The sequence below is a fragment of the Curtobacterium sp. AB7 genome, assembly GCF_044909335.1.
Classification (GTDB): domain Bacteria; phylum Actinomycetota; class Actinomycetes; order Actinomycetales; family Microbacteriaceae; genus Curtobacterium.
Window position 1 is genome coordinate 1 of sequence record NZ_JBIYED010000002.1, and the last position, 113,272, is coordinate 113,272.

A 113,272-nucleotide genomic window follows, 5' to 3' on the forward strand; every position below is an offset into this window, starting at 1 on the left:
CCGCCGCGCGCGCGCGCCGGGCGCCGTCGCGCGCGCGGCCGCGGGGGGGGGGGGGGGGGCGCCCCGGGGGGGGGGGGGGGGCGCGCCCCGCGGCCCCCCCACCTCCCGTCCGTCTGGTGGCCCCGTTACGAGACGGTGACCGTCTTCGTGCCGAAGTCCTTGTAGACGCCGCCCGGGAGCTCCTGGTACCAGACCCGCACGGCGTGCTTGCCCGGCTTCACACCGGTGAGCGTGACAGCGAGTCCGACGTCCGAGCCCCAACCCGGGTGGACCTTCTCGACGTCGGCGCGGACCGCGTCCGCCCTGCCCGCTGCCGCGCCGACACCGTCGACGTGGATCTTGTACCGGACCGGGTCGAACGTGTCGGGGTCGATGGCCCAACCCCTCACCGCGACCGTGCCCTTGCCGCCGGTCGCCGCGTCGTAGGCGCCGTACACGGCCCCGGTCTTCCCCGTCGGTGCGGGCACGGCGTCCTGGACCGTGACCCGCTGCGTGCCGAAGCTGACGTAGTTGCCGCTGGGCAGGTCCTGGTACCAGACCGTGACCGTGTGGCTGCCCGCGCTGACGCCCGTCAGCGTGACCGCGAGACCGACGTCGTTCCCCCAGCCGGGCTTCGCTGCGCCGATGTCCGTGCGGACCGCGTTCGCGCTGCCCGCCACGGCGCCGACACCGTCGAGGTGGATCTTGTACTTGACCGGGTCGTACCGGTCCGGGTCGATCGCCCAGCCCGTGAGCGCGACGGTGTTCGGGCCGGCGGTCGCCTTCTCGAACGCGCCGGTGACGGCACCGGTCTTGCCGGTCGCGCCGGACGACGGCGGGGCGGCCACCGTCACGGTCTTCGAGCCGGCGCTGACGTAGGTGCCGCTCGGCAGGTCCTGCCACCACACGGTGACCGTGTGCCGACCGGGCTCGACGTCGTCGAGGGTGGCCGTCAGACCGTGCGCGGAGCCCCACTTCGGGTACGACTTCGCGACGTCGCTCCGGGCTGCGCTCGCGCTGCCGGCCGCCGCGCCGACACCGTCGACGTGGATCTTGTACTTGACCGGCGCGAACGTGTCCGGGTCGATCGCCCACCCCTTCAGCGCGACCGAGCGGACGCCACCGGTGGCCGACTCGAAGGCGCCCTTCACCGCACCGGAGGCCCCGGTCGCCGCAGTGACGGTCACCGTCTTCGAGGCGACCTTGACCCAGGTCGCGCCCGGCTTGTCCTGGGTCCAGAGCGACACCGTGCGGGAACCGGCGGCGACGTCCTGGATCGACTTCGAGAACCCGACGGTGGAGCTGGCGCCCGGGTACTTCGCGGCGACGTCGGTGCGCACGACGTCGGCGGTCGCGGCGATCGCGCCGACGCCGTCCACCTGCACCTTGTACGCGGTGGCTGCGGACGAGTCACGGTCGAGCGCCCACCCGCTGACGGCGATGGAGCCGGTGCCGCCGGTGACGGTCTCGAGGCTGCCGACCGGGGCAGAGGCGGGCACGGTCACGTCCCCGCAGTTGAGCAGCGTGTTCGCACCCGCGCCGACGTTGATGCCGAACACGCAGACGTTGTGCTTGCCGGGTGCGATGCCCGAGAGCGTCGTCTGGAAGCCGTGCGCCGTGTTGTTCGCGCCGAGCGACGCGGCCAGGTCGGCTCGGACGACGTCGGCGCGGATCGACGCCTTGCCGACGCCGTCGACGTAGAACTGCGCCTTGATCGACTCGGTCGAGTCCGGGTCGGCCGTCCAGCCGCGCACCGTGATGGTGCCGCCGGCGGCGCCGCTCTGGGAGTCCACGCTCCCGATCGGCGACGACCCGCCCGTGGGCGATCCGAACCAGTCGGTGTACATGCGCCAGAAGTTGCGGTTGCCGTAGGCCGAGCAGGAGTCACCGGAACCGTAGAGGTTCGACATCGCGGCGCTGTTCGGGGTGTACGGCGTGTAGATGTACAGCGCTGCGGTCGCCTGGTTCTTGATGTTGACCGTCTTGCGGCCGCACGCGGCGTTCGGGTTGTACAGGATCGCGTTGTTGCGACCGGCCTGGTACGCCCACGACGTCGGCGAGGCCTGGTAGCGCTTGAACTGCAACGCCGCTGCGTACACCTGCTGGCCGAAGCCGTAGTACGCGGGGTCGCACGGAGCGGTGTCCGGGCACGCGAAGCCCGTGGCGTGCAGGTACATGTAGCTCGTCGGCGAGCTCGTCACGACGATGCCCTGCTCCTTCTGCAACAGCACGAGCAGCACCTTCTGGCTGATCCCGCACGCGGCACCGACCTGCGCGATGATCGTCGCGGCCGACTTGCTGCCGCCCGGGATCGCCGAGCACCGGTTCGCGACGGCGCCGATGGCGCTCATGTTCTGCGTGAAGTTCTTCAGGCAGGCGGGGCCACCGGACCGCGGCGTGCAGTTCGGGGCGACGCTGTTCAGGAACGACTGCACAGCCGACCCGCTCATCGCGCCGCCGTTGTAGAAGTTGGCGTCGCTGATGATGTTGCCGGGGTCGAAGTTCGCCGCGACGGCGGCCGCCGCCGACTCCGTCGTGGTCCGCTCCGACACGATCGTGCCGATGGTCAGGCCGCTCACCGCGATCGCGAGTGCGGCGACCATGCCGAGCACCGAGCGCAGGGGACGGCGCCGATCGCCGTCGGTCAGGATGGAACGCATCACGGCACCTCCGCCGTCATCGGTTCGGACGTGGTCGACTTCGACCCGACCGAGTACTCGAGGGTGATGGACCAGGTCCCGGTGGACACCTGGCTCGCGGGGAACGACACCTGCGCGCAGTTCACCGAGGACGCACTCGCCTCGGCCTTGCTCGTCAGTGTGCGGGTGGTGCCGCCCTTGGCGGCGACGAACGTGCACGTGCCGGAGGTGTCCGTCGTGCCGGAGACCAGGCCGCCCGCCTGCAGGGTCTTGGTACCGGTGTCCCACCCGGAGAACGTCACGAGTGCCGTGGCCGGGAAGTCCGAGGGGTCGGTGTCGGGTTCGGGGGTCTGCCCGCTGCCGGGGAACGCCGTGGGCACGTCGTCGTCGGACGGCTCCGCACTCGAGGACGAGGACGCGGACGACGAGGGGACGGACGACGGACCCGTCGCGCTGGGCGAGGGGCTGACCGTGCGCGAGGGGCTCGACGAGGGGCCGGGATCGTCGCCGGCGGAGCACCCCGCCGTGAAGAGACTGAGAGCACCGACCACCGCGAGCGCAGCGATCGACCGTGGAGCAAGCTGCATGCTTTCGGGCCGTCCTGTGGTTGTTGACAAGGGTCCGGGTTGCGTCAACGGTAACCCGAAAGTGAAGGTTGAGGGTTGTTGTCGCGCACTTTCACCCCCGCACGGGGGCGGACGACGGGTGTCGTCCGGGAGACGGTGCGCGCCCCGACCTCAGCGGTCCAGTGAGTATGCTGTTCCGGTCCTGCCCCCACCGAACGAAGAGACGTATGGTCGATCAAGCCCGCATGGCGGCGCTCGCCAAGGAGCCCCTCGTCGTGATCGGCGCTCCGACGAGCGCTTTCCGAGGCACCTGGCGAGAACTCCGCGACGTCTTCGGACAGCGCGAGATGCTCGGGATGCTCATCCGCCGCGACCTGAAGGCGCGGTACAAGGACTCGGCACTCGGGTTCGTGTGGACGCTCGTGCGCCCACTGACCCAGCTGATGATCTACTACTTCGTGATGGGCAAGATCCTCGGCTCGTCACGAGCGATCGACAACTTCGCCATCTACGTCTTCACCGGCCTGACGGCCTACACGCTCTTCAGTGAGATCGTCGCCGGGTCGACCGGGTCGATCGTCGGCAACAGCGGGTTGATCAAGAAGGTCTACGTGCCACGCGAGGTCTTCCCCCTCGCCAGCGTCGGCGCGGCCCTGGTCAACTTCCTCATCCAGTTCGCGATCCTCATCGTCGCGACCATCGTGCTCGGGGTCTTCCCCTGGCACGAGGGGTTGATCTACCTCATCCCGTCGCTGCTGGTGATCCTGGTGTACGGCGCAGCGATCGGTCTCGTGCTGTCGGCGCTCAACGTGTACCTGCGCGACGTGCAGTTCGTCATCGACGTCGGGCTCATGGTGCTCCTCTGGGCGTCGCCGATCGTCTACTCGTACTCGATGGTCGTCGCCGAGCTGAAGGTGCAGTGGCTGCTGGCGATCTACACGAACAACCCGCTCACCCTGTCGGTGCTCGGACTCCAGAACGCGATCTGGATCCACCCGACCCCCGTCGACTACCCGCCGCACCTGATGATGCGGCTCGGGATCGCCCTCGTGATCGGGCTGTTCTGCCTCATCGGCGCGCAGCGGGTCTTCTCCCGCCTGCAGGGCAACTTCGCGCAGGAGCTCTAGACCATGGCCATCAGCACCCCCGTCGCCCCCTCGACGTCCGGCGCCACCGCCGAGCGCCCCGACGTCATCGTCATCGACCACGTCCGCAAGCGCTTCGTCGTCCGCAAGGACAACACCATCCGCGAACGGATCGTCACGCTCGGTCGCGCCGGCCGCAAGCACCGGCAGGACTTCTGGGCGCTCGACGACGTCACCGTGTCGATCCAGGCCGGCACCACCGTCGGGCTGATCGGCCAGAACGGATCCGGCAAGTCGACCCTGCTCAAGGCGATCGGCGGCATCATCCAGCCGACCTCCGGCACGGTGTCGCGCCGCGGGCGCCTGGCGGCCCTGCTCGAGCTCGGCGCCGGCTTCCACCCGGACCTGTCCGGCCGCGAGAACGTCTTCCTGAACGCGAGCCTGCTCGGCCTGACGCGCAAGGAGACCGAGGAGCGCTTCGACGACATCCTGGCGTTCTCGGGCATCGGCGACTTCATCGACACCCAGGTGAAGTTCTACTCGTCCGGCATGTACGTGCGACTCGCCTTCGCGGTCGCCGTGCACACCGACCCCGACGTCCTGCTGGTCGACGAGGTGCTCGCCGTCGGTGACGAGGCGTTCCAGCGCAAGTGCCTCGACCGCATCCGCTCGTTCCAGGAACAGGGCAAGACGATCATCATCGTCACGCACTCCCTCAGCCAGGTGCAGGACATGTGCGACCGCGTCGTGCTCCTGAACAAGGGCAAGGTCCTGCACGACGGCGACCCGATCGGTGCCGTCAGCCTGTTCCGCGACGTGCTCGAGGAACGTCGTGCCGGCGAGCTCAGCGCCGACGTCGCGGTCGGTCGCGGCACCGTGCTGCAGGCGTCGGTGCACGCCGACGGCAAGGGACCGCGCGACGGGGTCACCCCCGGCGACGACCTGCTGGTCGACATGGAGTTCGAGCACCTCGACGGTGTCGAGGACTGGGAAGCAGCCGTCCAGGTCAACAACACGTCCGGCCAGGTCGTCTACGGCACCACGACCGGCATCATGGGCATCCACCTCGAGCCCCTGCACGGCCGCAGGAAGCTCCGCCTGCGGATCGCGGACACGAACTTCGGCACCGGCAAGTACTTCATCAACGTCTCGATGATGGACTCGGCCGGCCGGCACCTGCACGACCTGCCCGAGTGCGACTCGTTCGAGGTCCCCTCGTTCGGCGACGCGGTCGGCAGCGTCTACGCGAAGCCCTCCATCGAGGAGCTCGACTGACGCCCGTCGACGATGCGTCCCGCACCGCGGTCGTCGTCGTCAACTGGGAACGCGCGGACCTGACGACCGCGGCCGTCCGCGCCGTGCTCGCCGAGGGCGCGGCCGACCAGGTGGTCGTCGTCGACAACGGGTCGTCGGACGACTCCCTCGCCGTGCTCCGTCGCGACCTGCTGGGTGTCACCGTGATCGCGCGGCAGCACAACGGCGGGTTCGCGGCCGGCGCGAACACCGGCATCCGGCACGCGGACGCCGACGTTGTCGTCCTGCTCAACAACGACGCCGTCCCGGCGCCGGGCTTCGTCCGGGCGCTCCGCGACCACCTGGCGCAGGCGGGGCCCGACGTCGCGGCCGTGACGGGCCGCATCGTGCTCGCCGGACGCTGGACGGGCCTCCCGGTCGGCGCGACACCGGCTCACGACCAGCGCGTGCTGCGTGACCACGACGGCCGCCCCTGGACGCCGTCGGCGGACGGCGAGGTCCGCCTGAACTCGACCGGCGTGCGCGTCGACCGCGACGGCAACGGCATGGACCGCGACTGGTTCGCGCCCGTCGACCGGGTCGCCGACGTCGACGTCTTCGGGTTCTCCGGCGGGGCCTCCGCCCTGCGCCGGAGCGCCCTCGACGACGTCGGTCTGCTCGACGAGTCGCTCTTCATGTACTACGAGGACACCGAACTCGCCTGGCGACTCCGCCGACGCGGCTGGCGCGTGGAACACGCGGCCGACGCCGTCGTCGAGCACGACCACTCGGCGTCCTCCGGGGTGCAGAGCGACCTGTTCCTGTTCCGCAACGCGCGGAACCGGATGGTCGTCGCGCTCTGGCACGCGCCGTGGGCCACCGTCCTGCGGGCGAGCGCCCGCACCCTCTTCCGCGGCCTGCGCGGACTGCTCGCCGCTCCCACCCGACGGGAGGCCCGGCTCGTCCTGGCAGCGTTCGCGGACGTCGTCGTGGCGCTCCCGTCGCACCTCGCGCGGCGGCTCCGCGAGTCGCGGCGCGCGTCCGTCCCGCGCCGCAGCGTGGACCCGGGCGCATGAGCGCGGAGGGCTATCCTGGTCTCTCCCGAGCCCACTCCCACTCCCCCGCCGACGGTCCCGACCACGGCGGCCCCGTCCGGAAGGACCCACGCGTGCCGCAGCTCACCGTCCTCGTCGACGGGACCGCGGTACCGCGTGAACTCGGTGGTGTGGGCCGCTACGTCGAGGGGGTCGTGTCGCACCTGACCGACCCGGCGCTCGACGTCCACCTGGTGGTCCGACCGGTGCACGCTTCGCACTTCGCCGCCGTCGCGCCGCACGCGACCGTGCACACCGCGCCGGGCTGGACCGACTCGGTGCCGCTCCGGTTCCTGTGGGAGCAGACCGGGCTGCCGGCGCTCGGCCGCCGCCTCGGCGCGAACGTGCTGCACTCCCCGCACTACACGTTCCCGTTCGCGTGGCGCGGCGGATCGGTCGTCACGCTGCACGACGCCACGTTCTTCTCGAACCCCGAGTGGCACTCCCGCCTGAAGCGCACGTTCTTCACCTGGTGGAGCCGTCGGTCGCTGCGCTCGCGCCCGGTCGTCATCGTGCCGAGCGCGGCCACCGCGACCGAGGCCGCACGCGTCGTGAGCGGCATCCGCGCCGACGTCCGGGTCGCACCGCTCGGGGTCGACCGCGCCGTGTTCCACGAGCCGTCCACGGCCGAGGTCGAGGACGCCCGGATCGCCGCGACGCTGCCGGAGGGCGCGCCCTGGATCGCGTTCCTCGGCACGATCGAACCGCGGAAGAACGTCACCGCACTGCTCGACGCCTACGCCGCGGTGCGCTCCGCGCGGACGACGGCGGGCGCCGACACGCCGTGGCTGGTGCTCTCCGGGGCTCGGGGGTGGGACGAGTCCGCGATCACCCGGCTCGACGCCCTGCAGCCCGACGACCGCGTGATCGAGGCCGGGTACCTGCCCCTCGAGGACCTGGCGGGCTACCTCGGCGGCGCGGAGTTCGTCGTCTACCCGTCCCTCGGCGAGGGCTTCGGCCTGCCGGTGGTCGAGGCGATGGCCTCCGGTGCGTGCGTCCTGACCACCCGGCGGTTGTCGCTGCCCGAGGTCGGCGGTGACGCAGCCGTGTACACCGAGCCGTCGGCGCCCGCACTGGCCGACGCGATGGCCGCGCTGCTCGACGATCCCGCACTCGTGGCGTCGCACCGGACGGCGGCGCTGGCGCGTGCGGCCGCGTTCACGTGGGAGGCCACGGCGGCCGTGCACGTCGCGGCGTACTCGGACGTGGCCCGGGTCGCTCCGGTCGGGGGTCTCCGGTGATCCGCGTCGCGGTGCTGACGGTCACCTACAACACCGGCGAGACCATCCGACCGTTCCTGGCGAGCGTCGCAGCGGCGTCGTCGGAGCCCGTCGCCGTGGTGATCGCGGACAACGGCTCGACCGACATCGACGCGCTGCGGGCGATCGGCGAGTCCTACGGTGCCGTCGTGGTGTCCTCCGGGGGCAACCGCGGCTACGGCGGGGGCATCGACGCCGCGCTGAGCGCCCTCGACGACGTCCTGCCCGACGTCCGCCCCGAGTTCCTGCTCGTCACGAACCCCGACGTCGTGCTCGCACCGGGCTCCGTCGACGAGCTCGTGCGCGCCGCCGACCGGCTCCCGTCCGGCGGGTCGTTCGGACCGCGGATCCTCGACGAGCAGGGCGAGACGTACCCGTCCGCCCGCCAGCTGCCGTCGCTCCGGACCGGGCTCGGCCACGCGGCCTTCTCGCGGTTCTGGCCCGCCAACCCGTGGAGCCAGCGGTACTGGTCCACGACGCAGGTGGTCGAGCGCGAGGCCGGCTGGCTGTCCGGCGCGTGCTTCCTCATCCGCACCGACCTGTTCCGGCAGCTCGAGGGGTTCGACGAGTCGTACTTCATGTACTTCGAGGACGTCGACCTCGGCCAGCGCGTCGGTCGCTCCGGTCGTGCGAACGTGTACGTGCCGAGCGCCGTGGTCACGCACACCGGCGCGCACTCGACGTCGTCGAACCGGCGCCGGATGGAGATCGAGCACCACCGCAGCGCGTACCGGTTCCTGTCGCGGAAGTACCGGGCGTGGTGGCTCTGGCCGCTCCGCGCCGTCCTGCACGCGGGCCTGTCCGTCCGCGCCCGCTGGGTGACTCGGAAGTGATCACCCCCGGTGTCGCCGAGGTGACCGCCGGACGCCCGTAAGATGAACGGGCCGTGAACGGAAGGACACCATGGCCCCGCACCGCGTGCGCTCCAGCAGCGCACTGACCTACCGCTTCTACGGCATCCTCGACGTCGTCCTCCACTCGGAACACGCCGGCTGGCGTCGGTACTTCGACAACGAGTACGCGCGCATCTCGGACGACGGCACCACGACGACGGCGTCGCTCCGCGTCGACGTGCACGTCACCAAGCGGCCACCGAAGCCGGAGCCCGGCGACATCGTGCGCACCGATCGCTTCAAGGGCCTGTTCCGCTACTCGTACATCGTCCGGGGCATCGACACCGACCACGTCTCGATCTGGTTCCGCCACCACCCGGTCGACCGCGTCTACATGAACGCCATCGGTGTGTACCTGCAGGCGCAGGTGCTCGAGCCGATCGTCTACGCGAAGCTCCTCGAAGAAGACGTCCTGCTCCTGCACGCGGGTGGGGTCGCGTCGACCGAGAAGGGCTTCCTGCTGCCCGCGTACGGCGGCACCGGCAAGACGACGCTCTCGATGTCCCTGATGGCGGCCGGCTACAAGCTGCTCGGCGACGACCTGCTGTTCGTCGAGCTCGCCACCGGCCGCGTGCACCCGTACGCGCGGCCCCTGCACGTCTTCACGTACAACATCCGCAACCTCGTGAACGCGCGGATCCCCACGAAGTACCAGGTCGCCGTCTACACCAAGAACGTCCTGCGGTGGGTGCTCGAGCGCGTGCTGCGGCGCGAGTTCCTCATCTCGACACGGATCCACGCGGACGAGCTCTACTCGGGCGACGTGTTCGCACACGCCGTCCCGTACACGGCCATCGGGTTCCTCCGGAAGACCGGACCCGCGGTCGAGCAGGTCCGGATCACGGCGGAGAACGTCGACGAGCTCGCCGACGCGATCGCCGCGTCCGAGGACCTGAACGACAGCATGCTCGCGATCCTCGGTGACGACGCCGACCGGGCTGCGGCGTTCGTGGCGCTCGAGCACGACGTCATCGTCCGCCTGCTCTCGCAGTTCGACCGTCTGCTCTACGTCAACACCCGTGCGATGGACCTCGCACACCCCGACCAGCTCGTCGCCGAGCTCGAGCGCGGGTCCTTGGCGAGCGCGTGAGCGTCGACCGACCCGCAGTGCTCCCGGACGATCAGTCCGCGCCGCGGAGCCGCCGGAGACCGGCCGACGCGGCGTCGAGCAGCACGCGCGCCCGGGCGTCGAACGAGTGGTCGGCGGCGACCAGGGCGGCCACGCGGACCCGCTCGGCGGCGGACGGCCACGCACGGTCCGGCGCGAGGAGCGCCGCCAGGTCGCCACGGTCCCGCGCGACCGCGAGCGTCGGGACGTCGAGGACGTCGGTGATCCCCTCCACCGGGTCGGTGACGACGACCCCGCCGGCGGCGAGGACGTCGAACACCCGGTTGGACACGAACCCGCCGGCCGCCATGTCGTCCCAGTGGTCGTTGAGCACCACCCTCGCCGAGGCGTAGGCGGTCGCCACCTCGGTGCGCGCCAGTGACGGTTCGCCGAGCGAACCGGCCGGCACCAGACCGTCCCATCCCGGGCCGTGCACGCGGAGGTCCGCGCCGAGCGCCACGGCGTCCGCCACGAGGGGCCGGACCACACCGCGGGTCGACCCGACGAACACGACGCGACCGGCGTCCGGACCGTGCGCCGGTACCGGTCGGAACACGGCTGGGTCGGTCGCCTGCAGCAGCGGGGCGACCGGCACACCGGAGCGTGCGGACGCCGCCGCCGCCCACGCTGGGCCGGCCGCGAACACCCGGTCGAACGACCGCAACTCGGTGTCCGCCACGTCGTCGGGGTGGCTGATCACCCAGAGCAGGTTGACCGACGCGGGGTTCGGCGGCACGCGGTCGAGCCCACGGATCACCAGCGTCACGTCGTCCGCGGCGTCGTCGTCCCGCACGTGCGCGTCGCGCCGGTCGATCCGGACGCGCTGTCCGAGCCGTTCGAGCGCGCCCGCCAGCTCGGCCGCGAAGTGGACGTCGCCCCAGCCGTCGCCCCCGGGTCCGGCCGGCGCGGCGATCTTCAGCGACCAGACGAGGGCCCCGGTGCCGCTGGCCGATCGGGTCGTCGGCGACACGGGGCGTGCCCCCCACGGCGGCAGCGGCGGCCCGGCCACGACGTGCCCTGCCTCCGGCGCGCGGTCGCGCCACACGCTGAACGCGTCGACGGTCGCGGCGTCGACCGTGCGACCGGGCTCCACCGAGCGGCCCGTCGCAGCGACCACGCGCACCGGCCCGCCGTGCACGTCCGCGACCGCGCGGGTCCAGGCCGTCAGCGTCATGCGTTCGTCCGGGAGGCACGGTGCCGGTACCACGGACGAGCCCGGCACCGCGAGCACCGGCTGGTCCGCCGCGAACACGGTGTCGACGTCGGCGCTGCTCGCCGACCACGGCAGGGCACCCGGGCGGAGGAGACGAGCGCCGGACCGGACCGAGCCGTCCGGCAGCAGCACCCGGGCCTGGGCGACCGAGTCGGCCGTCGCGAGCGTCCGGAGCCCCTCGGCGTCGATCGTCACCGAGGTGTCGAGCAGCACCAGCGTCCGCCCCACACCGGCGGCGACCCCGGTGTTGATCGCCGAGCCGATGCCGTCCACGGGTTCCTGCCGCACCCACGGCAGTCCGGGGTCGAACGGGTCACGCGGCGAGGCGTCGGCGACGTAGCTCACCGCGCGGACGTCGGCAGCGGGGCCGAAGGCCTCGAGGGCAACGGCGACCAGGCGGTCGACCTCGCCGTGCCGGTCGGACCGGGTCGCGACGAGGACCGTCACGTCGCGGTCCAGGTGCGGCAGCGGGCCGTCGAAGCCGGCCACGCGGACGACGGCGGACGACGGCGCGGGCGCTGGACGGGAACCCCGGTCGGGCTGGACGGCCGGCGTCGTGCCGCGACGACGACGACCGAACCAACCGGGGCCGGGGGTCACGGGCGGGTCAGGAGCCGAGCAGACGCTGGAGGTAGACGCCGTAGCCGCCCTTGACGAGCGGCGCGGCCAGCTCGGCGAGCTGCGCGTCGTCGATCCAGCCGTTGCGCCAGGCGATCTCCTCGATGCACCCGATCTTGAAGCCCTGACGGTCCTCGATGACCTTCACGTACTCGGACGCCTGCATCATCGACTCGAACGTGCCGGTGTCGAGCCACGCAGTGCCGCGGTCGAGGACCTGGACGCCGAGCTCGCCGGCTTCGAGGTACCGCTCGTTGACGGTCGAGATCTCGAGTTCGCCTCGGGCGCTCGGCTCGATCGTCTTCGCGATCTCGATGACCTTGTTGTCGTAGAAGTACAGACCGGGGACGGCGTAGTTCGACTTCGGCTCGGCTGGCTTCTCCTCGATGGAGACGGCCGAGAAGTCGTCGTCGAACTCGACGACGCCGTACGCCTTCGGGTCGGCCACGTGGTACGCGAAGATCGTCGCACCCGCGACCTCGGTGTTCTTCTTCAGGCTCGTGCCGAGGCCGGTGCCGTGGAAGATGTTGTCGCCGAGGACGAGGGCCACGCTGTCGTCACCGATGAAGTCCTCGCCGATGACGAACGCCTGCGCGAGCCCGTCCGGGGACGGCTGCACGGCGTACTGGATCTCCATGCCGAGGGCGGAGCCGTCGCCGAGCAGGGCCTTGAACTGCTCGTTGTACTCCGGCGTCGTGATGACGAGCACTTCGCGGATGCCGGCCATCATGAGCGTCGACAGCGGGTAGTAGACCATCGGCTTGTCGTAGATCGGCATGAGCTGCTTGCTGATGCCCTTGGTGATCGGCCAGAGGCGCGTGCCGGATCCACCGGCGAGGATGATGCCCTTCATCGGGATCGCTTCCTTACTTCGTTACTTCGTCGTGCGGAGGGACTCGGTGTAGGCGACGCACTCGTCGTACGTCGGCAGCAGACCGGCGGCCGCGGCTGCCTCGAGCGTCGGGGCGCTGGTGTCCTTCTCGGACAGCACCGGGTCGCCGATGCCGTCCGGCAGCGTGAGGCCCACGGTCGGGTCGAGGATCGTGATCCCCTTCTCGCGCTCGGGGTCGTAGTGCGCGCTGACCAGGTAGTTCACGGTCGACTGGTCCTCGAGCGCGACGATCGCGTGGCCGAGGCCCTCGGACAGGTACACGGCCTTGCGGTCGACGTCGTCGATGCGGACCGAGTCCCACTGCCCGAACGTCGGCGAGCCGACGCGGATGTCGACGATGTAGTCGATGAAGGCGCCGCGGACGGCGGTCACGTACTTCGCCTGGCTCGGGGCGACGAGGGCGTAGTGGATCCCGCGGGCGACGCCGGCCGACGAGATGGACATGTTCACTTGGCGGAGGTCCAGCGGGTGGCCGACCGTCTCTTCGAGGACGTCGGCGCGGTACGCCTCGAGGAAGGCTCCTCGTGCGTCGCCGTGCTGGACGGGCGTGAACTCCCACGCGTCGGGGATCTTGAGTTCGCGGATCTGCACTGCTGCACCCTACCAAGCCGCCCGGACCACCACCGGCGGCGGGCCGGACCTGCACCGATCCCTGTGGTCGCATAGGCTGTCCTGGCCTCGCGCACCTGCCGGAACCCAGAAACGAGACACTGCGTACCCGTGAAGCTCTTCATCCAGATCCCCTGCCTCAACGAGGAGAACACCCTCGCGAGCGTCCTCGACTCCATCCCTCGGCAGATCGACGGCATCGACGAGATCGAGGTCCTCGTCATCAACGACGGCAGCACGGACCGCACCGTCGAGGTGGCGAAGGAGCACGGTGTGCGGCACTTCGTGCACCACACCACGAACATGGGTCTCGCCCGGTCGTTCCGCGACGGGGTGGACTACGCCCTGCTCCACGGCGCCGACATCGTCGTGAACACCGACGGCGACAACCAGTACCCACAGGCCCAGATCGCCGAGCTCGTGCAGCCGATCCTCCGTCAGGAAGCCGAGATCGTCATCGGCGACCGCCAGACGCGCACGATCGAGCACTTCTCCGGGTTCAAGAAGCTCATGCAGCGCTTCGGCTCCTGGGTGGCGTCGCGCGCAGCCGGACTCGACCTGCCCGACGCGGCGAGCGGCTTCCGCGCCTACTCGAAGTACTCGCTCATCCGTCTGAACATCGTGACGCGCTTCAGCTACTGCATGGAGACCATCGTGCAGGCCGGGTACAAGCGTCTGGCGATCGCCTCGATCCCGATCACGACGAACCCGAAGACCCGCGAGTCGCGACTGTTCAGCAACATCTGGCAGCACATGTTCCAGTCCGGGTCCGCCATCGCCCGCGTGTACCTGATGTACCGCCCGATGGCGCTGTTCGCCTGGGTCGCCGCGATCCTCGGTGCGCTCGGCGCCTGGCCGCTCGTCCGCTACCTGGTGCTCCTCGCCATGCACACGGGCGGGAACCACCTGCAGTCGATCATCCTCGGCGTGGTCCTGCTCATCACCGCCCTGTTGGCGGTCGTGATCGGGGTCGTCGCCGACCTGACGCGGCTCAACCGCACCCTGGCCGAGGAACAGCTCGACCTGCAGAAGCTGCAGCGGTATGGCGACTGAGCGCGTGGTGGACCGCCTCGACCGACGGACCCGCTTCGCGCTCTGGCTCCGCCGTCCACAGGGATGCGTGGAGATCGTCGCATGGGCAGCACTGGCGGCGTTCGTGGTGTTCACGATCGGCCCCGCGCTCATCGGCCACGGCACGTTCCTGAACACCGGCCTGCTCAACCGGTACACGCCGTGGGGTGAGTCCTTCGAGACCACCACGGGGTCGACCAACATCCTGACGAGCGACACGCTGGACAGCGTGTTCCCGCAGACCACGCTGCTGGTGCGGAGCGCACACGAGGGCGTGTTCGCCGCGTGGAACCCGTTCGTCGCCGGTGGCGTCGAACTCGGCGGGGTGCCGAACTCCGGCGCGTGGTCGCCGCTGTCGCTGCCGTGGTGGATCCTGCCGTTCAGCTACGCGCCGGGTGCCGTGAAGCTGCTCGAGATCGTGGCCGTCACCGTCGGCATGTCGCTCCTGCTGCGCCGGTGGAGCGTCCCGCGCGCAGCCTGGCCGATCGCCTCGCTGGTCTTCGCCTCGTCGGGCTTCATGGTGGCGTGGTCGAACTGGCCGCAGACCCGCGTCGCCGCGTTCATCCCCCTGCTCTTCTGGGCCATCGACCGTGCCGCGGTCGAGCTCCGGGCGCGTGACGTCATCGGCGTCGGGGTCGTCGTGTGCTCGATGCTGCTCGGTGGGTTCCCCGCCGTGGTCGGCTACGGCCTGTTCGTCGGCGGGATCTTCTTCCTGGCCCGTACGATCGTCGCCCACCGTGCGCTGCGCGGTGTGGTCCTCAGCGGGCTGATCGCCGTGGGCGGCATCGTCTTCGGCCTGCTGCTCTCGGCGTGGCAACTCCTGCCCTTCGCGATCAGCGCCTCGAACGTCGTCGACTTCGGCGGTCGCGGACAGCACGGCGGCAGCGGACTCGGGTCGCGGCCGATGGTCACCTCGTGGATCCCCGACGTCTCGTTCCTCGGCAGCTCCGGTGCCGCGTGGAGCAACCGCAACCCGGTCGAGGAGTACTCCTACATCGGCATCGCCGCGGTCGTGCTCATCGCCGCCGCGGTGCTCATCCGTCCGGCCACGAGCCAGCTGTCGGCCGACCGGGGCGTCCTCGTCCGCCGTCGCACCCGTGGTGTCCTGACGATCGTCGCCGCGATGCTGGCCTTCAGCGTCGTCCTCGTGTTCCTCGGCGGCCCGATCCTCGCCGCGGCCCGGGAGCTCCCCGTCTTCGACAGCAACCCGATCGGTCGCGCCCGCGTGGTCGTCGGGTTCTTCGCAGCGGCACTCGCCGGCATCGGCTTCGGTCGCGTCGTCGAGCCGGAGACCCTGCGTGACGAACTCGCCCGCTTCCGTGCCGCGAGCCCGCTCCGCCGGACCGGCCGGATCGTCGCGATCGTCCTCGTCGTGCTGTTCACGCTGTCCATCGGGCTGCAGACGATGCTCGCGCTCGAGGCGGTCCCGACCGAGTACGTCCACCAGACCAAGGTCGAGGCCCTGACGGTCGGCATCATCGGCGCCGCCGTGGGTGTCGCAGTGCTGCTCGCCTGGTTCTTCCGGTCGCGTGTGGTCCACGTCCTGGTGGCCGTGGCGATCGCCGCGATGGTCGTCGTCCCCGCGATCTCGGCCACGCAGAAGTGGTGGCCGATCGCGTCGCTCTCGACCTTCTACCCGACGACGCCGGCGCTCGCGTACCTGCAGCAGAACGTCTCCGACCAGGAGCGCTACGCCACCACCGGGAGTGCCACGCTGCCCGGCTCGGCCACGTACTACGGGATCCGCTCGGTCACGGGGCACGCGTTCCAGACCAAGGAGTGGAAGCAGCTCATGCGGTCGCTCGACCCGGACACGTACCCGACCGCCACCTACCTGAGCTTCTCGCCCAACCTGATCCCGTCGCTCGTCGAGTCGCCGATCCTCGACCGCGTCGCGACGAAGTACCTCGTCGCCGATCCCTCGGCACCGCTCGCCGGCACCACCGAGGACGGCGACTCCCAGACGAAGTGGTCCGACCTCACCGCGGACAACCCGTCGGTCGACTCGGCCACGAACTCCGGGCCGCTCAACGGCATCACGATCACCGGCCCCCCGGCGCTGACGACGTCGAAGGGCGGCATGACCATGACGGTCGCGGTGATCGCCGACGGCACCGGCAAGACGCTGGCGAAGACCGAGAGCTGGGTGCCGGCGCTCGGCGGCGGACGGAACATCGCGCTGCCCGGCTCGGACATCCCCGCGGACACGAAGTGGCACGTCCGCATCACGATCACGGGGCAGTCGAAGCTCGTGCCGATCGGCACCGACGACGACGGCCACGCGGTGATGAGCATCACCCGACCGGTCTCCGGCGACGGCGTGTCCGTCGTGCACACGGGCGACGCCACCGTCTACGAGCGCGACTCGGCGCTCGACCGGGTGCGGTGGGCGTCGGACCAGCAGGTCGTGACCACGGCCGCCGACCGGATCCGCACGCTCGCGGACCCGTCACTGCCCGACGACACGGTCGTCCTGAACCGCACGCCCGACCACACGGCCGGGGGCGGCGACGCCACCGTCGACCTGCAGGACGGCGACACGAACGAGACCGTGGCGGACGTCGACGCGTCCACGGGCGGCTGGCTCGTCGTGGCCGACTCGGTGCTGCGCCCCGGCTGGAGCGCCACGGTGGACGGCGAACCCAGCGACCTCGTCACGGCGGACAACGCCGGTGGCGCGGTCTGGGTGCCGAAGGGCCAGCACACCGTCCGCCTGCACTACGCGGTCCCCCGCGCAGCGATCGGCGGCCTGGTCACCGGCGGCGCGATCCTGGTGGCCGTCGCGGCCTCGGTGCTCGTGTCCGTGTCCGTCCGGCGCCGCCGACGACGCCGACCGGCAGACGCCGTCGACGGCCCGGCCACCGGTCCCGACAGCGGCGCGACGGACGGTCCCGACGACCGTTCGGCCGACACCCTAGAATCAGCAGTCGATCCAACGCCAACGGCAACGCAAAGGAACCAGACCACGTGAAGATCCTCGTCACCGGCGGAGCCGGATTCATCGGCTCGAACTTCGTCCGTCGCACCCTGCAGGACGCCTACCCCGGCCTGGAGGGCGCCGAGGTCGTCGTCTACGACGCCCTCACCTACTCCGGCAACGAGGCGAACCTCGCCCCGGTCGCGGACTCCCCCCGCTACACCTTCGTGCACGGCGACATCCGCGACGCCGCGAAGCTCGACGAGGTCGTCCCCACGGTCGACGCGATCGTGCACTTCGCCGCCGAGTCCCACGTCGACCGATCGGTCCGCGACTCCGGCATCTTCGTCGAGACGAACGTCGTCGGCACCCAGCGACTGCTCGACGCTGCGCTCCGCCACGGCACCGAGCGCTTCGTGCACGTCTCCACCGACGAGGTCTACGGCTCCATCAGCGAGGGCTCGTGGGACGAGGAGCGCCCGCTCGAGCCGAACTCCCCGTACTCGGCGTCGAAGGCCGGCAGCGACCTGCTCGCCCGGAGCTACCACCGCACCCACGGGCTGAACCTGTCGATCACGCGCTGCTCGAACAACTACGGGCCGTACCACTTCCCCGAGAAGGTCATCCCGCTCTTCGTCACGAACCTCATCGACGACGTGCACGTCCCGCTGTACGGCGAGGGCAACAACATCCGCGACTGGCTGCACGTCGACGACCACACCCGCGGCATCGCGATGGTCCTGACCCGCGGCCGCGCCGGCGAGATCTACAACATCGGTGGCGGCACCGAGCTCACCAACAAGGAGCTCACGCAGCTGCTCCTCGACGCCACCGGCAAGGACTGGTCGTACGTCGACCGCGTCGCCGACCGGCTCGGGCACGACCTGCGCTACTCGGTCGACATCTCGAAGATCCAGGCCGAGCTCGGCTACGAGCCGCAGGTCCCCTTCGAGCAGGGCCTGGCCGACGTCGTGCAGTGGTACCGCGACAACCGTTCGTGGTGGGAGCCGCTCAAGGAGCGAGCAGCGATCGCATGACCCGGTACCTCATCACCGGCGCAGCCGGAATGCTCGGCCGTGACCTCCAGGCCGCGCTCGCCGGCCGCGACGTCACGGCGCGCTCACGCGCGGAGCTCGACATCACCGACCCGGCCGCGGTGGACGCCGCCGTCGCCGGACACGACGTCGTGATCAACTCGGCCGCGTACACGAAGGTCGACGACGCCGAAGACCACGAGGACGAGGCCTTCGCCGTCAACGCGACCGGCCCGGAGCTCCTGGCCGAGGCCGCGGTCCGCCACGGCGCGAAGCTCGTCACGGTGTCGACGGACTACGTCTTCGACGGCAACGGCACCGCCCCGTACGCCGAGGACGCGCCGACCGACCCGATCAACGCCTACGGCCGCACCAAGGCGGCGGGCGAGGCGTTCGTTCGCGAGATCGCTCCGGACACGTCGTACGTCGTCCGCACGGCCTGGATCTACGGTGCGCACGGACCGAACTTCGCCGCGACGATGCTCCGGTTGGCCGGCTCGCACGACACCGTGAGCGTGGTCACCGACCAGGTCGGTCAGCCGACGTGGACCGGCGACCTCGCCGCTCGGATCGTCGAGCTCGTCGACGGGGATGCCCCCGCAGGCGTCTACCACGGCACGAACGCCGGGCAGGGGTCGTGGTTCGACTTCACCCGCGCCATCTACACCGCGCTCGGGCTCGACCCCGAGCGCGTCCTGCCGACGGACAGCGCGGCGTTCGTCCGTCCGGCGCCGCGCCCGGCGTACAGCGTGCTCGGACACGACGGCTGGTCGCGCGCCGGCCTCGCGCCGATGCGCGACTGGCGCGAGGCGCTGCGCGCCGCGGTGGCCGCAGGGGCGTTGACGACGTAGGCACGGCAGTCGACCGGGAGGCCCGGATCACGTCCGCCGGGTCGCGGACGTGGTCCGGGCCTCCCGTCTCGGTCCCCTGCCGCACCCCGCCGGCGGCGCTCAGGGGCCAGCACGCCCGCCCTGGTAGGGTCGGGCAGCCGGGCGCCGGGCCGGTCCTCGGCCCCATCACCACGACGAGGAGACCAGCACCATGACCACCCTCCACGTCCTCGTCGACCAGGTCGTCGCCCCCGTTCCGGGCGGCATCGGTCGGTACGCCGAAGAGCTCGCCCGGCACCTCGTCGCCAACGCGCCGACCGGCTGCGACGTGGCCGGGGTCGTGTCGGCGGTGGGCTCCGACGAGATGGCCCACCTGCGCACCCTGCTGCCCGGTCTGTCCGACCTGCAGCGTCTGCCGCTGGCCCGCCGTGAACTCTCGCTCGCGTGGCAGGGCGGCTTCGTCGGTGGCATCGCGAAGGGCATGGTGCACGCGCCGAGCGTCCTCGCTCCCCTGGTCAAGCACGACCGCTTCCAGGACCCGGGCCGGCAGACCGTCGTGACCGTGCACGACACGGTGCCGTGGACGAACCCCGAGACCCTGACGCCCCGTGGCGTCCACTTCCACAAGGCGATGGTGAAGCGCGCGTGGAAGCACGCCGACGCCGTCGTCGTGCCCACCCACGCGGTCGCGAGCGCTCTGAACGAGATCCACCGGTTCGACGACCGACTCCGGGTCATCGGCGGCGCCCCGAGCGGTCGACTGCGGCTGCCCGTCGACGCCGACCTGCGCGCCGAGCGTCTCGGCCTGCCGGACCGCTACGTGCTGGCCGTCGGCACGCTCGAACCACGCAAGGCGCTCGGGTCCCTGATCGAGGCGCTCGCGCACCCCGACGCCCCTGCCGACATCCCGCTCGTGATCTCCGGCCCGGACGGCTGGGGCGACGTCGACGTGTACGGCACCGCCGAGCGCGCCGGGCTCGCCCGCGACCGGGTGAAGGTGCTCGGGCGGATCGACGACGCCGACCTCGCCGTGGTCTACGACCGGGCCACGGTGTTCGTGTTCCCGAGCCTCGCCGAGGGGTTCGGGCTGCCCGTGATCGAGGCCATGAGCTTCGGGACCCCGGTCATCCACTCCGACGACCCCGCCGTGGCCGAGGTTGCGTCGGACGCGGGCGTGACCGTCGCACGGGGCCCACTGGACTCCTACCCGGAACGGATCGCGCAGGCGGTCTACCAGGTGGTCAACGATCCCGTGCTGGCCGGGCAGCTCGCCGTCGCCGGACCCGACCGGGCCCGGATGTACGACTGGAGCGACTCCGCCGCCGAGACCTGGCAGCTGCACGCAGACCTCTGACGCCGCCGGCGTCAGCCCTTGTAGGCGTAGGTGGCGACCCAGTCGATGCACAGGTGCCCGGAGGCGCCCCAGTTGCCCACCTGGAACATGTAGCGGTGCGCCGTCTTCGGGACGTGCTTCGTGATCGTCTTGATCACCTTGCCGTCGAGGCGGTAGCTGACGGACTTCCCCGGTACCCAGTCGATCGAGTAGGTGTGCCAGGAGCGCCACGTGACGCCGGTGCTCATGCTCGTCGTGGTGGCTTCCTGCCCGGGCGTCATCGAGTGGTGGTGCAGCATCGGCTTCTGGTCGAAGTCCGCCTCGGGGTAGTCGATCTCGCCGTCCGACCACTTGTCCGACGATGGCCACAGCATGAAGGCCGCGCCGTTCCCGTTGCCGCCGAGGGCCTTGGCACGGACGATGAACTTCCCGCCCTTGTGTCCCCACGCCCCGGTCGGGGTGCCGAAGGTGCCGGCGGAGCCGTGCTTGCCGTCCAGCTTCACGTCCATGTACCCGTCGTGCGCGCTGATCTGCGTGCTCGAGGAGTACATCCCCCCGGTGCCGTCCGGGTAGGGTTGCCACGACTTCGCGTAGGTCTTCGCGAACACACCGTTGGCGGCCGCGGGGGTGTTGAAGTTCTCGCGGAAGGTCTGCTTGAACGGCCCGACGTCCGCGGTCGGTGCCGAGCTGGCGAACGCCGCGCTCCCCGACCCGAACGGTCCTGCGACGAGCACGGCGCCGAGGAGCACGACGGTGAGCGCGGCCCGCTTGGTTGCGTGTTGCTGCATGAGCTGTCACTCCCTGATGTGACGGTTCGCACCCGTTCCCGTGGGTGCCGGGCGGCCGGATCTCGACCACCCGCCGTTCACCGTAGTTGCGAAGTGCAGCCCGCGCGCGGGGTTGACAGGACCGACGTATCCCCAGTACGCGGGGGTTGCAGAACGTTCCGTCCACGCCGAGAAAGTGCTGATCAGCACCGTGTAGCGTCCCCCGTTCTGGGGAGGCCGGCGGCGTCGTGCGGGTCCCTAGAGGGAGTCGCGCAGACGCGCAGCCTTCTCCTCGACGAGTCGCTCGAGGCCGTCGGCGTAGTCGGTCAGGCGAGCTGCGACCGCGGGCTCCGAGGTGCCGATGATCCGCGCGGCGAGCAGTCCGGCGTTCGCGGCACCGTTGATGGCCATCGTCGCCACCGGGATGCCGGCCGGCATCTGCACGATCGACAGCAGCGAGTCGAGGCCGTCGAGCCGCGCGAGCTGGACGGGCACGCCGATCACGGGCAGCGTGGTCATCGACGCCACCATGCCCGGCAGGTGCGCGGCGCCACCGGCACCCGCGATCACGACGCGGATGCCACGCTCGGCGGCGCCGCGGGCGAACCGGGTCATCTTGTCGGGCGTGCGGTGCGCCGACACGACGTCCGCCTCGAACGGGATGCCGAGTTCGGCGAGGATGTCGGCCGCGGCACGCATCGTCGGCCAGTCGGAGTCCGACCCCATGATGATCGAGACGAGCGGCTGGACGGGTGCGTCGGTGTCGGTCACGCGACGAGCCTAGCCGAGCAGCACGCGGCGCCAGGCGTCGTCGTCGCGGCCGATCGTGCGCACCTGGGTGACCCACCGGACGGCCCGGTCATCGGCCGTCCCGCGCTCGACGGCGGCGCGCACCGCATCACGCCATGCCCCGGCGTCGTCCGGCACCGCGACGGCCCCGTGGGCTCGTGCCACGGCGTACGAAGGCCGGTCGGAGACCACCGCGGGCAGGCCGAGCGCGGTGTACTCCAGGAACTTCAGGTCGCTCTTGGCGCGGTTGAACTCCTCGTCGCGGAGGGGCGCGACGCCGGCGCTCCAACGCTCGCGGTGTGCCACGAGCCAGCGGGAGAACGCCGGGTAGTGGCCGTCCGGCACCTCCACGCGGCGGAACCAGTCGGCGCCGCCCTCGTCGGTGACCCCGATGACCTCGAGCCGGATCGGTGTGCCGTCGGCGGTGGCCAGGTCGGTGAAGACGTCGCGCAGGAGTTCGAGGTCGGCGGCGTGGGTGAGCGTGCCCATGTAGAGCACCCGGTGCTCGCCGTGCGGGCGCTCGTCGTCGTCCTCGGTCGCTCCGGGTGTCCAGAGTCCGGGGTCGAGGGCGTTCGGCACCACCGTGACGTCGCGCGCGACCGGACGCACGACGTCGGCGAGTTCCGGCGTGCTCACCACGACGGTGTCGGCGCCCCGGACCAGTGCGTCGATCGAAGCGAGGCGGTCCGGGTCGTACTCGGCCCGGGACAGTCGCTCGCGCCCGGCGTCGGTGAAGAAGTCGTCGTCGACCTCTCCGACGACGCGGATCCCCCGTGCTGCGGCCACGTCGAGGAACGTCTGCACGGCGTCGCGCGGCAGGTTGTCCCGCTGGACGAGGACCGCGGTGTAGGGGGTCGTGTCGGTGCCGTCGACGAACGCACCGGGGTCGACCTGCCGGACCCGCGCGGTACCGCTCGCGGCCAGGTGTTCGGTCCGCCGGACGACCCGCACGTGGGCGGACGCGGGGTGCGCGCCGCCGCCGCCCGCGACGACGTAGCCCAGGATCGGCAGCGGTGTGGGCCCGGACCCGGCGGCCCGCGGCCCGGGCGCGGGCGCGGGTGCGGGCGCGGGTGCGGTGGGTGCGGCAGGTGCACCGATGACGGCTCGGCGGAGTCGGCGAGCGGCCCGGCGGACGAGATCACGCGGCATGCGCCCATCATCCCGCACGGAGCGACCTCGCCACGCCGCACCGTCGGCGCCGCACCGTCAGCGCCGACCGACCGTCACCGTCAGCGCCGCACCGTCAGCGCCGACCGACCGTCACCGTCCGGCAGGCGCCCACGAGCCGGTCCGCCCCGAGCCCCACGTTCCGGGCGACCGCGCACACCTTGTGCTTGCCCGCCCTGACGGACACCGTGCCGGCGAACCCGTGTGCCACGCCGGCGCCCCAGGTCCGGTCGACGTCGGCGCGCGTCCGGCCCGCTGACAACGACTGCACGCGCCGGCCGTCGACGCTGACCACCACCGAGGTCGCGGTCGCCACGGCGTCGCCGTCGAACGCCCAGCCGCGCAGGCTCACACCGCCGGACACCGCCTGCACCGACTCGAGGGCGCCGTACGGATCGTGCCGGAAGGCTCGGACGGTGGCGCACCCGAGCGTGGTGTCCGAGCCGGCGCCGATGTTGACCGCGGTCACGCAGACCCGGCGAGCGCCGGCTGCAGCGGGGACGACGGCCTCGAAGCCGTGGGTCGCCCCGACGCCGGCGGCCGCGTCGACGTCGGTGCGGCGGAGGCCGGCGGTCACGGCTCCCGCGGCGACGCCGTCGACCGTGGCACGGACCCGGACGGGCTGGGTGGGGTCGTCCTCGTCGAACGCCCAACCCCGGACCCGGACGCCACCGCCGGTGCCGGCGACGACCTCGAGCGATCCCTGCGGAGCGAGGTCGGCCGCGGGGACTCCGAGCCGGGCGTTCGCGACCAGGGCCTGGGCGTAGGAGGACCACCACTTGCCCGCAGCCGGGGCGCCGTTGCAGGTGCCGTCACTCGCGCCGGGGGTCTTCACCCACAGCAGGGCGTCGAGTGCGGTGCCGTCGGTGGCGAGCCGGGGCGAGGTGCCGAGTCCGGCGCCGGGACCGTTGCACCAGGTCCCGCGCCAGCCCTGTCCGTTCCGCGAGGTGTCGATCACGTAGTGCGAGCCACCGGTCGCAGCGGACACCTTCTGCGCGTAGGCCTGCTCCTGGGCGGTCGGGTAGTAGTTGGCGACGTTCGTGAAGAACCCGCGGGCCTGCTGCACGCCCGCGCTGTTCAGCCGGGCCGCCATGGTCGCCGGTGGCACCCAGTTCGAGTTGCCGGCGTCGAGGTACGCGGGCACGCCTGCGGCGGTGAGCCCGGCGACGGTGCGGGACAGGATACGGTAGCGCTGGTCGTCGAGCGTGGTGCTGCACTTCGCGTTGCTGAGCATCGCGAGGGAGTCCGGCTCGACGATCACGGCGGCGCGGTGTCCAGCGAGCGCCGCGGTCACCTGGTCGACCCAGGCGTCGTAGGAGGCTTCCGAGAACCCGCCGGCGGAGTACCCGCCGCAGTCCCGGTCCGGGATCGCATACAACACGAACACCGGGGTGGTGCCGGAGTCGTCGGCGCCGGTGACCGCAGCGCTGATCGTCTTGGTCAACTGGGCGCCCTGGGTCCACTCGCCGAGCCAGGTCGCGACGGGGTACCGCGCGATCGTCGAGGCCGCGGTGGCACCGGCGGGGTCCGAGGCGGCGAGCGCGGTGGCCGCCTTGGCTGCTTCGCTCGTGGGTGACCGGTACGGACCGGCACCGTACAGGGACGCAGCCGGTGCGGACCGGATCGTCGTGGCGGACGTGGCAGCGGACGCGCCGCTCACCGGCAGCAGCGCGCCGGCGAGGGCGGCGAGTGCGACGGCGGTGCCGCAGAAGACAGCACGGCGCGGACGGCGGCGCATGGACACACTCCTCGGACGGTCGACCCCTGACCGGTCCATGGGAACACGGGCCGTGCGCGGGTCACCACCCGCCAGTGCGGGTGCCACCCGAGCGGGTGTCGGCAGTCCTGGGGACGCGCCGGCCGCCCTGGACGCGACAGGCGGACGGACGGGAGGCCCGTGGCGGCGTCGCCACGGGCCTCCCGTCACCGGCACGGCCGGACCGCCGCTGGCGCGTCGTTCCGGGACCGGCGGCGTGGGCCCAGTCCGTCATCCGCCCGGTCGACGGACCCGGTGTCAGTCGTCGAAGTGCGCCGCCGCTGCGCGCGCCCGGTAGACGACGTCGTCGACGTCGTCGCCGATCACCGTGACGTGGCCGATCTTCCGACCCGGGCGCGGTGCCTTGCCGTAGAAGTGGTACTTCGCCTCGGGGAACGCCTCGAGCGCAGCCGGGTAGCGGGCGGCGAGGTCGCCGTCGGCCGGTCCGCCGAGCACGTTGATCATCACGGCAACCCGGGCGAACGACCCGGTGGCACCGAGCGGCAGGTCGAGGACGGCGCGCAGGTGCTGCTCGAACTGGCTCGTCGTCGCACCGTCGATCGTCCAGTGCCCGGTGTTGTGCGGGCGCATCGCGAGCTCGTTGATCAGGATGCGCTCGTCGGCGGTCTGGAACAGCTCGACGGCCAGGACCCCGGTGACCCCGAGCTCCTCGGCGATCCGGACCGCGATCGACTCCGCCACGTCGGCGATGCGTCCGGCGCTGTCGGGCGCGGGGGCGATGACCTCGGCGCAGACACCGTCGCGCTGCACGGTCTCGACCAGCGGCCACGCGACCACCTGGCCGGAGGGGCGACGGGCGACGGACTGCGCGAGCTCGCGGGTGAACGGCACGAGTTCCTCGGCGAGCAGGGCCTGGTCGCCGCCGGCCTCGGCGACGGCGATGAACCAGTCGTCGACGTCGGAGGGGTCCGACACGACCCGGACGCCCTTGCCGTCGTAGCCGCCGCGCGGCGTCTTCACGACCGCACGGCCGCCGTGCTCGTCGAGGAACGCGCGGAGCTCGTCGGGGTCGCGCACCGCCGCCCAGTCCGGCACCGGGAGGCCGAGCTCGCTGAGCTTCGTGCGCATCGTGATCTTGTCCTGGGCGACCGCGAGCGGGCCCGGGCCGGGCCGCACGGCGACGCCGGCGTCGACCAGGGCGCGCAGGACGTCCTGCGGCACGTGCTCGTGGTCGAACGTGACGACGTCGACGTCGCGGGCGAACGCCAGGACGGTCTCGACGTCGTGGTAGTCGCCCTCGGCCGTGGCGGCGATCGATGCCGACATGCCCGGTCCCTCGGCGAGGACCCGGATGTCGATCCCCAGCTCGACGGCGGCCGGCACCATCATCCGTGCCAGCTGTCCTCCGCCGATGACCCCGACGCGCAACGCCATGCTGTGTGATCCTTCCGGCGTTCGCACCATCCGGGGTGAACGCGTTGTCTACAATCGCTGTTCGGGTCGCACTGTGCACGGCCCGCGACAACTCTACGGATCCTGGAGGGCACGTGCGGCGCCTCATTGCCCAGCTGGCACGCTTCGGCGTGGTCGGCGCCGTCGGCTTCGTCGTCGACACCACGGTGTTCAACGTCCTGCGCATCACCGTCCTGAACCCCGACGACGTGCACTCCGGGCCGTTCTGGGCGAAGGTCATCTCGACCGTGGTCGCCATCTTCGTGAACTGGATGGGCAACCGGTACTGGACGTTCCGTGAGCAGCGCCGTGCAGTCGCGACGCGGGAGGGCGTCGAGTTCGTCGTCGTGTCGCTCGGTGGCATGGTCATCGCGCTCGCGTGCCTCGGGGTGTCCCACTACGCGATGGGACTCACCTCGGTCTTCGCCGACAACGTCGCGAACATCGTCGGCCTCGTGCTCGGCACGGTGTTCCGCTTCTGGCTCTACAAGGTGTGGGTGTACCACCCCGAACGCACCGCCACGGTGCCCGCGGCGGCCGACGTCGCACGCCAGGACTCCCTCTAGGATCGATCGGGTGACGGCCCACGAGACCACCACCCGCACCCCCACCGGCACCTGCACCACCGCGCCACCCCGCACGGCTCGGTGGGAGCGTGTGGCGATCGCCGTTATCACCGCCACCTTCGGCCTGTGGCTCGTCGCCTGGGCACTGGTCGTCCCCGTCTTCCAGGCGCCGGACGAGACCGCCCACATCGACGCCGCCGTGCACGTCGCACTCGGCGACGACTGGGCCGCGCCCGGTGAGTTGCACGTCACGAACGCCGTCGAGGCCGCGAAGGCCGAGCTGGCCACGAAGCCGTCCAGCCAGTGGTCGACCGTCAGCGAGCTGCTGCAGAACGCACCCGGGCCGTCCGCGACCGTCAACCAGATGACCCAGCACCCGCCGACCGCCTACCTCGCCGGTGCCGCCGTGCTCCGGGCCGTGGACTTCGGCGACCTGCGGTGGGACCGGGCGTTCATCGCGCTCCGACTCGCCGACGTCCTCGCCGTCACCGCACTCCCCCTGCTCGCATGGGCGTCCGTCCGCCGGGTGACCCGTTCCCCGCGCGCCGCTCTCGTCGGCGGGCTCGCGGTGTTCGCGACGCCCGAGCTCGCGTCCATCGGGTCCTCGTTCTCGAACGACGCCCCCGTGCTGCTCGTCGCCGGCGTCGTCGTGTGGCTCGCCACCCGGCTGCTGACCGGCGACACCCGGTGGCGCACCACGATCGCCCTGGCGGTGGTCCTCGGCGCCCTGGTCTGGATCAAGGGGACCGGTCTGCCCGCGGTGCCGTTCGTCGCCGTCGCCGTGCTCGTCGCCGGTGCCGGGGTGCTGTCCCTGCGGCAACGGGTGGTACGCACCGTGGTCGCGATGGCCGTGTCGGGGGGCATCGGCGCGTGGTGGTGGATCCACAACTGGTTCGCCTACGGCCGGATCCAGCCGAACGGCTACGCGTCCATGCGGCCGCCGAAGGACTTCCCACCGGGCGAGCACCCGACCCTGGGACACTTCCTCGACGTCAGCTGGGGAACCCTGGCCCGCACGTTCTGGGGCAGCTTCGGTGCCCGGGCACAGGTGAGCATGGGCGACCTGCTCACCGCCGTCCTGACGATCATCGTCCTGGTCGTCCTGGTCGGCTGGGCGTTCCGGCGTGGCCCGGACCTGCGGGTGGCCCTGTGCCTGGCGGTGTTCCCGGCCCTGCTCATCGGCATCCAGAACGAGACGAGCGCGGGCGCGTACCTCCGGACGACCGAGGTCGCCGCCACCCAGGGCCGCTACTACTTCCCCGCGATCCTGTGCCTGATCGTGCTGAGCGCCCTGGCCTGGCGCCGCCTGGTGCCCGCCGGACGCGCACGCTCGTGGGTCGCGGTGGGCCTGGCCGTCCTGCTGCCCGCCGTGGGCGTGTACGGGTTCGCGGTGGCGTCGGCGTGGTTCTGGAACGCCGCCCTGTTCCCGGTGACGGGCCGCGGTCTGCTCCGCTACACCGAGATCGGGCCGGTGCCGCCGTCGGTGCTCGTCGTCGTCGTGGCCCTGGTCGCGGTCGGGCTCGTCGTGTCGGTCGTGCAGGTCGCCCGTGCCGACCGTCGAGTGGCCGGGCTCGCGTCGTGACCACGCGTCGCACGTGCGGCTGACGGAGTGGACGCCCCACGAGACGGACGGGAGGCCCGGTTCCAGCTGGCACCGGGCCTCCCGTCCGTCGTCACGCGCGTCGGGTGCACCCCGATCGTGAGCAGGAACGGTCGGGTCGCGCACCGCGGACCCGACCATTCCTGCTCACGGAGTGCGCGTCAGGCAGCGGGGACGCCACCCTCGACCGCGGAGGGGTCGTCGGTCGGGCGGTTGCGCCGGAACCACGTGGGTGCTGCGGCGCAGAGCAGGAACAGCCCGTCGACCGCCAGGCTCCAGACACGGGTGACGACCACCACGACGAGGGCGATGGGCACCGGCATCACGATGGCGAGGAGCAGCGCCTGCACACCCTCGCGGACGCCGAGCCCACCGGGGGCGAACACGGCGAGCATGCTGATCGCCGAGGCCATGCTCGCGGCACCGATCACGAACGCTGCGTCACTGAGCTCGAGCGACGGGTACACCGCCAGCGTGATGAAGTAGTACGCGGTGCCCGACAGGATCGCACCGGCGACGTAGAGCCCGGCGCCGCCGAGCACCGTGCCGAGGTTCGGGCGGACGTCGGCCTCGAGCGGCTTGCGGCGCAGGATCTTCAGCGCGATGCCGATCAGGAAGACGAAGACCCGCGGGATCAGGCAGACGACGCAGCCGACGAACGCCGCGACCATGAGCGCGATGAGCCACGGGTCGAGCGCGTGCGTTCGGGGGTCGATGAGCAGCAGCACGAGCGCCAGGGCCAGGGTGGCGGCGATCTGCAGCGCCCCCTCGAGCAGGCCGCTGACGCCGAGCCGGGCCTTCGAGACACCGTGCTTCGAGGCGAAGTAGACCTTGCCGATGATCCAGGTCGCGGCCCCGGGGATGTAGCGGCCCATCCAGGACTTCGCGTACACGTAGGTGAGCGTCACGCCGGAGCCCTTGAGGCCGGTCGCGCCGAGCCGTCGCAGCAGGTAGAACCAGATGCCGACGCCCCAGTAGCGGAAACCGAGGCTGATCAGCGTCGCCACGACGACCCAGGACCACTGCCAGTCGAGCCCGGCGAGCTGCCCCCAGTCGACGCTGCGGACGTACAGCACGAGGAAGACCGCGAGGAGCACGTAGAAGACGATCGGGACCGCCTTGACGAGGAACCGTCGCCAGGTCGGCGGACGCTTCCCCTCGGGGGCCGGGGCGTCGCTGGTGGTTCCTGACAAACGGGTCTCCTGCCGGTGCTGCTGAGCTCAGGACATGCTAGCCGCTCCGGTGTGTGCGAAACTTGCCGCCGACACGACCGACCGAACACCGACACGAGGATGCCGTTGCCCAGCCAGCCACGGGAGAGCGCCCGACTCGAGTTCACGTACCTCGACGGGCTTCGAGGACTCGCAGCCTTCGCCGTCGTGTTCCACCACACCTACCTGTTCACCGGCCTCACCGACGCCGCGAAGACGGACATGCCGTGGATGCGTCCGATCATCGGGTGGGGCTACCTCGGTGTCCCGCTGTTCATCGTGCTGTCCGGCTACGTGCTCATGCTGCCGGTCATGACCCGCTCCGACGGCTACCGCGTACCCGGCGGCTTCTGGAAGTTCATCTGGCGACGTGCGCGACGGATCCTCCCGCCCTACTGGGCGGCGCTGGTGTTCTTCGCCCTGGTCGTCTTGTTCGTGCCGGTGATGCACAACCCGAACGGCACGCAGTGGGACACGAAGCTCCCGATGGGGTGGGGCGCGTTCCTGACGCACCTGTTCCTGGTGCACGACTTCTTCCCCACGTACATCGGCAAGATCAACGGGCCGATGTGGAGCGTCGCGATCGAGTGGCAGATCTACTTCCTCATGGCCCTGCTCATCCTGCCGATGTGGCGCCTGCTCGGCGGGTGGGTGACGACCTCGGTGCTCGTCGCGGCCGGGCTCTGGATGGGCGTCGAGAACCGGGACGCCTCGATGCACCCGTGGTTCGTGGGGCTCTTCGCCATCGGCATGCTCGCGGCGGCGATCACCGTGCGGGCCCGCGACGCGCACCTCGAGGGACGGCTCCGGTTCCTCGCGCCGCGGTGGACCGGCTGGGTGACCGGCGCCCTCGTCGTCGCGGCGACCGCGGCGATGGTCCTGATGTTCGCCTCGCGTCGTCTCTACTTCCAGCAGCAGACCTGGCCGTCGGAGATCGCCATCGGCGTGCTCTCCGGGATCGTCCTCACCTGGCTCGGCGTGGCCGCCGTCACGGGACACCACACCTGGTTCTCGCGGTTCCTCGCATGGCGGCCGTTCGTCCTCGCAGGACTCGTCTCGTACTCGGTCTACCTCTTCCACAGCCCCTTGCTGGCGTTCGGCAACCTGCTCCTGCTGCCCCTGGGGCTCTCGACGAAGTGGCAGTTCCTCGTCATGGTCGTCGTCGTGGTGCCCGTGACGATCGCACTCTGCGTCGGCTTCTGGTGGCTGGTCGAGCGCAACTTCCTCAACCAGCGGCAGCGTCACGCCGCCGCCGAGGTCACCTCGCGGGAGCCGATCCCCACCGTCGAGACCGTCCAGCCGGTACGCGAGTCCAGCGTGCGCTGAGCGGCCACGCCCCGTGCCACGGCGGCTACCATGGCCCGGACGCGACGTGGGCGACAGGGCTCCACGCATCTCGACAGGGAAGACGAGACCGCATGCGCAGATCCAGCAGAAGACTCCTCGGCCTGGGCACGGCGACGGTGGTGGCCGGGGCGATGACACTCGTGGCCGGTCCAGCGTGGTCCGAGACAGCAGGCACCGCGACGGCGTCGGCCGGCTCGAGCGCCGGTACCAGCGCGAGCACCACCGCGACCGCGACCGGGACCACCACTGGGCCGTCCGTCGCCGAGATGGACGCGAGCGGCAACCACGTCATGGGGGCCGGCATCGCAGCACACGCCGGGCAGACCCGGGTGGCCGCCGACCTGCCGGTCGGGCCGACACCCCTCGGCACGAACACGAAGGTCGCCGCCGCCGCGGCGAAGCGCCCGACGGGCAAGATCAACGGCATGGACGTCAGTGCCTGGCAGCCGAACGTCGACTTCACGGCGGCGTACGGACTCGGCGCTCGCTTCGCCTACATCAAGGCGACCGAGGGCGTCTCGTACGTCAGCTCGACGTACGCGTCGCAGTACCGGAACGCCAAGAACGCCGGCTTCATCCGCGGCGGCTACGTGTACGCCCAGCCGAGCAAGGCCAGCGGCGCGGCGACCGCGAACTACTTCTTCGCCCACGGCGGGCAGTGGACGGCCGACGGCGTCACGCTCCCCCCGCTGCTCGACATCGAGTACGGCACCGCGGCCCAGGGCGTCTGCTACGGCAAGAGCTGGCCGCAGATGCGGTCGTGGATCGCGGACTTCTCGGCGACCGTCTACAAGAAGACGCACCGCTACCCGGCGATCTACACGACGACCGACTGGTGGAAGCGCTGCACGAACAACAGCATCCGGTTCGCGAAGAACCCGTTGTTCGTCGCGATCTACCCGGTCAAGGACTTCTCCGGCCCCGGGACCCTCGGGGCCAGCTGGAAGTCCACGGGGTGGCGCTTCTGGCAGTGGGCGGCCAGCGGGACGCTCCCGGGCGACCAGGACGTCTACCGCAGCGCGGACGGCGCGAACCTCCGCGCGTTCGCGAAGAAGACGGAGTAGCCCCGCCGGACGTCAGCGGGTCTGGCGGGTGGCCTCGGCGAAGTCGGCGTCGAGGGCGGTCGCCATCCGGGCGACGCCGTCGGCGAGCTGCTCGCGGACGGCGTCGCGGTTCGCGTCGAGCGCCTCGAGCTGGGCCGTGACGTCGTCGACGAACGTGGGTTCGAGCGCGGCCTCGATCGGTTTCGAGAACTCCTGCTGACCCATCTGCTCGAAGAACAGTCGGCCCTTGTCGACGTAGTAGAGCACGGCGGCCGGGACGCCCGCGATGGTCGCGACGATGGCGGAGTGCAGGCGGCTCGCCAGGAACAGGCGGCTGCGGGACATCAGACCCGCGTACTCGGCGGGCGAGAACTCGTCGGCCTCGACCACGTGGGTGCGGTCGCCGTGCTGCATGAGCGCGATGACCTCGCGCGCGAAGGCGGCATCGCCCTCCGAGGCCTCCATGTGCATCGGGTAGAACACGACGTCGGCGTCCCACCGGTCGATGACACGGTCGGCCAGGTCCGCGACGGCCTGGCGGTAGGTGACGAGTCGGTCGCTGTCGACGCCGGTCTGGCGGAAGCGCTTCGGCAGGAAGCGGAACGGGATCCAGCCGCTGCGCTTGTAGTGGAACCAGCGGCGGACGCCGAACCCGATCGAACCGTCGAGACGCTCGGCGGTGAGGCCGGTGGTGCGCTCCAGGCGCTCGAGCACACCGGCGTCCGGCACCGTGACGGTGCCGACGACGGCCGGGTCGAAGGACGAGACGATCGGCGTCGTCACGCCCCACGCCAGGAGCTTCTCGCGGGACTCGTCGTCGCGGACGGCGAACGAGCGGCACAGGTCGACGGTGGCGCGGATCAGGCGCTTGCTGACGCCGGCGGTGGTCGGACCGATGCCCTGGAAGGCCCCGACCAGGTTCTCGTTGACCGCACGGACGAGCAGCATCTTGCCGAACCAGTACACGAGGCCGAGCTTGTTCGTGTAGTCCTTGAGGATCTCGCCGCCACCCCACAGGACGACGTCGGCGCCGCGCGCGGCACGCAGCAGGGCGAAGAGGTCGCCGATGCCGGTGCTGTACGGCGACACCGGCAGGAACCGGATCCCGAACCACGCGGCGTCCCGCTCGGGGTACTGCGACAGCGAGACGATCTCGGCGTCGGGCCACCGTCGACGGACGAGCTCGACGTTGCCGGCGAGGATCGCCCGGTCCCCGCGGTTGTGGGGCGAATCGCTATTGTGGATCAGAACGCGCACGGGTGGAGAGCCTACCGGACCGTCCCCCGCGACCCCCGGAAAGGCACGATGTCCCGCCCCACCCCCTCTGCCCGCCCCCGCCTGCTCGTCCTCGGATCGACGTTCCCGGCCCGCCCGGACGACGGTGTGCCGGCGTTCGTGCTCGACCTCGCCCACCAGGAGGCCCTCGAGTTCGACACGATGGTGCTCACCCCGCGGGTCCCGGGCGGCGCGACCACCGAACGCATCGGCGACGTCGGCGTCCGGCGGTTCCCGTACTTCCCGAAGGCGTTCGAGGACCTGGCCGACGGCGCGATCCTCGACAACCTCAAGGAACGCCGCTCGCGCATCGTGCAGGTGCCGGCCCTGGTGCTCGCGCAGTGGTTCGCGATCCGCCGCGTGGTCCGCTCCGCGAAGCCCGACGTCATCCACGCGCACTGGGCCATCCCGCAGGCACTCGTCGCGACGTTGGCGGCCCCGGGCGTCCCCCTCGTCGTCACCACCCACGGCGGGGACGTCTACGCGCTCCGTGCCGCTCCCCTGGTCCGCCTGAAGCGCTGGGTCTTCGGCCGTTCGGCCCACGTCACCACCGTGAACTCCGAGATGCGCGAGCGCCTGACGGAGTGGGGCGTGCCCGAGGCGCGCTCCACCGTCATCCCGATGGGCGTCGACCTCGGTCCGGCCCGCGCCACCCGCGCCCGCGTCCCCGCGCAGGAGCACCACGTGGTGGCGGTCGGCCGGCTCGTCGAGAAGAAGGGCTTCGGCAACCTGATCGAGGCGCTCCGGGGACTCGGCGACGAGGTGCCGTGGCGACTCACCGTGGTCGGCGACGGCCCCTACCGGGCGCAGCTCGAGCAGCAGGCTGCCGGACTGCCGGTGACGTTCCTGGGCCAGCGCGGACGCACCGAGGTGCTCGAGACCCTGGCCGCGGCGACCGTCGTGGCGGTGCCGTCGATCCCCGCGGCGAACGGCGACCAGGAGGGGCTGCCGGTCACCCTGCTCGAGGCCGCTGCCGTCGGCGCCGCGATCGTCGCGAGCGACCTGCCCGGCATCCGGGACGTCGTGCACGACGACGTGTCCGGCGTCCTCGTCGCCCCCGGGGACGTCGACGCGCTCCGCGACGCCCTGCGCCGCGTGCTCACCGACGACGCCGCGCGGGCGAGGTACCAGGAGCAGGCCGTCGTGTCGGCTGCGGACTTCTCCACCGAGCGCATCGGCGAGCGCTACCGGGCGGTGCTGCGCGCAGCCATCGGCTGACGACGCGGCAGACGCACAGGAGGCCCGGTGCCGGCCCCACGGACCGGCACCGGGCCTCCTGTCGGTCGCGGCTAGCGCCCCATGCCGCGGTACGTGAAACCGGCGGCGGTCCAGGCGTCGCGGTCGAGGCAGTTGCGGCCGTCGATGACGACCGGGCTCGACACCAGGGACGCCACCGTGGTCGCGTCGAGCTCGCGGAACTCGGCCCACTCGGTGAGCACGAGGACCAGGTCCGCGCCGGACAGCGCGTCCGCCGCGGTCTCGACGAAGTCGAGCTCCGGGTGCACACGACGCGCCGTGACGACGGCCTCGGGGTCGTAGGCCGACACCGTGGCGCCGAGCTCGTGCAGGCGTGCGGCGATGTCGAGGGCGGGCGAGTCACGGACGTCGTCCGAGTTCGGCTTGAAGGCCAGGCCGAGCACCGCGACGCGCTTGCCGGTCACGACACCGCCGAGCAGCTCCTGCGCCAACTCGACGACGTGCGCACGACGACGCAGGTTCGTGGCGTCGACGTCGGCCAGGAACGCCAGGGACTCCCCGACGCCGAGCTCGTTCGCCCGGGCCTGGAACGCCCGGATGTCCTTGGGCAGGCAGCCGCCGCCGAAGCCGAGGCCGGCGTTCAGGAACTTGCGGCCGATGCGGGCGTCGTGCCCGATCGCGTCGGCGAGCGCGGTGACGTCGGCGCCGGCGACCTCGGCGATCTCGGCCATCGAGTTGATGAACGAGATCTTCGTGGCGAGGAACGCGTTCGCGCTGATCTTCACGAGCTCGGCGGTGGGCAGGTTCACGACGAGCCGGGGGGTGCCGGACGCGAGCGCCTCGGCGTAGACCTCGTCGAGGGTGTCGACGGCGGCCTGCCCGGCGTCACCGTCCGGCACACCGTAGACGAAGCGGTCCGGGCTGATGGTGTCCTGCACGGCGAAGCCCTCGCGCAGGAACTCGGGGTTCCAGACGAGCGTCGCCCCGGGCACGGCCTCGGACACCTCGGCGGCGAGGCGCGCGGCGGTGCCCACCGGGACGGTCGACTTGCCGACGACGAACTCGCCGGCGGACAGGTACGGGGTGAGCGCGGCGACCGCGGCGTCCACGTAGGTCATGTCCGCGGCGCCGGTCGGGCTCTGCGGGGTGCCGACGGCGAGGAAGTGCACGCGGGCGCCGGCGACCTCGGCCATGTCGGTGGTGAAGCGGATCCGGCCGGAGGCGAGCGCCTCGGTCAGGATCTCGGGGAGACCCGGCTCGAAGAAGGGGGCCTCACCCGCGGCGAGCCGCTCGATCTTGGTCGGGTCGACGTCGACGGCGACGACCTCGTGCCCGAGCTTGGCCATGGAGGCGGCGTGCACGGCACCGAGGTACCCGCAGCCGATGACAGAGATACGCACGACGAAGAAGGTACCGGTTTCTCGTGGGAGTTCCAGCACCGTGGTGCCCCGGGTGTCGTGGCGACGTCAGGCGCGGACGTCGCCCCAGGGCGGTCGGTCCGGGCCGCCGACGATCTCGTCCCAGTCCGGCTCGCGGTGGCGCCGCCGGGCTTCGTACGCCTCGACCAGATCGTGCAGGACGGCCACCACGAGGTCGGCGTGCGGCACGTCCGCGAGCACCACGGCGGGGTCGTCGCCGGGGAACACCAGGACGTCACCGGAGCGGAACACGCCCTGGAGTCCGCGCCGGCGCACCGTCACGTCGTACCCGCGGGAGTGCAGGAGCTCCTGCCGGGTGCGTGTGCCGAGCCCGTGCACGACGACGAGCCGCCGGGTCGTGACGACGTACCGCTCGGACATCCAGCGGAACAGCGGCACGGCACCGCCGAACACCACGAGCACCACGACGAGTCCGGCGACGACGGCGTTCAGCCACGCCAGCTGCGCCTGGAACACGCCGAACCCGAACCCGCCGGCGACCACGACCAGCACGACGAACACCGCCGGGCGCACGAGCCGACGAGCGTGCGGTCGCAGGCGAGCGACGACGCGTTCGGGCGGCGGCTCGGCGGTCATGCCGTCATGCATACCGCAGGTGGGTGACGTCGCCCACGGCGACGCCCCTGGAGGCGCCCGCTCGATCCCGGATCGTGATGCGGCCCTCGTCGTCGATGCCGGTGGCGTCGGCCTCCTCCACGGTGCCGTCGGGCAGCTCGAGGCGGATGCGGCGACCGATCGTGCCGCACGCGGCACGGACGTGCGACCGGACCGACTCGGCGGCGGGACCACCCGTGACCAACGCGGCCACGGCCTCCAGGACGGCTGCCCGGAAGGCGGACAGGACCGCGTCGGCCAACGCGGGGGCGTCGTCGACCGCGCCCGCCACGAGCAGCGACGTCGACGTCGGGGTCGGCAGGCGGTCGGCGGGGATCGTGAGGTTCACGCCGGCGCCGACCACGATGCTGCCGTCGGAGGCGACCTGGCAGAGGATGCCGCACACCTTGTCGCCCGCGACCTGGACGTCGTTCGGCCACTTGACGGCGACGTCGGCGCCGGCGGGCAGCACCCGGGCGATCGCGTCACGCATGGCGGCACCGGCGACGAGGGGCAGCCAGCTGCGGTCGTGGTCGGCGAGGTCGGCGCGCACGAGCAGGCTCGCGGCCAGCGCCTCGCCCGCCGGTGCGCTCCACGTACGGTCGAGGCGCCCTCGGCCCGCGGTCTGGTGGAGCGTCGCGACCACGCTGCCGTGCTGCTGCTCGGCTGCCACGGCGAGCAGGTCGGCGTTGGTCGAGCCGGTCTCGTCGGGGACGGTGAGGGTCGCGCCCGTCGACCGGACCGCTTCGCTGGTGGCGGGGAACGACGACGACGGGGATGTGGACATGCACGCAAATGTACGGGCAGGAACCGTGGGGGTCCTCCAACCGGCCCCGACCTCGCCGCCGGTAGGGTGAGCGGGTGACTTCAGGAGACACCCCCGATCTCTCGACGACGGCAGGCCGGCTGGCCGACCTCCGCGAGCGGTACCACGAGGCCGTGACCGCCGCGGGCGAGTCCGCGATCGCCAAGCAGCACGCCAAGGGCAAGGGCACCGCGCGCGAACGCATCGAGCAGCTGCTCGACGAGAACTCCTTCGTGGAGTTCGACGAGTTCGTCCGGCACCGCACCACCTCGTTCGGCATGGACGCCAAGCGCCCCTACGGCGACGCGGTCGTCACCGGCGTCGGCACGATCCACGGCCGCAACGTCGCCGTGTACGCGCAGGACTTCACCGTCTTCGGCGGCTCGCTCGGCGAGGTCGCCGGCGAGAAGATCATCAAGGTGATGCAGCACGCGCTGAAGACGGGCGTGCCGATCATCGGCATCCTCGACTCCGGCGGGGCCCGGATCCAGGAGGGCGTGGTCGCGCTCGGCAAGTACGGCGAGATCTTCCGCCTCAACACCCAGGCGTCCGGCGTCATCCCGCAGCTGTCGATCATCATGGGCCCGGCGGCCGGCGGCGCGGTGTACTCCCCCGCGCTGACCGACTTCGTGATCATGGTCGACAAGACCAGCCACATGTTCGTCACCGGCCCCGACGTCATCAAGACCGTCACCGGCGAGGACGTCGGCTTCGAGGAGCTCGGCGGCGCGCAGACCCACAACGCGGTCTCCGGCGTGGCCCACTACCTGGCCGAGGACGAGTCCGACGCGCTCGACTACGCGCGCTCGCTCATCGGGTTCCTGCCGGACAACAACCTGTCCGACGCACCCGCCTACGACGTCGCCCCCGAGCTCGAGACCACCGACGCCGACCACGAGCTCGACCTGGTGATCCCGGACTCGACGAACCAGCCGTACGACGTCACCACGATCATCGAGCACGTCGTCGACGACGGCGAGTTCCTCGAGATCCAGCCGCTGTTCGCGCCGAACATCCTGATCGGCTTCGGCCGGGTCGAGGGCCGCACCGTCGGCATCATCGCGAACCAGCCGCAGGCCATGGCCGGCACGCTGAACATCGACGCCGGCGAGAAGGCAGCCCGCTTCGTGCGGTTCTGCGACGCGTTCGGCATCCCGATCCTGACCCTGGTCGACGTGCCCGGCTACCTGCCCGGTACCGACCAGGAGTGGACCGGGGTCATCCGGCGCGGCGCGAAGCTGCTGTACGCCTACGCCGAGGCCACCGTCCCGCTCGTCACCGTCATCACGCGCAAGGCCTACGGCGGCGCGTACATCGTGATGGGCTCGAAGCAGCTCGGCGCCGACATCAACCTGGCCTGGCCGACCGCCGAGATCGCCGTCATGGGCGGTCAGGGCGCCGTCAACATCCTGTACCGCGCCGAGATCAAGCGCGCCGAGGAGTCCGGCGAGGACGTCGCAGCGGTCCGCACGAAGCTCGCGAACGAGTACACCTACAACGTCGCGTCGCCGTACCTGGCGGCCGAGCGCGGTGAGCTCGACGGCATCATCCAGCCGCACGCCACCCGCGTCTCGGTCATCAAGGCCCTGCGTGCCCTGCGTGGCAAGCGTGCGACGCTGCCGCCCAAGAAGCACGGGAACATCCCCCTCTGATGGGTGCGTACTGATGGGTCGGCACGCAGCTCCGGTGCCCTCGGACGAGCCCGCCTCGGTGGCCGACGTCCGGGTGGTCTCCGGCGAGCCCACCCCCGAGGAGCTCGCAGCGGTCGTGGCCGTGCTGCAGCGCCAGGCCGACGAGGCCGCAGCAGCCGGTCGTGCCGAGGTCGTCGACGAGCCGCGCACCGGGTGGCAGGCCTCCGCCCGCGGCCTGCGTCGCCCGCTCGACCACGGTCCCGGTGCCTGGGGCCGATCGCTCCGCTGACCTCCGCTGACCTCCGTTGGCCTTCCTGTACCCCTGGTGTCCCCGACCCGATGGGCGTTGCAGGCTGCACTTCCCGGTCGGTATCCCCTCGCACGGGGGACACGAATCGTCCAAGAGGACCGGAAATGCCGAATTTGTCCCCCATAATGACGACTGACACGAGGGTTGTGGGTTGGCATAGTTACTGGTGTTCGGTGTCCTTCAACGAAGAACATCGCAGGTCGGTGGCCGACTAGGGTACGACGCCACCGCCCGCTGCGAGGCAGGGCGACATTCGGGTTGTCGCTCAGCCTCGGGTCGTGAACGGGCCGGTCGGATACGACCGGCCCGTTCCCCGTTCCCCGTTCCCCGTTTCCGGGGGCGTTCGCGCGCACCCCATCCGCGACACTCCACGCGTCGAACGACACGTGCGTTGTCGGGATGATCGCGTCAGCCGTCGGCGCCAGCCCGGCGCGACCACGGTGCGGCCGGGAGGCCCGTGGCGGCGCCGCCACGCGCCTCCCGGCCGCTGCGTCCCGCGTCCACCGCCGCGCGCTCCACTTTCGCGACATTCCACGCGTCGATCGCCTCGTGGTCCGTCGGATGATGCGCACGCACCGCATGCGTGCGCATGTTCCGACGTTCCACGCGTCGATCACCTCGTGGTTCGTCGGATGATGCGCACGCACCGGGCGCCAGCTCGAGCAGGCGCAGCGCGCCTCAGGCGGGCTCGTGCCGCGGGATCTCGAGCCAGAGGGCCACGGAGTCGTCCTCGTCGCCGTCGTCGTCCTCCATGCTCGCTCCGAGGGCTGCGGACTCGCTCGCGGCCGTGTCGAGCTTGAGCCCGACGACCGTGACCGCGGAGTCGGACCCCTCGCTGACGGTGCGGACGATGACGTTGTCGGCCTCGCGGGCCTGGCGGAGCGCCTCGGCGATGCGGGCGTGGATGCGGCGGACGTCGTCGACCTCGAGCTCGTCGAGCCCGCCGTCGTCGTGCAGCTGCACCGTCGCTCCGCGGCGGCGCAGGCGCATGACCTCGTCGCGGACGTCCTCGGACAGCAGGGAGCGGCCGCGGATCTCGTCGCGGATGGCCTGCTCGAGGTGCAGGCACTCGGCCCGGTCCGCGTCGTCGAGGTCACCGCACGAGTCGATGATCCGCTGCAGCATCGGCAGCGCCATCCGCGTGGTCTGGCTCAGGCGGAACTGCCGCTCGAAGACGTGGGCGTCCTGCGCCGCCTGCCAGTCGGCGGTCTCCTGCTCCGCACGGACGAGCTCGCGGGTGTTCCGGATGGCACGGTTCATGGCGATGGCGAACACCGTGGCGATCGCGACCCAGGCCACGCTGCCGAGCACCCCGAGTGTGCCGAGCGCGTCGAGACCGGCCCAGGCGACCGTGTACACCGCGAGGAACAGGACCCCGGCCCAGGCGAACGGGCCGCGTCCCCGCACGACGAGCACGACCATCAGCGTACCGACGGCCGCGATCCACCACGTGGCGGACCCCGGACCGTTCGCCAGGTCGACGACCGGCGCCGCGACGAGCGGCATCACGATCGCGGTGGCGAGCGAGAAGCACGCCGTCCAGACCGGCAGGACCTTGCCGGGCACGAACAGCGCGAGGCCGGTGGCCGCGGCGTAGAGGACCATGCAGGCGATGACGGGGCCGACGTCGTGCACGCGCTGCAGCGACGCGACGGCGAGGACCAGGTGGTACAGGGAGAACAGCGACGCCAGGCCGAGCGCGATGCTCGCGGGCAGGGAGACCCTCATGCTCCGGCTCCCGTCGCCGGGAGCGTGGACGGCGTGGTCGGCGACCAGCGCAGCTCGATGCGCGTGCCCTCGCCCGGGGCGCTGTGCACCTCGGCACGGCCGTCGACGGCGGCGACGCGCTCGATGATCGACCGCCGTACCCCGAGTCGCTCGGAGGGGATCGTCGCGACGTCGAAGCCGCGACCGTCGTCACCGACCTCGACGTGCACGCCGTCGTCGTGCTGCTCGACGCGGACCCAGCGGGCGACGTCGGGACCACCGGCGTGCTGGACGCTGTTGACGGCTGCCTGCAGCGCCGCTGATGCGAGGGCGTCGGCGACCGACGCCGGCATCCGGACCGACCCGGCCGGCGCCGGGACGAGCCGAACGGGCGCCGCGAGGGCACCGATCGCCTCGCCGATGCGGGTGCGGAGGTCGGCGAGCGTGACCGGGGTGTCGTCGTCCGGGCCGTCGGCCGCTGCGGCCTCGAGGTGGTCGATGGCGTTCCGTGCCATGCGGGCGGCGAGGGTCTTCGCCTCGAGCGTGTCGGCCCGCGCGGCGGAGAGCAGCGTCGTCAGCACACTGTCGTGCACGATCGCGTCGACCTGCACGCGCTCTACCTCGACCGCGTGCTCGCGGATGGCGAGCGAGTACCGGCGGACCGCGGTCGACTGCGCCGTGTCGACCGACGACGCTGCCCGGCGGAGGACCACGGCGATGACGAGCACCGCACCGCTGAGCAGCGCCGTGTACACGCCGTCGAGCAGCGCACGGACGAGCCCGGCGTCGCCACCGACCGGGGTGAGGCGGAGGACGACGTAGATCGCCGGCACGAGTGCGGTGTAGATCGTGGCCCGCCAGGTGGCGAAGCCCATGGCTGCCGCGGTCGAGCCGACGGTGCAGAACCACCACGGCCACGGCTGCTGCGTGGACGGGATCGAGTCCTGCACCGTGAGCGGCCACGTCGTCAACGCGACCAGGAAGAGCAGGGCGCACAGGATCTGCGCGAACTGCGCCACCCGCGGCACGAACGCCGAGACCCCGACCAGGACGAACGACGCCCCGAGCGCGATCGCGACGACCGGGCCCCAGAACGGATCGAGGTACGGCAGCTGGGCGAGCACCGCCGGGGTGTCGACGATGCCGAGGCCGACCGCGGTCATCGCCAGCAGGATCGCGAAGGCACGCTCCACCGACGCCTGCGTGATCGACGCTCGGACGCTGCGTGACGGGTCGGCACCGAACGGCGCGCCGTCACCGAAGCCGACCGGTTCGTCACCGGGAGCACGACCAGAGCCTGCTGAGACGCGCCCGGCCTGGCCCGACGCCGCACCACCGCCGCCCGACCCGCGGCCGAAGCGCCGACCGGTCCCCCGACCGACCCCCGGGCCGCTCCCCCGGCGCGACGCCGGCTCAGCCGCGCTCGCCATCGTGTTCAGCGACCGTCGCCGTCGGGGTCGATGCCCGAGTCGAGCCCGGGGAGGATGCCGTCCTCGACCGCCCGTCGCAGCAGGTCGACCTTCGTCGGGGCCGGGCGACCGACCTCGACGTACTTCACGCGGATGCGGTCGAGGTACTCACGAGCCGTGGAGTACCCGATGCCGAGTTGCTGCGCCGCCAGCTTGAGCGGCAGACCCGAGGCGTACAGGTGCAGGATCTCGCGCTCGCGTCGGCCGAGCTGGGCCTTCGCGAAGTCGCGGTCGGCGTCGATGGCGCTCGCCCACTCGAGGTTGTTCAGCACGTCACCACGGGCGACGGTGGCGACCGCTGCCATCACCGTCTTCGTGGCGGACGACTTCGGGATGACACCGGCAGCCCCTGCTGCGAGTGCCTCACGGACGTTGGCGACGCGGTCCGCGATGGAGTGCACGAGCACGGCGGAGCCGGTCCCCTGCACACCCTTGACGTTCTCGGTGACGGTCGAGCCGTCTCCGAGGGACAGGTCGAGGACGACGACGTCGACCTCGCGCCCGTCGAGGTTCTGGACGTACTCGGGCACGCTCGCGGCGGTGAGCACCACCTCGAAGCCCTCGTTCTGGCACGCCGCCTGGATCCCGAGTCGCACGGACTCGTGGTCGTCCACGATCGCGACCCGGACCGGCCTGGTGGCCGTGCCCGACGTCTCGGCTGCGGTTGTCGTTCCTGCTCCCACTGTGGCCTCTCGTTCCGATGTGCGCCCCCGGCCCCTGAAACCGGATCGCCATCAGCGCCCAGGATACCCAGGCTGGACTCAGGTCCGGGGAAACCGGACGCGCCACGCGGACGAAACCGCCCGGTTGCCCGTCAGCGCGCGGGTGTCAAGCGCGCCACGGCCTCCATGTGGTGCGTGTGCGGGAACAGGTCGAACGCCCGCAGCGCCTCGAGCTTGTACCCCAGGTCGGCGAACGTCGCGACGTCGCGGGCGAGCGCGACGGGGTCGCAGGCGACGTAGACGACCTGCGACGGGTGCAGGGCCGCGATCTGCTCGACCACCTGACGACCGGCGCCGGCGCGCGGCGGGTCGAGGACGATCGTGCCGGCGCTGAACCGGTCCTTCTCGGCGCGCGAGGCGTTCGCCACCGTGTTCGCGAGCCAACGGTCGACCCGTCCGGTCTCGGCGCGCGCACCGAGCCACTCGGAGAGGTTCTCCTGCGCGTGCTCGGTCGCGCGCGCGGCGCTCTCGACGCTCGTGAGGCGCGCCTTCGGGCCGACGAGGTCGCCGAGCGCGGCGGCGAGCAGGCCGACACCGCCGTACAGGTCCAGGTGGGTGCCCTCGGGGTCGAGTCGGTCGCGGTCGACCAGGTCCTGCACGGCCTCGGTGAGCACCGACGCCGCGGCACGGTGCACCTGCCAGAACCCGTTGTCGTCCACCTCGAAGGTGCGCTCCCCCACGACCTCGGTCACCACGGTGGGCTTCTGCTCGTCGATGACCAGGCGCGCGCCCTCGGAGCCACTGGGTGCCAGCACGTCGATCACCGACGACCCGGGCATCACGCCACGGCCCAGCGGCGCACTCTGCTGCACGGCGTCGTTCGCGAGCGGCAGGCTGGTGACGGGGATGACCGAGTGCGAGCGTGCGGCGAACGGACCGGCGGTACCGTGCTCGTCGACGTGCAGCCGGACCCGGGTGCGCCAGCCGAGGCCGTTCGCGGCGTCGTCGCCGGGTGCGGCCTCGACGGCGACGTCCGTGCCGAGCACCGACGTCAGGTCCGTGTGCGCGAACCGCGAGAACGAGTCGACGAGCACGTCGTGCTTCAGCGTGCGCTGGTGCGCGAGGGCGATGTGGCCGAACTCGGCACCGCCCGGGCGCGTCTTGGGGTCGCGGTCGAGTGCGGCCTCGGCCCAGACGTGGTCGACGCGGTGCTCGCTCGGGGTGACGACGCTGACGGTGTCGGCGCGCCAGAACGACTTCTTCCGGTCCTCGGTCACCCGGGCGACGACGCGCTCCCCGGGGATCGCGTCGGAGACGAAGACCACCCGGCCTTCGTGCCGTGCCACCGAGATACCGCCGTGGGCGATCCCGGTGACGTCGAGTTCGAGCAGCGTTCCGACGGATTCACCCATGGTTCGATGGTCCCATGCGTCTGTACCTCGCGAGTACATCCCCCGCCCGCCGAGCGCTCCTCGCCCAGTCCGGGATCGAGCCCGTGCTCGTGTCACCGGGGGTCGACGAGGACGCCGCGGCGTCCGCGGCCGCCACCGCGCTCGGCCGCGACCTGACCGGCCCGGAGCTCGTGTCGCTGCTCGCCGTCGCGAAGGCGTCGGCCGTCGCGGACGCCGACGTCGCCGGGTCGCCGGTCGACGGCTTCGTGTTCGGAGGCGACTCCGCCTTCGAGGTCGACGGGCGCCTGTACGGCAAGCCGCACGACCCGTCGGTGGCCCGGGAACGCTGGCGGCAGATGCTCGCCGCCGGCGGCGGGACGCTGTGGAGCGGGCACTGCGTCATCGACCGGCGCCGCGACCTGGACCCGGCCACGGGACGGACGGGAGGCCCGGATGCGGCCCGCCCCGTGCCTCCCGTCCGCAGCCTGGTGACGTCTCATGCCGGCGTGCCGGAGCTGGGTGACGTCGCTCCAGGCGGGTCGGCCCTGGCCGCCGGTGGCGACCGCGTGGTCGCCGTGGACAGCGCCGTGCTGACGTTCGCCGACGACCTGTCCGCCGAGGAGATCGACGCGTACGTGGCGACTGGCGAGCCGCTCGAGGTCGCGGGGGCGTTCACCATCGACGGGCGGGCGGCGGCGTACATCTCGCGCATCGACGGGGCACCGTCGGCGGTGGTCGGACTCTCGTTGCCGGTGCTGCGGTCGATGCTGCTCCGCGGCTTCGGCGTCCCCTGGCACGAGTTCTGGTCACTGTAGACATCCGCACTTGTTCGGCACGGTTCTTTGTGGGTGCCAGTCAAAACGCGCTCCCCGTGCACGAATACGCTGATGTCTCATGCCCCGTATCAGCAAGGTCCTCATCGCGAACCGCGGCGAGATCGCCGTCCGCATCATCCGCGCGGCCCGCGACGCAGGCAAGGCATCGGTCGCCGTCTACGCTGACCAGGACCGTGACGCCCTGCACGCCCGCCTCGCCGACGAGGCCTACGCGCTGAACGGCACCACGAGCGCCGACACCTACCTCGTCATCGACAAGATCATCTCGGTCGCCCGACGCTCCGGCGCGGACGCCGTGCACCCGGGCTACGGGTTCCTGGCTGAGAACGCCGACTTCGCCCGTGCCGTCATCGACGCCGGACTGACCTGGATCGGCCCGTCGCCCGACTCGATCGAGCGCCTCGGTGACAAGGTCTCCGCGCGACACGTCGCTGAAAAGGTCGGCGCGCCGCTCGCACCCGGCACCATCGAGCCCGTCAAGGACGCCTCCGAGGTCATCGCGTTCGCCGACGAGGTCGGCCTGCCGGTCGCCATCAAGGCGGCCTTCGGCGGCGGTGGCCGTGGTCTGAAGGTGGCACGGACGCGCGACGAGGTCGCCTCGCAGTTCGAGTCGGCGACGCGTGAAGCCATCGCCGCGTTCGGCCGGGGCGAGTGCTTCGTCGAGAAGTACCTCGACAAGCCGCGCCACGTCGAGACCCAGTGCCTCGCCGACCAGCACGGCAACGTCGTCGTCGTGTCGACGCGTGACTGCTCGCTGCAGCGCCGGCACCAGAAGCTCGTCGAGGAAGCGCCCGCGCCGTACCTGACGGACGCGCAGCAGGAGCGACTGTACGAGTCATCGAAGGCGATTCTGCGCGAGGTCGGCTACGTCGGTGCCGGCACCTGCGAGTTCCTGATCGGCGCCGACGGCACCGTGTCGTTCCTCGAGGTCAACACCCGCCTGCAGGTCGAGCACTGCGTGTCCGAAGAGGTCACCGGCATCGACCTGGTGCGCGAGCAGTTCCGCATCGCCGAGGGCGGCGTGCTCGACTACTCCGACCCCGTGGCGCACGGTCACTCGTTCGAGTTCCGCATCAACGGCGAGGACCCGGGGCGCAACTTCTTCCCCGCGCCCGGCCCCGTGCACGCCTTCAACGCGCCGTCCGGCCCCGGTGTCCGCGTCGACTCGGGCGTCGTGAGCGGCGACGTCGTGTCCGGTTCGTTCGACTCGATGCTCGCGAAGCTCATCGTCACCGGCGCCACCCGTGCCGAGGCACTGGAGCGCTCGCGTCGTGCACTGGCCGAGTTCGAGGTCACCGGCCTGCCGACCGTGCTCCCCTTCCACCGTGCGGTCGTGTCGGACCCGGCGTTCGCCACGGACGACTCCTCGCCGTTCTCCGTGTACACGCAGTGGATCGAGACCGACTTCGTCAACGAGATCCCGGCGTGGAGCGGCTCCCCCGAAGAGCTCCCGGTAGCGGCTCCGCGCGACTCCGTCGTCGTCGAGGTGCAGGGCAAGCGCATCGAGGTCACCATGCCGTCGATCGTCGGTGGCGGTGCCGCTGCCGGTGTCGCCGGTCGTCGTCCGGCCGGTCCCTCCGCTCCCCCGAAGCGCCGCTCGTCGGCGGTCAAGGGCGGCATCGCGAAGTCCGGCGGGTCCGTCGCCTCGCCGATGCAGGCGACCGTCGTGAAGCTCGCGGTCGCCGAGGGTGACACCGTGGTGAAGGGCGATCTGCTCGTCGTGCTCGAGGCCATGAAGATGGAGCAGCCCGTGCAGGCCCACAAGGACGGCGTCGTCACCGGCCTGAACGCCCCGGTCGGCCAGACGGTCTCGTCCGGTCACGTGCTGCTCGAGCTGGCGTAGGCCGCGCGGTCCGTCGCGGTCCGTCGCGGGCCGTCAGCTCGGGTTGCGCCCCGCTGTGGTCATCGCGCCCCGACTCTTCGGGGCGCGATGACCTTCAGAGGGCGCGGCTCGCAGCATGGCGCCAGGCAGGACCCCAGTTCGGACCGAGCGGCACCCCGGCATCGTGCAGGATCCGCGGGAGCTGCCCCGCGGGCATCGCGTCCGACCACATCACCCGTGCGAATCGGTTGACCCCCCGACGACGACGGAGACGGTCCTCCCGACGCTTCTCGTCGACCAGGGCGTCTGCCGCGGTGTGCCCTCGCCGCGGGTCGTCGTACTTCACCCGGCCGTCGAACTCGACGATCACCCCGGCTTCCGCGAACCACAGGTCCACCCGGTCGCGGAGCACGCCGTCGTGCCGGAACTCCTGCTGCAGGACCGGGTCCGGAGCGCCGAGCACGTGCGCACCCCACCGTGTGATGCTCTCCCCCGGCGACTCGGCGAGCGGATCCGCGCACTCGACCAGTTCCCGCGCGCGTCGATGCCCGCGAGCACGGCGACTCCCGAGCGCTTCGAGGATCGTCGCCCGCTCGACGCCGCGCCGCAGCACCGCGTCGAGCACGACGATGGCACGCCACGGGTGTTCGCGAAGGGCGACGTCGACCGCGGTCTCGGTCAACGTCGTGACGGGCACACCGTCGACCTCGACGGAGGACGGTCGCCGGCCGGCGCTGCCGATGCGCTGGACGCTCCGCTTGACCTGGCCCCGGTCCCGGGACGGGTCGGTCACCGTGACACGCTCGCCGAACGCCCCGATCCACGGCAGTCCGAGCATGGCCACCGCTGACCGGTGCGACACCACGACGGAGCCCCTCCCGCCGGCGAGCACACTCCGCACGAGCATGCGATGTCGTTGACGTCCTGTCATCGACGCCCACTCGTCCGACCCGACGTACGTGCCACGGTGCACCCGGACGAGGGCGCCGGCATCCGCTGCGCGACGGATCGCCGACGCACGACCGGGGTCCTGCGCGAGGCCGATGGTCGAGATGGGTTCGTGTTCCATGGTCCGATGATCGCGACGCACGGTCCATCACGAGCGGGGTCTGCGCGATCTGTGGACAGGCCACGGGGCTTCGCACCACGTTGCGGGCATCGCGCCCCGAAGAGTCGGGGCGCGATGCACGCAGCGGGGCGCAACACGAACGAGCCGAGCGCGAACGAGCCGAGCGCGAACGGGCCGAGCGGCGCCGCTACGAGACCAAGGGGCGCACGGCGGCGGCCAGGGTGTCGACCAGGCGCTGGGCCTCGGCGGGGGTCTCGGCGACGGTGTCGATGTAGACCTTGACCTTGGGCTCGGTGCCGCTCGGTCGGACGATCACCCGCGCGTCACCGGTCAGGTCGTAGCGCAGGATGTCCGACGGCGGGAAGCCCTCCACCCCCTCGACGTAGTCCGTCACGGTGCGGACGTCCAGCCCGCCGAGCGACGACGGCGGAGCGGACCGGAGCGACGCCATGATCTGCCCGATGCGGGACAGGTCGTCGACGCGGGTCGCGACCTGCCCCGACGCGAACGCCCCGAACTCGGCGGCGAAGGCGTCGAGCTGCCCGGCGATCGACGATCCGGCTGCGGCGAGGTCCGACGCCAACGACAATAGCGACAGTGCCGCCGAGATGCCGTCCTTGTCGCGGACGACCGACGGGTCCACCAGGTAGCCGAGTGCCTCTTCGTACCCGAAGAGCAGCCCGGGGACCCGCGAGACCCACTTGAAGCCGGTCAGGGTGTCGCGGTACTCCAGACCGTGGCGGGCGGCGACACGCGCCAGCGCCGGCGACGAGACGATCGACGCCGCGAGGGTACCCGTGGCGCCGGTCTCCGACGCTCGGACGGCAGCCTGCCACCCGAGCAGCCACCCGACCTCGTTGCCGGACAGGCGACGGTAGGTCGGGTCCCCGGAGTCGGAGACCGCCGGGATCGCGAGCGCCAGCCGGTCGGCGTCGGGGTCGTTCGCGATGACGAGGTCTGCGCCGACCGCGAGCCCGCGGGCGATCGCCAGGTCCATCGCGCCGGGTTCCTCGGGGTTCGGGAACGACACGGTCGGGAACGCTCCGTCCGGCTCGATCTGCTCCGGCACGACCGCGGGCGACGCGAACCCGGCTGCGGCGAACACCGCGCGTGCGGTCTCCCACCCGACACCGTGCATCGCCGTGTACACGACCGTGGGCTGCTCCTGCGGCGCCAGGGTCGGCGTCGCCACGGTGGCGGCCGTCGCGGCCACGTAGGCGTCGAGCAGCGCGGACGACGCGACGGTGTAGTCGGTGCCCCGAGGAAGGTCCGTGATCGACCCCGCCGCGACGGCGTCGATGGCGTCCGCGATGCGGCCGTCGACCGGCGGCACGATCTGCGACCCGTCGTCGTCCTGGCCGAGGTACACCTTGTACCCGTTGTCGCGGGGCGGGTTGTGGCTCGCGGTGACCATCACCCCGGCACCGACGTCGAGGTGCCGCACGGCGAACGCGAGCACCGGCGTGGGCAGGGCGACCGGCAGCAGCGTGACCTCGAGCCCGAGGCCGCGCATGACCTCGGCGGAGTCGCGCGCGAAGACGTCGGAGTTCACCCGGCCGTCGTACCCGATGACGACGCTGCGCGACCGGCCCGTGTCGATCAGGAAGCGTGCGAGACCGGCAGCGGCCTGCGACACGACGACCCGGTTCATCCGGAGCGGCCCGTAGCCGAGCTCGGCGCGGAGGCCGGCGGTGCCGAACTGCAGCCGGCCACCGAACCGTGCGGCGAGTGCCTGGACGGCCGGACCGGAGCCGTCGGACGCGGCGTCGATCGCGGCGGTCAGCTCGTCGCGGGTCTGTGCGTCCGGGTCCTGCGCGAGCCAGGACCGAGCCGTGCCGAGCACGTGGTCCAGATCGATCTTCACGACGCCGGCTGCCCGAGGGCGGTCACCACGCGGGCGAGCAGGTCCGCGATCACGGGCTCGGCCTGCTTGCCGGCCTCGAGCACCTCGGTGTGCGACAGCGGCGTCTTCTGGATGCCGGCGGCGAGGTTCGTGATGAGGGAGAACCCGAGGACCTCCATGCCGGCCTGTCGCGCGGCGATGGCCTCGAGCGCGGTGGACATGCCGACGATGTGTCCGCCGATGGCCTTGGCCATCTGGACCTCGGCCGGGGTCTCGTAGTGCGGGCCGCGGAACTGCGTGTAGACGCCTTCGTCGAGGGACGGGTCGACCGAGCGCGCCACGTCTCGCAGCCGGGCCGAGTACAGGTCGGTGAGGTCGATGAACGTCGCGCCCTCGAGCGGGCTGTCGGCGGTCAGGTTGATGTGGTCGCTGATGAGCACGGGCGTACCGGGCGTCCAGTGCTCCTTGATGCCACCGGCACCGTTGGTCAGCACCATCACCGTGGCCCCCGTGGCCGCGGCGGTGCGGACGCTGTGCACGACCCGACGGACACCGTGGCCCTCGTAGTAGTGCGTGCGTGCGCCGATGACGAGCGCGTGGCGGCCGTCGGCGAGGCGGATCGACCGGATGGTGCCGGAATGTCCGGGAACGGCCGAGGCACTGAACCCGGGCACCTGGTCCGCCGGGATCTCGGACACGGTCTCCCCGATGATGTCGGCGGCCTTGCCCCAGCCCGAGCCGAGGGTCAGGGCGATGTCGTGCCGCTCGATGCCGGACTTCGCGGCGATGACGGCGGCGGCGTCCCGCGCGACCTCGAACGGGTCGGCAGCGGGGTCGTTCAGCGGGTTCTCGGTGCTCATGCCCCAACTCTAAAGGGCAGACACCCGCCGCAGCGGCCGCCACCGCACCCGCCGCAGCGGCCGCCGCCGCACCCGCCTCAGTGCTCGCCGAGCGCCCGGTCCACCGCCGCCGTGATCTCGCCCTGGTCGAAGTGGTTCCGGATCACGATGACCTCGGCGTAGGTGTCGCCGATCGCCTCGACGAACTCCTGGCTGGTGAGGATCACGTTGGCGTCGTCGGACACGTCGCGTACCGAGGCCACGTCGGCCGCGACGACCGATGCCTGCAGGCCGAGGGCGGACAAGGCCTTCTCGGCGTTCACCTTGAGGATCCCGCTCGAACCGATGCCCGCACCGCAGATGGTCACGATCTTCACGCGGACACCCCCATGATCGTGCGGACCTCGTCCGCCGTCGTCGCGTCGGCGATCCGCCCCGTGACGGCCTGGTCGTTGAACAGGTTCGCGATCTCGCCGATGGACTCGAGGTGCGTGCCGACCCCGGCGACCGCGAGTCCCAGGACCACGCGGACCGGGTCGTTGTGCGGGTGGCCGAACGCGACCGGCGCGTCGAGGGTCACGACGGCGAGCCCGTCGCCGAGGACCGCGCCACCCGGTCGGGCGTGGGCGAACGCCAGGCCCGGGGAGATCACGATGTACGGCCCGTGTTCCTCGACCATGCCGATCATGGCGTCCGTGTACTCGTCGGTCGTGGCTCCGGACGCGACGAGCGCGCCGCCGGCCAGGCGCATCGCGTCACGCCAGGTGGGCGCGGTGGCCCCGAGGAGCACGGCGGCGTCCGGCAGCGGCGGCAGTCCCATGCGTCAGGCCTCCGAGTACCCGGAGGTGATGGTCGCGATGATCTCCTCGCGGTCCTCGAGCGGCAGGAACGAGCCGAGCGCCGCGTTGATCTGGAACGCCGCCAGGTCGTCGAGGTCGTAGCCGAACGTGCCGGCGAGCAGTGCGAGCTCCTTCGACAGCGACGTCCCGCTCATCAGGCGGTTGTCGGTGTTCACCGTCACCCGGAAGCCGAGCTGGTAGAGCACGTCGAAGGGGTGGTCGGCGAGGTCGTCGCCCCAGGCCGCGATCGCACCGGTCTGCAGGTTCGACGACGGCGAGACCTCGAGCGGGATCTCACGGTCGCGGACCCACGACGCGACCTCGCCGAGGGAGGCGAGCGTCGAGCCGTCACCGGCGTCGGAGAGCGTGACGTCCTCGAAGATCCGGACGCCGTGCCCGAGCCGCAGCGCGCGGCCGTCGACGAGCGCGGACCGGATCGAGGCGAGCCCGTCGGCTTCGCCCGCGTGGACGGTGACGGGGAACAGCTCGGACGCCAGGTAGTCGAACGCGGCACGGTGGTTCGAGGCGGGGAACCCGGCTTCGGCACCGGCGATGTCGAAGCCGACGACCCCGTTGTCGCGGTGCCGGACGGCGAGCTCGGCGATCTCGAGCGAGCGGTCGGCGTGGCGCATCGCGGTGACGAGCTGGCCGACCCGGATCCTGCCGCCGGCGGCGTCGACCGCTTCCTCGATGCCGGCCTGCACGGCCTCGACCGTCTCGTCGAGCGTCAGCCCGCCCTGCAGGTGCTGTTCCGGCGCCCACCGGACCTCGCCGTACACGACGCCGTCGGCGACCAGGTCCTCGACGAACTCACGGGCGATGCGCGTCAGCTGCGGTGCCGTCTGCATGACCGAGGTGGTGACGTCGAACGTCTTCAGGTACTCGACGAGCGAGCCCGAGTTCGACTGGTCGGCGAACCACTGCCCGAGCTCGGACGGGTCGGTGGTCGGCAGCGTCACACCCGAAGCAGCAGCCAGCTCGACGATCGTCGCGGGTCGCAGGCCGCCGTCGAGGTGGTCGTGCAGCGAGACCTTCGGCAGGTCGTTGATGACCGCTCCGGCGTCGGGCAGGCGGTAGGTCGGGGCGTCGGCGCTCATGCGACCAGGCTATCGGTGGTCACCACCGACGCGCAGGCACCTGTGCACAACAGACGCCGGAACGCACTGGAGGCTCTCCACAGCCGGGCAGGCGGCTGCAGCCCGGCCGATGGCCGGCCCGACGGCCCACGTTCAGCCCGCGATGCGTTCCCGCACGATCGGCCCGCGGGCCGCCACGGCGGCGTCGGACGAGCCGATCGACCACGCACCCTCGAGCGACTCGAGCGCCCGCGGGATCCGCGAGGCGTCGTCGGTGTGCAGCGTCCAGAGCGGCTGCCCCTCGGTCACGGTGTCACCGGGCTTGACGTGCAGCTCGATGCCCGCCCCGGCCTGCACCGGGTCCTGCGCGCGGGCACGACCGGCACCGAGGCGCCAGGCCGAGACGCCGAACGGCAGGGCGTCCTGCTGCGCCAGCACACCGGACGACGGCGCCGTGACGACGTGCTGCTCGCGGGCGACCGGCAGCGCGGCGGAGGGGTCCCCACCCTGCGCGGAGATCATCCGGCGCCAGGTGTCCATCGCGCGACCATCGGCCAGCGCCGCGGCGGGATCGGCGTCCGGCATCCCGGCGAGCGTCAGCATCTCCGAGGCCAGTGCCACGGTCAGCTCCACGACGTCGGCCGGCCCACCGCCCTCCAGCACCTCGACCGATTCCCGCACCTCGAGCGCGTTGCCGATCGTCAGGCCGAGCGGGACCTCCATGTCGGTGAGCAGCGCCGAGGTCTTCACCCCGGCGTCGTTCCCGAGGTCGACCATCGTCTGGGCGAGCTCCCGCGACGCCTCGTAGGTCGGCATGAACGCACCGGAACCGAACTTCACGTCGAGCACGAGCGCACCGGTGCCCTCGGCGATCTTCTTCGACATGATGCTCGACGCGATGAGCGGGATGCACTCGACGGTGCCGGTGATGTCGCGCAGGGCGTACAGCTTCTTGTCGGCCGGTGCGAGGCCGGAGCCGGCGGCGCAGATGACCGCACCGACGTCGGACAGGATCTCCATCATCCGGTCGTTCGACAGCGCCGCCTGCCACCCGGGGATCGACTCGAGCTTGTCGAGCGTCCCGCCGGTGTGACCGAGGCCACGGCCGGACAGCTGCGGCACCGCGACCCCGAACGACGCCACCAGCGGTGCGAGCGGCAGGGTGATCTTGTCGCCGACCCCTCCGGTGGAGTGCTTGTCGACGGTCGTCTTGCCGAGCGACCCGAACGACATCCGCTCCCCCGACGCGATCATCGCGAGCGTGAGGTCCTTGACCTCGCGCCGCTCCATCCCGTTCAGGAAGATCGCCATCGCCATCGCGGCCATCTGCGGGTCCTCGACGTAGCCGCGCGTGTACGCGTCGACGAGCCAGTCGACCTCGGCGGTGCTCAGGGCGCCACCGGATCGCTTCGTGCGGATGAGGTCGACGGTGTCGAACGGCTCGACGGCCATGGGGATCAGTGCTCCTGTTGGTAGGTGGCGAGGGTGCGTGGCCCGAACGCGTCGGGCAGGACCTCGTCGATGGTGCGGATGCCGGAGACCGTCTCGAGGAGCATGCCCTCGGTCGAGTGCTCGAACAGCAGCTGCCGGCAGCGGCCGCACGGCATGAGGGTCGCCCCGTCGCCGTCGACGCAGGTGAACGCGACGAGCTTGCCGCCGCCGGTCATGTGCAGCTGCGACACGAGCGAGCACTCCGCGCAGAGCGTCACCCCGTAGCTCGCGTTCTCGACGTTGCAGCCGGAGACGATCCGGCCGTCGTCGGTGAGCGCCGCGGCGCCCACCGGGAACGACGAGTACGGCGCGTAGGCGCGCCGCATCGCGGCCGTGGCGGCGTCGCGGAGGGCGCCCCAGTCCACGTCGTCGACCGGGAGGCCCGTGGCTGCGTCCGCCCCGTCGGCGGCGGTGGCGCCGCCTCCCGCGCGCAGGGCCGTGGCCGGGTCCGTCCAGGCGATCGCGTCGGTGGACGCGGCCGTGCCGTCGTCCGCAGCGTACGTGTCGGTCATGTGCCGTGCCTCCTGGCCGTCAGCTCTTGATGTAGGGCTTGCCGGACGCGGCGGGACCACGCGACTGCCCGACCAGGCCGGCCACCGCGAAGATCGTCACCACGTACGGCAGCATCAGCAGGAACTCGCTCGGCACGGGCGAGTCGATCGCCCCGAGCGTGTTCTGCAGGTTCGACGCGAAGCCGAACAGCAGCGCCGCCAGCGTGGCCTTGATCGGGTCCCAGCGCCCGAAGATGACGGCGGCCAGGGCGATGTAGCCGGCTCCCGCGGTCATGTCCTTCGTGAACGGTCCGACCGCGTCGAGCGTGAAGTACGCGCCACCGAGGCCGGCGATCGCGCCGGCGAGCGACACGTTCCAGAACCGGGTGCTCGTGACGTTGATGCCCACCGTGTCGGCAGCCTGCGGGTGCTCGCCGACCGCGCGGAGGCGCAGGCCCCAGCGGGTCTTGAACAGGCCGAAGGTGACGACCGCGACGGCCACGTACGCCAGGTAGACGATGACGCTCTGCTCGAAGAACACCGGACCGATGACCGGGATCTGGTGGAGCAGCGGGATCTCGAACTTCGGGAACCGGACGCCGACGTTCAGCGTGGTCTCGTTCGGGGACAGCACCTGCGAGTACAGGAAGCCGGTCAGCCCCGAGATCAGGGCGTTGATGACGACACCGACGATGACCTGGTCGACGAGGTACTTGATGCTGAACGCAGCAAGGATGAACGAGACGAGCACACCCGCGATGAGGGCGCCGACGAGGCCGACCCACGCGGAGCCGGTGAGCGACGCGATGAGCGCCGAGGTGAACGCACCCGCGAGGAACTGGCCCTCGATGGCGATGTTCACCACGCCGACGCGCTCGGAGATGACGCCGCCGAGGGCACCGAACACGAGGGGGACGCTCAGCCCGAGTGCTCCGACCAGCAGGCCGGGCAGCGGGATCGTGGCGCCGGCCGCTGCCCACGTCAGGAACCCGATGACGAAGATGATCGCGAAGACCGACGTGACCCAGAGCGGGACGCGGCGGTACGCGCGGACCTCGACGACGGCGTAGACCGTGGCGATCGCCAGGAGCACGACCACGACGTAGCCGGTCGGTGCCGCCGACAGCGGGACGTTCGGCAGCGCGACGAGGTCGCCGGCGTTCGCGAGCCGGAAGGTGGTCGTGCCGGCACGGCTGAGCAGGACGAAGAACACGACCGCGAGCAGCGTGAACACGGCGTACCCGATCGGGAGCTTCCAGCTGCGGGTCGTCTCGACCGGACGGTCGGACAGGGGCGACGCGGGCGCCGCGGTGGGGCTGAGGGTGCTCACGCGGCGACCGCCTTCTTGCTGTTCTTGCTCGTCTTCGTGCGCTGGCGGGCTCCCGGCTGCGGGATCCGGAAGATCGCGCGGACGAGCGGCGGCGCCGCGATGAACAGGACGATGAGGGCCTGGATGACACCGACGATGTCGATCGGGATGCCGTTGGCGGCCTGCATGGCGTAGCCACCGTTCTTCAGCACGCCGAACAGGATCGCGGCCCAGAACACGCCCCACGGCTTCGAGCGGCCGAGCAGCGCGACGGTAATCGCGTCGAAGCCGATGCCGGCGTCGATGCCCGAGGTGAAGCCCGTCGTGACCGCACCCTGCACCTGGTAGGCGCCGGCGATGCCGACGAGGGCACCGGAGATGACCATCACCCAGATCGTCAGCGACGGCACGCTCATGCCGGCGACGCGGGCGGCACGGGGGTTCTCACCGATGGTGCGGAACCGGAAGCCGAGCGATGACTTGTTGACGAGCCACCAGACGACGACGACCGCGATGATCGCGACGATGAACCCGAGGTCCACGCCGTACCGCTCGCCGAAGAGCTGCGGCAGGAGCGCGCTGTCCTTCGTGGCCGGGGAGATCGGGTTGCTGCTGCCCGGAGCCTGGAGCAGACCCGGGGTCCGGAGCAGGTAGCTGACCAGGTAGAGCGCGACGTAGTTGAGCATGATCGTGACGACCACCTCGTTCGCACCCGTGCGCGCCTTGAGGACACCGACGATCCCGCCCCAGACCGCACCGCCGACGATGCCGGCGACGATCGTGAGCGGGATGTGGATCGCGGCAGGGCCGTCGAACGAGAACCCGACCCAGCCGGCGGCCGCGGCCCCCATCAGGATCTGGCCCTGGCCACCGATGTTGAACAGCCCGGCGCGGAAGGACAGCGCGATCCCGAGACCGGCGACGACGAGCGGCACCGCGTAGTCGATCGACCGGGTGAGCGGGGCGATCGCCTGCTGGAAGGTCGCGGCGCCGAAGTTGACCACCGACCCCTGGAACAGCGAGGCGTAGGCGCCGCCGACCGCGGTGCCGATGGCCTGGAGCATGTCGGCGGGACGGGCGAAGAAGTAGCCTGCCGTGGCGCGGACGTTCTCGTCGGTCAGGGCGATGAGGATGCCGCACGCGACGAGGGCGAGCACGACCGCGAGGACCGTCACGAGCACGGAGCCGTTCAGGATGCTCTGCAGCGCGGCGTGCCAGCGGTCGGTGCCGGGGGCTCCGTTCCGTCGCTCGGTGTCCTCGGCGGAGTCCGTCATCAGGTGCGGGGTCTCCGGCGCCTCCTGCAGACGGTCGTCGGTGAGCGGGGCGTCGGCCCCTGGCTGCTGCGTGTGGTCTGGCGTGGGGGTGCTCACGCTGCCAACTCCGTTCCTTCTGGGATCTCGCCGGCCATCATGAGGCCGAGGACGTCTCGCGGGGTGCTCGCCGGCACGATCCCGACGATGCCGCCGCGGTACATGACGGCGATGCGGTCGGCCAGTGCCACGACCTCGTCGAGCTCGGTGGAGACGACGATGACGGGCACTCCGGTGTCGCGGGTGGCGACGATGCGCTTGTGCACGAACTCGATCGAGCCGACGTCGATGCCGCGTGTGGGCTGCGCGGCGACGAACAGCCGGAGCTCGCGGCTGAGCTCGCGGGCGAGGACGATCTTCTGCTGGTTGCCGCCGGACAGCCGACCGGCAGCGGTCGCGCGACCCGGCGTGCGGATGTCGAACTCGGCGATCTTCTCGTCGGCGAAGGCGTCGCGCTCGGCGGACCGGATGGTGCCGGCACGGACGAAGGCGTCGTGGTCGGACCGGTCGAGCATGAGGTTCTCCGCGATGGTGAACTCGCCGACCAGGCCGTCCTCCTTGCGGTCCTCGGGGACGAAGCCGACGCCGGCGTCGAGCACCTGCTTGACGCTGCGGCCGGTCAGCTCCTTGCCGTCGAGCGTGATGCGGCCGGCGTGCACGGGCTCGAGCCCGAGGATCGCCTCGGTGAGCTCGGTCTGGCCGTTGCCCTGCACGCCGGCGATCGCCAGGACCTCGCCGCGACGGACCGAGAACGACACGTCGTCGACGAGCACGATCCCGGACGGGTCGGTGACGGTGAGGCCCTCGACGACCAGGGCGTCCTCGCCACCGGTCGACGGCGCCTTCTCGACGACGAGCGACACGGCGCGACCGACCATCAGGGCCGCGAGCTCGTTGTTCGTCGCGGTGGGCGATGCCTCGCCGACGACCTTGCCGAGCCGGATCACCGTGATGCGGTCGGCGACCTCGCGGACCTCGCGGAGCTTGTGGGTGATGAAGACGATCGCGGTGCCGGCTTCACGGAGCTGGCGCATGATGCCCATCAGCTCGTCGGTCTCCTGCGGGGTGAGGACGGCCGTCGGCTCGTCGAACACCAGCACGGAGGCGTCGCGGGAGAGCGCCTTGATGATCTCGACGCGCTGCTGGACGCCGACGGGCAGGTCCTCGATCTTGGCGTCGGGGTCGACGTCGAACCCGAAGCGGTCGGAGATCTCCTTGACCCGCTTGCGGGCACCGGCCAGGTCGAGCCGGCCGCCGAAGGTGGTCTGCTCCTGCCCGAGCATGACGTTCTCGGCCACGGTGAAGACGGGCACGAGCATGAAGTGCTGGTGCACCATGCCGATGCCGGCGCGCATGGCGTCACCGGGGCCGTCGAAGTCCTGGACCACGTCGTCGAGCAGGATCTCGCCCTCGTCGGCGTCGTACAGGCCGTAGAGGACGTTCATCAGGGTGGACTTGCCGGCGCCGTTCTCACCCAGGAGGCAGTGGACCTCACCCGGCTCGACGGTGAGCGAGATGTGGTCGTTGGCGACCAGGGCGCCGAACCGCTTGGTGATGCCGCGGAGTTCGAGCTTCATGTTCGGGAGTCTATTTCTGTCTCGCGCGCGCCACGCGGGCGCACGGTCTCGAGTGCGCCACGCGGGCGCACGGTCTCGCGTGCACCGCTCGGGCGCACGGTCTCGCGTGCACCGCTCGGGCGCACGGTCTCGCGTGCACCGCTCGGGCGCACGAGAACGCGGGCGAGGGAAGCCCCTCGCCCGCGTTCGTCGGGTCAGGACTGGGTCTTGACCTTGATCGAGCCGTCGATGATGCCGGCCTTGATGTCGTCCAGTTCGCCCTGCAGGCCCTTGTCGACCTTGGACTCGTAGTCGTGGAACGGCGCGATGCCGACGCCCTCGTTCTCGAGCGTGCCCACGTACGGGGTCTTCGAGAACTTCTTGTCGGCCGCCTGCTCGACGACGTCCTTCACGGCCGGCCGCATGCCCTTCTCGACCGAGGTGAACGCGATGTCCTTGTAGCGCGGGTCGGCCTCGTAGAGGTCGCTGTCCGCACCGATGAGGACGGAGCCGTTGTCGGCGTCCTTGATCGCCTCGGCCGCCGACTGGTAGATCGGGCCACCGACGGGCAGGATCACGTCGGCGTCCTGGTCGAGGAGCGTCTGCGCGACCGACTTGGCCTGCGTGCCGGCCTCGAAGCCACCGGTGAAGGAACCCTTGCCGGTGTCGACGTTCCAGCCGACGACCTTGACGTCCTTGTCCTTCTGCTCGTTGTAGTACTTCACGCCGTCCGCGAAGCCGTCCATGAAGATGGTGACGGTCGGGATCTGCATGCCACCGAAGGTGCCGACGACGCCGGTCTTCGAGTAGGACGCCGCTGCGTAGCCGGCGAGGAACGCGGCCTGCGAGGTGTCGAACGTGATCGGCTTGACGTTCTTCGCGTCGATCGAGCTGTCGTCGATGATCGCGAATTCGGTGTCGGGGTTCGCCGCGGCCTGCTTCTTCGTGGCGTCGGCGAGGTTGAAGCCGACGGTCACGACGAGGTTGCAGTTCTGGCCGATGAGCTGCTGGATGTTCGAGTCGTAGACGGTGGCGTCCTTCGACTCGGCTTCCTTGTAGGTGGCACCGAGGTCCTTGGCGGCGTCCTTCATGCCCTCGTAGCCGAGCTGGTTGAACGACTTGTCGTCGAAGCCACCGGCGTCGGAGACCATGCAGGGGCGGAAGTCGGTCTTCTTGGCGGTTGTCGTGTCGGACGGCGCCGAGGCGCAGCCTGCGAGGACGGCGGCGGTGCCGAGGAGCGCGAAGCCGCTGAGGACGACGCGTCGGGTACGAGATGTCACGGGTGGGTTCCTCCGGGGAGCGTGCCCAGACCACGTGCGTTCCGGGCGATCGTGGCGACAGTACACGACCGCCCGGCCGGTACAGGACCCGTTCTGAGCACCGGAAGGATCAGTTACGGGATCGCGACCGCGCCGAAACGCGCCCGTAACGCGGGGTCACGCTCGGACCCCCAGTTCGAGGGGTTTGTCGGTGGAGCGCTACAGGACGTCGCCGCGGCCGCTGATCTTGAGCGCATCCACGACACCCTTGACCCGCTGCGCGTTCGCGCTGGTGGTCACGAGGAGCGCGTCGGGGGTGTCCACGACGACGATGTCCTCGACCCCGATGAGCGAGATGAGCCGCTGGCTGTGCGAGATCACGATGCCGCTCGACGAGTCGGCCAGGATCCGGGCGCCGTCACCGAGCACGGCGAGGTTGTTCGGGCGACCGCCGGACTGCAGCTTGGCGAGCGAGGCGAAGTCGCCGACGTCGTCCCAGTCGAAGTCGCCGGGGACGACCGCCATGCGGCCCGCCGCGGCGGCCGGCTCGGCGACGGTGTAGTCGATCGCGATCTTCTCGAGCGTGGGCCACACCGCGTCGACGACCGCACCGCGGGCCGAGGTGTCCCAGGCGTCCGCGAGCTCGTCGATGCCGGCCAGCAGCGTCGGGTTGTTCCGGCCGATCTCCTCGAGCAGCACGTCGGCGCGGGCGATGAACATGCCTGCGTTCCACAGGTAGGTGCCCTGTTCGACGTAGGAGCGTGCGGTGTCCAGGTCGGGCTTCTCGACGAACGACCGGACTGCGTGCGCGGTCGGTGCACCCTCGATGTCCAGGGTGTCGCCGTGCGCGTGGATGTACCCGAAGCCGATCGCGGGCTCGGTCGGCGTGATGCCGATGGTGGTGACGTACCCGGCACGGGCGACGGCGACGGCCTCGCGCACGGAACGGCGGAAGCCGCGGGCGTCACCGATGACGTGGTCGGCGGCGAAGGAGCCGATGACGACGTCGGGTTCGCGGCGCACGAGGATCGCCGCGGCGAGGCCGATGGCCGCCGTGGAGTCCTTCGGCTCGCTCTCGAGCACCACGTTGTGGTCCTCGACCCCCGGCAGCTGTGACTCGACGGCGACGCGGTGCGCGCGTCCGGTCACGACCATGATCCGCTGCTCGCCCGCGAGCGGGGCGAGCCGGTCCCAGGTCTGCCGGAGCAGCGAGGTGCCGGAGCCGGTCAGGTCGTGCAGGAACTTGGGTGCGTCCGCGCGCGACAGCGGCCACAGTCGCGATCCGATGCCCCCTGCGGGGATGATCGCGTAGAAGTCTTCGAGAGCGTCAGCCACGCGCTCACCGTACCGGTCCTGCCGCGCGGATCCTGGGTGGTCTCCGCACGATTTCCCGCATGCGGGCTCCCGCACGTCGTTGTTCACCCGTCGCCTCCGCCCCGTTCACGTCGTCGGCCCCGCGGGGTCACGTGGCGCCCGGAGCATGGGCAACACCATGAGCGCACGCAGCGTGGAGCGCGGCACGTCCCCCCGGACCGTCGCCGTCGTGACCGAGAGCTTCCTGCCCACCGTCAACGGCGTGACCACCAGCGTCCTGGCGGTCCTCGACCACCTGGAACGCCGTGGCCACCGCGCGGTCGTGATCGCACCGGACACCCCGGGGCTCGCGCAGTTCCGGTCGCGCAGCAGTGTCGAGCGCTACCGCTCCTTCGACGTGCACCGGATCCCCGCCGTCGCGTACCGGCAGTTCCCGGTCGCGCTCCCCCACCCCGTCCTCGACACGATCCTCGCCGCCTCCGGCGCCGACGTGCTCCACGCCGCGAGTCCGTTCCTGTTGGGTGGGCGCGCGATCACGGCAGCCGGGAGGCTCGGCATCCCCTCCGTCGCCGTCTTCCAGACCGACGTGGCCGGTTTCGCCCGCCGCAACGGCTTGACGGCGACCGTCCCGTTGGTCCGTAGGATCCTCGGCCGCATCCACGCCGGCGCCTCGCTGACGCTCGCGCCGTCGAGCGCCACGGCCGCGATGCTCGCCGAGGACGGGGTCCCCCGCGTCGCACGCTGGGGACGCGGGGTCGACACCCAGCTCTTCCACCCGGCCCGGCGGGAGTCCGCCCACGTCCGGGCGCTCCGACGCCGGATCGCACCGCACGGCGAGACGATCGTCGGCTACGTCGGGCGGCTGGCCCCGGAGAAGGAGATCGAACGGCTCGCCGAGCTCGGCGGGATCCCCGGCATCCGCGTCGTCGTCGCCGGCGGCGGGCCGTCCCGGGCGCTGCTCGAGCGACGACTGCGGCACCTCGACGTCACCTTCACCGGACCGCTCCGCGGCGACGCCCTCGCCGACGCGTACGCCTCGCTCGACCTCTTCGTGCACACCGGTCCGGCCGAGACCTTCGGGCAGACCCTCCAGGAAGCGCACGCCTCGGGGCTCCCGGTGATCGCACCGGCGTCGGGTGGTCCGCTCGACCTCGTCGCTCCCGGACTCGACGGCGAGCTCTACGACGCCGACGCACCGCAGGCCCTGCGACAGGCGGTCCTGCGGCTCCACCACGACCGTGCACTCGCGGAACGGATGGGATCGGCGGGCCGTCTCCGGGTCGAGGGCACCACGTGGGAGGCCGTCGGCGACCAGCTCCTCGAGCACCACGACACGGCCAGGAACATCGGCGCGCCGCCCGTGGGTCGGGGCCTGCGGGCCGGTCGGGACGAGAAGGTCAGCACCCGCGCATAGGATGGGTCGTGTTCCACACGAACACGAACGGCAAGGGCTCGCCGATCGGGCGAGCCCGTCCTATGGAAGGACGAGCTCATGGCTGAGCCCACCGGCGGCGGTACGGCGACCGCCGTCCCCGAAGTCACGATCGAGGCGCCCCGCGCCTCTCGGAAACTCGAGGGCACGCTGTACCGCGGATCGACCGGCATGTGGTCGTGGGTCCTGCACCGGATCACCGGTGTCGCGATCTACTTCTTCCTGCTCGTGCACATCCTCGACACGGCACTGGTGCGCCTCTCACCCGAGGCGTACAACGCGGTCATCGGCACGTACAAGACCCCGATCATGAACCTCGGCGAGATCGCCCTGGTGATGGCCATCGTGTTCCACGCGTTCAACGGGCTCCGGATCATCCTCGTCGACTTCTGGTCCAAGGGACCGAAGTACCAGCGGGCCATGTTCTGGGTCGTCATCGTCCTGTGGGCGATCGCGATCGCGGGCTTCCTGCCCCGCCAGCTCATGAACCTCTTCGCGGACTTCAACTAGAGGGGCACCTGATGACCACGCAGATCGTCGAACCTCCCCGTTCCGCCTCGGCCGCCCGCCGCTCCACCAACTGGGAGAAGTGGGGCTGGATCTACATGCGCGGCTCGGGCGTCCTGCTCGTCGTGCTGATCTTCGGCCACCTCTTCGTCAACATGGTGGCGGGCGAGGGCGTCAAGCAGATCGACTTCGCCTTCGTCGCCGGCAAGTGGGCCAACCCGTTCTGGCAGGTGTGGGACTCCCTCATGCTCGTCCTCGCGCTGATCCACGGCTCGAACGGCATGCGCACGATCGTCAACGACTACGTGTCGAAGCCGGGCATCCGGAAGACGCTCCTCGCCGCGATCCTCATCGCGTGCGTCGTGCTGATCGTCCTCGGCCTGCTCGTCTGCTGGACGTTCGACCCGTGCCCCGCCGGCGCAGCCGCCGCGGACCTGCCCTCCTTCTGCCCGGCGCAGTAGCACCATCCCCGCTGCCGACCGCCTTCCCACCGTCTACGGAAAGACCCCTGTGACCGAGACCACCGTGCACCACCACCAGTTCGACATCGTCATCATCGGCGCAGGAGGCGCGGGCATGCGTGCCGCGATCGAGGCCGGCCCGAAGGCGAAGACGGCCGTCATCTCGAAGCTCTACCCGACCCGCTCGCACACCGGTGCAGCGCAGGGCGGGATGGCCGCGGCCCTCGCGAACGTCGAAGAGGACTCGTGGGAGTGGCACACCTTCGACACGATCAAGGGCGGCGACTACCTGGTCGACCAGGACGCCGCCGAGATCCTGGCGAAGGAGGCCATCGACGCCGTCATCGACCTCGAGAACATGGGCCTGCCGTTCAACCGCACGCCCGAGGGCAAGATCGACCAGCGTCGCTTCGGCGGCCACACCCGCGATCACGGCAAGTCGCCGGTCCGCCGAGCCTGCTACGCGGCCGACCGCACCGGCCACATGATCCTGCAGACGCTGTTCCAGAACTGCGTCAAGCTCGGCGTCGAGTTCTACAACGAGTTCTACGCGCTCGACCTCATCATGGTCGACGTCGTGGGCGAGGACGGCGTCACGCGCAAGCAGCCGGCCGGCGTCGTCGCGTTCGAGCTGGCCACGGGTGAGCTGCACGTCTTCCACGCCAAGGCGATGATCTTCGCGACCGGCGGCTTCGGCAAGATGTACAAGACCACGTCGAACGCGCACACCCTGACCGGCGACGGCGTCGGCATCGTGTGGCGAACGGGCCTGCCGCTCGAGGACATGGAGTTCTTCCAGTTCCACCCGACCGGGCTCGCCGGCCTCGGCATCCTGCTGACCGAGGGTGCTCGCGGCGAGGGTGCGATCCTGCGCAACGCGTCGGGTGAGCGCTTCATGGAGCGCTACGCCCCCACCATCAAGGACCTCGCCCCGCGCGACATCGTCGCCCGGTGCATGGTGCAAGAGGTGGCAGAGGGCCGCGGTGCCGGCCCGAACAAGGACTACGTCCTGCTCGACTGCACGCACCTCGGTGCCGAGGTCCTCGAGACCAAGCTCCCGGACATCACGGAGTTCGCCCGCACCTACCTCGGCGTCGACCCCGTCGTCGAGCCGGTGCCGGTCATGCCGACCGCGCACTACGCGATGGGTGGCATCCCGACGAACACCGATGCAGAGGTGCTCTACGACAACACCACCGTCGTGCCCGGCCTCTACGCCGCCGGCGAGTGCGCGTGCGTCTCGGTGCACGGCTCGAACCGTCTCGGCACGAACTCGCTCCTCGACATCAACGTGTTCGGCAAGCGCTCGGGCAACAACGCCGCCGAGTGGGTCAAGACCGCCGAGTTCCTCCCGCTGCCCGAAGACCCCGCGGCCGGCGTCCGGGCCATGCTCGACCAGCTGCGCGCCTCGACCGGCACCGAGCGCATCGCCGTCCTGCGCAAGGAGCTGCAGGACGAGATGGACAAGAACGCCCAGGTGTTCCGCACCGACGAGTCCCTCGCCCGCGTCACCGAGACCATCCACACGCTCCGGAACCGCTTCATGCAGGTCTCGGTGCAGGACAAGGGCAAGCGGTTCAACACCGACCTGCTCGAGGCCGTCGAGCTCGGGTTCCTGCTCGACCTGGCCGAGGTGGTCGTCTACTCGGCCCGCAACCGCAAGGAGAGCCGCGGCGGCCACATGCGCGACGACTACCCGAAGCGCGACGACGAGAACTACATGCAGCACACGATGGCGTACCTGACGGGCGACCCGCACTCGTCACTCGCCGACGACCACATCACGCTGGACTGGAAGCCGGTCGTCGTGACCCGGTACCAGCCGATGGAGAGGAAGTACTGAGATGACCGACACCCTGGTCTCCGACGCACCCCGGACCGACACCGCCGACGCGCCTCCCGGGTCCTTCTCCGTCACGCTCATCATCCGGCGCTTCGACCCTGACGTCGACGACGAGCCGCGCTGGCAGGACTTCGACGTCATGATGCTGCCGACCGACCGCATCCTCGACGCCCTGCACAAGATCAAGTGGGACCAGGACGGCTCCCTGACGTTCCGACGCTCCTGCGCCCACGGTGTCTGCGGCTCGGACGCGATGCGCATCAACGGCCGGAACCGCCTGGCGTGCAAGACGCTGATCAAGGACCTCGACGTCTCCAAGCCGATCTACGTCGAGGCGATCAAGGGCCTGCCGCTCGAGAAGGACCTCGTCGTCGACATGGAGCCCTTCTTCAAGTCCTTCCGCGAGGTCCAGCCGTTCCTGCAGCCGAAGACGGCACCCACCCCGGGCAAGGAGCGCATCCAGTCCGTGGCCGACCGCGCACGCTTCGACGACACCACGAAGTGCATCCTCTGCGCCGCGTGCACCTCGTCGTGCCCGGTGTTCTGGACCGACGGGCAGTACTTCGGCCCGGCCGCGATCGTGAACGCGCACCGCTTCATCTTCGACTCGCGTGACGATGCCGCCGAGGTCCGCCTCGACATCCTCAACGACAAGGAAGGGGTCTGGCGCTGCCGCACCACCTTCAACTGCACCGACGCCTGCCCCCGTGGCATCCAGGTGACGAAGGCGATCTCCGAGGTCAAGCAGGCCGTCATGCGGGGCCGCGCCTGACACTCGGGGTCGTCCAAGACTCGACATCGACTCCACCGATAGGCTCCGCTCCATGACGTTCGCGGCCACCCGCCCCATCCTCGACCAGCTCGGCTACACGATCCGCTACGTGCAGCTCCCCGGAGAGACCCTGCACGAGCCGCCGGTCGAGGGCGCGCTCCGCGTGGTCCCGGCCGAGGCGTCCGACGAGTTCGCGCTCGAGGTCGTCGACTACGGCACGGCCCGTCGCCTCGCCACCGCGCGCGGCGAGGAGGACGCGGTCGAGATGCTCCGTCGGTTCCTGAACCGGCCGTTCCCGGCTCCGCGCGACATCGCCCGGCACGAGCTCGACGGGCTCCGTGACCGTGCGGCGTCGACGTACCCGCAGCTGGCGCAGCAGGTGTCACAGGCCGGCGAACAGGGGCTGACCATCCAGATCCCCGCGGGCGTCCCCGTCGACCGCATCGGTGGTCCGGACGGCTACCTGCTGCACCCGCTCGACACCCCGCTGCCGAGCCGGTCGCTGCCGCCGCGCGTCGCCGGTGTCCCGGAGACCCACCGCTACCTGGTCGAGCGCCCGTTCATGGTGAACGTCCGCTTCGTGCAGCCGTGGTTCGAGCAGCCGGGCGGTGCGCTCCGCTTCCAGATCGCCGACCCGACGGTCACCGTGCGCGACCTCGTCGTCGACGGTGCACTGGCTCGACTCCGCGTGGTCTGACACCTCGCACGACGCAGATCGGCCCGCACCGCGCATTCGCGCAGTGCGGGCCGATCGCCGTTGTGCGGCGTTACGCCTGGTCGGGACGGTCGTACTGCGCACCGGCCGGGTTCGGCGGCAGGCAGCCGAACACGATCGCGGCGATGCCGACGAACATCCCGATGAGCCAGAGCGGACCGGCGAGGTTCGCGTCGTGCACGCGGCGCCACCCCAGTGCGATGTTCGGGATGAGGGTCGCGAGCCACCAGAGGCCGTACAGGACGAGCAGGATGAAGATCCAGGCCGGGGGCGAGCCCTCGCTGTGCGTGTAGCCGTACTCGTCGGTGGTGGACGTCGAGGCGCTCCACGAGATGATGCCGGCGATGAACCCGCCGTACAGAACGAGGGTCACGATAGCGTTCGCCAGGATCCAGTACCAGTACTCACTGCGGCTGGCGCGCCCGTCGAACCTGGCGTACTTCTTGAAGAAGCGCGTGAAGGCGTCGAGGAACCCGGCACCGTAGAAGGGTGCCCACAGCGGCGGCGCTCCGTCGGGCCCGACCGGGATCGGCGGACCGGCCTGCGGGTACGGGTCGGCGTACTGCTGGCCGTACCCGGGCTGCTGGCCGTACCCGGGCTGCTGCCCGTACCCGGGCTGCTGCCCGTACCCGGGCTGCTGGCCGTACCCGGGCTGCTGCCCGTACGGACCGGGCTGCTGCCCGTACCCCGGCTGCTGGCCGTACCCGGGCTGCTGGCCGTACCCCGGCTGCTGGCCGTACCCCGGCTGCTGCTGCCCAGCATCAGGTTGCCCCGACGGCTGGTCGCCGCCGGGCTGGCCCCACTGCGGTGTGTCGTTGCTCATCGAGCGCCGGTGGGTCGGTCGTAGCGCTGACCCTGCGGGTTCGAGGGCAGCAGGCCGAACACGATGCCGACGATGCCGACGAAGATCGCGATGATCCACAGGGCACCGGGCAGGTTGGCGTCGTGCAGGCGTCGCCAACCGAGGGCGAGCGTCGGGATGATGATCGCGAGACCCCAGAGCAGCGCGAGGATGCCGGCGACCACGAAGAGCGCAGACGGGCTGGTCACCGTCGACTGCACGCTCGCCGAGGTGTCCGTCGACATCGACACCGTCGAGCGCTCCGAGGTGGCGAAACCGATGCCGTACAGGATGCCGAGCACGATGCCGACGATCGCGTTCGCCAGGTACCACCACCAGAACTCACTGCGGCTCGCACGTCCGCTGAAGGTCGCGTACTTCTTGAAGAAGCGTCCGACGGCCTTGCCGAAGGAGATCCCGTACCAGGGGGCCCAGATCGGCGGCTCGCCGTTCGGTCCGGTCGCCGGCTGCTGGCCGTACTGCGGCGTTCCGTTGTACGGGTTCGGCTGGCCGCCCGGCTGCTGGCCGGACGGGTTCTGCGGGTACTGGTCACTCACGGTGTCCCCCTCGATCGTTGGCTGGTAGTCGGGTCCGAGTCAACCAGAACCGTCGCGAGGCCGCCGCTCGTCACCCACGGTGGGGTTCGTCGTACCGCTGCCCCTGCGGGTTCGAGCCCATCAGACCGACGATCAGCGAGAACAGCACGCCGAGTGGCGGGATGATGAAGAGGAAGGCGAAGTACCCGCTCAGGTTCACGTCGTGCAGTCGTCGCACCGTCAGCGCGATGAAACCGAGGGCGCAGGCCAGGGCCCACAACCCACTCAACCCGTTCGACGCGTCGTCGAAGAACGGCAGCACGTCGAAGAACCCGCCGACGATGCCGGTGGCCGCCGAGCCGATGACGTACCAGAGGGCCCAGAACCAGAACTCCGACTGGCTCGCGCGGCCGTCGAACCGGACGTACTTCTTCCAGAACCGCGGGAACGCCTGCACGAACGGGATCCCGTACCAGGGTGCCCACAGCGGGGGCTGGCGCTGACCGGTCGGCTGCTGGCCGTACGGTCCGGGCTGCTGGCCGTACGGTCCGGGCTGCTGGCCGTACGGTCCGGGCTGCTGGCCGTACGGTCCGGGCTGCTGGCCGTACGGGTTGTGCGGCGGGTACTGGTCACTCACTGGTTCGTTCCTTCCGGGGCCGACTGCGATCACCGTCGAGTCTGGCAGCGGCAGCGACCGGACGCGTCCCCCCAGCGGAGGACAGCACAGCGACGGCACAGCGACAGCGCTCCGACCGGCTCAGGGCAGCAGTGCCAGCTTGCCGCCGGGGTGCCCGGACTCCAGCAACTCCGCGGCCGCCTTCGCCTCGGCGAGCGGGAACGTCCGCGCCACCGGGACCTCGAGCTGTCCGGCCCCGGCCAGGTCGATCAGTCGCTGCCGGACCGAGTCGCGGAACGCCTTGCTCGCGGGCTGCGCCCCACCGACGGCGGCGAACCCCGCCTCGGCGGCACGCGCCTGCGCGGCGATCGTGACGATCCGGTCGCGATCCGCGACCACCGCGAGCGAGACGTCGACGGCCTCGTCGGTACCCACGCAGTCCAGCGCCACGTCGATGCCGGAGGGTGCGAGCGACCGGACCCGTGCCTCCAGGCCGTCGCCGTACGCGACCCACTCGCCACCGAAGCGTCGCACGACGGCCGCACCGTGCTCGGAGGCGGTGCCGATGACGCGCGCGCCGAGCAGGCGGAGCTGCTGCAGCAGGCTGACGCCGACGGCTCCGGAGGCGCCGTGCACCAGCACGGTGTCGCGCCCCGCGGCACGGGTGACGCGCAGCATGTCCGCGGCGGTGGTCCCCGCGAGCAACAGGTTCGCCGCCTCGGGGAAGCCGAGCCCGACGGGCTTGGCGAAGACGTCCGCTGCCGGGACGGTGAGGGACGACGTCCAACCGCCGGCGACCCGGAACGCCAGGACCTCGTCGCCGACCGCTCCCCCGCCGGACGCGATGGTGGTGTCCGGTCCGACCGCGGTGAGCACGCCGGCGACCTCGTAGCCGACGGGCACCGGCAGGTCGGCCGGATCACCCTGCCGCGTGTGCTTCGTGTCGGCGGGGTTCATGCCGGCGGCGCGGACCGCGATGGTGACCTCGCCGGGTCCGGGTGCGGCGACCTCGGTGTCCACGAGCTCGAGGACTTCGCTGCCGCCGAACCGCGGTGCCACCCAGTGCTTTGTCATGCGGCCGACGCTACGCCCCGATCCGCCGACGCCGTCAGTACCCGAATGACTGACGGCGCCGGCTCTCTCACCCGTCAGTGGTCCTCCAACGGGAGTCGACGTCGTGTACGGGAGGTTCGTGCACGGAGCACCATCACGGCGATGCCGCCGAGCAGCATCACGCCGGCCGCGGTGAGCGGGATCGTCGGATCGCTGCCGGTGAAGGCCAGTTCGGTCGTGCCGCCACCGTTGTCGCCGCCGACCACCGGGACCGCGGGAGCCGTCGAGGCCGGACCGGTGGGCACCGGGGCCGAAGCGGTCGGGGTCGGCGTCGCGGTGGGCGCCGGCGCGCGGACGGTCACGACGTAGGTCTCGGTGTCCGGCGGTGCGGTGCCGTTGTCGACCGTGATCGTCACCGTCGTGGTGCCGGGCGTGGTCGGCGTGCCGGAGATGACGCCCGTGTCCGGGTTGATCGTGAGTCCGGGCGGCAGGGTTCCGCCGTCGGAGTACGTGGGTGCCGGGTTGCCGGTCGCGGTGACGGGGAACGAGTACGGCGTGCCGGCGGTGGCGTCGGTCGGGGTGCCCGAGGTGATCGTCGGTGCGACGCTCTCGGACGGCGTTCCCGCAGCCGGGCAGTTCGTCGGCCGGGTGATGGTGTTGTCGTCGAGCGTCACCGCTGCGTTCCGGGCGAGCAGTCGGCCGACGACCGTCGCACCCGTCGTGGCGGTCACGGACTGGTCGGCGAGGACGGTGCCCTGGAACTGTGCGGCACTGCCGATGGTCGCGGAGCTGCCGACCTGCCAGAACACGTTGCACGAACTGGCGCCACCGGTGATGACGATCCTGGTGCCGGACCCGATCGTCAGGGTCGACGCGGCCTGGAACACCCAGACCGAGTCCGCGCTGCCGGCCAGGGTCAGCTGGCCGGTGTTCGCGAGCTGCAGCGTGTCACCGTTGTAGACGCCCGGGCTGAGGCTCAGTCCGTTGAGCTCCTGGAGCCCGGTCTGCGTCGGCGTCAGCGAAGCCGCCACGTTGTACGCGGTCGTGGTGTCCGACTGGGCCTGCGCGGCCGCGGCGTCGGTCTGGTGGACGGTGCCGTTCACGGTCCCGTTGCCGGTGCCGCCGAAGCCGGTGATCGAGGTACCGGGCGAGACGCCGAGGTCACCGTTGACCACGGTCGGCCCGGTGTTCGTCACGGTCTGCGCGCCGAGGACACCGTAGCTCGCCGCGGTCCCGAGACCGACGGGGCCGTCGATGATGGTGGCGGCGGACGCGGCCGAGGAGGCGCCGAGGGCAAGCGCCGCGGCGAGCCCGAGCCCGGTGCTGGCGACGATGAGCGGACGGAGGATGAGGGTTCTGGCCACGACGGCCCCTGCCTGTGATGGCGAAGTGCCGAAAGAGCGTCGGAGACACCCGGCGTTCACCGTGTCCCGAGTGTGTCCGCATCGCATGTGTTCCGGGGTCCTGAATCCCAGGTTCACCCGGATCAGCCGATACCGGACAGAACCGGTCCGTCCTGGTCGACGACGGCCGTTCGGTATCGTCCTCTCATGCCGCGCGCCGCGATCGTCGTCAATCCCGTCAAGGTCGACCTGCGGGTCCTCCGCAACACCGTCACGGCCGAGGAGGCGCGGAACGGCTGGGGTCCCACGACGTGGTTCGAGACCGCGGCGTCCGACGACGGCCGCGCCGCCGCGCTCGATGCGCTCGCCACCGCGCCGGACGTCGTCCTCGTCGTCGGCGGCGACGGCACGCTGCGGGTCGCGGCCGAGGTGCTGCACGGCTCCGGCGTGCCACTGGCCGTGCTCCCCGTCGGCACCGGGAACCTGTACGCCCGGAACCTGCGCATCCCGCTGAACGACGTCGCCGGCTCGGTCCGAGCCGCCTTCAGCGGGACCGATCGGCCGGTCGACCTCGCGTTCGCCGAGCTCACCGACCCGCAGGGCACGACAACGCGCCACGCCTTCCTGGTGATGGCGGGCATCGGCCTCGACGCGAACATGGCGGCCAACACCAACGCACGGCTCAAGAAGCGGTTCGGCTGGCTCGCGTACTCCGACCCGATCATGCGGTCCGTGATCGGCAACCGGCAGATCGACCTGCGGTACCGACTCGACGACGGTGACACCCGGACGATGCGGGCGCACACCGTCATCGTCGGGAACTGCGGCACCCTGACCGCCGGCGTCCTGCTACTGCCCGCCGCGAAGCCGGACGACGGGGTGCTCGACGCGGTCGCGTTCCGCCCCGGTCGGACGGTCGGCTGGGCCGGCGTCGGCTACGGCCTGTCGCTGAACCGCTTCTTCCACCGGACCGGGTTCGGCCGGTTCCTGTCGTGGCTCATCCCGGCCACCCGGACGCTGCGGTACACGAGCGCACGGGTCCTCGACCTCGAGCTGGACCAGCCCGAGCAGGTCCAGCTCGACGGCGACCCGTTCGGAACCGTGGTGGCGGTGCGGCTGACGGTGGACCACGGCGGACTCACCATCCGGGTGGGGCCGTCGCGGTGACCACGTGATGACGGGAGGCCCGGTGCCAGCTGGCACCGGGCCTCCCGTCATCACTGGGCCGTGTCGAGAGCGTCAGCCGCGCGCGGTACGCACGCGATCTGCGAACGCCGCGTGCAGCGGGTGCTCCGCGGCCAGGCCGGTGATCTGCGTCACCACGTCGGCATCGGACGCGTCCGAGGCCAGGAGCGCCTGCAGCTCGACGCTCTGCTCGTCTTCGGCGACGTCGAAGCGGAGCGCCGCGCCCATCGCGTCGAGCAGCGCGGTCGGCTCGGTGCCGTCCTCGGCCAGCGCCGCGGCGGGCGAGACGAAGCGCTCGTCGCGCGACAGCTTGCGGAGCGGCTGCCGGCCGACGCGCGTCACCGTGTCGGGCAGGTGGGGGTTCTCGAACCGGGCGATGATCGCCTGGACGTAGGCGCGGTGCACCTCGGGGTCCAGTTCGTGCCGGCGGACGAGCAGGTCGCTCGTCTCGGCGAGGACGGACTCGAGCTCGGAGCGCACGGCGGGGATCGCGATGGCGTCGGAGATCTTGTCGGCCCCGGCGACGAAGCCGTGGTACGCGACGGTGGCGTGCCCGGTGTTCACCGTGAAGAGCTTCCGCTCGATCGAGGCAGCGAGGCCGTCGACGTAGTGCGCGCCGGGGATCTCCGGCTCGTCCCCACCGAACGGTGTGCGGTCGATGGCCCACTCGAAGTAGGTCTCGACGGTGACGTCGAGGCCGGCGCCCTCGGGCTGGGCCGGCACGATGCGGTCGACGGCGGTGTTCGCGAACACGGCCTTCGCGAGCGCCGCGTCACGGCCCTCGGCCGGGAGCGCGTCGACGATGAACTCGCGCAGACGGTCCGTGGCGTTCAGCGCGTTCTCGCACGCCATCACGGCGATGGGCGCCGCGTCCGCGTCGCGCTGCTGGAGCGCTCGCGCGATCACCGGGGCGATGAACTTCAGGACGTTCGGGCCCACCGCGCAGGTGACGATCGCGGCAGCGGCGATCTCGGCGACGACGCCGTCCTCGCCCTGCGCGCTGTTCAGGGCACGGAAGTTCGTGACCTCGTGGTCCTCGGCGCCGGTGCCGACCTCGTGCACGGTGTACGAGTCGGCGGCGGCGAGGGCGTCGATGAGCGGCGCGGCGACGTCGGCGAAGACGACCTCGTAGCCCGCTTCGTGCAGGAGCAGGCCGACGAAGCCGCGGCCGATGTTGCCGGCACCGAAGTGGACGGCGGTGCCCCGGTCGGTGGTGCTCACTCGTTGACCTCGCCGAGGATCGACAGGATCGCGCTGGTGTCGGCCGCGTCGGTGAGCTTCTGGACCTCGTCCTCGTCGGAGAACACGATCGCGATCTTGGACAGGATGTCGAGGTGCTCGTTGTTCACGCCGGCGATGCCGACGACGAAACGCACGGGGTTGCCGTCCCAGTCGATCGGGCTGGCGTAGCGGATGAACGACAGCGCAGAGGACTTGATGGCGTCCTTCGCGTCGTTCGTACCGTGCGGGATGGCGAGGAAGTTGCCCATGTAGGTGGACACGCTCTTCTCACGCTCGAGCATCGCCGGGTAGTAGTCCGAGGTGACCGCGCCCGCAGCCTCGAGGATCTCGGCCGCTTCCTTCATCGCCTCCGACTTGGTCGGCGCGGTGTCCTCGGTGTGGATCCGGATCTGGCTCTCCTGCAGGACGGGCATCGTGGTTCTCCTTGGTGTTCGAGGTCGTGTCGGAGGGGACGGGGGTGTCCCCGTCCCCTCCGATACTGCACTTCGTTACTGGTGGTGGCGTTACTGGTTCTTGAGCTGCTCGACGACCTGGTCGTACTGCGGCGCGTTCATGAAGTTGCCGACCGACACGTGCTGCGCGTTCGGGTTCTTCTGCTTGGCGCGGTCCGTCAGCTCTTCCTGCGTGATGATCAGGTCCTCGTCACCGGAGAGGTTCGCGATCGCCTTGTTGGAGACCGTGACCCCCTCGATGCCCGCCTTCTTGATCTTGTTGCGCAGGACGCTGGCGCCCATCGCACTCGAGCCCATACCGGCGTCGCAGGCGAAGACCAGGTTCTGGACCCTCGTCGCAGTGGCGGTGGTGCCCGACGCGGCGGCCTCTTCGGTGCTGGCCGGGGCGTTGCCGCCGAGCAGACCCGCGGTGGCCGAGTTGACGTCGCGGCCCTTGTTCGCCTGGAGCTTCGCCATCGCGGCGCTCATGTCCCCGCCGCCGTTCGCCAGGTCGCGCTTGCGGCTGGCGAGCAGGAAGAACGACGAGACCGCGAACGACACCGCGGCGGACAGGACGACCGACAGGATGACACCGAGGAAGCTGTTGCGCTCCGTGGCACCGAGGACGGCGAAGATCGACCCGGGCGATGCCGGAGCGACGAGGCCGGACTGGAACGCGACGTTCGTCGCGACGCCCGTGGCACCACCGAGGATGACGGCGATGAACAGGACCGGCTTCTGCAGCACGTACGGGAAGTAGATCTCGTGGATGCCACCGAAGAACTGGATGATGATCGCGCCGGGAGCGGTCGAGCGGGCGATGCCGACACCGAAGAAGGTGAAGGCGAGGAGCAGACCGAGGCCGGGTCCGGGGTTCGCCTCGAGCAGGAACAGGATCGACTTGCCGGACTCCTGGACCTGCTGCGCGCCGAGCTGGTCGAGCACACCGTGGTTGATCGCGTTGTTGAGGAAGAACACCTTGGCCGGCTCGATGATGACGCTGGCGAGCGGCAGCAGCGAGTGCTGGACGAGGAAGTTCACGGCGTCGCCGAGGCCCTCGGCGATGAGCTTGAACAGCGGGGCGAGCCAGAAGAACCCGGCCATCGCCAGACCGAAGCCGAGGATGCCGGCCGCGTAGTTGTTGACGAGCATCTCGAAGCCGGGCTTGATCTTGCCGTCCCAGATCTTGTCGATCTGCTTGATGAGGTACGCACCGAGCGGTCCGCAGATCATCGCGCCGAGGATCATCGTGGTGCCGTTCGCACCGATGATGACGCCCATGGTCATGATCGACCCGACGACGGCGCCGCGGGTCTCGTAGACCATCCGGCCGCCCTGGATCGCGATCGCGAGCGGGATGAGGTACGTCAGGATCGGCCCGACGAGGCCGACGTTGGCGACGCCGCCCGTCTCACCGAAGCCGCCGAGGATGCCCACGGGCGTCCAGCCGGTCTCGATGAAGAAGGCCGTGATGATGCCCCACGCGATGAAGATCGCGATGTTGGGCATGACCATGCCGGAGAGGAACGTGCCGAACTTCTGAACGGCGACGCGTGCGCCGCCCCGCGACTTCGCGGGTGCGTCGGGCGCTGCAACGGACGACGTTGTCATGTGCGGTGACTTTCTGTGTGGTGGGACTGCTGCGGTGTGAAGGGGTGGTGGTGCTGGGTGGATCAGACGGCGTGCGCGGCCGCTGCGGCGGACTTCGCGGCCGCCGCCGTGGACGCGGCGAGTGCCGCCTGGGCCATCTCGCGGGCCTGTTCGAGCGTGTGCTGACCGAGTTCGGCGCGCACGTCGGCCAGGGCCGCGGGGGTCATGGAGAGGGTGGTGGCGCCGAGGCCGACGAGCACGACGGCGAGCAGCGGGTCGGCGGCGGCCTCGCCGCAGATGCCGACGGGCTTGCCCGCGTCGGCACCGGCCGCACCGAGCTGCGCGACGAGGCGCAGGACGGCGGGGTGCCACGGGTCCTGGTAGGACGCGACGGTGCCGAGCATGCGGTCGGCGGCCATCGTGTACTGGGTCAGGTCGTTCGTGCCGATCGACACGAAGTCCGCGTTCTGGAAGACCTGTTCGGCCATCAGCGCGAGCGACGGCACCTCAGCCATCACGCCGGCGGTGCGGATGCCGAGCTCGCGGGCCAGGGTGACGAAGTACTCGGTCTCCTCGGCGTCGGCGACCATCGGGGCCATCACCCAGAGGTCGGCCTCGGTCGCGGCGTCCGCCTGGGCCAGTGCGACGAGCTGGTCGCGCAGCACCTCGGGGTGGTTGCGCAGCGCACGGAGTCCGCGACGACCGAGCGCCGGGTTCTCCTCGTCCTTGTCGGTGAGGAACGGCAGCGGCTTGTCGGCGCCGGCGTCGAGCGCACGGACGACGACCTTCTTGCCCGGGAACGCGGCGAGGAGCTGACGGTAGGACTCGGTCTGCTCGTCGACGGTCGGCGCCTTCGGCGAGTCGAGGAAGAGGAACTCGGTGCGGAAGAGCCCCACGCCCTCCGCACCGAGAGCAACGGCACCCGCGGCGTCGGCGGGGCTGCCGAGGTTCGCGAGCAGGGGCACGACGTGGCCGTCGGCCAGGGCACCGGCGGTGAGCGGTGCTGCGGCCGCGGCGAGCCGGTCAGCGATGCGCTGCTCGACCTCGGCCACGAGCGAATCGGACGGCTCGGTGACGACCGTGCCGGCGACGGCGTCGACGACGATCGACTGACCGTCGACCAGGTCGTCGGCTCCGGTGACGCCGACGATCGCGGTGATGCCCTTGGCACGGGCGAGGATCGCGGTGTGCGAGGTCGGGCCGCCGTCGCGGGTGACCAGCGCGAGGACCTTGTCGAGGTCCAGCAGAGCGGTGTCGGCCGGGGCGAGGTCACGGGCGACGAGGACGAACGGGGTGTCCGACTCGGGCACGCCGGGGGCGTGCACACCGCGGAGCTTCGCGATGATGCGCTGGGCGACGTCGTCGAGGTCGGCTGCGCGCTCCCCCATGTAGCCACCCATGCCGACGAGCAGGTCGCGGAACTGGGCGAACGCCTCGTACACGGCGCGCTCGGCGTTGGTGCCGCCGTCGATGCGCGTGTGCACGTCGTCGAGCAGGGTCGGGTCCTGCGCCATGAGCGCCTGCGCCTCGAGCACGGCCTGGGCGTCGCCGCCGGCGAGCTGTCCGCGCTTGTTGAGGTCCTCGGCCACCGTGGCCAGTGCGTCGTGCACGGCCTGCTTCGCGTCGTCCGCCGAACCGGTCAGGGCGTCCTTCGACGGTTCGCCGAGCGGGTCCGCCATGCGGAGCACGGGGCCGTGGGCGACGCCACGACCGACGCCGGTGCCGAGCAGTTCGGACATTCGAGACTCCTTCATCTCACACGCGCTTGCGGTGGGGTGTTCGTTCGGTGCGCGCACGGCTGAGACGGGACCCCGCCGGTGCGGCTGAGCAGCACACTACCCCGATCCGCGTTGACAAACAAACACATCCGGGGATAAAAATGCAGAAACAGATGCCCGTTTGCGTCTGGCGGCCAACCGCTCCGGCTCGGTTCCGTCAGGTTCGTGCCCGGACATGTCCGTTCCGTTCCGACCAGGAGACGACGAGGTCCGATGTACGCACCAGAACGCCACCAGCGCATCGTCGAGCAGGCGCGCGCGCAGGGGCGGGTCGACGTCAAGGACCTCGCCGAGCTGCTCGAGGTCACGCCCGAGACCATCCGCCGCGACCTGACGAGCCTCGAGCGCCGCGGGTTGGTCCGACGCGCCCACGGCGGCGCGATCCCGGTCGAGCGGATCACGATCCACCCCGGCGTCGGCGACCGCGGCGGCATCAACCAGGCCGAGAAGATGGTCATCGCCGAGGCCGCGCTCGAGGAGCTGCCGGAGAACGGCTCGGTCATGATCGACGCGGGCACCTCCACCATCTGCCTCGCCGAGATGCTGCCGACCGACCGCGGACTCACCGTCGTCACGCACTCGCTCCCCGTCGCGATGGCCGTCGCGAACCGCCCGGGCATCGACCTGCACCTGCTCGGCGGCAACATCCGCAGCGACTCCCTGGCCGGCGTCGGAACGTGGACACACCAGCTCATCGGCATGGTGAGCGTCGACGTCGCCTTCGTGAGCATCAACGGGATCACGCCGGAGCGCGGCCTGACGACCCACAACATGGCCGAGGCCGCCGTGAAGTCGGCGATGATCAAGTCCGCCCGCCGGAGCATCCTGCTCGCCGACCACACCAAGTTCGGCCGTGAGGAGTTCGGCCGCGTCGCACCCCTCGCCGCCATCGACACGATCATCACCGACCCCGCCGTCAACCTCGACCTGGTCCGCGAGGTCGAGGCCGCCGGCACCGAGGTGTTCTGGCCCGGTCGACCCTGACCGCTCGCCCGACCCGCCCATCCGGCGCTCGCTAGCATGAGCGCACCACCCATCGACAGGAGTACATCGATGTCCGAAGCCACCCGCACCGTGACCGTCGCCAGCGCGTCCGGCCTGCACGCGCGCCCCGCGTCCCTCTTCGTCCAGACCGTGACGGCCTCCGGCCACCAGGTCACGATCGCCAAGGGCGACAAGTCCGGCAACGCCGGCAGCATCCTCGCCCTGCTCGGCCTGGGCATCGAGAACGGCGACGAGGTCAGCCTCACCGTGACCGGCGACGACGCCGAGACCACCGCCGACAGCCTGGTCGAGTTCCTGCAGACGGACCACGACGCGGCCTGATCGCGCGGATCCGACGGACGGGAGGCACGGTGCCAGCTGGCACCGTGCCTCCCGTCCGTCATGCGGCGGCCCCACTGCTGCTGCCGGGCCCGCTCCGTCCGTCCCGCCGTCCGGCTCCCGCCGGGGTTCCGAAATCTCGTCATCTCGGCGTCGCGCGCGTCGGTCTGTGGAACCTCGGCGAACGGCACGCGGCGCGTCGTGGAACCTCGACCCGGTGCGGTCCGCAGGCTGTCGGCGCCCGCCGATAAGGTGGTCGGCATGACACGCCTGCGCCTCGCATCCGTCAACGTGAACGGCGTCCGCGCCGCCTTCCGCAAGGGCATGGGCGACTGGCTCGCCACCCGCGACGTCGACGTGCTCGCCCTGCAGGAAGTCCGTGCGTCGAGCGAGGACCTGGCCGGTCTGCTCGGCGACGAGTGGGACATCGTGCACGACCCGGCGACCGCCAAGGGCCGGGCCGGCGTCGCGATCGCCTCGCGACACTCCGCCCAGATCCACCGCGTCGCCCTCGGACCGGACGAGTTCGACTCCGCCGGCCGGTGGCTCGAGGCCGACTACGAGATCGGCGGCACCACGGTCACGGTCGTGTCCACCTACGTCCACTCGGGCGAGGTCGACACCCCCAAGCAGGACGAGAAGTGGAAGTTCCTCGACGCCATGACCGAGCGGCTGCCCGCCCTCCGCGCGCACAACCCGCTCGCCGTCGTCGTCGGTGACCTCAACGTCGGGCACGACCAGCGCGACATCAAGAACTGGAAGGGCAACGTCAAGCGAGCGGGCTTCCTGCCGCGCGAGCGTGCCTACTTCTCGCGCTTCTTCGGTGCCGACGGCGAACCGGTCGAGGGCGCCGACGGCTCGACGGGGCAGGGGCTCGGCTGGGTGGACGTCGGGCGTGCGCAGGCCGGCGACGTCGAAGGGCCGTACACGTGGTGGTCCTGGCGCGGCCAGGCGTTCGACAACGACACCGGCTGGCGCATCGACTACCAGATGGCCACGCCGGACCTCGCGGCGAAGGTCACGGAGTACACGGTCGACCGCGCCGCGGCGTACGACCAGCGATGGTCCGACCACGCTCCCGTGGTCGTCGACTACGAACTCTGATCCCCACTCCTTGCGCTCCACCTGACCCACAGGAACACCACCATGACCAAGACCCGCATCTTCTCGGGCATCCAGCCGTCCGCCGGCTCGCTGCACCTCGGCAACTACGTCGGGGCGCTCATGCAGTGGCGCGACCTGCAGGACGACTTCGACGCCATCTACTGCGTCGTCGACATGCACGCGATCACCTCGCCGCAGGACCCGGCCGAGCTCCGCGCGAGCACCCGCGCGACGGCCGCGCAGTACATCGCGTCGGGCATTGATCCGACGAAGTCGACGCTGTTCGTGCAGTCGCACGTGCCAGCCCACGCCGAGCTCGCCTGGGTGCTCAACACCCTCACCGGGTTCGGTGAGGCGAGCCGGATGACCCAGTTCAAGGACAAGTCGGCGCGGCAGGGGTCCGAGGCCGCGTCGGTCGGGCTCTTCACGTACCCGGTCCTGATGGCCGCCGACATCCTGCTGTACGACACCAAGGTCGTGCCGGTCGGAGACGACCAGCGCCAGCACGTCGAGCTCACCCGCGACCTCGCCGGACGCTTCAACTCGCGGTTCGGCGACACGTTCGTCGTGCCCGAGGCCCGCATCGGCACCGAGACGGCGCGCATCTACGACCTGCAGGACCCGACGAGCAAGATGAGCAAGTCGGCGGCGTCCGACAGCGGCCTGATCCGGCTGCTCGACGACCCGAAGCGCACCGCGAAGAAGATCAAGTCGGCCGTCACCGACGACGAGCGCGAGATCCGCTCCGACCGGCAGGCGAAGCCGGGTGTGACGAACCTGCTCGCGATCCTGTCCGCCTTCAGCCGGACCCCCGTCGCCGAACTCGAGGCATCGTTCGCGGGCAAGGGCTACGGGGACCTCAAGGGCGCGGTCGCCGACGCCGTCGTCGCCGAGCTCGAGCCGGTCCGCACCCGCACGCTCGAGCTGCTCGACGACCCAGCGGAACTCGACCGGCTGCTCGCCGTCGGCGCGGACCGTGCCGAGTCCATCGCCCAGGAAACCCTGGCGCGCGTGTACGACCGGATCGGGTTCGTCCCGCGCTCGCGCGGCTGACCGTGCTGCCGGTCACGCTGGAGTCCGCCCGGGTCCGACTCGACGTCCCGACCCGGGCGGACACCGCGGCGATCACCGACGCCTGCCAGGACCCGGACATCGTCCGCTGGACGACGATCCCCACGCCGTACCGCGAACAGGACGCACGGACCTTCGTCGACGCCCTGGTCGGTCCTGGCTGGGCGTCGGACCGCGAGTACACCTGGGCGATCCGTCGCAGTGGGTCCTCCTGGCTCGAGGGGATCATCGGGTACCGCACGGCCGGCCGCGACCTGGGGTTCTGGCTGGCGCCCTCGGCCCGCGGCGCCGGCTTGATGCACGATGCGGTCGAGCTCGTCGTCGACTGGGCCGTCGCCGACGGGGCTCCGGACGTCTACTGGGAGTGCTACGAGGGGAACACAGCGTCGGCCGCGGTCGCCCGCAACGCCGGGTTCTCGTTCACCGGCGTCGGGCCCGCCCGGATCCCCGGACGCGACGGCGGCCCGACGACCGCCTGGACCGCCCTGCGCCGTGCCGACGGCACGCCCGCATCGGACCTCTCGTGGCCCGACGCTCCGTGACGCAACGCCTCGTGACCCGGTCCCGCATGACGCCGCGTTCCCGACGATGACGCGTCACCGATCCACCGCCGGTAGGCTCGATCCGTGAGCGACACGGCACGACCCACCGAGGTCCGGGCGATGCGCCGCGGGCTCGAGCTCGCGGCCCTCGGGCCCGTCGTGGGCGACCACGCACGGGTCGGCGCGGTGATCCTCTCCCCCGCTGGCGACGTCCTCGCCGAGGGGTGGCACAAGGGTGCAGGAACCCCGCACGCCGAGGTCGACGCGATGGCGAAGGTCGATCCGGCACAGCTGCGCGGCGCGACGGCCGTCGTCACCCTCGAACCCTGCAACCACACCGGCCGCACCGGCCCCTGCGCCGTCGCCCTGATCGAGGCCGGGGTCGCCCGTGTCGTGTACGCGATCGACGATCCGGGCGCGGACGTGCACGGCGGTGCCGACCGACTCCGCGCCGCCGGGGTCGACGTCGTGTCCGGTGTGCTCGCCGACGAGGCCGAGGCGTTCCTCGAACGGTGGCTCCTGTCGGTCCGCCTCGGACGCCCGTGGGTGACCGTGAAGTGGGCCTCGAGCCTGGACGGCCGCGCCGCGGCTGCCGACGGGACGAGCAAGTGGATCACCGGCGCCGCAGCCCGACAGCACGTCCACGAGCAGCGTGCCGCGCACGACGCGATCCTGGTCGGCACCGGCACCGTGCTCGCCGACGACCCGAGCCTGACCGCTCGGGGTGACGCGGGCGAACTCCTCGCCGACCAGCCGCTCGCGGTCGTGCTCGGTGACCGCGCCGTCCCAGACGACGCCGCGGTCCGGCGACACCCCCGCGGGCTCGTGACACTGCCGGGGCACGACCTCGCCGCCTCGCTCGCCGCCCTGCGTGGGCACGGCGTGCACTCGGTGTTCGTCGAGGGCGGCCCCACCGTCGCGTCCGCGCTCATCGCCGCCGGGCTCGTCGACGAGTACCTCGTGTACGTCGCCCCGATCCTGCTCGGCGGGCCCCGGGTCGCCCTCGATGACCTCGGGGTGGGAAGCATGTCCGGGCGTCGGCGGTTGGACGTACTATCGACCACCAGCCTGGGCCCTGACCTGCTGGTCCGAGCCCGACCGCAGCGCAGCGCGACAGCGCAGCCACAGGCAGCGCCACTACAAACAGTGCCACCACAGACAGCGCAGCAGCAGACACCGCAGCAGCACGACGCAGCACCCGGGTTCGGAGACGACGGGCCCACGAACGACCGGAGCACCCCATGACCGACGCGCTGACCTCCTCCACCCCGGGCAGCCCCGTCCAGTTCGAGGTGTCGACGAACGTCCCCACCACCCACGGGACGTTCCAGATGCGCGCCTACCGCGACCTCGTGACCGGCGCCGAGCACGTCGCGATCATCGGCGCGCTGCCCGACGGGTCCGCCCCGTCCGACAGCGCCCTGGTCCGCGTGCACTCCGAGTGCCTGACCGGCGAGGCGTTCGGCTCGCTGAAGTGCGAGTGCGGGCCCCAGCTCGACGCCGCACTCGATACCATCGCTGCCGAGGGCGGGGTGGTGGTCTACCTGCGCGGGCAGGAAGGACGCGGCATCGGGCTCATCAACAAGCTCAAGGCCTACCGACTGCAGGAAGACGGCCTCGACACGCTCGACGCCAACCTGGCGCTCGGGCTGCCGGCCGACTCCCGTGCGTACGGCGGCGCCGCGGGCATCCTCGCCGACCTCGGGATCACCCGCGTGCGACTGCTGTCGAACAACCCCGAGAAGCGTCGCCAGCTCGAGGAGCACGGCATCACCGTCGAGTCGCTCGTGCCGCTGGTCGTCGGAGTCTCGGCGCAGAACGCCGGCTACCTCGACACCAAGCGCGACCGGATGGGGCACCAGCTGCCCGCGCACCTCGAAGCCGGGGCGGGCGCAGGCGCCAACAGCTGACTCAGGGCTGATTCGCAGGTGGGCGACATCTGTCGTACCATGTTGTCTTCCGTCACAAGCGGTCCCCCACCAACCGAACGCACCCGATCGGTGCCCGCGCCACCCTGCGCGAACCGATCGGTGTCCGCCGTTTCGGGTATCCGTGCTCCCTGCCAGGAGCGCGCACCACGGAAGACCACACGACACCCATGACCGCCGCACCGGCACCAGCAACCCCGACCTCAGCTCCGGCACCAGCAGGCAACCCACGCTCGCGCGTCGTCATCGCCAGCCTCGTCGGCACCTCGATCGAGTTCTACGACTTCTACGTCTACGCGACGGCCGCGGTCCTCGTCTTCCCGACCCTGTTCTTCCCGAACGAGGACCCCACGGCATCGCAGCTGTCGTCGTTCGTGACGTTCGCCCTCGCCTTCTTCGCGCGACCGATCGGGTCGATCATCTTCGGGCACTTCGGTGACCGGGTGGGCCGCAAGACCACACTCGTCGCGTCGCTGCTCGTCATGGGCACCGCGACGTTCCTGATCGGCTGCCTGCCGACGTTCAGCACCATCGGCGTGTGGGCGCCGGTCCTGCTCGCCGTGATGCGCTTCGCACAGGGCGTCGGCCTCGGCGGCGAGTGGTCCGGTGCGGCACTGCTCGCCACCGAGAACGCCCCCAAGGGCAAGCGCGGCGTCTTCGGTTCGATGCCGCAGCTCGGCGCTCCGATCGGCTTCCTGCTCGCGAACGGCCTGTTCATCGCGATCAACGCCGCGATGCCCGCCGGCGCCGACGGCACCCCGAACGCCGACTTCCAGGCGTGGGGCTGGCGCATCCCGTTCCTCCTCTCCGCGGTGCTCGTCATCGTCGGGCTGTACGTGCGCTTCAAGCTCGTCGAGTCGCCGGTGTTCCGCGGCGTGCAGGAGTCCGGCACGGTCGCGAAGATCCCGCTGGGCCGGGTGTTCCGCACCTCGTGGAAGGCGCTCATCGTCGGCACGTTCGGCATGGTCGCGACGTACGTCCTCTTCTACTTCATGACCACGTTCACGCTGTCGTACGGCACCACCGGTGCCGAGGCCGGTCCGCTCGTCCCGAAGGTCGGCCTCGGCTACAGCCGCGGCGAGTTCCTGACACTGCTCATGATCGGCGTCGTGTTCTTCGGCATCTTCACCCCGATCGCCGGCATCCTGGCCGACAAGTTCGGGCGCCGGAAGACCCTCATCCCGACCACGATCGGCATCGCACTGTTCGGCCTCACGTTCCAGTTCTGGTTCGCGGCGTCCCAGGGTCCGATCACGGTGGTGACGTTCCTGATCGTCGGGCTGTCCCTGATGGGGCTGACCTTCGGGCCGATGGGGGCCCTGCTGCCGGAGCTGTTCCCGACGAACGTCCGGTACACCGGCTCGGCGATCGCGTACAACGTCGCGTCGATCCTCGGTGCCTCGCTCGCACCGACGATCGCCCTGGCGCTGTGGCAGGCCGACGGCAACATCTTCCTGGTCGGGCTGTACCTGACGATCGCCGCCGTCGTGACGCTCGTCGCGCTGCTCTTCGTCCGCGAGACGAAGAGCAAGGAGTTCGCGGACGCCTGAGACGCGACCACCTGACGGACGGGCGCGCCCTGCGCAACGCTTCGCGTTGCCGCTGAGCAGGGCGCGCCCGTCCGTCGTGCGCGCACGCCCACTTCCCGGCGCAAGACGCCGTCGCACCAGCCTGTCCGTCAACTCAGGTTGACAGTTGTCGGCACGTCAATGTAGGTTGACACCCATGGACCGACCGACCATCACGAGCCTCGCGGCCGGAGCCTCCGGGGACGACCCGTTCTCCGCCCTCGCCAACGTGCGCGAGCTCCGCCGTGAACTCGACCGGACCGAAGAGCTCGCTGCCCGCGCCGCCCGCAACGCCGGGGCGTCGTGGCAGGAGATCGCGACCCTGCTCGGTGTCAGCCGACAGGCAGTGCACAAGAAGTACGGCAGAAACTAGGAACACGATGAGTCTCCCCTTCGCGCGCCCCAAGACGACCGACGGCCCCCGCGCCACCTTCGGCCGCCTGTTGTCCTACCTGTTCGAGAACAAGCCGGCGATGGTCGTCATCATCGTGCTGAGCATCCTCGGCGCCGGGGCGTCGCTCGCGCAGCCGCTGCTCGTCAACCAGGTCGTCACGGCAGTGCAGCAGGGCAACACGCTCAGCACGCTCGTCTGGCTGCTCGTCGGGCTCGTCCTGGTCGCCGGCGTCCTGAACGGTGTGCAGCACTTCCTGCTGCAGCGTGCGGGCGAGGGCGTCGTGCTCTCCACGCGCCGCAAGCTCATCGCCCGCATCCTCAACCTGCCGATCTCGGAGTTCGACACCCGTCGCACCGGCGACCTGGTGTCCCGGGTCGGCAGCGACACCACGCTCTTGCGCGCCGTCCTGACCCAGGGCCTGATCGAGTCGATCGGCGGGGCCCTGACCTTCATCGGCGCGATCATCGCGATGGCGATCATCGACCCACTGCTGCTCGTCATCGTGGTCGTCATCGTCCTGATTGCGATCGTCGTCGTCGGCGGGCTGAGCAGGCGCATCCGGGTCGCGTCGAAGCGTGCGCAGGAGAAGGTCGGCGACCTGACCGCGGCCGTCGAGCGCGGCATCGGCGCCGTCCGCACCATCCGGGCGGCCGGTGCCACCGAGCGCGAGGTGCACGAGGTCGACGGACACGCGACCGAGGCCTACCGGCGCGGCCTCGACATCGCGAAGATGTCCGCGTTCGTCGTGCCCGTCGCGAGCATCGTCATGCAGGTGGCGTTCATCGCCGTGCTCGGCGTCGGCGGCGCGCAGGTCGCTGCGGGCACCATCACCATCGCCACGCTCATCACGTTCATCCTGCTGCTGTTCATGATGATCATGCCGCTCGGCCAGGCGATGGGTGCCGCCGTCGCGGTCGCCCAGGCGCTCGGCGCGCTCGGCCGGATCGAGGAGATCCTGCACCTGCCGACCGAGGCGCAGGACGACGCCGCCGCGCGGCCCGCCGCCGCGGTCGCCTCCGACGACGCCATCACGTTCGAGCACGTCACGTTCCGGTACGCGGCTGCGGCGGATGCGTCCGGTCCGGACGGCGCCGTCGCGTCCGGCGCGGTGGATCGACCGGGAGGCCCGGATCGCCTCGCCGACGAGCGTCCGGCCGACGACGTGGTGCTCCACGACGTGTCGTTCCGCGTTCCCCGCGGCTCGCGGGTGGCACTCGTCGGTCCGTCGGGTGCTGGCAAGTCGACGACCCTCGCCCTGATCGAGCGGTTCTACGACCCCTCCGAGGGCGTCATCCGGCTCGGTGGCATCGACGTCCGGGGCATGGACCGCCAGGAGCTCCGCGCCCAGATCGGCTACGTCGAGCAGGACGCCCCGGTGCTCGCCGGCACCATCCGAGCAAACCTGCTGCTCGGTTCGCCGGACGCGACCGAGGACGACTGCGTCCGCGTGCTCGAGGCGGTCAACCTCGGCGAGGTGCTGCACCGCGACCCCCGCGGTCTCGACGCCCAGGTCGGCGAGGACGGCGTGATGCTCTCCGGCGGCGAGCGTCAGCGGCTGGCCATCGCCCGCGCCCTGCTCGCCGCTCCCCCGATCCTGCTGCTCGACGAGTCGACGTCGTCGCTCGACGGCGTGAACGAGCAGAAGATGCGACTGGCGATCGACGCCGTCGCCGAGGACCGCACCCTGCTCGTCATCGCGCACCGGCTCTCCACGGTGGTGGACTCCGACGTCATCGTGGTGCTCGAGCACGGCCGGGTCGTCGGCGCCGGCACGCACTCCGAGCTCGTCGAGTCGACGCCGCTCTACCGCGACCTGGCGAAGCACCAGCTGCTGGTCTGAGACCGGGTGCCGCCACACCTCCGGCGGCGGGGTGGCGGGTGCGTCAGAGCTGTGCGCCTCCGGGGTTCGCGAGCCCCTCGTCCATGTCGCTGCGGTCGACGTGCCCGCCGGCCGCTCGGACGTCGTCGAGCGCGCGGGCGCTGCGGTCGTCGTCGACGCCGGCGACCAGGTCCTCGTAGACCGCGACGTCGATGCCGGCAGCACGGGCGTCGAGTGCCGAGGCCCGGACGCAGTGGTCGGTGGCGATGCCGACGATGTCGACGGAGTGCACCCGGTGCTCGGTCAGGATCTCCGGCAACGGCACACCCGCCTCGGTCCGTGCCTGGAACGCCGAGTAGTCCGGCGTGCCCTGGCCCTTGAAGACGTCGACGTCGATCAGCTCGGTGTCGAGCTCCGGGTGGTACTCGGCGCCCGGTGTGCCGGCCACGCAGTGCACCGGCCACGTGTCGACGAAGTCGGGCCCCTCGGGTCCGGCGAAGTGTCCGCCGTTGTCGTCGTCGCCGTGGTGCCAGTCGCGGGAGCCGACGATCAGGTCGTACTCCTCGGCGTGCCGGCCGAGGAACGCGCTGATCCGTTCCGCGAGGGCCGCGCCCCCGGTCACCCCGAGTGCACCGCCCTCGGTGAAGTCGTTCTGGACGTCGACGACGAGGAGAGCCCGTGCCATGGGCCCATCCAACACCCGGTGACTCAGGAGTCGGTGAGCTTGCTCCCACACGAGTAGGCGGCCGCGGTCACCGCGTCGAGCGCCGGCAGGGCGGCCGCGCGCGACGACCCGATGGCGTAGAACGCGAAGGTCAGGCGTGATCCGTCCGCGGCGTCGATGTACCCACCGAGGGTGTTGGCGCTGTCGATCCACCCGGTCTTCGCGTGCACCTTGCCGCGGGCGACGGCGTTCGCGCCGGTGAAGCGGCTGGCGAGGGTGCCGGACTGGCCAGACACGGGCAGGGCGTTCGCGAGGGTGCCGAGGCCCTTCGCACCGGCGGCGACCTGCACCATGAGGTGGGCGACGAAGTTCGGCGACACCGCGTTCGCGGCGCTCTCGCCCGAACCGTCCTTGATGACGATGCCGGCCGGGTCGACGCCGTAGGAGCCGAGCGCCGACCGGTACACCGAGGTCAGCGAGGCCGCCGAACCGTTCGAGCCGGACTCCTTCGACGACACCCGAGCGAGCATCTCGGCGAGGGTGTTGTCCGAGTTCGGGATCATCTGCCCGATCAGCGTCGACACCGGCTGCGACGACACCGTCGCTATGGTGTTCGTGCTGGTCGTGGCGCGCTTGACGATCTGTGCCGACCCCGCCTCGGCGACCCCGGCGTTCGCCAGTGCCGTCCGGAACGCGGTACCCGCACGGCCGACCGGGTCCTCGGACCGGGGCGAGGTCGCCGCAGCCGGGTTCGCCCGGTCACCGTCGACCATGAGCGCCGTGACCTTCGGCTGGTACCCGATGGTGCGTTCGGACACCGGCCACGTGGGGTCCCACGCGTCGGCGTCGCTCCAGTACGTGTCGTCGGTCACGATCGTGCTGACCGGGGTGTTGCCGACCTTCGCCTTGACCTGCTGGGCGAGCTGCGCGAGCGTCGGCGCCCCCGGGTAGACGGTGCCGCTGCCGGCCGACAGGGTGGCGTCGCCGTGCCCGACCAGCGCGATGGTCCCGGCGGACTCCTGCGTGACCGTGGTCGGGATGCGGTGGGTGCCCCCGAGCACGGCGAGCGCAGTCGCCGTCGTCAGGGTCTTCATGACGCTGCCGGTCTGGGCGGCCTTGTCACCGTCCTTCGAGAACAGGACCTCGCCGGTCTTCGCGTCCATGACGTAGCCCTCGAACGCGCCGAGACCGCTCGCCGACGCCGCGCCAGCGATCGAGCAGGTGCGCAGGGCGGAGGGACCGGCCGGGTCCTCCGGCACGGTGCGGGCGGCCGGGGTGGGTGTCGGCGTGCTCGTCGGACGCTTCGTGGTGGCGGCCGACCGGCTCGGCGTCGCGGCCGCGCTCGACGTGGCCGCCGGCGCGGCGGTCGTGCGCGTGTCCGGTGTCATGGCCGCCGCGACCGCGACGGCACCGCCGGAGCCGACCACCAGCAGCGCCGCGAGACCACCGGCGATCCACGGGACCGGACGACGCACAGCAGAGGCACGCACGGCGGCGACGGCGGCGCGGACACGCTCCGGGACGGAAGGCGGGGTGGACTGCTGATCGGACATCGCGACCGATCCTACGGAACTGCGGCAGGAGCCTCCAGACCGGATCGTCGCCCGGTGGACGACGGGACCCGGATCAGGGTGCTGTGGAGGGGTCGTCCGCCGGGTACCGGACCCCGACCTGGCGGCGGGCCTCGTCCATCACGGCCATGATCGCGACGGACTGTTCGGCGTCCATCGGGCCGCCCTCGTGCGCGCCCGAGGTGACCATCGCCTCGAACGCGCGGGCCTCGTGGCCGTAGCCGGCGAGCTCCTCGCGTGCGTCGAACTCCTCGACCACGACACCGTCGCGGTCCCGGATCCGCCACGTCGTCGGGGTGTACCAGGTCGAGTCGATGTCGATGCGCCCCGATTCCCCGATGACCGAGGCGGTGTTCGGGCTGCGCACGTCCATCCCGAAGTGCACCATCGACTGCGCACCGCCGTCGTGCGTCAGGACGAGGCCCATCTGCGTGTCGACCCCCTGCTCGCTCAGCGTGCCGGCCGCGACGAGCGAGGTGGGCACCCCCAGCACGTCGACGGCGAAGGACACCGGGTACACGCCCAGGTCGAGCAGGGCTCCACCGCCGAGGGCGGGATCGCGCAGCCGGTGCGACGGGTCGGTGGGCAGGGCCTGGTGGTGCGTCGCCTCGACGAGCACCGGACGGCCGATGCGCCCCTCGGCCAGGACCTCGCGGATCATCGCCATCTGCGGCAGGAACCGGGTCCACATCGCCTCGGTCACCGCGACGCCCGCTCGACGGGCAGCATCGACCACGGTCCGCGCCTCGGCCGCCGTCATCGTGAAGGCCTTCTCGACGAGGACGTGCTTGCCGGCGTGGATCGCGAGCAGGGCGTCCTCGGCGTGCCGGACGTGCGGGGTCGCGACGTACACGGCGTCGACCGTGTCGTCGGCGACGAGGTCTTCGTAGGAGCCGTGCGCCCGTGGGATGCCGAACTCCGCCGCGAACGCCTCGGCGCCGCCGCTTGTGCGACTGCCGACCGCCGTGAACTCGATGCCCGCGGGGACGCAGTCGCCCACGAAGGACCGGGCGATGCCGCCCGTGCCGATGACTCCCCAGCGAACCGTCATGCGGCCATGTCTACCAGGACTGGCCGCAGCACTTTGGTATGGACTCCACGGGTGATTGCCAGCTAACGTGCTCCACGATCCCCCATCCGGGGGTCACTCCTCCCCGAGTCGAAGGTGTGCAGGTCCTCCATGCGCCGTTCCGTCCTCTCCGTCGTCGCCACCAGCGCGGCGATCGTCCTCACGTCCACCCTCGTCGGCGGTCCGGCCAACGCACACGGGTGGGGCGACCCAGGACACGGACCGGGACACTCGCCGGGGCACTCCGCCGACGCCGGCTTGACGCCGCGCACCCACTTCACGATGGCTGCCGACGGCACGTCCGGTGCGACGCAGGGCGGCGAGGGCATCCCGAACATCGACTCCGTCAAGAAGACCATCGCCACCTACTACGGCGACCCCGGCACGGGTCTGGCGAACCGGACCGACTCCCCCTACATCCGCGAGATGCGATCGATCGTCGCCCGCCAGGGAGCGTCGCTGCAGCGCATCCACGACCGTGCCGTCCGGCACGGCCAGAAGCCCGCGATCGTCCTCGACGCCGACGACACCACCCTGTGGACGTACGACATGGAGGTCGCGGACATGCACTTCGTGTTCGACCCCGCACGGCAGGACGAGTGGGTGCAGGACGAGCGCTTCGCCGCCACCCCGTCCATGGTCGGCTTCGTCAACCGCGCCGCCGCGATGGGCTTCACCGTGTTCGGACTGACCGGCCGGAACGACGACCAGAAGACCGCGACCGTGCAGAACCTGTCGAAGGTCGGCTACACCGCGTTCACCGAGGACCACTTCTTCACGAAGTGGACCGGCAAGGGCGCCTCGCAGCAGCCGTCGTACGTGACCTGCGCCGCCGCGAGCTGCACGACCGTCGAGTACAAGGCCCTGACCCGCAAGCACATCGAGCAGGACCTCGGCTACGACATCACGCTGAACATCGGCGACCAGTGGAGCGACCTGCAGGGCGGGTACGCCGACCGGTCGCTCAAGCTGCCGAACCCCACGTACTACCTCCCCTCCGCCGATCTGCCCGGCGTCTCCGAGCCCCGGCTGTCCCCACGGACGCAGTTCACGATGGCGGCCGACGGCTCCTCCGGTGCGACCCAGTCCGGTGAGGGCGTCCCGAACATCGACTCCGTCAAGAAGACCATCGCCACGTACTACGGCGACCCCGGCACCGGAATCGCGAACCGCACCGACTCTCCCTACATCCGCGAGATGCGATCCGTCGTCCGCCGGCAGGCCCCCGTCGTCGCCGCCCAGTGCGCCGTCGGCCGCAAGCTGCACCGCAACCCCGCGATCGTGCTCGACGCCGACGACACCACGCTCTGGACGTACGACATGGAGGTCGCGGACATGCACTTCGTCTTCGACCCCGCACGGCAGGACGAGTGGGTGCAGGACGAACGATTCCCCGCGACCCCGTCGATGACCTCGCTCGTGTCGATCGCACAGCGTTCCGGCTGCACGGTCATCGGGCTGACCGGCCGGAACGCCGACCAGGAGACCGCGACCATCGACAACCTGCAGCGCGTCGGCTACCCGCAGTTCTCGGCCACGAAGCGCGGCACCGAGACGTACTACACGAAGTGGACCGGGGTGGGGGCGTCGCAGCAGCCGTCGTACATCACCTGCGCCACGGCGAAGTGCACCACCGTCGAGTACAAGTCGCAGACCCGGGCGCACATCGAGTCACGATCGGGCGGCCGGTACGACGTGGTCGCGAACTTCGGCGACCAGTACAGCGACCTGCTCGGGGGCTCGGCGGACCGCAGCGTCAAGCTGCCGAACCCGACGTACTACCTGCCCTGAGGCCGGCGCTCGCCCTCAGCGGCGGTGCTTGCCGAGCGCCGCGTCCGGCGCCGCCAGCGGGTGGTTGCGGAACCACCGCAGCAGGGCGCGCGCCTTGCTCGTGTCCGCGCTGCTGTCACCGTCGACCAGGAACGCGTCGAATCCGTCCGGCAGCGGCGTCTCCGCGTCGCGGTCGAACGCCATCGTCCACTCGCCGAAGCGCGGCGTGTGGATGCGCTCCTCCACGAGCAGGCCGACGTCGGTGTGGCGAGGGTCGTCGATGATGCGCTGGTAGGTCTCGAGCACGGCGTCCTCCGGGCCCTCCAACAGCTGCATGAAGCGGCCGTCCTTGTAGACGAGCAGACCGGACAGGCCGGACGCGGCGTTGCGTGACCTGGCGTGCTCGAGCAGCGCGTCCAGCCGTTCCTGGTCGAAGGGCTCGTCAGCGGCACTCATGTAGAGGAGGGACAACAGCATGACGACCTGACGACCTTTCGACGCGCGGAGTGGGCTCAGTCTCGATCGTGGCCGATGGACGTCGCTTCCGGGAATCCCCAGAACGGGGAAGAACGTGCGGTGATCCGCACCCGTCACCGAGGATCGTACGTGCGGACCCAGTCGATCTCGAGGTGGCCCGGGTCACCCCAGTTGCCGACCTGGAACATGTAGCGGTGCGGGGATGACGGGACGTTCCGGGCGACCGTGTACACCAGCTCGCCGTCGAGGTAGTAGTTGACCGCTCGGCCCGGGATCCACTCCGTCGTGTACGTGTGCCACGAGCTCCACGACACGCGCGTGTTGTAGTGGTCGAACCGCTTCTCGTGACCGGGGACCATCGAGTGGTGGAACACGCGGGGTGTGCTGTCGAAGTTGCCCTCGGGGAAGTTGACCTCGCCGTCGCCCCAGTCGTCCGACGTCGGCCACAGCATGACCGCGACACCGTTGTCGGCGCCGCCGGTCGCGCGCGCTCGGATGCTGAACGTCCCGCCCACGTGGGACCAGGCATCCTCCGGGGTGCCGAAGGTGCCAGCCGCACCGTGTTCGCCGTCCAGGGCGACGTCCATGTACCCGTCGTGCGCGCTGATCTGCGAACCCGACCAGTACCGTCCACCGGTGCCGTCCGGGTACGGCTGCCACGACTGCGCGTAGGTCGCAGCGAACGGTCCGTTCGCCGCTGCCGGTGTGTCGAAGTCGACCGAGAAGGTCGGCACCCGGCCGATCGTCGGGTCGGAGCGCACGGCCGGGCCGTCCGCGCGCAGTGGCGTCGCGTTCGCGCCCTGCCCCTGCGACGCGGCGGCTGCCGCCGAGCGGCTGGATTCGGGAACTGCGGCGGCGCTCACGGCGAGTGCCGCTGCCGCCGCACCCACGAGGACGATCATCGTCACACGGGTGAGCACGGTGCCTCCATCGGTCGTCCGCCGGAGGTGGCTGGGCGATGTGGTTCTTGCGCCGCAGGGAGCCCCGCGACGTCGTCACGCTATCCCGGGCCCCGTGCCCCTGTCTGTCCCGCAGCCGAAGCGTGCGGCTTCCCGCCAACAGAAAAATCCCCGGTCAGGACCTGATGCAGATCCGTGACCGGGGATGTGTTCCGAGCCGCCTGTCGGAATCGAACCGACGACCTATTCATTACGAGTGAATAGGAGCGGTAGGCTGGGGATACTCGGCGAGTGCCGTCTGTAGCAGCAAATGCCCGGATTCATGCGGATCGGGCTAACATCGAGAAGCGCAACCGCAAACACACGGTTGCCGTCAAGTGTGTGCACCAATGTGTGTACCGGGAGGAACAGTGCCGAGGAAGCGAGATTCCGGCGATGGGGGGCTCTACGCCATCCGCGGCGGCAAGCTCTACCGGGGCGTCATCGACGACGGGTTCCATCCCGATGGCCGCCGTCGCCAACGCGTTGTGACGTCGAAGACCAAGGAGGGTGCGCGCCGCAAGCTCGATGCGATCAAGAAGCAGATCCAGCAGCACGGCACTGCACTCGACACAAAGACAACGCTGGAGCAGTGGGCGACACACTGGCTTGAAACGGTCGGGAAGCCGAACCTCAAGCCCAACACCCTGCTCTCCTACGAGTCTGTCGCGCGGAACTGGATCGTCCCCACGATCGGCGCGAAGAAGGTCGCCTTCCTGAAGCCGTCCGACGTACGGATCATGACGAAGGCCGTCGCCGACGCCGGCCGTACATCCGCGACGTCGAGGAAGGCGTACCAGGTGCTGTCGCTCATGCTCGAGTCGGCCCGGGTCGAGGGCATTGCCTCGCGCAACGTATGCGAGGACGTCAACGCGCCGGTACAGGGCGAGTCGAACCGTGGCGCACTCAGCACCGAAGCGGCGCTGTCTGTCCTGAAGGTCGCCGCCGAGCACGATGACGGCACACGCTGGTGGGTCGCATTACTGAGCGGCCTGCGTCAGGGCGAGCGCATCGGTGCACGCCTCGACTCCCTCGACCTCGACTCCGAGAAGCCGACGATCGGCGTCGAATGGGCACTGTCCGAAGTGCCATTCGAACACGGCTGCGGGCGCATCGACGACGGCACCTGGCGCTGCGGCAAGACCCGTGCTGGTTCGTGCACAAACCGTCGGCTTCGGATCCCGGACGGCTTCGAGTACCAGCAGCTGAACGGCCGCCTTTGCCTCATCCGGCCGAAGTCCGGGAAGCCGAGGTACGTGCCGCTCATGCCGGCGCTCGCCGAAGCACTCCGTCGCTACCTGATCAAGACCGTCGACCGACCGAACCCCTACGGACTCATCTGGCGCAAGGCCAACGGCGAACCCTACCTGTGGGGTGAGGACGAGCAGACTTGGCGCGATCTGATGTTCGAGGCCGGCATCATCGAAGAGGACCAGCGTGCGCCTGGCTCCCCTGTGCCGACCACGCACTGGGCGCGGCACACGACCGCGACCGTGCTCATGGAGCTTGGCGTCGACGCGAAGATCATCGGCGAGATCGTGGGCCACCAGTCCGAAGCCGTCACCCGCCGATACCAGCACGTGTCGTCTGCTGCCGCACGCGCCGCGATGGACAAGCTTGGCTCGCACTTCGCTCTCGATGCTTGATCGGCAGGATCCCTATGTCATAACTCACATGAGACGGCCAGCATGGCGGGGCTTGCTTGGTTCGAGCGATGGTGAGAAGGTTTCGACACTGACGTGAGAGCCCCCTGAAGAAGACGACCACTGTGAGACAGAAGCAACTAAGATCAGAACCAAATGAACCTGAGTCCAGGTGATCTCCTCGTTGCGCGAGGCTGGAGCTGGAAGGCCGAGTACTCCCAAAAGCGTTGCAAAACGGACTACAAGGATCAGCTAGCGCAGGTGTCGAGAGGAGAGCTAGATGCAGACAAGGCTAGACCGAGCCTCTCGATATATACCATGTTGTATGATGGTTCTTGTACTGCAGACGAACTCGCATCGACTTTGGCAGACTACGTTGCGACGAAGCTCTCTTCCGCCCGTCACATCGGTTTCGTAACCTGGAATCAGCTTGACGATGCAGGTTTCAACATGGCCAAGTCGGAGCCCCCGCAGCACCATTGGGACCTGTTCATAGAGAATCTCGACGAGATAGAAGAGTTTGAAAAGCTCTTTTCCATGTTTGAGAACGATGACAAGAGAAGGCTAAACAGATGAACGGCATCCAACTTCGGATGACGCAGAGCGTGGTCGCGCAGCCGCGCTTCGAAGTCGATCCGAACCAAACTAGCCGCCGCAACCCACTTTGGAGTACCGCTGAGCTTTCCGAGGGCCCGAATGTCTCGGTCGGACAGACTGTCACGGTCGTGCAGCCCGACGATGAGGATTCGGAGTTCGTCGGGAGGGCGATTGTCGAATACATCGATCGCGAATTCGAGCTTGTGTATCTTCGCGTAGACTGGAAATCATTCCATACCGTGCAAGCGGCTTGGTCGGTAGAAAACTTCTCTAGCCCTGCGTCCTTCTCTAACCTCATTGGCGAGGTGGCCAAGCGTGCTATTGGAGTAAACATGCCTTGGGTTGGTAATGCAACTACCGCTCGCAGTCGAACGATTCTCGCCGCGTGAAATTTTCTGGGGCGATCCTCTGCGACGCAGCGACTGTTCGTGAGGGACTCCTGCACATCCTCGGAGGAGGGCTAAATGTGCTGGATCGGCGTGCCTTTCCTGCGCCGCTCGGAGCGGAACTTGCACTGCTGGCAAGGCTTGAGCGGTCCAGCACTGGCGAGCTCATCGACACTGAGTCGAGCATTCGCGTACTCATCTCGAAAGCCGAGGGTAATAAAGAACGAGTGGCAGAGGTGCGGGCGGACTTCAAGGTTGAGAACGACCCGGGATCGTTCGGCGCTGTGGCACCACTCGTCTTTCCCATCAGCGACGTCGCAATCCCCGAGCCCGGGCAATATCAACTTGAGGTCTTGACTGGAGACGCTCGAGAGGTGCTGTATTTCACCGCGCGACACTTGCCAGAGGAACCGGCGCTCTAGGATCGGATTGGCGCTTCCATCACCATCTAGAAAAGCTACCGGACTGCAGTCTGGTGGCTTCTTTGTGCCCGAGGATTGAAGTGCGCGCCCATGGCCTGGCACTAGTACTGATTGCGCCAATCAGGAATGGTGCAAAATCGGTGCTATGCCGCATCGTCCAATCGACCTCAACGAAAAGCAGCTGCGCGTCCTCCGCTGGGTCGAGCGGAGCTGCCCGGATGGTGAGCACGTTGACGACAACTACGGCCACCGCATCACGGCGAAGGCGGGGGAACGTGGAGTACCTCGAAACCAGCCGTGCTGAAGCGATCAAATCTGCTTGCCGACAAGACCTCGCGGACCAGAGATAGGCCCGTCCAGGCAGCTGACGGACCGTTCGGACCTTAAATGACCCGGCCGCCAGTTCCTCCCTGCTCGGCGGAGCATGTTTGGTGCATGAACCTTGACGACATGAACACTGCTGACCAAGCAGCGGAGTACCTCAAGCTGACCCCGGAGAAGCTCAAGCAACTCGCTCGGGCACGGGAGATCGGTTACGTGAAGGCCGGCCGATCATATCTTTTCTCGCGTGAGGCAATCCAAGAGTGGGTGCGTCGGAACTCCCTTGAGGCGAAGCCTGAGACCCCAAACCCCTGGGGCCTGACCGATCGCGCACTGAAGCGGCAACGCGACGGGAACAGTCGTGTCAATCGAGGGTTCCCGCGCTAGACACGACACAGCACTATCCGGATCCGCCTGGGCCAGCAGGCTTGGCATCTCGGCAAGTCCGGTCCGACCGTCCGGTGGTCAACGCTGGCGCTGCCCCATCTGCCGTCGCGATAATCAGCCACAATGCTTGTCATGGGGCGTGCCGGAAATCACCTGAACGACAAGCAAACCAGCGTGCTCCGGTGGGTGGCTGACGGCGCTCCTCCCGACGCGTATCCGGAGGGTGACTACGCGCATCGCATCACCGCGAAGGCGCTTGCGAGTCGCGGTCTGGTGCGGGTCGAGGGCCATGGCACCTCCTGGCGCGCGACATTGACTGATGCGGGCGCATCACGCGTCGCTCAACTTGGGTGGGCACCCTCTTCACCTGCCGATGGAGCTGGCAAGTCCGACGATGATGTGGTCGACCTCCTACACCGTGTCGAGGCGGCCGGTGGGCGGCTCGAGGTCGACGACCGCGAGGACGACGTTGATTACCCGAAGCTCGTCTGGCGCTTCAACAAGAGCGAGCGCCGGCCCCGGGGCAAGGAGCTTCACCTCTCCCACCCCAGCTGGAAGGACCAGAGACAGCTGCGTCTGGAGTACCGGGACTGGTTCTGGGACCTGATCGAGATCCCAGAGGTCCAGGCGGTCGCCTCGAAGTCCCACCTTGGCCCGCTCGCGAAGGCCTTCCTGTCGAACCACGACGATCAGTTCGTCAGCAAGGAGTCGCTCCCTCGCGCGGCCCGCGTGCTCGAAGCAATCGCGAGGCACGCCGCAACCACTGGCATTGAGGCCCGAGATCCGCGAGCAGTCGACGAGGAAAAGAAGCGGAACGGCGGTGACGTTCGCGGGTGGAGCGGCCATCTCGAGCTCACCGCTGGCTCGGTGAGCCTCCGAGTACAGATCCGGGAGACGCCCGGCGCAGGTAGCGAGAAATTCAACTACTACCCCGACGGCGATTTCGACCGCAGGGTGTATGACCGGATACAGCGGCTCCCGACCTGGCAACGAAACCGGAACCACGCATTCGTTCCGACCGGACGACTCGAACTGCGCGTTGCTCGACCAGGGTTCAGCTTCGACGGGCACAAGCTGAAGGACACGAAGTCCTCGGCGGTGGAGGACCGACTCGGCGAGATCTTCCAGCATCTCGAGGTTCTACGCCGCGAAAGCGAGGAAGCCAAGCGGAAGGCACGTGAATTCGAGGATCGGAAGAAGCAAGACTGGGACGCCGCGATGAACCGTGCTCGAGTGCTCTTCCGGGCGTCACAAGAGGAAAGCCTGTTGGTCGAGCAAGCGTCGACCTGGCGGAAGCATCAGGAGGTTGCCGCCTTCGTTACAGAACTCAGCCGGCGCGATGATGGAAGCGACCCTGCGCTGCGTCAGTGGATTGAGACCGGTGAACGCGTCGCCCGACGCCTTGACGCTTTCGGTGCCTTGGCGACGCCAGAGTTTCCGAAGCCGACCGCTCAAGACCTAGAGCCGTTCCTGGACGGCTGGAGCGCGTGGGGCCCGACGCACTCGGCAACTCCGTTCCGTTAGGGGCGTGCTGCGGGTCTTACTTCGTACGAGTGCCCGCGGCGTCAGTTGAGCTATCTCCCGCGCCCTCCGGTTCAGTCCCGGCGGTAGCGCGGAGCTCCGCCTGCATGCGGCGGACACGCTGCTCCACCTCACGCAGCAGAGTGATGCTGTCGAACTGAGCGAGAGTGTCCTGCAGGGCTACCCGCGCGTCATAGGCCGCTTGCTGTTGATCAAGCCGGTACTCATCGTCGAGATCGGGATTCGGCTCGTAGGGCGGATCTGCCGCAGCCTCCGCATCGAGTACCGCCTGCTGGCGCAGCCACTCTTCCCGAAAGTCCTCGAAGGACGTCCCATCTTCGGGATTCATCTCTCGGTGCTCCACATACGCAAGCTCGTTGCCGAGCACGCGCTGCACCTTGTACGCGGACTTCGGCGGGACACCCTTCGATTCCCAGTTGACGATCGTCTTCTGATGCACGCCAATGGCGTCGGCAAGCTCTTGCTGCGTCCAGTTGCGCAGGGCGCGAGCGTCTTTGAGTTCCGTCCACGTGATGATCACAGTCCGATTCTAGGCAACGAGGGACAAGAAGAGCAACTGTAGATCGGCTTCACTACGGTGACTTACGCGATATATCCTTGCCATGCTTGCTACTTCTATCCTTCTTGCCTACTCTGGTCTCATGCAGACACGACGACTCAACGGAACGGCTCTACGGACCATCCGGGAGCTGTCGGGCCTCCGCCACGGGCAGTTCGCCAAGCGGGCGGAGCTCGACCCCGGATACCTCACCAAGCTCGAGAACGGCTCCCGCCAGCCGTCGCCAGCGGTGCTCCGGCGACTCGCTGACGCACTCGGCGTTTCCTTCGAAGCCATCTCCTTCCCGGTGGTGGTTGAGGAGTCGACCGTTGGAGCAGCGGCATGACCGCCGGCTCCGCGGTACGAATCGAGTTCGCGCCGGCCCTCTTCACACGGGAGCTCGCGGCGTACTACCTCAGCTGCTCCCTCCGTGACATAGATGACCTCCGATCGAAGGGTGAACTGATCCCCGTCGGAGAGACCAAGCGGATCAAGTTCCGCAAGGAGGATCTCGACCGCCACGCGGCGAACCTCGCCGAGCGCTCTTAGCCGCTCCCCACATCTTCCGATCGAACGCGCCGTGCGGACGGCGCTGACCGGCGCGCCTGGACACGGCTCCCACAGGAGCACGCCCTCGCCGCATCAGCACCTTGAGAACTCAACAGCGTGAACACAGCAAGACACACACTTCCGTCGCAGCGACGGGGCACCACCACGAGCGCACTGCGCCGGGTGTCGAACTGCTGCGACAGCCCGTCCCCAGGAGTCGACGCGCAAGCGGCGGCGGGGGCACATCGGGATCGGCACCCGATGGCGGGCACCAGGACGCCGACGTTCCCCCACGCCGACGTCCGTTCCCTCTCTCGAACCGACGGCACTCGCCATGGAAGGAGTCCCCATGCACGCCCTCAAGGAATGGCTGAGCGCAATCGCGTTCTTCGCTGCAGTCCTCGCAGCCCTGTTCCTGCCGTCCGCTCTCTGAGCCTCACAGACCCAAAGCAAAAGGCCCCGTCGGCGCTGGAACGCCCGGGGCCAAATCGTTCTAGGAGAACAACCAATGTCTATCCTCCCACACAGCACGTTTGTCCGCCGCAGCCGCCGCAAGGCCCGACGCGACGTCCGAATCATGGCAGGCAACATCAAGCGCGCAGCCGGACGCCAGGGCCTCACCAACATCCTCACGCTGTCGAAGGCCGCGGGTATCCCCCTCCACCGTGTCACCTTGATGTGGCTCGGCGTGAACATGAACGTCGTCGAGATGACCGGCTACATGCTCCGACTCGACCTCAGCGTGGACAACCTTTTCGCCGGTACCGGCGACCAGGATGTGGCCGCATGACCCCCGCTCGGAACCGCGCCGGGGCATCCCTCAAGCACCTGCGCACCAGCCACAACGTCTCGCAGCCGCTCGTGGCCGCTATGGCGGGGACCAGCACCGCCTACTTGGCGAAGGTGGAGGACGGGTTGATCGCGCCGACCACCAGCTACGCACGCAAAGTAACCGAAGCCATCGTCCGGCTCATGCAGGATCCACCCAAGCCGTGCTCAGTTCTCGGTTGCAACAACACAAAGCACATCGACGGGGTGGACGGACGGGGTGGCGCACCCGACCTGCATCACGCTGACGAGAAGCGCGGCGAGGGGTGGATCGTCTCCGTCGAACGAGTCGACGGCCAGGATCGTGAGTGGTCCGTCTACGCCGAAGTCTCGGACGACATGGCGCTCACTGCAACGCACTTCCTGGCGTTCTCTGCTGCGTACCAGGAAGCGTCCGCGTACGCCGCCGTACTCAACGGACGAGGGGCGGTCATCCGATGACTGTCTACGTTGCAGATGCACCCGTCTGGGCAGAGCTCTCCGAGAACGACGTCATCACGCTCGACGGTCGCGATCGGTACGTCATCGACCACTACGGGACGGTCGCGGCGATTCCGCTCCCCGGCACTCCCTTGCGGGTTGGCGCTCTCTCCACATTCGACGTCAACGTCCACCGGTGCGACGTAATCGACGAAGCCGACAGCACCAAAGCTCACCCCGGCGCTTACCGCGTCACTGCTGGCGTCGGTGCGGCGGAATCGACGCTCAACAGCCTCAGCGACCTCGAGAAGTTCGCCCGGAGCTTGCTCGCCGCAGCAGCGGCAGTCCGAGCGGTACTCGCCAATGACGTACGGGCAATCTCAAAGGAGGACTCCTGATGGCACATAAAGCGACGACATGGGCGTGGGAGGCGAATCTGCCCGGCACACGAAAGCTCGTTCTCCTCGCGCTCGCCGACATGGCCGACGAGTACAACTCCTGCTACCCGGGGCAGGAACGTCTCGCAGAGATGACGAGCATGGCAGTGAGCACGGTCCGGCGCTCGCTCGGCGAGTTGGAGCGGGACGGTCTGATCGTCCGAGCACGCCGTGCCCGACAGGACGGCACGCGCACCAGTGACCGATACCGACTGGTGGTTGGCGCACAACCGGTCAGATTGACCTCAGGTCAATCTGATGCGCCCAACCGGTCAAACGCGACGCGCTCAACCGGTCAGCCTGACCGCGCTTATGAACCCTCTAGTAATGAACCCCCAGAGGAATCACCAGATAAGCGCATCTACCCCGAAGCGTTCGAGGAAGCGTGGGCGCACTGGCCCCGGAAGAACGACAAGGCGCGGGCGCTGCAGCAGTGGCAGGCGGTGAGGAAGAAGCACCCCCGCATCGACCTGACCGCCGCGATCATCGCGCACGGTGACGCGCACGTCGCGGCGGGCACCCCGCAGCGGTTCGTGCCTTACCTCAAGACGTGGCTCAGCGGTGACGGGTGGGAGAACTCGCTACCCGAGCCGCACCCGTCAGCCCCACCGCGGAAGCTCAGCAACGCTGAGATCGCCGCCCTCGAATACCAGCGACTCTACGGAGGTCCCGATGGATCAGCAAGACGCGTTCCGGCTCTTGGGCCGGGCGTCGGCGGTCGATAACCGCAAGGTCACGCAGCTCGCCGCAATCGTCTGGGCGGAGACGCTGCCGGACATGTCGTACGACGAGGCCGCGGACCTGATGAACGAGTTCCGCCGCGACAACCCCGGTGTCTACCTCGAGCCAGGCCACCTGCAGCGGCAGAAGCGGATCCGCCTCGCTCGGACCAGGGAAGCCCGTGGACCGCACCCGCTCCCGCCGGCAGGGCAACGGTGGGCGGTCGACGCGATCGAGAACGACCCCGAGTACTCCGCACCGGGCGGGGTGCTCGAGGCGAGCCATGACGACGCGGGCTGAGCTCCGCCGGCAGCGGGACGAAGCCCGTGCCCGCGCCGCCGAGCACCGCCAAGAAGCCAACCAGTTGCGCGAGCGGCTGATGTACGTGACCGGCTCGTTCACCGCGGACCAGTACGGCGAGGTCGGGAAGGAGACCGATGGGTAGGGCATCATTCGACCGAGTCGTCGGCGCGTTCCACGACCGGGGCCTCATCGTGCAGATGCGCGGCAACGAGGCGGCCGAGGCGCAGGCCCCCGGGCACTCGGCGAAGGACCGATCGGTGTCGATCCGCTCGGTCGAGGGGCAGACCCTCATCCACTCGCACTCCGACCCCACCCCGGACGTCCTCGCCGAGCTCAACCTGTCCATGCAGGACCTGTTCGACGAGCAGAAGGGCGTCGAGTACAAGTACCACGACGGCCGGGTCGTACACCGGTCCCCCGACAAGCGGTTCCGGCAGTCCGGCAACACGAAGGGCCGGGACCTGTACCGCGTCGAGCGGGTCGGTCAGGCCGACCCGGTGTGGATGGCCGAGGGCGAGAAGGACGTCCACGCACTCGAATCGCTGGGCCTCGTCGCAGTCTGCACGGCGATGGGCGCTGGCAAGGCGGCGATGTTCGACCTCGCCCCGCTGCACGGCAAGAAGGTGCTCCTCGTCCGCGACATGGACGAGCCCGGTATGAAGCACGCGCTGCAGGTCCAGGAACTCCTCGACGGGAAGTCGGAAGTCGTCGTCCTCGAACCGATCGTCGGGAAGGACGCCGCGGACCACATCGCAGCAGGCCACACCTGGCAGGAGTTCCGCCTGGCCCGTCTGCCGGAACCCGAGGTCGAACCGGAGCCGGTGAACGAGGAGTTCGAGCGTCAGGTCGCGTACGAGATGGAACGCCTCGAGGTGAAGGACGAGGTGCGCCGGCGCAGGTCCGCAGTCGGGGCGGCCGTCCTGCAGCCGCTGTACCTCGACGAAGTCCTCGCCGTGCCCGACTCCCAGAACTGGCTCATCCCCGGCCTGCTCGAGCGTCGCGATCGGCTCGTCCTCACCGGCTCCGAGGGGTCCGGGAAGAGCTACTTCACCCGCCAGGTCGCAATCGCTGCGGCATCCGGATTGCACCCGTTCGACGGCCGACAGATCGAACCGGTCCGCGTCCTCGCGATCGACGCCGAGAACACCGTCCTGCAGTGGTCCCGGAACACCCGCTACGTCGTGAACATGGCCCGCACGTACGGCCGCGTCGACCCTGGCCGACAGGTGCTCGTCTCGGCGGGGATCCGGCTCGACCTCACCCGCCAGGCCGACGTCGACCAGGTCCACCGGCTCATTGACCGCCACAAGCCCGACATGCTCCTCATCGGCCCGCTGTACAAGCTCGTCCCCCAGGCCATCAACAACGACGATGACGCAGCCCCGCTCATCGTCGCGCTCGACGGCTTCCGGGAACGCGGCGTCGCGATGCTCATGGAAGCGCACGCCGGACACGGCAAGTCCCTCGGCGGCGAACGCGACCTGCGCCCCCGCGGCTCCGCAGCGCTGCTCGGCTGGCCCGAGTTCGGCTTGGGACTCCGCACCCTCGAGGACGATGACTCGATGGTCACCGTCGTCCGGTGGCGCGGCGACCGCGACCCCCGCGACTGGCCCCACCGCCTCCGCCGCGGAATCGCCGGCGAGATGCCGTGGATGCCCGCCTAACCAACGACGCTACGCCGGGGCTCTCCGCTCAGCACGACGTCGAGAACGTTGAGCTCTCGCCATCGCTCAAGACGGATCGAGATGTGGCCACTCTGCACGTGCCCGTTCCAGGAAAGCCTGGGGCTCGGTGGTCCAGCGTTCAATCATCAGCTTCGTCGTCGTCGCCATGAGCGGGATATGCCCACGATTAGCCGGGCGCAGAAGCTCCTGAATCAGATTGAGGAGCCAGTCGAGCCCGAGGCGATCGCTCGCACTGAGGGAGCCCGCGAAGGTGCTCGCCGCCGAGATGATGTCGGCCTCGTCTCGATCGTTCATGTGAGCCGCTGTACCCGGACGGATCTCAGGCACCCCGAAGTGAGTAGGCAGGCTTTGCGGCTCGGTCAGGTCCCACTCGCGAACTCGAACGAGATCAAGCAACTCGACAGCAACGCGCTGCCGAGCCTCGAATCGTCCGCTGCGTTCCTCGCGCTCCTCGGCAGCTGAAGCCAACTCATGCCCACGGCGTGCAACGCGAAGAGCAGCCACACCGATGACGACAGATCCACCACCTGTCAGCAGCGGCAACCCGATGTCCTTTACCCAGTCGTACAAGTTGTGCACGTCTGGACCCTACCGATAGCCAACCTCAACGGCGAGTGCCCTACTTGGGGCGCTCGCCGCGATACCCGCAAGGAGCGCCCTTGACCATCGAAGCAACCACCGATGTCGCCCCCTCGGCAGCCACCGCCCTCGCAGCGACGCACGTCCGCGCGAAGCTCGCCACCGTCGCTGACCTCGTCGCGTACGTCCGGGGGCTCGTCGTCCCGGGCGGCGCGCAGCCTTCGGACGGTCAGCCCCGGGCGTCCAGCTCGGAGGCTCCCTTCCCCATCCGCGTCGACCCGCTCGAGGCGTCCGACTGGACGTACGCACACCTGCTGAACTGGGTGCGCTACTGGTCCACCGAACTGCAGATCCAGCCCCCGGTGACCGCGACATACGCCTGGGCGACCCACGGCGGCCCCCAGGGGTTCCGGTCCACCGTCACCCCCGAGGGCGCGCACGGCCTCACCGCGACGCTCGCGACGTGGCTCCTGCTGCACCACGACGCGATCCGTCGTCAGCCCGACGCCGGCCAGTACTTCGCGCAGCTCGACGAGGTGCTGGGGCAGCTGCAGGGGCGGTTCCCGACAAAGGCACCGCAGGCTCGTCCGGTTCTGCCGCGCGAGTGCCCGGTGTGCAGCGAACCGAAGATGCGAATCGAGCGTCGGTCGGAGACGGTCACGGACATCTCCATCGTGTGCGGCTACTGCGGGTTCGAGGGCGACGCGAAGGCGCTCATGAAGGAGCCGAACGTGCGGTCCCTGCTCGCCGACATCCGCGTCGAGGAAGCCCCGCCGTCCGCCGAGTGGTGGACGAAGCAGCAGGCGGTGGACGAGATGCGGATCACTTTGCGGACCCTGAACCGGTACATCCAGAACGAGGGCCTGGCGACCCACACGAAGGACGGCGTCGTGTGGGTCCGCGCCGAAGGCGTCCGGGATATCTGGCGAGAGAAGCAGGTGCGGCGGCTCGCGACGAACATGCGCCGCGCGGTCGGTGCGGAACCGGCTCCCCCGGCCGACATCGATGTCTAGGAGCGTAGGCGGGCGGCGAACAACCGCCGCCCGCCTACGCGAATCGGAGCGACGCCCGACGTGGGACACACCACACCCGCGCAGTTGTGCGCCTGTCCAAAGTGCGGTTAAGATGTCCGTGACATCGCATGCCCGCCCGGATCACTCCGGCGGGCATTACTTGTACTGCCTGCTTCAGGCTGGTACTCCGCGCCCCTAGCTCAGCGGAAGAGCAACGAGCTTCTACCTCGAAGGTCGGCAGTTCGAATCTGCCGGGGCGCTCTAATGTGGGCGATGGTCGCGCAGGAAGTCCTCATACCTGACGTCTTCGCTCCACAATCCGAACATGTCGTCAAGGCGAAGCAGTCCCACTTCGGGCTTCCAACCCGCCCCGAAAGGACCGACCTTGGCCGGCAGCACATCCGCCACGCACTCGTAAGCAGAGCCGTTCTCCTCGGGCGTCGAGCCACCAACCGGCGATGCTTCCGGTTCAGGCTCGTTTCGTGTCATGGGTGCAAAGTACCGCCCACGAACGATCGGCTCAACTCCGGCACCACCACCGCCGACCCTTGCGCGGTTTAGGCATAACCACCGGCGACACCACCACGCCGTCGCGGTCTGTCTGCCACTACGCACCGCACGACCCACACGTCGCCTTGTAGAACGACTCAATCGCAAGCGGCTTCTCGCCAGGAGCCTCGTACTTCACAACCGCGACACCGCCACAGGCATCGAGGACACAGTTCACCAGATGCACGACTTCTACTGTGCACCGCTTCGCGCGTCGAGGCATCGTCTCAGTGGCCCGAGGCAGTGACACCGCGCCGGCGGTGACCGTCAGGTGGCAGGCCAGGGGGAGAGCTCCAGGAGCTTCTCAATCTGAGCCCGGAGATGCTCGTCCGCTGCCGCAGCCATCCTCTCGACCAGGTCGCGGTAGTTCTTCGCGGTCGCCTTGTTGAATCGAGCGGGAGTACTCGCGGAGTGCACTACCTCTCCACGGTCGGTCACTAGCTTCTCGAGTAGCCTCTTGTCGTCGGCGTTGAGAGCACTGATGAAGTCGATTCCAACCGGTTCGAACAGCAAGATGATCTGCTTCACCCGAGCGGTGTTCATCCCGAATTTGTTCGAGTCCGGTTCCCCCTTAGCTCGGCTCCTAACGTTCCGCACCCAGAGCTCTCGCCACCCAGGGTGCACAGCGAGTTCCCATGTCGTCGGTTTGCTCTCCTCAATCGACTTGCGAACCGCTACGGGTACTGCCGACTCTTCGACGGATCGCGCGAGGATCTGGGGCTCAGGCTGTGTACGGGTCTGGGGATTCCACGACCGGGAGCATCGGCAGGACCACGAACGAGTTGCTGACGATGGCACCCGACAGGTTGATCATCACCTGAACGTCGAGTTCGAGATCGGCGTTGTTGCCGTACTTGAGGATCAGGGCCGCGCCCTTCCCCACGGACAGCGACAACATGTCACCGTCCTCGGCCGCTGCCAGATGTACGTGCAGCTGGAACCTCGCGTCCGGGTGCTCTGCGAGGAGCACGTCGAGGTGGAACAGGCTCAAGTCCGGAAGGTCGACCTCAACACCGGGCCCGTAAATCAGTTTCCCCATGTGGTCAGCCTATGCGGGTGAGCCTTCGCCAGACATCAAACGCTCACTCGAGACAGAAGGGCGTGATCAACCCAGGACGGGAGGAACGCCATGCCCGGTCGTGGACCCGCTCCAAAGGCTGCGAACAAGCGAGCCCGACGCAACGCCGAGCCGACGACGATGCGGATCCTGCCGGCGATCATCGCCGAGCAGCCCGAGCTGCCGACACGCTACAAAGCGAAGGACGACGAAGACGGCACCTGGCGCGACGAGGACGACTGGCCGATCGTCACGGTCCGCTGGTGGGCGATGTGGCGCGATTCCCCGCTTGCCGCCGCGTTCACGTACAACGACTGGTCGTTCCTGATGGATACCGCCCTGCTGCACGCGGAGTTCTGGGAGGGCAACGTCAAGCTCGCCCCCGAGCTCCGGCTGCGCGAAGCGAAGTTCGGCGCTACCCCCGAAGACCGCGCACGGCTCCGGATCACGTTCGCGCAGGCCGAGGAGGCCGAGACGAAGACCGCCACCCGGCGCGCGAGCTCGCGTGACCGGTTCGGCGGTGTGGCGCTGCCGCAGGAAGCGACGGGAGACTGATGCCCTGGCGACCGCTCGATGGCGAGACGTTCCCCACGCTCGGCTACCACGTCGCCGACCAGATGGCCGAGTACCTCGAATACGTCGTCTCTCGCGAGCAGCTCGAGTTCCTGGTGCGCCTGTACGAGATCGACCCGGCGACCGGCCGGCGGGTGAAGGCCCGCGCCGTGATCCAGCGCCCCCGAGGCTGGGGCAAGTCCCCGCTGCTCGCATCGATCGGGATCAGCGAAGCGCTGTTCGAGGTCGTCCCCGATGGGTGGGACGCCGACGGGCAGCCCGTCGCGCGCCCCTGGGCCGACTTCAAGAGCATCATCAACGTCCCGATCACCGCGACCTCCGACGACCAGGTGCAGAACACGTGGGCACCGATGCTCGAGATGGCGCGCACCGACGCGCTCGTCAACGAGTTTGACGTCGACCCGATGGACACCTTCATCGGGATCCCGGGCGGCAAGATCGAGCCCCGCACGTCGTCGGGACGCTCGATCAAGGGTCTGCCCGGCCAGGTCGCGGCGATCATGGACCAGACCGAGGAGTGGGTCCGCGGCAACGGCGGCATCCGCCTCGCCCAGAACATCCGCGACAACTCGACGAAGGCGTCCGGCGTCGTGATCGAGTCGCCGAACGCGTTCACCCCGGGTGAGAACTCGGTCGCCGAAGCATCGGCGCGCGACTGGGACCTGATCAAGTCGAAGAAGTACGTCGACCTCAGCAAGGCGCGGCAGATCCACTACGACCACCGCGAGGCCCCGCCGGAGACCGACCCCACGGATTCGGCGTCGCTCGAGTACGGGCTGCGGTACGCGTACGGCGACAGCTCGGACCACCCCGACGGCTGCGTCATCCACGATCCGCCGTGCGAGCCCGGCTGGGCACCGATCGAGCGGCAGATGCTGGCGTTCCTCGACACGTCGAACGACCCGCAGTCGCTCCGCGCGAACTTCCTCAACCAGATCACCCACGCGACGAACTCGTTCGTCTCGTCGCCCGACCTCCGCGCGATCCAGGACCTCGACAAGGTCATCACGAAGACCGAACCGGTCACGCTCGGATTCGACGGCTCGGAAGGGCGCAAGCCCGGCCGCGGCACCGCCGACTCGACGGTCCTGGTCGGCTACTCCGTCGCCCAGAAGCACCTCTTCAAGATCGGCGTCTGGGAGCAGCCCGACGGACCCAAGGGCGACGGATGGCGACCGCCGGTGCTCGAGGTCGAGGCGGCCGTCCGGCAGGCGTTCAAGGACTACAACGTCGTCGGGTTCTACGCCGACCCGTCCGCGGGCTGGGCCGGCCACGTGAAGACGTGGGAGGCCGATTACGCGAAGCGGCTCAAGGTCCGCATGTCCCGCGAAGAGCCGATCCGGTGGCGGCAGAAGGACCTCGCCCGCACGACCGGCACGTTCGATCAGCTCGAGTCGGCCATCAGCGCCGGCGACATCACCTACGACGGCTCTCCCGAGCTCACGTCCCACTTCCTCAACGCCCGCCGCGACCCTCGCCGGTCCGGGTACGTGCTGAAGAAGCCGGACGAGGACCAGGACGGCTCCAAGATCGACGCGACCTGGGGCGCGATGTTCGCCTACGCGGCCGGCATCGATGCCCTCGGCGCGAAGCTCACGAAGAAGAAGACCGTCGCCCGCCGCATCTACTGAGAAGGGGTCCCGTGGCTACCACACCCGCCGAATGGCTCCCGATCCTGGCGAAGCGTCTCGACGCCCGTCAGAAGCGCATCGCGACGAACCGTTCCTACGCGAACGGCAACGCTCCGCTGCCGGAGATGGGCAAGAACACGAAGGCGACGTGGAAGGCCTTCCAGAAGAAGGCCCGCACCAACGTCGGCGGGCTGACGTGCGAGTCGCTCGGCGGCCGCATGGTCCCGAACGGGGTCCGCGTCGGCACGTCGACGACGAGCCCCGCGGTCCTCGCCGCACGGCGGGTGTGGCGCGACAACCGCCTCGACGTGGTCTTCGCCGACGCGATCTCGAACATGCTCACCACGAGCGTCGGGTACCTCATCACCGGCGTCCGCGACGGTCAGCCGATCATCACGTCGGAGAAGCCCGAGCAGGTCATCACCGCGCCCGACCCGACGCAGCCCTGGCGGGCCCGCGCCGCCCTTAAGGCGTGGCGCGACCCCGACGTGGGCCTCGACTACGCCCTGGTGTGGCTGCCCGGTCAGCGGCAGCTTTTCTCCCGCAAGTCGACCAACGACAACGGCACCCCGCAGCCGCAGGTCGACGGCGGCTGGGATGAGGGCGCACCGATCGAGACCTTCACCGGTGGCGTGCCGGTGTTCGTGCTCGAGAACAAGGACGCCGTCGCCGAGTTCGAGCCCCACATCGACGTCATCGACCGGCTCAACCTCGGCAAGCTGCAGCGTCTGGTCACCACCGCGATGCAGGCGTTCAAGCAGCGCGCCATCAAGGGCGGCCTGCCGACCGAGGACGAAGACGGCAACACGATCGACTGGGCGAAGGTCTTCGACCCCGCACCGGGCGCGCTCTGGGACCTCCCCGAGGGCATCGACGTGTGGGAGTCCGCGGCGACCGACATCCGGCCGCTGCTCGAGGGCGAGAAGGCCGACGCCCGAGACTTCGCCGGCGTCACCCGAACGCCGATCTCGGTGTTCATCCCGTCGGGCGAGAACCAGTCCGCCGAGGGCGCTGCGAACGCGAAGGAGGGCGAGATTCAGAAGGCGAAGGACCGCATCGCGCGCGCCACCGCCCCGATGGAGGGCTCGCTCCTCGAAGCGGTCCGAGCGCTCGGCGTCGACGAGGGCGAGACGATCGAGCTGCTCTGGCTGCCGCCGGAGCACGTGTCGTTCACGGAGAAGACCCTCGCCGCGAAGCAGGCCAAGGACGCCGGCATGTCGGCCCGGTGGATCAAGCAGAACATCATGGGCATGTCGCCGGACGAGATCGCGCAGGACGAAGCCGACGCGGCCACCGACCAGCTGCTCAGCGCGACCCTGATCGGAGCAGCCGGTGGCACTGGCAACGCTTGATCAGCTGACCGCAGCCCACCAGGCGACGACGGAGCAGATCCGCGACCGGACCCTCGCCCTCACGGCAGCCCGGTGGGATTCGTCGCCGGACTACCGGGACGCCGACATCGACCGGATGATAGCGCAGATCCTCCCGCAGGTGCAGGCCGGCCAGCTCGCCACGGCGACGCTGACCAACGCCTACATCGGGCAGGCGGCCCTCGTCGCCGGCACCACCGCCGGCGGAAGCGTCGACCGGGACGCGATCCTCGGCTACCGGGGCACGCCCTCGGCCGACGTGTACCGCCGCGGCGCGGTCACGCTGTACACGGCCCTGTCGAACGGCTCCCCGTTCGATGCCGCGGTCGCGTACGGCCTCGACCGGATGCTCAGCATCGTCGCGACCGAGCTGCAGCAGGCGAAGAACCGGCAGGCGCAGCGCGCACTCGAAGCGTCCGGCTTCTACGGCTACCGCCGCGTCCTCACCGGCCTCGAGAACTGCGCGCTGTGCGCGATCGCGTCGACGCAGAAGTACAGCAAGCAGGAGCTCATGCCGATCCACCCCGGCTGTGACTGCGGCGTGCAGCCCGTCAAGGAAGCCGACGGCCCCGCGACGATCCTCGACCCGGACCTGCTCGAGCGCACCCACGCGCTCATCGACCAGAAGCTCGGCGGCACCGACCGTGCCGCGCAGGACCTCGGCCTCGACAAGCGCTCGTCCGCCGGCAAGCCTCTCAGCGACTTCACCGACCTCGTCGTGGTCAACGAGCACGGCGAGCTCGGACCGACCCTTGCATGGCGGTCCGACAAGTTCACCAGCGCCGCGGACATCGCAGCGCTCACCTGACTTCCCCGCACCCCGCGGGGAGTGGCCGAAACGGCCAACCACCAACCCGAAACGGGAGATACCGATGTCGGACGAAGACGACAAGAAGAAGACCGAGGGCGCAACGCTCGAGGAGCAGCTGGCAGCAGCACTCGCCGACGCTGAGAAGTGGAAGGGCCTGTCTCGCAAGAACGAGGAGCGGGCCACGTCGAACGCCGAGAAGGCGAAGAAGTTCGACGAGCACGAGGAAGCGAACCGCACCGAGCTCGAGAAGATGCAGGCCCGCGCCGAGGCAGCCGAAAAGGCAGTCCAGGACCGCGACGCCAAGGACGCATCCGTCAAGCTCCGCGACGACATCGCCAAGGAGAAGAAGTTCGACGAGCGCAAGATCAGCGCGTCGGCACTCCGCGGCGGAACGCGCGAAGAGCTCGAGGCGCACGCCGACGAGCTGCTCGCGCTGATCCCCGCCCCCGCGACCACGGCATCCGCCGAGGGCCAGGGCGCGAACGGGACCGTCATCGGTGAAGGCGAGCTGTCCGTCGATGACATCGTCCAAGCGGCAACCGCCCGGTAATCCCCGCTGGTGTTCGCCACGAACCCCACGCGGCCCCATCAACCACCCAAGGAGGAATCGTGGCAAACATCTTCACCAAGGGCGAGAAGCTCGCGCAGACCGCGCTGGCTCTGCTCCGGAAGACCGTCAAGGCTCCCGGCCTGTTCACCACGAAGTACGGCATCGCCGACTTCAAGGGCGCAGCCGGCGACGTCATCAACATCAAGCGCCCG

General features: G+C 70.2%; 111 protein-coding genes, 1 tRNA gene and 1 pseudogene (1 of these 113 cut by a window edge). 61 read left to right on the top strand and 52 right to left on the bottom strand.

Annotated features, from left to right (window positions below):
* Positions 1-125 precede the first annotated feature (125 nt).
* Together ABH929_RS05910 and ABH929_RS05915 are read right to left on the bottom strand one after the other, a co-directional pair.
* Complete coding sequence (locus ABH929_RS05910; RefSeq protein WP_404560473.1) at positions 126-2,639, bottom strand: hypothetical protein; 2,514 nt, start codon at positions 2,637-2,639, stop codon at positions 126-128.
* On the bottom strand, positions 2,639-3,205 hold the full coding sequence (locus ABH929_RS05915; protein ID WP_263091027.1) for a hypothetical protein: 567 nt from the start codon (positions 3,203-3,205) through the stop codon (positions 2,639-2,641). Before ABH929_RS05915 ends, ABH929_RS05910 begins: the two co-directional genes overlap by 1 nt.
* Positions 3,206-3,411: 206 nt before the next feature.
* Between ABH929_RS05915 and ABH929_RS05920 the strand changes: the two genes are divergently transcribed.
* The 6 genes from ABH929_RS05920 to ABH929_RS05945 all read left to right on the top strand — a co-directional run bounded on the left by ABH929_RS05920 (position 3,412) and on the right by ABH929_RS05945 (position 9,838).
* On the top strand, positions 3,412-4,311 hold the full coding sequence (locus tag ABH929_RS05920) for an ABC transporter permease (RefSeq protein ID WP_263091029.1): 900 nt from the start codon (positions 3,412-3,414) through the stop codon (positions 4,309-4,311).
* A gap of 3 nt (positions 4,312-4,314) precedes the next feature.
* Entirely contained in the window at positions 4,315-5,544 is a 1,230-nt protein-coding gene (locus ABH929_RS05925) for an ABC transporter ATP-binding protein (RefSeq protein ID WP_263091031.1), read from the top strand.
* Positions 5,463-6,578 carry a glycosyltransferase family 2 protein gene (locus ABH929_RS05930; RefSeq protein WP_404560474.1) on the top strand — a complete coding sequence of 372 codons (1,116 nt, stop codon included), beginning with the start codon at positions 5,463-5,465 and terminating at the stop codon, positions 6,576-6,578. Before ABH929_RS05925 ends, ABH929_RS05930 begins: the two co-directional genes overlap by 82 nt.
* Before the next feature lie 92 nt (positions 6,579-6,670).
* Positions 6,671-7,837 (top strand): glycosyltransferase family 4 protein, encoded by a 1,167-nt coding sequence (locus ABH929_RS05935; RefSeq protein WP_404560475.1) that lies wholly within the window; start codon positions 6,671-6,673, stop codon positions 7,835-7,837.
* Positions 7,834-8,688, top strand: coding sequence for a glycosyltransferase family 2 protein (locus ABH929_RS05940; RefSeq protein WP_263091034.1), 855 nt, complete (start codon positions 7,834-7,836; stop codon positions 8,686-8,688). Before ABH929_RS05935 ends, ABH929_RS05940 begins: the two co-directional genes overlap by 4 nt.
* A 70-nt stretch (positions 8,689-8,758) precedes the next feature.
* Complete coding sequence (locus tag ABH929_RS05945) at positions 8,759-9,838, top strand: hypothetical protein (protein WP_404560476.1); 1,080 nt, start codon at positions 8,759-8,761, stop codon at positions 9,836-9,838.
* 31 nt (positions 9,839-9,869) lie between these two features.
* Here ABH929_RS05945 and ABH929_RS05950 read toward each other — a convergent pair whose 3' ends face one another.
* From ABH929_RS05950 to ABH929_RS05960, 3 genes are read right to left on the bottom strand one after another with little or no spacing between them, the layout of a single operon-like run.
* On the bottom strand, positions 9,870-11,669 hold the full coding sequence (locus tag ABH929_RS05950) for a glycosyltransferase (protein ID WP_404560477.1): 1,800 nt from the start codon (positions 11,667-11,669) through the stop codon (positions 9,870-9,872).
* 7 nt (positions 11,670-11,676) lie between these two features.
* Complete coding sequence (gene rfbA / locus ABH929_RS05955) at positions 11,677-12,540, bottom strand: glucose-1-phosphate thymidylyltransferase RfbA (RefSeq protein WP_159573661.1); 864 nt, start codon at positions 12,538-12,540, stop codon at positions 11,677-11,679.
* A 21-nt stretch (positions 12,541-12,561) separates the two neighbouring features.
* Complete coding sequence (locus ABH929_RS05960; RefSeq protein ID WP_404560478.1) at positions 12,562-13,170, bottom strand: dTDP-4-dehydrorhamnose 3,5-epimerase family protein; 609 nt, start codon at positions 13,168-13,170, stop codon at positions 12,562-12,564.
* Between the two features lie 129 nt (positions 13,171-13,299).
* On the opposite strand from ABH929_RS05960, the gene ABH929_RS05965 reads away from it, so the two are divergent.
* The 5 genes from ABH929_RS05965 to ABH929_RS05985 all read left to right on the top strand — a co-directional run bounded on the left by ABH929_RS05965 (position 13,300) and on the right by ABH929_RS05985 (position 20,394).
* Positions 13,300-14,241, top strand: coding sequence for a glycosyltransferase family 2 protein (locus ABH929_RS05965; protein ID WP_138803750.1), 942 nt, complete (start codon positions 13,300-13,302; stop codon positions 14,239-14,241).
* Positions 14,231-17,230, top strand: a complete 3,000-nt coding sequence (locus ABH929_RS05970) for a hypothetical protein (protein ID WP_404560479.1) — start codon at positions 14,231-14,233, stop codon at positions 17,228-17,230. Before ABH929_RS05965 ends, ABH929_RS05970 begins: the two co-directional genes overlap by 11 nt.
* Positions 17,227-18,213 carry a dTDP-glucose 4,6-dehydratase gene (rfbB, locus tag ABH929_RS05975; protein ID WP_159573664.1) on the top strand — a complete coding sequence of 329 codons (987 nt, stop codon included), beginning with the start codon at positions 17,227-17,229 and terminating at the stop codon, positions 18,211-18,213. Before ABH929_RS05970 ends, rfbB begins: the two co-directional genes overlap by 4 nt.
* Positions 18,210-19,061 (top strand): dTDP-4-dehydrorhamnose reductase, encoded by an 852-nt coding sequence (gene rfbD / locus ABH929_RS05980; RefSeq protein ID WP_404560480.1) that lies wholly within the window; start codon positions 18,210-18,212, stop codon positions 19,059-19,061. The genes rfbB and rfbD overlap by 4 nt, the downstream gene beginning before the upstream one ends.
* A 190-nt stretch (positions 19,062-19,251) precedes the next feature.
* Positions 19,252-20,394, top strand: coding sequence for a glycosyltransferase family 1 protein (locus ABH929_RS05985; protein WP_263091049.1), 1,143 nt, complete (start codon positions 19,252-19,254; stop codon positions 20,392-20,394).
* Positions 20,395-20,405: 11 nt separating this feature from the next.
* Here the strand turns inward: ABH929_RS05985 and ABH929_RS05990 are convergent, their stop codons facing one another.
* From ABH929_RS05990 to ABH929_RS06010, 5 genes are all read right to left on the bottom strand, one after another.
* Positions 20,406-21,161: a glycoside hydrolase family 16 protein gene (locus tag ABH929_RS05990; RefSeq protein ID WP_263091050.1), complete on the bottom strand. Its 756-nt coding sequence runs from the start codon at positions 21,159-21,161 to the stop codon at positions 20,406-20,408.
* Between the two features lie 237 nt (positions 21,162-21,398).
* Positions 21,399-21,866: a 5-(carboxyamino)imidazole ribonucleotide mutase gene (purE, locus tag ABH929_RS05995; protein ID WP_228505476.1), complete on the bottom strand. Its 468-nt coding sequence runs from the start codon at positions 21,864-21,866 to the stop codon at positions 21,399-21,401.
* A gap of 54 nt (positions 21,867-21,920) precedes the next feature.
* A complete protein-coding gene (locus tag ABH929_RS06000) occupies positions 21,921-23,078 on the bottom strand; it encodes a hypothetical protein (protein WP_263091051.1) in 1,158 nt (385 codons plus the stop codon).
* Between the two features lie 94 nt (positions 23,079-23,172).
* Positions 23,173-24,834 (bottom strand): glycoside hydrolase family 6 protein, encoded by a 1,662-nt coding sequence (locus tag ABH929_RS06005; RefSeq protein WP_404560481.1) that lies wholly within the window; start codon positions 24,832-24,834, stop codon positions 23,173-23,175.
* Positions 24,835-25,110: 276 nt separating this feature from the next.
* Positions 25,111-26,247, bottom strand: a complete 1,137-nt coding sequence (locus ABH929_RS06010) for a 5-(carboxyamino)imidazole ribonucleotide synthase (protein WP_404560482.1) — start codon at positions 26,245-26,247, stop codon at positions 25,111-25,113.
* Positions 26,248-26,360: 113 nt separating this feature from the next.
* On the opposite strand from ABH929_RS06010, the gene ABH929_RS06015 reads away from it, so the two are divergent.
* Together ABH929_RS06015 and ABH929_RS06020 are read left to right on the top strand one after the other, a co-directional pair.
* A complete protein-coding gene (locus ABH929_RS06015) occupies positions 26,361-26,831 on the top strand; it encodes a GtrA family protein (protein WP_404560483.1) in 471 nt (156 codons plus the stop codon).
* 10 nt (positions 26,832-26,841) lie between these two features.
* Positions 26,842-28,413: a DUF2142 domain-containing protein gene (locus ABH929_RS06020; RefSeq protein ID WP_404560484.1), complete on the top strand. Its 1,572-nt coding sequence runs from the start codon at positions 26,842-26,844 to the stop codon at positions 28,411-28,413.
* Positions 28,414-28,592: 179 nt separating this feature from the next.
* Here the strand turns inward: ABH929_RS06020 and ABH929_RS06025 are convergent, their stop codons facing one another.
* On the bottom strand, positions 28,593-29,624 hold the full coding sequence (locus ABH929_RS06025) for a lysylphosphatidylglycerol synthase domain-containing protein (protein WP_404560485.1): 1,032 nt from the start codon (positions 29,622-29,624) through the stop codon (positions 28,593-28,595).
* 105 nt (positions 29,625-29,729) lie between these two features.
* Here ABH929_RS06025 and ABH929_RS06030 point away from each other — a divergent pair, with 105 nt between their 5' ends.
* Complete coding sequence (locus ABH929_RS06030; RefSeq protein ID WP_404560486.1) at positions 29,730-30,968, top strand: acyltransferase family protein; 1,239 nt, start codon at positions 29,730-29,732, stop codon at positions 30,966-30,968.
* A gap of 92 nt (positions 30,969-31,060) precedes the next feature.
* Entirely contained in the window at positions 31,061-32,053 is a 993-nt protein-coding gene (locus ABH929_RS06035) for a GH25 family lysozyme (RefSeq protein ID WP_263091064.1), read from the top strand.
* Between the two features lie 12 nt (positions 32,054-32,065).
* Here the strand turns inward: ABH929_RS06035 and ABH929_RS06040 are convergent, their stop codons facing one another.
* Positions 32,066-33,289, bottom strand: coding sequence for a polysaccharide pyruvyl transferase family protein (locus tag ABH929_RS06040; protein ID WP_404560487.1), 1,224 nt, complete (start codon positions 33,287-33,289; stop codon positions 32,066-32,068).
* Positions 33,290-33,337: 48 nt separating this feature from the next.
* Between ABH929_RS06040 and ABH929_RS06045 the strand changes: the two genes are divergently transcribed.
* Entirely contained in the window at positions 33,338-34,525 is a 1,188-nt protein-coding gene (locus tag ABH929_RS06045) for a glycosyltransferase (protein WP_404560488.1), read from the top strand.
* 71 nt (positions 34,526-34,596) lie between these two features.
* Here ABH929_RS06045 and ABH929_RS06050 read toward each other — a convergent pair whose 3' ends face one another.
* From ABH929_RS06050 to ABH929_RS06060, 3 genes are all read right to left on the bottom strand, one after another.
* The gene (locus tag ABH929_RS06050; RefSeq protein ID WP_404560489.1) at positions 34,597-35,904 is read right to left on the bottom strand and encodes a UDP-glucose dehydrogenase family protein; all 1,308 of its coding nucleotides are present in this window, start codon (positions 35,902-35,904) and stop codon (positions 34,597-34,599) included.
* A gap of 66 nt (positions 35,905-35,970) precedes the next feature.
* Entirely contained in the window at positions 35,971-36,519 is a 549-nt protein-coding gene (locus ABH929_RS06055; RefSeq protein ID WP_123292200.1) for a PH domain-containing protein, read from the bottom strand.
* 4 nt (positions 36,520-36,523) lie between these two features.
* Complete coding sequence (locus ABH929_RS06060) at positions 36,524-37,324, bottom strand: biotin--[acetyl-CoA-carboxylase] ligase (RefSeq protein WP_404560490.1); 801 nt, start codon at positions 37,322-37,324, stop codon at positions 36,524-36,526.
* A 74-nt stretch (positions 37,325-37,398) separates the two neighbouring features.
* Between ABH929_RS06060 and ABH929_RS06065 the strand changes: the two genes are divergently transcribed.
* A complete protein-coding gene (locus ABH929_RS06065) occupies positions 37,399-38,994 on the top strand; it encodes an acyl-CoA carboxylase subunit beta (protein WP_404560491.1) in 1,596 nt (531 codons plus the stop codon).
* Between the two features lie 13 nt (positions 38,995-39,007).
* Positions 39,008-39,262: an acyl-CoA carboxylase subunit epsilon gene (locus tag ABH929_RS06070; protein ID WP_123292197.1), complete on the top strand. Its 255-nt coding sequence runs from the start codon at positions 39,008-39,010 to the stop codon at positions 39,260-39,262.
* 429 nt (positions 39,263-39,691) lie between these two features.
* Here the strand turns inward: ABH929_RS06070 and ABH929_RS06075 are convergent, their stop codons facing one another.
* From ABH929_RS06075 to ABH929_RS06095, 5 genes are all read right to left on the bottom strand, one after another.
* Positions 39,692-39,874: a hypothetical protein gene (locus tag ABH929_RS06075; protein WP_404560492.1), complete on the bottom strand. Its 183-nt coding sequence runs from the start codon at positions 39,872-39,874 to the stop codon at positions 39,692-39,694.
* Positions 39,875-39,961: 87 nt separating this feature from the next.
* Positions 39,962-41,011 (bottom strand): hypothetical protein, encoded by a 1,050-nt coding sequence (locus ABH929_RS06080; protein ID WP_205462711.1) that lies wholly within the window; start codon positions 41,009-41,011, stop codon positions 39,962-39,964.
* Positions 41,008-42,420 (bottom strand): sensor histidine kinase, encoded by a 1,413-nt coding sequence (locus tag ABH929_RS06085; protein ID WP_404560493.1) that lies wholly within the window; start codon positions 42,418-42,420, stop codon positions 41,008-41,010. Before ABH929_RS06085 ends, ABH929_RS06080 begins: the two co-directional genes overlap by 4 nt.
* Before the next feature lie 5 nt (positions 42,421-42,425).
* Positions 42,426-43,142 (bottom strand): response regulator transcription factor, encoded by a 717-nt coding sequence (locus ABH929_RS06090; protein WP_111086608.1) that lies wholly within the window; start codon positions 43,140-43,142, stop codon positions 42,426-42,428.
* Between the two features lie 131 nt (positions 43,143-43,273).
* Complete coding sequence (locus ABH929_RS06095; protein WP_404560494.1) at positions 43,274-44,533, bottom strand: class I SAM-dependent RNA methyltransferase; 1,260 nt, start codon at positions 44,531-44,533, stop codon at positions 43,274-43,276.
* A 14-nt stretch (positions 44,534-44,547) separates the two neighbouring features.
* Between ABH929_RS06095 and ABH929_RS06100 the strand changes: the two genes are divergently transcribed.
* Complete coding sequence (locus ABH929_RS06100; RefSeq protein WP_404560495.1) at positions 44,548-45,327, top strand: Maf family protein; 780 nt, start codon at positions 44,548-44,550, stop codon at positions 45,325-45,327.
* 79 nt (positions 45,328-45,406) lie between these two features.
* The gene (locus tag ABH929_RS06105) at positions 45,407-47,191 is read left to right on the top strand and encodes an acetyl/propionyl/methylcrotonyl-CoA carboxylase subunit alpha (protein WP_404560496.1); all 1,785 of its coding nucleotides are present in this window, start codon (positions 45,407-45,409) and stop codon (positions 47,189-47,191) included.
* 94 nt (positions 47,192-47,285) lie between these two features.
* On the opposite strand, the gene ABH929_RS06110 is transcribed toward ABH929_RS06105, so the two are convergent.
* From ABH929_RS06110 to ABH929_RS06170, 13 genes are all read right to left on the bottom strand, one after another.
* Positions 47,286-48,239, bottom strand: coding sequence for a hypothetical protein (locus ABH929_RS06110; RefSeq protein ID WP_404560497.1), 954 nt, complete (start codon positions 48,237-48,239; stop codon positions 47,286-47,288).
* Between the two features lie 187 nt (positions 48,240-48,426).
* On the bottom strand, positions 48,427-50,103 hold the full coding sequence (locus ABH929_RS06115; protein ID WP_404560498.1) for a phospho-sugar mutase: 1,677 nt from the start codon (positions 50,101-50,103) through the stop codon (positions 48,427-48,429).
* Positions 50,100-50,942 carry a purine-nucleoside phosphorylase gene (locus tag ABH929_RS06120; RefSeq protein ID WP_111086614.1) on the bottom strand — a complete coding sequence of 281 codons (843 nt, stop codon included), beginning with the start codon at positions 50,940-50,942 and terminating at the stop codon, positions 50,100-50,102. The genes ABH929_RS06115 and ABH929_RS06120 overlap by 4 nt, the downstream gene beginning before the upstream one ends.
* A gap of 77 nt (positions 50,943-51,019) precedes the next feature.
* Complete coding sequence (locus ABH929_RS06125; RefSeq protein WP_123292189.1) at positions 51,020-51,298, bottom strand: PTS sugar transporter subunit IIB; 279 nt, start codon at positions 51,296-51,298, stop codon at positions 51,020-51,022.
* On the bottom strand, positions 51,295-51,741 hold the full coding sequence (locus ABH929_RS06130) for a PTS sugar transporter subunit IIA (RefSeq protein ID WP_263089923.1): 447 nt from the start codon (positions 51,739-51,741) through the stop codon (positions 51,295-51,297). The genes ABH929_RS06125 and ABH929_RS06130 overlap by 4 nt, the downstream gene beginning before the upstream one ends.
* A gap of 3 nt (positions 51,742-51,744) precedes the next feature.
* Complete coding sequence (locus tag ABH929_RS06135) at positions 51,745-52,857, bottom strand: adenosine deaminase (protein ID WP_404560499.1); 1,113 nt, start codon at positions 52,855-52,857, stop codon at positions 51,745-51,747.
* A 132-nt stretch (positions 52,858-52,989) separates the two neighbouring features.
* Positions 52,990-54,288 (bottom strand): thymidine phosphorylase, encoded by a 1,299-nt coding sequence (locus tag ABH929_RS06140; RefSeq protein ID WP_123938686.1) that lies wholly within the window; start codon positions 54,286-54,288, stop codon positions 52,990-52,992.
* Between the two features lie 5 nt (positions 54,289-54,293).
* Positions 54,294-54,692, bottom strand: a complete 399-nt coding sequence (locus ABH929_RS06145) for a cytidine deaminase (protein ID WP_123339066.1) — start codon at positions 54,690-54,692, stop codon at positions 54,294-54,296.
* A 166-nt stretch (positions 54,693-54,858) separates the two neighbouring features.
* Positions 54,859-56,148 (bottom strand): ABC transporter permease, encoded by a 1,290-nt coding sequence (locus tag ABH929_RS06150; protein WP_404560500.1) that lies wholly within the window; start codon positions 56,146-56,148, stop codon positions 54,859-54,861.
* Positions 56,145-57,497: an ABC transporter permease gene (locus ABH929_RS06155; protein ID WP_404560501.1), complete on the bottom strand. Its 1,353-nt coding sequence runs from the start codon at positions 57,495-57,497 to the stop codon at positions 56,145-56,147. The genes ABH929_RS06150 and ABH929_RS06155 overlap by 4 nt, the downstream gene beginning before the upstream one ends.
* Complete coding sequence (locus ABH929_RS06160; RefSeq protein ID WP_263089915.1) at positions 57,494-59,014, bottom strand: ABC transporter ATP-binding protein; 1,521 nt, start codon at positions 59,012-59,014, stop codon at positions 57,494-57,496. The genes ABH929_RS06155 and ABH929_RS06160 overlap by 4 nt, the downstream gene beginning before the upstream one ends.
* Before the next feature lie 194 nt (positions 59,015-59,208).
* Positions 59,209-60,273 carry a BMP family protein gene (locus tag ABH929_RS06165; RefSeq protein ID WP_205462722.1) on the bottom strand — a complete coding sequence of 355 codons (1,065 nt, stop codon included), beginning with the start codon at positions 60,271-60,273 and terminating at the stop codon, positions 59,209-59,211.
* Between the two features lie 198 nt (positions 60,274-60,471).
* Entirely contained in the window at positions 60,472-61,587 is a 1,116-nt protein-coding gene (locus ABH929_RS06170; RefSeq protein WP_404560502.1) for a mannose-1-phosphate guanylyltransferase, read from the bottom strand.
* Positions 61,588-61,744: 157 nt separating this feature from the next.
* On the opposite strand from ABH929_RS06170, the gene ABH929_RS06175 reads away from it, so the two are divergent.
* From ABH929_RS06175 to ABH929_RS06200, 6 genes are all read left to right on the top strand, one after another.
* Positions 61,745-62,980, top strand: coding sequence for a glycosyltransferase family 4 protein (locus ABH929_RS06175; RefSeq protein WP_404560503.1), 1,236 nt, complete (start codon positions 61,745-61,747; stop codon positions 62,978-62,980).
* Positions 62,981-63,058: 78 nt separating this feature from the next.
* A complete protein-coding gene (gene sdhC, locus ABH929_RS06180; RefSeq protein ID WP_123292180.1) occupies positions 63,059-63,508 on the top strand; it encodes a succinate dehydrogenase, cytochrome b556 subunit in 450 nt (149 codons plus the stop codon).
* Positions 63,509-63,519: 11 nt separating this feature from the next.
* Entirely contained in the window at positions 63,520-63,966 is a 447-nt protein-coding gene (sdhD, locus tag ABH929_RS06185) for a succinate dehydrogenase, hydrophobic membrane anchor protein (protein ID WP_111086628.1), read from the top strand.
* Positions 63,967-64,015: 49 nt separating this feature from the next.
* Positions 64,016-65,809, top strand: coding sequence for a succinate dehydrogenase flavoprotein subunit (gene sdhA, locus ABH929_RS06190; RefSeq protein ID WP_404560504.1), 1,794 nt, complete (start codon positions 64,016-64,018; stop codon positions 65,807-65,809).
* 1 nt (position 65,810) lies between these two features.
* Positions 65,811-66,581 carry a succinate dehydrogenase iron-sulfur subunit gene (locus ABH929_RS06195; RefSeq protein WP_404560505.1) on the top strand — a complete coding sequence of 257 codons (771 nt, stop codon included), beginning with the start codon at positions 65,811-65,813 and terminating at the stop codon, positions 66,579-66,581.
* Between the two features lie 52 nt (positions 66,582-66,633).
* Complete coding sequence (locus ABH929_RS06200; protein ID WP_404560506.1) at positions 66,634-67,278, top strand: TNT domain-containing protein; 645 nt, start codon at positions 66,634-66,636, stop codon at positions 67,276-67,278.
* A gap of 70 nt (positions 67,279-67,348) precedes the next feature.
* Here ABH929_RS06200 and ABH929_RS06205 read toward each other — a convergent pair whose 3' ends face one another.
* The 5 genes from ABH929_RS06205 to ABH929_RS06225 form a co-directional block, all read right to left on the bottom strand.
* Entirely contained in the window at positions 67,349-68,119 is a 771-nt protein-coding gene (locus tag ABH929_RS06205) for a DUF805 domain-containing protein (protein ID WP_404560507.1), read from the bottom strand.
* Complete coding sequence (locus ABH929_RS06210; protein WP_404560508.1) at positions 68,116-68,694, bottom strand: DUF805 domain-containing protein; 579 nt, start codon at positions 68,692-68,694, stop codon at positions 68,116-68,118. The genes ABH929_RS06205 and ABH929_RS06210 overlap by 4 nt, the downstream gene beginning before the upstream one ends.
* A gap of 70 nt (positions 68,695-68,764) precedes the next feature.
* Entirely contained in the window at positions 68,765-69,310 is a 546-nt protein-coding gene (locus tag ABH929_RS06215) for a DUF805 domain-containing protein (protein WP_404560509.1), read from the bottom strand.
* A 120-nt stretch (positions 69,311-69,430) separates the two neighbouring features.
* Complete coding sequence (locus ABH929_RS06220; RefSeq protein ID WP_404560510.1) at positions 69,431-70,363, bottom strand: NADP-dependent oxidoreductase; 933 nt, start codon at positions 70,361-70,363, stop codon at positions 69,431-69,433.
* Positions 70,364-70,437: 74 nt separating this feature from the next.
* The gene (locus ABH929_RS06225) at positions 70,438-71,706 is read right to left on the bottom strand and encodes an ice-binding family protein (RefSeq protein ID WP_404560511.1); all 1,269 of its coding nucleotides are present in this window, start codon (positions 71,704-71,706) and stop codon (positions 70,438-70,440) included.
* A 186-nt stretch (positions 71,707-71,892) separates the two neighbouring features.
* On the opposite strand from ABH929_RS06225, the gene ABH929_RS06230 reads away from it, so the two are divergent.
* Complete coding sequence (locus ABH929_RS06230; protein WP_263089889.1) at positions 71,893-72,852, top strand: diacylglycerol kinase family protein; 960 nt, start codon at positions 71,893-71,895, stop codon at positions 72,850-72,852.
* A 72-nt stretch (positions 72,853-72,924) separates the two neighbouring features.
* Here ABH929_RS06230 and ABH929_RS06235 read toward each other — a convergent pair whose 3' ends face one another.
* The 4 genes from ABH929_RS06235 to ptsP all read right to left on the bottom strand — a co-directional run bounded on the left by ABH929_RS06235 (position 72,925) and on the right by ptsP (position 77,872).
* The gene (locus ABH929_RS06235; protein ID WP_404560512.1) at positions 72,925-74,091 is read right to left on the bottom strand and encodes a mannitol-1-phosphate 5-dehydrogenase; all 1,167 of its coding nucleotides are present in this window, start codon (positions 74,089-74,091) and stop codon (positions 72,925-72,927) included.
* Complete coding sequence (locus ABH929_RS06240) at positions 74,088-74,525, bottom strand: PTS sugar transporter subunit IIA (protein ID WP_123313772.1); 438 nt, start codon at positions 74,523-74,525, stop codon at positions 74,088-74,090. Before ABH929_RS06240 ends, ABH929_RS06235 begins: the two co-directional genes overlap by 4 nt.
* 90 nt (positions 74,526-74,615) lie before the next feature.
* On the bottom strand, positions 74,616-76,154 hold the full coding sequence (locus ABH929_RS06245; RefSeq protein WP_404560513.1) for a PTS mannitol transporter subunit IICB: 1,539 nt from the start codon (positions 76,152-76,154) through the stop codon (positions 74,616-74,618).
* 62 nt (positions 76,155-76,216) lie between these two features.
* Entirely contained in the window at positions 76,217-77,872 is a 1,656-nt protein-coding gene (gene ptsP, locus ABH929_RS06250) for a phosphoenolpyruvate--protein phosphotransferase (RefSeq protein WP_404560514.1), read from the bottom strand.
* A 252-nt stretch (positions 77,873-78,124) separates the two neighbouring features.
* On the opposite strand from ptsP, the gene ABH929_RS06255 reads away from it, so the two are divergent.
* The 10 genes and pseudogenes from ABH929_RS06255 to ABH929_RS06300 all read left to right on the top strand — a co-directional run bounded on the left by ABH929_RS06255 (position 78,125) and on the right by ABH929_RS06300 (position 87,681).
* The gene (locus ABH929_RS06255) at positions 78,125-78,895 is read left to right on the top strand and encodes a DeoR/GlpR family DNA-binding transcription regulator (protein WP_222658067.1); all 771 of its coding nucleotides are present in this window, start codon (positions 78,125-78,127) and stop codon (positions 78,893-78,895) included.
* Between the two features lie 69 nt (positions 78,896-78,964).
* Positions 78,965-79,237, top strand: coding sequence for an HPr family phosphocarrier protein (locus ABH929_RS06260; RefSeq protein WP_111086640.1), 273 nt, complete (start codon positions 78,965-78,967; stop codon positions 79,235-79,237).
* 258 nt (positions 79,238-79,495) lie between these two features.
* Positions 79,496-80,338 carry an exodeoxyribonuclease III gene (locus ABH929_RS06265; protein ID WP_248704479.1) on the top strand — a complete coding sequence of 281 codons (843 nt, stop codon included), beginning with the start codon at positions 79,496-79,498 and terminating at the stop codon, positions 80,336-80,338.
* Between the two features lie 42 nt (positions 80,339-80,380).
* Positions 80,381-81,391: a tryptophan--tRNA ligase gene (trpS, locus tag ABH929_RS06270; protein ID WP_111084195.1), complete on the top strand. Its 1,011-nt coding sequence runs from the start codon at positions 80,381-80,383 to the stop codon at positions 81,389-81,391.
* 2 nt (positions 81,392-81,393) lie between these two features.
* Positions 81,394-81,951: a GNAT family N-acetyltransferase gene (locus ABH929_RS06275; protein WP_263089878.1), complete on the top strand. Its 558-nt coding sequence runs from the start codon at positions 81,394-81,396 to the stop codon at positions 81,949-81,951.
* Positions 81,952-82,071: 120 nt separating this feature from the next.
* A complete protein-coding gene (gene ribD, locus ABH929_RS06280; RefSeq protein ID WP_404560879.1) occupies positions 82,072-83,196 on the top strand; it encodes a bifunctional diaminohydroxyphosphoribosylaminopyrimidine deaminase/5-amino-6-(5-phosphoribosylamino)uracil reductase RibD in 1,125 nt (374 codons plus the stop codon).
* 29 nt (positions 83,197-83,225) lie between these two features.
* Positions 83,226-83,861 (top strand): annotated as a pseudogene (ribA, locus tag ABH929_RS06285) (GTP cyclohydrolase II); the annotation flags it as partial.
* A gap of 188 nt (positions 83,862-84,049) precedes the next feature.
* The gene (locus ABH929_RS06290; RefSeq protein WP_263089876.1) at positions 84,050-85,429 is read left to right on the top strand and encodes an MFS transporter; all 1,380 of its coding nucleotides are present in this window, start codon (positions 84,050-84,052) and stop codon (positions 85,427-85,429) included.
* A 175-nt stretch (positions 85,430-85,604) separates the two neighbouring features.
* The gene (locus ABH929_RS06295) at positions 85,605-85,820 is read left to right on the top strand and encodes a helix-turn-helix domain-containing protein (RefSeq protein ID WP_123292166.1); all 216 of its coding nucleotides are present in this window, start codon (positions 85,605-85,607) and stop codon (positions 85,818-85,820) included.
* A gap of 7 nt (positions 85,821-85,827) precedes the next feature.
* Positions 85,828-87,681, top strand: a complete 1,854-nt coding sequence (locus ABH929_RS06300; RefSeq protein WP_404560515.1) for an ABC transporter ATP-binding protein — start codon at positions 85,828-85,830, stop codon at positions 87,679-87,681.
* A gap of 43 nt (positions 87,682-87,724) precedes the next feature.
* Here ABH929_RS06300 and ABH929_RS06305 read toward each other — a convergent pair whose 3' ends face one another.
* The 3 genes from ABH929_RS06305 to ABH929_RS06315 all read right to left on the bottom strand — a co-directional run bounded on the left by ABH929_RS06305 (position 87,725) and on the right by ABH929_RS06315 (position 90,946).
* Positions 87,725-88,345 carry an isochorismatase family protein gene (locus ABH929_RS06305; protein ID WP_404560516.1) on the bottom strand — a complete coding sequence of 207 codons (621 nt, stop codon included), beginning with the start codon at positions 88,343-88,345 and terminating at the stop codon, positions 87,725-87,727.
* A 23-nt stretch (positions 88,346-88,368) separates the two neighbouring features.
* On the bottom strand, positions 88,369-89,877 hold the full coding sequence (gene dacB / locus ABH929_RS06310) for a D-alanyl-D-alanine carboxypeptidase/D-alanyl-D-alanine-endopeptidase (RefSeq protein ID WP_404560517.1): 1,509 nt from the start codon (positions 89,875-89,877) through the stop codon (positions 88,369-88,371).
* A 73-nt stretch (positions 89,878-89,950) separates the two neighbouring features.
* Complete coding sequence (locus ABH929_RS06315; RefSeq protein ID WP_404560518.1) at positions 89,951-90,946, bottom strand: Gfo/Idh/MocA family protein; 996 nt, start codon at positions 90,944-90,946, stop codon at positions 89,951-89,953.
* A 129-nt stretch (positions 90,947-91,075) separates the two neighbouring features.
* Here ABH929_RS06315 and ABH929_RS06320 point away from each other — a divergent pair, with 129 nt between their 5' ends.
* Positions 91,076-92,755 carry an HAD family acid phosphatase gene (locus ABH929_RS06320; RefSeq protein ID WP_404560519.1) on the top strand — a complete coding sequence of 560 codons (1,680 nt, stop codon included), beginning with the start codon at positions 91,076-91,078 and terminating at the stop codon, positions 92,753-92,755.
* Between the two features lie 15 nt (positions 92,756-92,770).
* Here ABH929_RS06320 and ABH929_RS06325 read toward each other — a convergent pair whose 3' ends face one another.
* Positions 92,771-93,211, bottom strand: coding sequence for a BLUF domain-containing protein (locus tag ABH929_RS06325; protein WP_123338900.1), 441 nt, complete (start codon positions 93,209-93,211; stop codon positions 92,771-92,773).
* Positions 93,212-93,324: 113 nt separating this feature from the next.
* On the bottom strand, positions 93,325-94,131 hold the full coding sequence (locus ABH929_RS06330) for a glycoside hydrolase family 16 protein (protein WP_404560520.1): 807 nt from the start codon (positions 94,129-94,131) through the stop codon (positions 93,325-93,327).
* A gap of 389 nt (positions 94,132-94,520) precedes the next feature.
* Between ABH929_RS06330 and ABH929_RS06335 the strand changes: the two genes are divergently transcribed.
* From ABH929_RS06335 to ABH929_RS06360, 6 genes are all read left to right on the top strand, one after another.
* Entirely contained in the window at positions 94,521-95,795 is a 1,275-nt protein-coding gene (locus ABH929_RS06335; RefSeq protein WP_404560521.1) for a tyrosine-type recombinase/integrase, read from the top strand.
* A gap of 153 nt (positions 95,796-95,948) precedes the next feature.
* On the top strand, positions 95,949-96,368 hold the full coding sequence (locus ABH929_RS06340; RefSeq protein ID WP_404560523.1) for a hypothetical protein: 420 nt from the start codon (positions 95,949-95,951) through the stop codon (positions 96,366-96,368).
* Positions 96,365-96,778 (top strand): hypothetical protein, encoded by a 414-nt coding sequence (locus ABH929_RS06345; protein WP_404560524.1) that lies wholly within the window; start codon positions 96,365-96,367, stop codon positions 96,776-96,778. Before ABH929_RS06340 ends, ABH929_RS06345 begins: the two co-directional genes overlap by 4 nt.
* On the top strand, positions 96,775-97,197 hold the full coding sequence (locus tag ABH929_RS06350) for a DUF6941 family protein (RefSeq protein WP_404560525.1): 423 nt from the start codon (positions 96,775-96,777) through the stop codon (positions 97,195-97,197). Before ABH929_RS06345 ends, ABH929_RS06350 begins: the two co-directional genes overlap by 4 nt.
* A gap of 450 nt (positions 97,198-97,647) precedes the next feature.
* Positions 97,648-97,905, top strand: coding sequence for a helix-turn-helix domain-containing protein (locus tag ABH929_RS06355; RefSeq protein ID WP_404560880.1), 258 nt, complete (start codon positions 97,648-97,650; stop codon positions 97,903-97,905).
* Between the two features lie 132 nt (positions 97,906-98,037).
* A complete protein-coding gene (locus ABH929_RS06360) occupies positions 98,038-99,429 on the top strand; it encodes a hypothetical protein (RefSeq protein WP_404560526.1) in 1,392 nt (463 codons plus the stop codon).
* A gap of 16 nt (positions 99,430-99,445) precedes the next feature.
* On the opposite strand, the gene ABH929_RS06365 is transcribed toward ABH929_RS06360, so the two are convergent.
* Positions 99,446-99,967: a helix-turn-helix transcriptional regulator gene (locus ABH929_RS06365; protein ID WP_404560527.1), complete on the bottom strand. Its 522-nt coding sequence runs from the start codon at positions 99,965-99,967 to the stop codon at positions 99,446-99,448.
* 121 nt (positions 99,968-100,088) lie between these two features.
* Between ABH929_RS06365 and ABH929_RS06370 the strand changes: the two genes are divergently transcribed.
* The 9 genes from ABH929_RS06370 to ABH929_RS06410 all read left to right on the top strand — a co-directional run bounded on the left by ABH929_RS06370 (position 100,089) and on the right by ABH929_RS06410 (position 104,906).
* Positions 100,089-100,331, top strand: coding sequence for a helix-turn-helix domain-containing protein (locus tag ABH929_RS06370; protein ID WP_404560529.1), 243 nt, complete (start codon positions 100,089-100,091; stop codon positions 100,329-100,331).
* Positions 100,328-100,534 carry a hypothetical protein gene (locus tag ABH929_RS06375; protein WP_404560531.1) on the top strand — a complete coding sequence of 69 codons (207 nt, stop codon included), beginning with the start codon at positions 100,328-100,330 and terminating at the stop codon, positions 100,532-100,534. Before ABH929_RS06370 ends, ABH929_RS06375 begins: the two co-directional genes overlap by 4 nt.
* 508 nt (positions 100,535-101,042) lie before the next feature.
* Positions 101,043-101,324: a hypothetical protein gene (locus ABH929_RS06380; protein ID WP_404560532.1), complete on the top strand. Its 282-nt coding sequence runs from the start codon at positions 101,043-101,045 to the stop codon at positions 101,322-101,324.
* Positions 101,321-101,803, top strand: coding sequence for a helix-turn-helix domain-containing protein (locus tag ABH929_RS06385; protein WP_404560533.1), 483 nt, complete (start codon positions 101,321-101,323; stop codon positions 101,801-101,803). Before ABH929_RS06380 ends, ABH929_RS06385 begins: the two co-directional genes overlap by 4 nt.
* A complete protein-coding gene (locus ABH929_RS06390) occupies positions 101,800-102,180 on the top strand; it encodes a hypothetical protein (RefSeq protein WP_404560535.1) in 381 nt (126 codons plus the stop codon). The genes ABH929_RS06385 and ABH929_RS06390 overlap by 4 nt, the downstream gene beginning before the upstream one ends.
* Complete coding sequence (locus ABH929_RS06395) at positions 102,180-102,944, top strand: helix-turn-helix domain-containing protein (protein ID WP_404560536.1); 765 nt, start codon at positions 102,180-102,182, stop codon at positions 102,942-102,944. Before ABH929_RS06390 ends, ABH929_RS06395 begins: the two co-directional genes overlap by 1 nt.
* The gene (locus ABH929_RS06400; RefSeq protein ID WP_404560537.1) at positions 102,892-103,239 is read left to right on the top strand and encodes a hypothetical protein; all 348 of its coding nucleotides are present in this window, start codon (positions 102,892-102,894) and stop codon (positions 103,237-103,239) included. Before ABH929_RS06395 ends, ABH929_RS06400 begins: the two co-directional genes overlap by 53 nt.
* A complete protein-coding gene (locus ABH929_RS06405; RefSeq protein ID WP_404560539.1) occupies positions 103,223-103,384 on the top strand; it encodes a hypothetical protein in 162 nt (53 codons plus the stop codon). Before ABH929_RS06400 ends, ABH929_RS06405 begins: the two co-directional genes overlap by 17 nt.
* Entirely contained in the window at positions 103,377-104,906 is a 1,530-nt protein-coding gene (locus ABH929_RS06410) for an AAA family ATPase (protein ID WP_404560540.1), read from the top strand. The genes ABH929_RS06405 and ABH929_RS06410 overlap by 8 nt, the downstream gene beginning before the upstream one ends.
* 66 nt (positions 104,907-104,972) lie before the next feature.
* On the opposite strand, the gene ABH929_RS06415 is transcribed toward ABH929_RS06410, so the two are convergent.
* Positions 104,973-105,506, bottom strand: coding sequence for a hypothetical protein (locus tag ABH929_RS06415; RefSeq protein ID WP_404560541.1), 534 nt, complete (start codon positions 105,504-105,506; stop codon positions 104,973-104,975).
* A gap of 80 nt (positions 105,507-105,586) precedes the next feature.
* On the opposite strand from ABH929_RS06415, the gene ABH929_RS06420 reads away from it, so the two are divergent.
* Positions 105,587-106,519 (top strand): hypothetical protein, encoded by a 933-nt coding sequence (locus ABH929_RS06420; protein WP_404560542.1) that lies wholly within the window; start codon positions 105,587-105,589, stop codon positions 106,517-106,519.
* Positions 106,520-106,708: 189 nt separating this feature from the next.
* Positions 106,709-106,780, top strand: a tRNA-Arg gene (locus ABH929_RS06425).
* On the opposite strand, the gene ABH929_RS06430 is transcribed toward ABH929_RS06425, so the two are convergent.
* The 3 genes from ABH929_RS06430 to ABH929_RS06440 all read right to left on the bottom strand — a co-directional run bounded on the left by ABH929_RS06430 (position 106,781) and on the right by ABH929_RS06440 (position 108,107).
* Complete coding sequence (locus tag ABH929_RS06430) at positions 106,781-107,008, bottom strand: hypothetical protein (protein WP_404560544.1); 228 nt, start codon at positions 107,006-107,008, stop codon at positions 106,781-106,783. It lies immediately after the preceding tRNA gene.
* Positions 107,009-107,335: 327 nt separating this feature from the next.
* Positions 107,336-107,596: a hypothetical protein gene (locus ABH929_RS06435; protein WP_404560546.1), complete on the bottom strand. Its 261-nt coding sequence runs from the start codon at positions 107,594-107,596 to the stop codon at positions 107,336-107,338.
* Between the two features lie 193 nt (positions 107,597-107,789).
* Positions 107,790-108,107, bottom strand: coding sequence for a hypothetical protein (locus tag ABH929_RS06440; RefSeq protein ID WP_404560548.1), 318 nt, complete (start codon positions 108,105-108,107; stop codon positions 107,790-107,792).
* 90 nt (positions 108,108-108,197) lie between these two features.
* On the opposite strand from ABH929_RS06440, the gene ABH929_RS06445 reads away from it, so the two are divergent.
* The 6 genes from ABH929_RS06445 to ABH929_RS06470 form a co-directional block, all read left to right on the top strand.
* A complete protein-coding gene (locus ABH929_RS06445) occupies positions 108,198-108,680 on the top strand; it encodes a hypothetical protein (protein WP_404560550.1) in 483 nt (160 codons plus the stop codon).
* Positions 108,680-110,329: a hypothetical protein gene (locus ABH929_RS06450; RefSeq protein ID WP_404560552.1), complete on the top strand. Its 1,650-nt coding sequence runs from the start codon at positions 108,680-108,682 to the stop codon at positions 110,327-110,329. The genes ABH929_RS06445 and ABH929_RS06450 overlap by 1 nt, the downstream gene beginning before the upstream one ends.
* A gap of 11 nt (positions 110,330-110,340) precedes the next feature.
* Positions 110,341-111,681, top strand: a complete 1,341-nt coding sequence (locus ABH929_RS06455) for a phage portal protein (RefSeq protein ID WP_404560553.1) — start codon at positions 110,341-110,343, stop codon at positions 111,679-111,681.
* The gene (locus tag ABH929_RS06460; RefSeq protein ID WP_404560554.1) at positions 111,662-112,507 is read left to right on the top strand and encodes a hypothetical protein; all 846 of its coding nucleotides are present in this window, start codon (positions 111,662-111,664) and stop codon (positions 112,505-112,507) included. The genes ABH929_RS06455 and ABH929_RS06460 overlap by 20 nt, the downstream gene beginning before the upstream one ends.
* Before the next feature lie 64 nt (positions 112,508-112,571).
* Positions 112,572-113,060 carry a hypothetical protein gene (locus ABH929_RS06465; protein ID WP_404560555.1) on the top strand — a complete coding sequence of 163 codons (489 nt, stop codon included), beginning with the start codon at positions 112,572-112,574 and terminating at the stop codon, positions 113,058-113,060.
* Positions 113,061-113,119: 59 nt separating this feature from the next.
* Positions 113,120-113,272, top strand: the start of a protein-coding gene (locus ABH929_RS06470) for a hypothetical protein (protein ID WP_404560556.1). The gene runs 822 nt beyond the window's last position; 153 of the gene's 975 nt are visible here — the first part of the coding sequence; it begins with the start codon at positions 113,120-113,122; the stop codon falls past the right edge of the window.

Excerpts from the sequence above, each read along its gene's own strand:
- ABH929_RS06075 (WP_404560492.1), bottom strand. The coding sequence starts at position 39,874 with ATGCGCACGCATGCGGTGCGTGCGCATCATCCGACGGACCACGAGGCG.
- ABH929_RS06230 (WP_263089889.1), top strand. The coding sequence starts at position 71,893 with ATGCCGCGCGCCGCGATCGTCGTCAATCCCGTCAAGGTCGACCTGCGG.
- ABH929_RS06085 (WP_404560493.1), bottom strand. The coding sequence starts at position 42,420 with ATGGCGAGCGCGGCTGAGCCGGCGTCGCGCCGGGGGAGCGGCCCGGGG.
- ABH929_RS05910 (WP_404560473.1), bottom strand. The coding sequence starts at position 2,639 with ATGCGTTCCATCCTGACCGACGGCGATCGGCGCCGTCCCCTGCGCTCG.
- ABH929_RS06325 (WP_123338900.1), bottom strand. The coding sequence starts at position 93,211 with ATGCTGTTGTCCCTCCTCTACATGAGTGCCGCTGACGAGCCCTTCGAC.
- ABH929_RS05970 (WP_404560479.1), top strand. The coding sequence starts at position 14,231 with ATGGCGACTGAGCGCGTGGTGGACCGCCTCGACCGACGGACCCGCTTC.
- ABH929_RS06010 (WP_404560482.1), bottom strand. The coding sequence starts at position 26,247 with ATGGCGTTGCGCGTCGGGGTCATCGGCGGAGGACAGCTGGCACGGATG.
- ABH929_RS06375 (WP_404560531.1), top strand. The coding sequence starts at position 100,328 with ATGACCGCCGGCTCCGCGGTACGAATCGAGTTCGCGCCGGCCCTCTTC.
- purE (WP_228505476.1), bottom strand. The coding sequence starts at position 21,866 with ATGGGGTCGGACTCCGACTGGCCGACGATGCGTGCCGCGGCCGACATC.
- ABH929_RS06305 (WP_404560516.1), bottom strand. The coding sequence starts at position 88,345 with ATGGCACGGGCTCTCCTCGTCGTCGACGTCCAGAACGACTTCACCGAG.
- ABH929_RS06120 (WP_111086614.1), bottom strand. The coding sequence starts at position 50,942 with ATGAGCACCGAGAACCCGCTGAACGACCCCGCTGCCGACCCGTTCGAG.
- ABH929_RS06260 (WP_111086640.1), top strand. The coding sequence starts at position 78,965 with ATGTCCGAAGCCACCCGCACCGTGACCGTCGCCAGCGCGTCCGGCCTG.
- ABH929_RS06465 (WP_404560555.1), top strand. The coding sequence starts at position 112,572 with ATGTCGGACGAAGACGACAAGAAGAAGACCGAGGGCGCAACGCTCGAG.
- ABH929_RS06300 (WP_404560515.1), top strand. The coding sequence starts at position 85,828 with ATGAGTCTCCCCTTCGCGCGCCCCAAGACGACCGACGGCCCCCGCGCC.
- ABH929_RS06340 (WP_404560523.1), top strand. The coding sequence starts at position 95,949 with ATGAACCTGAGTCCAGGTGATCTCCTCGTTGCGCGAGGCTGGAGCTGG.
- ABH929_RS05925 (WP_263091031.1), top strand. The coding sequence starts at position 4,315 with ATGGCCATCAGCACCCCCGTCGCCCCCTCGACGTCCGGCGCCACCGCC.
- ABH929_RS06390 (WP_404560535.1), top strand. The coding sequence starts at position 101,800 with ATGACTGTCTACGTTGCAGATGCACCCGTCTGGGCAGAGCTCTCCGAG.
- ABH929_RS06430 (WP_404560544.1), bottom strand. The coding sequence starts at position 107,008 with ATGACACGAAACGAGCCTGAACCGGAAGCATCGCCGGTTGGTGGCTCG.
- sdhC (WP_123292180.1), top strand. The coding sequence starts at position 63,059 with ATGGCTGAGCCCACCGGCGGCGGTACGGCGACCGCCGTCCCCGAAGTC.
- ABH929_RS06060 (WP_404560490.1), bottom strand. The coding sequence starts at position 37,324 with ATGTCCACATCCCCGTCGTCGTCGTTCCCCGCCACCAGCGAAGCGGTC.
- ABH929_RS06105 (WP_404560496.1), top strand. The coding sequence starts at position 45,407 with ATGCCCCGTATCAGCAAGGTCCTCATCGCGAACCGCGGCGAGATCGCC.
- ABH929_RS06290 (WP_263089876.1), top strand. The coding sequence starts at position 84,050 with ATGACCGCCGCACCGGCACCAGCAACCCCGACCTCAGCTCCGGCACCA.
- ABH929_RS05945 (WP_404560476.1), top strand. The coding sequence starts at position 8,759 with ATGGCCCCGCACCGCGTGCGCTCCAGCAGCGCACTGACCTACCGCTTC.
- ABH929_RS06045 (WP_404560488.1), top strand. The coding sequence starts at position 33,338 with ATGTCCCGCCCCACCCCCTCTGCCCGCCCCCGCCTGCTCGTCCTCGGA.
- ABH929_RS06055 (WP_123292200.1), bottom strand. The coding sequence starts at position 36,519 with ATGACCGCCGAGCCGCCGCCCGAACGCGTCGTCGCTCGCCTGCGACCG.
- ABH929_RS06385 (WP_404560533.1), top strand. The coding sequence starts at position 101,321 with ATGACCCCCGCTCGGAACCGCGCCGGGGCATCCCTCAAGCACCTGCGC.
- rfbD (WP_404560480.1), top strand. The coding sequence starts at position 18,210 with ATGACCCGGTACCTCATCACCGGCGCAGCCGGAATGCTCGGCCGTGAC.
- ABH929_RS06245 (WP_404560513.1), bottom strand. The coding sequence starts at position 76,154 with ATGACAACGTCGTCCGTTGCAGCGCCCGACGCACCCGCGAAGTCGCGG.
- ABH929_RS06205 (WP_404560507.1), bottom strand. The coding sequence starts at position 68,119 with ATGAGCAACGACACACCGCAGTGGGGCCAGCCCGGCGGCGACCAGCCG.
- ABH929_RS06005 (WP_404560481.1), bottom strand. The coding sequence starts at position 24,834 with ATGCGCCGCCGTCCGCGCCGTGCTGTCTTCTGCGGCACCGCCGTCGCA.
- ABH929_RS06000 (WP_263091051.1), bottom strand. The coding sequence starts at position 23,078 with ATGCCGCGTGATCTCGTCCGCCGGGCCGCTCGCCGACTCCGCCGAGCC.
- ribD (WP_404560879.1), top strand. The coding sequence starts at position 82,072 with ATGCGCCGCGGGCTCGAGCTCGCGGCCCTCGGGCCCGTCGTGGGCGAC.
- ABH929_RS06360 (WP_404560526.1), top strand. The coding sequence starts at position 98,038 with ATGGGGCGTGCCGGAAATCACCTGAACGACAAGCAAACCAGCGTGCTC.
- ABH929_RS06395 (WP_404560536.1), top strand. The coding sequence starts at position 102,180 with ATGGCACATAAAGCGACGACATGGGCGTGGGAGGCGAATCTGCCCGGC.
- dacB (WP_404560517.1), bottom strand. The coding sequence starts at position 89,877 with ATGTCCGATCAGCAGTCCACCCCGCCTTCCGTCCCGGAGCGTGTCCGC.
- ABH929_RS06160 (WP_263089915.1), bottom strand. The coding sequence starts at position 59,014 with ATGAAGCTCGAACTCCGCGGCATCACCAAGCGGTTCGGCGCCCTGGTC.
- ABH929_RS06095 (WP_404560494.1), bottom strand. The coding sequence starts at position 44,533 with ATGGGTGAATCCGTCGGAACGCTGCTCGAACTCGACGTCACCGGGATC.
- ABH929_RS06130 (WP_263089923.1), bottom strand. The coding sequence starts at position 51,741 with ATGGGACTGCCGCCGCTGCCGGACGCCGCCGTGCTCCTCGGGGCCACC.
- ABH929_RS06175 (WP_404560503.1), top strand. The coding sequence starts at position 61,745 with ATGAGCGCACGCAGCGTGGAGCGCGGCACGTCCCCCCGGACCGTCGCC.
- ABH929_RS06295 (WP_123292166.1), top strand. The coding sequence starts at position 85,605 with ATGGACCGACCGACCATCACGAGCCTCGCGGCCGGAGCCTCCGGGGAC.
- ABH929_RS06320 (WP_404560519.1), top strand. The coding sequence starts at position 91,076 with ATGCGCCGTTCCGTCCTCTCCGTCGTCGCCACCAGCGCGGCGATCGTC.
- ABH929_RS06035 (WP_263091064.1), top strand. The coding sequence starts at position 31,061 with ATGCGCAGATCCAGCAGAAGACTCCTCGGCCTGGGCACGGCGACGGTG.
- ABH929_RS06355 (WP_404560880.1), top strand. The coding sequence starts at position 97,648 with ATGAACACTGCTGACCAAGCAGCGGAGTACCTCAAGCTGACCCCGGAG.
- ptsP (WP_404560514.1), bottom strand. The coding sequence starts at position 77,872 with ATGTCCGAACTGCTCGGCACCGGCGTCGGTCGTGGCGTCGCCCACGGC.
- ABH929_RS06255 (WP_222658067.1), top strand. The coding sequence starts at position 78,125 with ATGTACGCACCAGAACGCCACCAGCGCATCGTCGAGCAGGCGCGCGCG.
- ABH929_RS05990 (WP_263091050.1), bottom strand. The coding sequence starts at position 21,161 with ATGCAGCAACACGCAACCAAGCGGGCCGCGCTCACCGTCGTGCTCCTC.
- ABH929_RS05915 (WP_263091027.1), bottom strand. The coding sequence starts at position 3,205 with ATGCAGCTTGCTCCACGGTCGATCGCTGCGCTCGCGGTGGTCGGTGCT.
- ABH929_RS05985 (WP_263091049.1), top strand. The coding sequence starts at position 19,252 with ATGACCACCCTCCACGTCCTCGTCGACCAGGTCGTCGCCCCCGTTCCG.
- ABH929_RS06070 (WP_123292197.1), top strand. The coding sequence starts at position 39,008 with ATGGGTCGGCACGCAGCTCCGGTGCCCTCGGACGAGCCCGCCTCGGTG.
- ABH929_RS06110 (WP_404560497.1), bottom strand. The coding sequence starts at position 48,239 with ATGGAACACGAACCCATCTCGACCATCGGCCTCGCGCAGGACCCCGGT.
- ABH929_RS06400 (WP_404560537.1), top strand. The coding sequence starts at position 102,892 with ATGGATCAGCAAGACGCGTTCCGGCTCTTGGGCCGGGCGTCGGCGGTC.
- ABH929_RS06220 (WP_404560510.1), bottom strand. The coding sequence starts at position 70,363 with ATGACAAAGCACTGGGTGGCACCGCGGTTCGGCGGCAGCGAAGTCCTC.
- ABH929_RS06380 (WP_404560532.1), top strand. The coding sequence starts at position 101,043 with ATGTCTATCCTCCCACACAGCACGTTTGTCCGCCGCAGCCGCCGCAAG.
- ABH929_RS06405 (WP_404560539.1), top strand. The coding sequence starts at position 103,223 with ATGACGACGCGGGCTGAGCTCCGCCGGCAGCGGGACGAAGCCCGTGCC.
- ABH929_RS05920 (WP_263091029.1), top strand. The coding sequence starts at position 3,412 with ATGGTCGATCAAGCCCGCATGGCGGCGCTCGCCAAGGAGCCCCTCGTC.
- ABH929_RS06345 (WP_404560524.1), top strand. The coding sequence starts at position 96,365 with ATGAACGGCATCCAACTTCGGATGACGCAGAGCGTGGTCGCGCAGCCG.
- ABH929_RS06315 (WP_404560518.1), bottom strand. The coding sequence starts at position 90,946 with ATGACGGTTCGCTGGGGAGTCATCGGCACGGGCGGCATCGCCCGGTCC.
- ABH929_RS06140 (WP_123938686.1), bottom strand. The coding sequence starts at position 54,288 with ATGGCCGTCGAGCCGTTCGACACCGTCGACCTCATCCGCACGAAGCGA.
- ABH929_RS06200 (WP_404560506.1), top strand. The coding sequence starts at position 66,634 with ATGACGTTCGCGGCCACCCGCCCCATCCTCGACCAGCTCGGCTACACG.
- sdhD (WP_111086628.1), top strand. The coding sequence starts at position 63,520 with ATGACCACGCAGATCGTCGAACCTCCCCGTTCCGCCTCGGCCGCCCGC.
- ABH929_RS06370 (WP_404560529.1), top strand. The coding sequence starts at position 100,089 with ATGCAGACACGACGACTCAACGGAACGGCTCTACGGACCATCCGGGAG.
- ABH929_RS06195 (WP_404560505.1), top strand. The coding sequence starts at position 65,811 with ATGACCGACACCCTGGTCTCCGACGCACCCCGGACCGACACCGCCGAC.
- ABH929_RS06410 (WP_404560540.1), top strand. The coding sequence starts at position 103,377 with ATGGGTAGGGCATCATTCGACCGAGTCGTCGGCGCGTTCCACGACCGG.
- ABH929_RS06450 (WP_404560552.1), top strand. The coding sequence starts at position 108,680 with ATGCCCTGGCGACCGCTCGATGGCGAGACGTTCCCCACGCTCGGCTAC.
- ABH929_RS06265 (WP_248704479.1), top strand. The coding sequence starts at position 79,496 with ATGACACGCCTGCGCCTCGCATCCGTCAACGTGAACGGCGTCCGCGCC.
- ABH929_RS06440 (WP_404560548.1), bottom strand. The coding sequence starts at position 108,107 with ATGGGGAAACTGATTTACGGGCCCGGTGTTGAGGTCGACCTTCCGGAC.
- ABH929_RS06135 (WP_404560499.1), bottom strand. The coding sequence starts at position 52,857 with ATGAGCGCCGACGCCCCGACCTACCGCCTGCCCGACGCCGGAGCGGTC.
- ABH929_RS06240 (WP_123313772.1), bottom strand. The coding sequence starts at position 74,525 with ATGCCCGTCCTGCAGGAGAGCCAGATCCGGATCCACACCGAGGACACC.
- ABH929_RS06100 (WP_404560495.1), top strand. The coding sequence starts at position 44,548 with ATGCGTCTGTACCTCGCGAGTACATCCCCCGCCCGCCGAGCGCTCCTC.
- ABH929_RS06445 (WP_404560550.1), top strand. The coding sequence starts at position 108,198 with ATGCCCGGTCGTGGACCCGCTCCAAAGGCTGCGAACAAGCGAGCCCGA.
- trpS (WP_111084195.1), top strand. The coding sequence starts at position 80,381 with ATGACCAAGACCCGCATCTTCTCGGGCATCCAGCCGTCCGCCGGCTCG.
- rfbA (WP_159573661.1), bottom strand. The coding sequence starts at position 12,540 with ATGAAGGGCATCATCCTCGCCGGTGGATCCGGCACGCGCCTCTGGCCG.
- ABH929_RS06080 (WP_205462711.1), bottom strand. The coding sequence starts at position 41,011 with ATGAGGGTCTCCCTGCCCGCGAGCATCGCGCTCGGCCTGGCGTCGCTG.